Here is a 109,064-nt window from a genome sequence, read left to right as displayed (position 1 = left end):
CGGGTTGCGACACCCAGGTACTGCGGCTCGAACGGCGCATCGGCCCTGGGGCCTTCGGCACAGGCCGACAGGCCCAGGCCAAGCCCAAGCGCCAAAAGGGATATGCGCGCGTGTCTGCCACTCATTCCGCCGCCATCGCGTCACCCGCGCGTGCCTTGGCCATGGCCGACAGCTCTGCCATCAGCGCGCTGGCCCGGGCAATCGGGTTGGTCAGATAGAAATCACGCACCGCCGGACGGAAGCTGGCATCGCCCAGCTTGCCGGCCGCGACAGGCTGCCAGTCATTTTCCGGCACCGTGTCGATCTTGGCCAGGTGGGGCACGTCCTTGATCAGCGCCTTGCGCAGTTCAGCCTGCGAATCCCACGGCAGCACCGCGCCCAGTTCGCCCGACAGCGCCCGCAGGATGGCCCAGTTTTCCTTGGCCTCGCCCGGGGCGAACCCGGCGCGCATCGCCAGTTGGGGGCGGCCTTCGGTGTTGACGAACAGGCCGTTTTCCTCGGTATAGGCGGCGCCCGGCAGGATCACGTCGGCGCGATGCGCGCCACGGTCGCCATGGCTGCCCTGGTAGATCACGAAGGCGCCGTCGCCGATCTCGACCTCGTCGGCGCCCAGGTTATAGATCACGTCGGCCTCGGACACGGCGGCCATGCCGGCCTCGGTCACCGCACCCACGTCCATCGCGCCAACGCGGGACGCGGCTGTATGCAGGATCATCAGCTTGGACCCGGCGGCTTCGGCCATCTGCATACAGGTGCCCAGAACGGCAGCGCCATCGGCCTCGTTCAGCGCGCCCTGCCCGACGATCATCACGCCCTTGACGCCCTGTTTGTCGGAATGATCCATCGCCGCCAGCATCGCCAGCGCGGCACGGTCGGTGCCGATGTGGCTGACGTCATAGGTCAGATCCGCCGGCTGACCGATCAGCGCGACCTTGGCACCGCGCGCCCAGGCCTTGCGGATCCGGGCGTTCAGCACCGGCGCCTCGTCGCGCGGGTTGGTGCCGATCAGCAGGATCATGTCCGCCCCGTCGATATCCTCGATCGTTGCCATGCCGACATAGGCCGAGCGGTTTCCCGCGGGCAGTTTCGCCCCGTCGGTGCGGCATTCGACGACACCGCCCTGCCCCTCGACCAGCGCCTTGAGGCTATAGGCCGCTTCGACCGGGGCCAGGTCGCCCACGATGCCCGCCAGTTTCGACGCGTCCTTGATCTTGCTGGAGGCCAATCCCAGCGCCTCGGGCCAGGAGGCGGGACGCAGACGCCCGTTTTCCCGGACATAGGGCTTGTCCAGCCGCTGACGGCGCAGACCGTCCCAGACAAAGCGGGTCTTGTCGGAAATCCATTCCTCGTTCACGCCGTCATGGTTGCGCGGCAGGATGCGCATGACTTCGCGGCCCTTGGTATCGACCCGGATGTTCGAGCCAAGCGCGTCCATCACGTCGATGGTTTCGGTCTTGGTCAGTTCCCACGGACGGGCGGTAAAGGCATAGGGTTTCGACACCAGCGCACCGACCGGGCACAGGTCGATGATATTGCCCTGCAGGTTCGAGGCCAGCGTCTGGTTCAGATAGCTGGTAATCTCGGAATCCTCGCCGCGGCCGGTCTGGCCCATCTGGGTGATGCCCGCGACCTCGGTCGTGAAGCGCACGCAGCGGGTGCAGGAAATGCAGCGCGTCATGTGGGTTTCGACAAGCGGGCCCAGGTTCAGGTCATCGACCGCGCGCTTGGGTTCGCGGAAACGGCTGAAATCGACGCCATAGGCCATGGCCTGATCCTGCAGGTCACATTCGCCGCCCTGGTCGCAGATCGGGCAATCCAGCGGGTGGTTGATCAGCAGGAATTCCATCACCCCCTCGCGGGCCTTCTTGACCATGGGGCTGTTGGTTTTCACCACCGGCGGCTGACCTTCCGGCCCCGGGCGCAGGTCGCGGACCTGCATCGCGCAGCTTGCGGCAGGCTTGGGCGGGCCGCCCACGACCTCGACCAGGCACATCCGGCAGTTGCCCGCGATCGACAACCGTTCATGGTAGCAGAAGCGCGGCACCTCGATCCCGGCCTGTTCACAGGCCTGGATCAGCGTCATCGCGCCGTCCACTTCCAGTTCGATCCCGTCGATGTTGATCTTGCGCAGGTCGCTCATTTGCATGTTCCGCTTATTTGCCACACGCCGGGGCCTTCTGGGCTGCTCCGCCGGGCGGTCATTTTCGGTACGGGTGACGAGCGATACCGCTCGGCACAGCTTTTCCGGCCAAGGTCGAGCGCGATGCGCGCCGCGACCTGCCGGTCAATGGATTGCGGGGCCACGTAAACCGTGAACCCGCGGTTGGTGTCATCGGCGATCAGCTCGGCGCAGATCGTGCCGGGATCGGCCTGCCGGGCGCCGGTGCAGGGCATCCCCGAGAGCGCGGCACTGGCCGCGAATATCAGCGCCGTCCCGATCATTTCACCCTCAACAGTTTGCCAATGGCGCTGCCACGCGCGATTTCATCTTCGCCCAAGGTGCAATAGGCGGCATAGTCGCCGATGGTCACGCCCTTGGTCTTCAGATACGCCTCGCCCCGCGCGCGCATCCGGTCCTTTTCCGATTTCGACGACACATAGGCCTCGATCTCGGCATCGGAATATCCCAGGCCACGGGCCGCATCCTTGAGCGAACTGAGATAGTTCAGCGCCCGGAACATCCGCGCATCCAGCGTATCGCAGCGCTTGCGCAGTTCGTCCGCGATGGCCACGGCCAGCAGGCCGTCGTCAATTTGTTTGACCTCGCGCAGCGGCGGCAGCGCATGCGCCTGCCCCGCCAGCAGGGCAGCCACCAGCGCCCCGGTCAGAAGTCGTTTCATGGGATATCTCCTTTCAGCAGAAAACCCCGCGCGGCCAAAGCCGCCCGGCGTCTGCGAAAGCTGGGGCTTCGACGGCGTGTTATGCAATAACGCCCCCGTCAAAGCCCTGATATCCCGGCACATCTTCATTCTACGCACGTGCCCCGCAAGATCAGCTTGTCACCATCGAATTGCAGCGCATCGTCCGGGGTGTCAGGCCCCAGTTGCCAGTCCACATCAGAGGTGCCGATATAGCCGATGCAGAATTTCGTCGCCTCGTAGCGCCCGGCTTCACGCGCGCCGGTCAGGCCCTTGGACACCGGGCCGATGGCGACGGTAAAGGCTCCTGGGGCTTCCTTGCCCACGGCGCGGGCACGGCCGCTGTAGATCTGCCCATCGAATTCGTGGACATTTTCCTTGCTGCCACCGCAGGCCGCCAGCGCCAGCAGGCCGGTGACAATCAGCACGGTCCTCATTCCCCTGCCCCCCCGTTGGCAAACGCAAAATCGCGGGTCTCTCCACCCGTCTGGTATGTCATGTTGCCCTGCCCGGACGCGGTCAGGGTGATCTCGGCCTGTGTGGTGCCCTGCGGCAGGTCCTGGTTGCGGGTCATCCGCACGGTGCGGCCATCGGGCAGACGACAGGCAAAGCTTGCGCGTTCACCATGTTGCGGCACGCGCACGGTGATCCGGCTGCCATCCTTAGTGCGTGACATTTCACTGTGCAGCAGCCCGTCGGACAGCCCGCAGGTCGTACCCCTGGGAAAATCAAGAAAGCTGACCGACACGTCGGCCCCTGCGGCCTGCGGAGCCTTGGCCAGGAACGGCACGGCCACCGGTCCGCCCGAACAGGCGGCCAGCGAAACCGTTGCGGCACCAAGGGTCATGACCATCCGCATCCCCCTACTCCGCCGCCACGGCGCAGCCATGGCTGCGCCACAGTGTTGCATCCTTGAGCCAGCCCCAGCCGAACGCGTGATCGCTGTCGCCGTGGGTCTTGCGATGGTCCAGCCGGGTCAGCGCCTCGTCCAGCGTCGGCGTATGCCCGAAAGGCACCCACCACATGACAAAATGCATTTCGCCCAGAACCTCGAACCAGTCCTGACGGCGGTCATAGAACTGCTTGTGCACGGTTTTCCAGACAAAGGTTTCAAGGCTTGCCACGTCTTCCCAGACCGTCAGGTTCGACACGAATTGCGGATCGCCGCCGATCTTGGCATCGGTATTGCCGGTGCCGGGTTCCCCCGACCCTTCCATCATCCAGACGAAACCGGGCATGCGCTTGCCCATGCCGTTGATCCGGTCGAGGTTTTCCATGAACTCGGCCACGCGCGGATCATCGGTGGGCGCCAGCAGGCGACCCACGTTCAATTCCGCAAGGTGGTGACCGAAGGGCTGCATCAGATCACTCCGCCGCCATCGCGCCGCTGCGGCCCGATTTCTGCGCCTTGATCCGGTCCTCGATTTCCTCGCGGAAATTGCGGATCAGACCCTGGATCGGCCAGGCCGCCGCGTCACCAAGGGCGCAGATGGTGTGGCCTTCGACCTGCTTGGTCACTTGGAACAGCATGTCGATCTCTTCCAGCTCGGCCTCGCCGCGCACAAGGCGGTCCATCACCCGCATCATCCAGCCGGTGCCTTCCCGGCAGGGCGTGCACTGGCCGCAGCTTTCGTGCTTGTAGAACTTCGACAACCGCCAGATCGCCTTGATGATGTCGGTGGACTTGTCCATCACGATCACCGCCGCCGTGCCCAGGCCCGAGCCCAGTTCGCCGCGCAGGTAATCGAAATCCATCACCGCGTCGCGCATCTTTTCGCCACGCACACACGGCACGGACGAGCCGCCGGGAATGACCGCCAGCAGGTTGTCCCAACCGCCGCGAATGCCGCCGCAATGTTTTTCGATCAACTCTTCGAAGCTGATCGACATCGCCTCTTCCACGACGCAAGGGTTGTTGACGTGGCCGCTGATCGCAAACAGCTTGGTTCCGGCGTTGTTCTGGCGGCCGAAGCCTGCGAACCACGATGCGCCGCGGCGCAGGATCGTTGGCACGACGGCGATGGATTCCACGTTGTTCACCGTGGTCGGGCAGCCATACAGGCCAGACCCCGCCGGGAACGGCGGCTTCATGCGCGGCATGCCCTTCTTGCCTTCCAGGCTTTCCAGCAGGGCGGTTTCCTCGCCGCAGATATAGGCGCCGGCGCCGTGGTGCAGGAACAGATCGAAATCCCAGCCCGATCCGGCAGCATTCTTGCCCAGAAGGCCGGCGTCATAGGCTTCGTCGATGGCGTTTTGCAGGGCTTCACGTTCGCGGATGTATTCGCCACGGATGTAAATATAGCAGGTGTGCGCCTGCATCGCGAAACTGGCGATCAGCGCGCCCTCGACCAGCGTGTGCGGGTCGTGGCGCATGATTTCGCGGTCCTTGCAGGTGCCCGGTTCCGATTCATCGGCGTTGATCACCAGATAGGCCGGGCGGCCGTCGCTTTCCTTGGGCATGAACGACCACTTCAACCCGGTGGGGAAGCCCGCGCCGCCGCGCCCGCGCAGACCGCTGGCCTTCATCTCGTCGATGATCCAGTCGCGGCCCTTGGCGATGATGGCGGCGGTGCCGTCCCAGTGGCCACGCGCCTGCGCGCCCTTCAGGCTGCGGTCATGCATCCCGTAGATATTGGTAAAGATCCGGTCCTGATCCTTCAGCATCGCTCGGTCCTATTCCTTGTCCTTCTGACGCGCGCGCCAGAGTCCGTAAACCATCCATATCGCCGTGCCGAACCCGGCCAGCGCCAGCAGGTCGAACAAAGCGCGGGTGCGCTGCGTCCAGTCCAGCCAGCTGCCAAGGGCGGTGACACCGATCCAGTACAGACCGACCCCGGCGATCACCAAGGCGGTGATGCGCCCCTGCCGGGCCAGGTTGTCGGTGTCCTTGCTCATCCCTTGTCAGCCCTCAATACACGTCGCCCTTGTCCACACGCTTCGAGAACTCGGTCTCGCCGCCCGTGGCCAGAAGTTTTGCCTGTTCGACCCAGTTGTCGCGGGTCACGCGCCCCTTGAAGCCCTTCAGGTTGGCATCGACCCAGGCCACCTCGTCCGCCGTCCAGTCCGCGATCTGGTCGAAGTGGTAAAAGCCCAATTCGTGGCAAAGCTGTTCCAGCTTCGGCCCGATGCCCTTGATCCGTTTCAGGTCGTCCGGGCCACCGTCGCGGGCCGCGGCCAGACCTGCGGGCTTGCGCCCCTCGTCGCTGCCTTCGGCCACGCCGTCGCCATCACGATCGGCAGCTGCATCGCCGTCGCCGGGCGCGTCATCGACCGGGGCAGGTTCCTCGGACACCACCGCCACCGGGGCGGGTTCCGGGGCCTTGACCTCTGTCACGGGCTTTGCCGCCGCCGGGGCGGGTGCTGCCGCCGGGGCAACCGGGGCAGTCGCGACCGGGGCGGGCTGGGTCACCGGGGCGACCGGGGCCGGAGCGGGCATCGCGCTGACACCCAGTTTCGGAACCCCGGCGCAGAACAGCCAGGTGAACAGCAGACCCAGCAGCACACAGGCGATCACGCCCAGCACCACCGCCGCGCCAAGAGTGTAGTGTCCGGCCAGGGCCAGCAGCGCGGTCACCACGCAAATCGCCGCGGCCGTCAGCCAACAGCGTACAGAACACCCAGTTCCACCGGACATATCACTCATATCTCACACTCCAGTCTCAGTTCGATGACGTCACTCGTCGTAGACGCTTCCCTTCTTCACGCGCGCGGAAAACTCCGTCGCGCCCCCGGCGGCCAGTGTCTTGGCCTGTTCGACCCAGTTGTCGCGGCTGACGCGGCCCTTGAACCCTTCGAGGTTCTGGTCGACCCAGGCGACCTCGGCCGCGGTCCAGTTGGCGATCTGGTCGAAGTGGAAGAAGCCCAGCGTGTTCAGCAGCGCCTCCAGCTTCGGGCCGACGCCTTTGATTTCCTTTAGGTTATCCGCTCCGCCTTCGCGCGCTTCGGTCAGCGCCTCGGGCTTTGTGCCCTCGGACGGCGCGGCGTCTTCGACCTTGGCCTCGGGCTTGGGTGCAGGCTTGGCCTTGGGCTTGGCTTTCGGCGTTTCGGGCTTGGCTGACGCGCCGGTCTGCCACGGGGTCAAAAGCGGCACTTCGGTCCCGTCGATGCGTTTCACCGTGTCGCCGATATCCACCGCCAGCTGCGCCGACGCGTTGTACTGCGTGCGACCCGAGTCATGCGCGGACAGCGAGGTCAGTCCGGACTTCGGCTCGGCGGCATAGCGGCCGTTCTGCGGGCCCGGCACCGGCACCTTGCCGGCGGCCAGGTCATCAAGGATCTCGGCGAAGCGGTCTGCGGTCAGGTCTTCATAGTAATCCTTGCCCATCTGGACCATCGGCGCGTTGGAACAGGCCCCCAGGCATTCGACCTCTTCCCAGCTGAACTTGCCGTCGGCGGACAGCTGGTGCGGCTTCGGCGCGATCTTTTCGCGGCAGACGGCCATCAGGTCCTCTGCCCCGCAGATCATGCACGACAGCGTCCCGCAGACCTGCACATGGGCGACAGAGCCGACCGGCTGCAACTGGAACATGAAATAGAAGGTCGCGACTTCGAGCACGCGAATATAGGCCATGCCCAGCATGTCGGCCACGGCTTCGATCGCGGGGCGGGTCAGCCAGCCCTCTTGTTCCTGCGCGCGCCACAGCAGCGGAATAACCGCGCTGGCCTGGCGGCCTTCGGGATACTTGGTGATCTGGGCTTCGGCCCACGCCTGGTTGGCAGGGGTAAAGGCAAAGCTGTCGGGTTGCTCGGGGTGCAGGCGGCGCAGCATCAGGAACAGGCTCCTGTGGTCAGTTGGATGCCACCGTCCTGAAGCTCGACGGCTTGTTCGGCGGCAAGTTTATAAGAACCGATCTTCAGCAACTGCTCGCGGGTCAGGCCCGTTTGCAGCGCAACCGGCTGGTAATCGCTTTCGCCGACCATCTTGCAGCCGACAGAGGCGACGGCCTCGTCATACCATTGCAACTGGTCCTGCGTCACGCCTTGCGGCGGGATCGCGCAGGCGGCCAGAAGGCCAAGCGCGGAACAGGCGGCAACAACGCGGATCATCGGTCGATCTCCCCGAACACGACGTCCATGGTGCCGACGATGGCGGCCACGTCGGCCAGTTGGTGCCCCTTGGCGACGTGATCCATCGCCTGCAGGTGCAGATAGCCCGGCGCGCGCAGCTTGGCCCGGTAGGGTTTGTTGGTGCCATCGGCAACAAGGTAGACACCGAATTCGCCCTTGGGCGCCTCGACCGCTGCGTAAACCTCGCCGGCGGGAACGTGGAAACCTTCGGTATACAGTTTGAAGTGATGGATCAGGCTTTCCATCGAGGTCTTCATGTCGCCGCGCTTGGGCGGGGTCAGCTTGCCGCGCGCCAGAACGTCGGTCTGTGCGTCAGGCTCGCCCAGCTTGACGATGGCCTGCTTGATGATCTTCACGCTTTCGCGCATCTCGGCCATGCGGACGAGGTAGCGGTCATAGCAGTCGCCGTTCTTGCCGATGGCGACCTTGAAGTCGAATTCGTCGTAGCATTCATAAGGCTGCGCGCGGCGCAGGTCCCAGGCCAGCCCGGATCCGCGCACCATCACGCCAGAAAAGCCCCATTGCTGGATCTCTTCCTCTGTCACCACGCCGATATCGGCGTTGCGTTGCTTGAAGATGCGGTTCTCGGTCAGCAGCCCGTCGATGTCATCCAGCACGGCGGGAAATTCATCGGCCCACTGGTCGATATCGGCCAGCAGGTCGGGCGGCAGGTCCTGGTGCACGCCACCGGGGCGGAAATAGGCCGCGTGCAGACGCGCGCCGCAGGCCCGTTCATAGAACACCATAAGCTTTTCGCGTTCCTCGAAGCCCCACAGCGGCGGCGTCAGCGCGCCCACGTCCATGGCCTGCGTAGTCACGTTGAGCAGGTGGTTCAGCACCCGGCCGATTTCGGAATAGAGGACGCGGATCAGGCTGGCGCGGCGCGGCACGACAGTGCCGGTCAGCTTTTCGATGGCAAGACACCAGGCGTGTTCCTGGTTCATCGGCGCCACGTAATCGAGGCGGTCGAAATACGGCAGGTTCTGCAGGTAGGTGCGGCTTTCCATCAGCTTTTCGGTGCCGCGGTGCAGCAGGCCGATATGCGGGTCGCACCGCTCTACGATCTCGCCGTCCAGCTCCAGCACCAGGCGCAACACGCCGTGGGCTGCAGGGTGCTGCGGCCCGAAGTTGATGTTGAAGTTACGGATCTTCTGCTCTCCCGACAGCGCGTCGGTGCTGCCGTCATCGAATTTGGATCCCGTCATGTCTCTTCTTCACCTTTTTTTTGGCCGCCTGGGCCATCAAGCGTTTGCGCACGAAGTAGATCAGCAGGAACCCGGTGAGCGTGGCGCCCACGATGCCGATATACGTTCCGACCGCGTAGTGTCCGTTGTAGAGGCTCAGAAAGTTCTGCGTCGCGCCCTCGCTCACGAACAGGCCGTAGGCCTCGAACGCGATCAGCGGCCAGGACAACAGCAGCGTGAGCGCCGCCAGCAACCGGACCATGCTCGGCGCCGCGAACCATCCCAGGACGGCGCCCAGAATCCACGCCTGCGGCTTCATCGCCACAGCCATGGCGGCCAGCCACATCATGTCCGAGACCATCAGGTTGCCCACGCAGTCCCCACTTTCCTTCCCCTGTCACCACGGCCAGGTCCGCCGACCCGCCCGCCTTACTCGTATCTTCGTCCCTGTGCGGCCTGGGCCGCCGGCCCCGGTTTCCAGTCGAAAACCGGGTCGGGTCAGTTCGGTTTGCCGTCCGTCTTTTCATCCCCCGGCAGCACGTATTGCGCGCCTTCCCAGGGAGACATGAAATCGAACTGCCGGTATTCCTGCACCAGGCTGACCGGTTCGTAGACGACGCTCTTGAGCTCTTCGTCGTAGCGCACCTCGGTATAGCCGGTGGTCGGGAAATCCTTGCGCAGCGGATAGCCGCGGAACCCGTAGTCCGTGAGGATCCGGCGCAGGTCCGGGTGGCCCGAGAACAGGATGCCGAACATGTCGAACACTTCGCGTTCGAACCAGTTGGCCGACGGGTGCAGAGCGCAGATCGACGGCACCATTTCGTCCTCGCGCACCGAAACACGCAGGCGGATGCGGTGGTTCTGGTACATCGACAAGAAGTGATAGACCACATCGAACCGCTTAGCCCGCTCGGGGTAATCGACGGCGGTGATGTCGACCAGGGACGAAAACCGGCAGGACGCGTCCTTGCCCAGGAATTCGACCAGCCCGGCGATATTCGACGGCGCCACATCCACGTTCAGCTCACCAAAGGCGACGGTCCAGCCAAGCACGCAGTCGGGGCGCTTCAGCTCGATATGGGCGCCAAGTTCATTCAGGGCTTCGCTCATCGTACCAGTGTCCCCGTGCGACGGATCTTGCGTTGCAGCGCCAGCAGACCGTACAGCAGCGCCTCTGCCGTCGGCGGACAGCCGGGCACGTAGACGTCGACCGGCACGATGCGGTCACAGCCGCGCACCACCGAATAGCTGTAGTGATAATAGCCGCCGCCGTTGGCGCAGCTGCCCATCGACAGCACGTAGCGTGGCTCTGGCATCTGGTCATAGACCTTGCGCAGCGCCGGGGCCATCTTGTTGGTCAGCGTGCCGGCAACGATCATCAGGTCGGACTGGCGCGGCGAGGCGCGCGGCGCGATGCCAAACCGTTCGGCGTCATAGCGCGGCATCGACGTGTGCATCATTTCAACCGCGCAGCAGGCCAGCCCGAAGGTCATCCAGTGCAACGAGCCGGTGCGCGCCCAGTTGATGATGTCCTCGGTCGAGGTCAGCAGAAAGCCCTTGTCGGCCAGTTCCGCGTTCAGCGCGGCGGTGGCCACCTCTTTGTCGGGCCCCGCGGTGTTTGCGCCGGTCATCACTCCCATTCGAGCGCCCCTTTCTTCCATTCATAGGCAAAGCCCACGGTTAGGACGGCCAGAAAGACCATCATCGACCAGAAGCCCGTCATGCTGATGTCCTTGAAGCCCACGGCCCAGGGAAACAGGAAGGCGATTTCCAGATCGAAGATGATGAACAGGATCGACACAAGGTAGAACCGCACGTCAAACTTCATCCGGGCATCATCGAACGCGTTAAAGCCGCATTCGTAGGCGCTGACCTTTTCCGGGTCGGGGTTGCGCACCCCCAGCACGACGGCCGCCAAAATCAGCACGATGCCAAGGCCGACGGCGATGGCCAGAAATACGAGAATGGGGAGATACTCCCTCAACATCTCATCCACGGGTTGCCTCCTTTCCGGGAACCGCGCGAGTCATGGCGCGGGATCACAGGGCGCGAAGTTCTGCTCCCCCGTGATTATCCCCCCAGCGCACTGGGGTCAACCTGCGGAAAACATATTCAGAAGCGTATAAAGTATATATATTTCATATGCTTAACTTTAAAAATACCCGCCATATACCTCTATGCGGCAATAAGTCGGTCTACAATTGCATACTGCGGTGCAGAAAAATTTGGCACCTGCGGCAATATTTAACAGGGCAAGAAAATGCGACTCGCGGCGTTGCTCAGCCCGAGACGATCATCACGTAGGCCGCCATCCCCGCCAGAACAATGGTGATCGGCGACCAGACCGCGCGCTCTTTCTCGGACGGGGTGATCGCGTTGAGAACAGCGGTCACCACCGACAGCGCCAGCGCCGCCCAGCCGGTCCAGCGCGGCCAGCCAAGCCCTGGAAACCCCGCGGCCGAAAGGATCGCCAGGCCTTGCAGCAGCACCAGAGGGATCGAAACCGCCGCGATCGCCCGCCCCGATGTCGGCAACGCGCCGGTGTGGCGCCCGCCTTGCGTGTAGGCCCCCAAAGGCGCGCCGGCGATCAGCGCCACCTGGAAAAACGCGATCCCAAGGCAGGCCGAGGCATAAAGATGCGCGATCTGTATCAACATCGTGTCACCCCTCAACCGTCCAGGACGGCTGGCGCTTTTCAAAAAACGCCGCCAGACCTTCCGCTGCCTCGGCGCTGTCCCAGCGCGCCGCCAGCGCGTCGATGGCGCTGTCAACCTGCGCCTCGGTCACGGTGCCGGACAAGGCCCGCAACAGCGCCTTGGCATCGCGCACCGCGCCCGGTGCACAGGACAGGTACGGCACGACCTCCGCCTCGATCGCCGCGTCCAGCGCGTCGCCGGCAACCACCCGGTTCAGAATGCCCAGCCGGACCGCCTCTTCAGCCCCGAAAACGCGCGACGACATGAACACCTCGCGCGCGCGGTTGCCGCCCATGCGCGCAATGACGTAGGGCCCGATATTGGCCGGGATCACCCCCAGCCTGGTCTCGGTCAGCCCCATCTTCACGCCATCGGCACCGATGGTCACGTCGCAGACACAGGCCAGCCCGACCCCACCGCCAAAGGCGTTGCCCTGCACCCGCCCGATCAGCGGCTGCGGCAGGTCCGCAAGCGCCTTCAGCGCGGTGGCGATCCGGCGGCTTTCAACCGTGCGGGTCGCCCCGTCCATCTCGGCCTGCGACCGGAACCACGCCAGGTCGCCGCCGGCACAGAACGTCGGTCCCTCGGCGGCCAGCACCACCACCCGCACGTCCGGGTTCGCCCCCAGCGCGGCGGCGGCCTCTTCCAGCGCGCCCAGCATCTCGGGGTTCAGGGCGTTGTGCTTGTCCGCCCGCGCCAGCCACAACGTCGCCACGCCGCGCGCATCGCGTTCGGATCTCACCAGGTTGCTCATGCCGCCTCCTTTCGCATCATCCGGGCCATCGCCCCCGCGCGGGTCAGCACGTCCCGGTCCAGGCCGGTCTCGTAGCCCAGCGCGATCAGCCGGTCGTGCACCGCCTCGGTCGCCACGTTGCCGGCCGCCCCCGGCGCATAGGGACACCCGCCGAGCCCGCCCACGGCAGCATCGAACACCCGTACACCGCAGTCCAGCGAGACCTCGATATTCTCCAGCGCCCGGCCCGCGGTGTCATGGTAATGCCCGGCCATCTTGTCGACCGGCACCACCTCGGCCACCGCTTTCAGCATGGCCGCGATCGCCTCGGGCCGTCCGCGCCCGATCGTGTCGCCCAGCGAAATCTCGTAGCATCCCATCTCCCACAGCCGTTCGGCCACCCAGGCCACCTTGTCCGGCGCCACCGCCCCGTCATAGGGGCAGTCCACCACGACAGAGATATAGCCCCGCACCAGCACCCCCGCCGCCCGCGCCGCATCGGCCACCGGGCGGAACCGCTCCAGGCTTTCGGCAATGGTGGCATTGATATTGGCCCGGGAAAACCCTTCCGAGGCAGCCCCGAAGATCGACACCTCGTCGGCCCGCGCCGCCACCGCCCGTTCCAACCCTTTCAGGTTCGGCGTCAGCGCCGCATAGGACACGCCCGGCGCCCGGGTGATCCCCGCCAGCACCTCGCCGGAATCGGCCATCTGCGGCACCCATTTCGGGCTGACGAAACTGGCGCATTCGATGCGCCGGAACCCGGCGGTCGACAGCAGGTCGACCAGCGCCACCTTCTCCGCCGTCGGGATCAGGCGCTTTTCGTTTTGCAACCCGTCGCGCGGCCCCGCCTCGAAAATCTCGACATATCCGCCCATGGCGCGCCCTTCCCTTTCATCTTTCCCCAAATACTCAAAGTCCGGCCTCACCGCCCCGCGACCGGCCAGGGCGCATAGAACGGCCGATCGTAGATCAGCGCCGCGTCCTCCCCGGGCAGGGCAGCGCGGAACGCGGGTCGCTCGCTGATCCGCGCATACCAGTCCGCAACCGCCGGGAAACCGTCCAGGCTTGCAAAATAGCGCGCCATGTAGACCGCCTGCCCAACGCTGACATCCGCCGCCGAAAACCCGCTGGTCAGCAGGTAATCGCGGTTCTCGATCGGGGTCGACAGCCGCGCCTCGATCGCGGCATAGCATTTCTCCAGCCGCCTGGCCTCCAGCTCCATCATCACGGGCGACCGCATCCAGTCCTCGCGCAGAACGATGTGCTGCTGGGTCAGGCTGGCGACATGCTGGCTGATCGTCTCGGCGAAATGCACCCAGACCAGCCAGGCCATACGGTCGGGTTCACCCGGCGCGCGCCCCATCCCCGCCGCGGGATACCGCTCGCACAGGTATTCCGTGATCGCGGCGGTCTCGAACATCCGCTCGCCTTCGATTTCCAGCGCGGGCACCCGGCCCGCGGGCGACAGGCTCAGGTAGTCGGGATCGCGCAGGGACTTGTCAAAGGCGTGCAGCACGATCTCGAACGGCACCTCGAGTTCGTTCAGCAGCCAAAGCGACCGCATCGACCGGCTTTGCGGGCAATGGTGCAGGCGGATCATTGGCTGTCCTCCGGGATCGGGTAGAACTCCTGGCGATAGAATGTCTGTGGCCCGTCCTTGGCGCGTGCGGCCTGAAACGCAGGCCGTGCCTCCAGCCGCGCGCGGTAGGCGGCGACATTGGGATAGGGATCAAGCCGCACGTAATAGGGCACGGCGAACAGGTTGAATCCCATCATCGTGTCGGCGGCCGAAAACCCCGACGCCAGCGCGTGGTCCCGGGCCTCCAGCATCGCCTCCAAGCCGTCCAGCGTGGCGCGCAGGCGGGCGGTGGTGATCTTCAGCACCGGGATCGACGGTTGTGCCGGCGGCCGCAGGAAGATGCGGCTGAGGTTCAGCTGCTCGACCAGCCCCGCCATGGTCTCGGCATAGTGGATCGCGGTCAGGTAGTCGGCGCGCTCGGGGTGGCCCGGCGCGCGGCCCAGGGTGCCACGCGTTTCCGCCAGGTATTCGCAGATCGCGCCGCTTTCGAACAGCGTCCTGCCGTCGATTTCCAGCGCGGGCACCCGCCCTGCCGGGGATTTCGCCCTGTATACAGGGTCGCGCATGTCGCCCGCCCGGATGTCATGCGGCACGATCTCGGCGTCGATGCCCAGTTCCTCCAGCAGCCAGAGCGTGCGGAACGACCGCGAGAACGGGACATGGTGCAGGCGGGGTCTGGGCTCGGTCATCTCGATCTCTCCTTGCGGTCCGACGTCAGGGCAAAGGGCACCGACCCTTGGGCGCAGCCTAAGTCACGCGCACCGGAAGGCAAGCGGTGCCCCCGGGCGGCGCGCGTCACGCCGCGTCTTCGTCCTCCAGCCGGATCAGCGCCGCACCGGCCTCGACCTGCGCGCCTTCGGCGACCAGCACTTCGGCCACCACGCCATCGCGGGCGGCGGTCAGGCCGTGTTCCATCTTCATCGCCTCCAGCACCGCCAGCCGGTCGCCCGCGCTGACGGCCTGCCCCGCCGTGACCAGCACCGCGCGCACCAGCCCCGGCATCGGCGCCTCGATCAGGTTGCCGCCACCGGCGGCATCCGAGACACGGTCCAGCGGATCGACCACGCGGAACGCCCGGCCATATTGCGCAAAGATGGTGATGGCATCGCCCTCCTGCGCCCAGGGCGCTTCCGCGATGCCGTCAAACGTCCAGCGCCCGGCTGTATACAGCGCCTCCACCAGCTGCTCTCCGATCCGGACCTCGCCCGATCCTGCCGCCCGCAGCCTGACCCCAAGCGTCAGCACCTCGCCCCGGTGCATCACCTGCACCGAGCGCCATTCCGGCACCCAGTGGTGAAAGCCCTGGAACGGCGCGGGCGCCCCCATCAGGCCCAGCGCGGTCCAGGCCGCCTGTGCGATCACGGCGGGGCCGGTCGGGTCCTCGGCGGCCAGCGCGTCGATGTCGCGCCCGATCAGCCCGGTGTCGACCTCTCCCCGGCCAAAGCCCGCGTGGCCCGCCAGCGCCCCCAGGAAGGCCAGGTTGGTCACCGTGCCCGCCACCTGCGTCTGCGCCAGCGCGCGGCCCAGCTGTTTCAGCGCGATGGAACGCGTCGCCCCGTGCACGATCACCTTGGCGATCATCGGGTCGTAATGAGGGCTGATCGTGTCGCCCGACCGGACACCGCTGTCGGCCCGTGCAAACCCCGGAAAGGCCAGATGTGACAGTCGGCCGGTCGCCGGCAGGAACCCCGCCGGCACATCCTCGGCATACAGCCGGGCCTCGAAGGCATGGCCGGTGATCGCCAGGTCGTCCTGCCGACAGGGCAGCGGTTCGCCCGCCGCGACACGCAGCTGCCACGCCACCAGGTCGACACCGGTAATCGCCTCGGTCACCGGGTGTTCGACCTGAAGCCGGGTGTTCATCTCCATGAACCAGAACCCATCGGGGCGCAGGCCTTTCGACCCGTCAACGATGAATTCCACCGTCCCCGCCCCCTTGTAGCCGATCGCCTCTGCCGCGCGCACGGCCGCCGCGCCCATGGCGGCGCGCATCTCGGCCGACATGCCCGGCGCGGGCGCTTCCTCGATCACCTTCTGGTGGCGGCGCTGCAACGAACAGTCGCGTTCGAACAAATGCACCGCACGGGTGCCGTCGCCGAACACCTGCACCTCGATATGGCGCGGCTCGGAAATCCATTTCTCGATCAGCACCGCATCGTTGCCAAAGGCGGTCTTCGCCTCGGCCCGGGCCGAGGCCAGCGCCTGCTGGAACTGCCCCGGCGCATCGACCTTGCGCATGCCCTTGCCGCCACCGCCGGCAACCGCCTTGATCAACACCGGATAGCCGATGGTATCGGCCGCCCCCGACAGGTGTTCCGCATCCTGGTTGTCGCCGTGATAGCCGGGCACCACCGGCACCCCGGCCGCGTGCATCAGCGCCTTGGCGGCATCCTTCAGCCCCATTGCCCGGATCGCCTGTGCCGACGGCCCGATAAAGATCAGCCCGGCGTTTTCAACCGCCTCGACGAAATCGGGGTTCTCCGACAGGAACCCATAGCCGGGATGGATCGCCTGCGCCCCGGTCTGCAGCGCCGCCGCGATGATCGCGTCCCCGCGCAGATAGCTCTCTGCCGGGGCAGCGCCGCCGATATGCACCGCCTCATCCGCCATGGCCACATGCCTGGCCGCGGCATCGGCGTCGGAATAGACCGCCACCGTCGCCACGCCCAGCCTGCGCGCGGTTTCGATCACCCGGCAGGCGATCTCGCCCCTGTTGGCAATCAGGATCTTGTCAAACATCATCCCTCCCTCGGACGCGCGGGCAATCTCGCCCGACCCGCCCCTTCATCTTGGCCCAAAACCTCTCGGGGGAGCGCAAGGGGGCGGACAGCCCCCTTGCTTCCGAGGCCAACGCCGCTGGTACCCTTCGATCCATGAAGGACCAGCCCGTCACGTCTCCGCCGCCCCGTCAAATCCGCGTCTCCTTAAGGTCCTCGACCACCTCGAAGCGTTCCCAGATCAGCTTCATTTCGGTGTCGAAAATGCCGAGCCGGCGGTAGTAGCGTTCATGCCCAGCGCGCCAGCTTTCAAGGCTGTCATCCTCGCCTTCCATAAGCGCCATTTCTTCGGTCATGTCGCAATACCGCACCGGCACCAACTCGACCGTCCGCGTCACCAGTTGTGGCACGTTTTCGAAATCCACGGCGATATCGCAACGACCCACGACCGGCGGTGCCTCGCCCGCCGCGATCTCGGCCTCGGAGCTGCAGGTCGCCCGCTTTTTTCCCGCCCGCACCAACGCGAGTAGCGCGGCGCACAGACCCGGGCTGTCGCCGAAGCGATAGGTCACGGCCCCCGGGTAGCGCCGCCGCAGTTCGTCCAAGCCCCCGCTCACATCCGGAACACGCCGAAACGTGTCTCCTCGACGGGCGCGTTCAGCGCGACACGCAGGCTCAGCGCCAGCACGTCGCGGGTCTTGCGCGGATCGACAATGCCGTCGTCCCACAGCCGGGCAGAGGCATAAAGCGGATGCGACTGACGCTCGAACATCTCCAGCGTCGGGCGCTTGAACTCAGCCTCGTCCTCGGTCGACCAACTGCCGCCCGCCCGTTCGATGGCGTCGCGCTTGACCGTGGCCAGAACCCCTGCCGCCTGCGGCCCGCCCATGACCGAGATCCGGCTGTTGGGCCAGCTCCACAGGAACCGCGGCTGGTAGGCGCGGCCGGCCATGCCATAGTTCCCCGCCCCGAACGACCCGCCGACCAGCAGGGTGATCTTGGGCACCGATGTCGTCGCCACCGCGGTCACCATCTTGGCGCCATGCCGTGCGATGCCTTCGTTTTCGTATTTCCGCCCGACCATGAAACCGGTGATGTTTTGCAGGAAAACCAGCGGGATGCGGCGCTGCGAACACAGTTCGACAAAATGCGCGCCCTTCTGCGCCGCCTCGGAAAACAGCACGCCGTTGTTGGCGACGATGCCCACGGCCATGCCCGCGACATGGGCAAACCCGGTGACCAGCGTTTCGCCGAACCGCGCCTTGAACTCGTCGAAGCGCGAGCCGTCGACGGTGCGGGCGATGACCTCTCGAATATCGTACGGCGTGCGCAGGTCGGCTGGCACAACCCCCAGGATCTCTTCGGGGTCATAGGCCGGCGGTTCCGGCGCGCAGGCATTTTCGTCGCGTGTGCGCGGCCCCAGCGATCCCACCGCCCGCCGCGCCAGCGCCAGGGCGTGGCCATCGTCCTCGGCCAGGTAATCGGCCACGCCGGACAGGCGGGTGTGCACGTCGCCGCCGCCCAGGTCCTCGGCCGACACCACCTCTCCGGTCGCGGCCTTGACCAGCGGCGGACCGGCCAGGAAAATCGTGCCCTGGTCGCGGACGATGATGGTCACGTCCGACATCGCCGGCACATAGGCGCCGCCCGCCGTACAAGAGCCCATCACGACGGCTATCTGGGCGATGCCCTTCGCGCTCATCCGGGCTTGATTATAGAAAATGCGGCCAAAGTGATCGCGGTCGGGAAAGACCTCGTCCTGCTGCGGCAGGTTGGCGCCACCGCTGTCGACAAGGTAGACGCAGGGCAGATGGCATTCCTCGGCGATCTCTTGCGCGCGAAGATGTTTCTTCACTGTCATCGGGTAATAGGTGCCGCCCTTCACCGTGGCATCGTTGCACACCACCATGACATCGCGCCCCATGACCCGACCGATGCCGGCGATCACCCCCGCCGCCGGGGCCGCGCCGTCATACATGCCATGCGCCGCCGTTGCCCCGATTTCCAGGAAGGGCGCGCCGGGATCGAGCAAATTCGCCACCCGCTCGCGCGGCAGCATCTTGCCCCGGCCCAGATGCCGGTCGCGCGCCTTTTGCCCGCCCCCCGCAGCGGCGGCCAGCGCCGCCTCTTGCACCGGTTTCATCGCCTCGAGATGTGCCGCGCGGTTGGCGCGGAAGGTTTCCGAGGTCGGGATCGCTTGGGAGTGCAGTTTCATGTCAACCTTGACCCTGTTGTGTTTCGTCCGCCGCGCGGGCCTTGAGCGCCTTGCGGATGACCTTGCCGGTCACCGTCATCGGCAGCGCATCGAGAAAGCTGATTTCCCTTGGATAAGAATGGCCTGCAAGCCGTTCCTTGACCCAGGTCTGAAGCTCTGCCGCGAGGTCGTCCGAGCTGTCAAAACCGTCCTTCAAGACCACGTAAGCCTTGACGATTTCGGTGCGAAGGGGGTCGGGTTTGCCAACCACCCCCACGGTTGCAACGGCGGGATGGGTCAGCAGGCAATCCTCGATCTCTGCCGGGCCGATGCGGTAACCGGCGCTGGTGATCACGTCGTCCTCGCGCCCCAGGAAGCGGATATAGCCGTCCTCGATCACGCCACGGTCCCCGGTCAACAGCCAGTTGCCCCGGAACTTTTCCTGCGTCGCCCTGGGATTTCGCCAGTATTCCAGCATCATCGACGCCGACCCGCGCCGGATCGCCACATCGCCCTCGCCGTCGCAGGGGCGGCCATCAGGGCCGATCACCGCGACGTCATGGCCCGGCACCGCCTTGCCGATACAGCCCGGTTTGGGCGCAAACAGCGTGCTGCAGGACGAGGCGACCATGTTGCATTCGGTCTGGCCGTAGAATTCGTTGATCTTCAATCCGAACGCCTCTTGCCCCCAGGCCAGCATTTCCGCGCCCAGCGGTTCGCCACCACTGGCCACGGACCGCAGACCGGGAATCGAGGCGTTCGCCGCCTTCAGCATCCGCAGCGCGGTGGGCGGGAAAAACACATTTCTAACAGAGGCTTCAGCGCAGATCCTCTGGCATTCCTCGATGCTGAACTTGGGCATCCGGCTGGCCACCACGGGCACCCCCAGCGCCAGCCCCGGCATCAGCACGTCGAACAAGCCGCCGATCCAGGCCCAGTCGGCAGGGGTCCAGATCACATCCCCCGGCTGGCCAAGAAAATCGTGGCTCATCTCGACCCCCGGCAGGTGGCCGGTCAGGATGCGATGGCCGTGCAGCGCGCCCTTGGGCTTGCCGGTGGTGCCGCTGGTATAGATCAGAACCGCCGGGTCCTCTGGCCCGGTGTCGACGCCCGCCTTGGTCCCCGCAGCGGTCGCAAGGTCCGAGCGGGTGATCGTTGCCACCCCCATGCCCGCCAGCAGCGCCACGCCTTCCAGATCGGTGACCACGACGCCCAGCCCGGCATCGTCGATCCGCGACCGCAGCGCGTCTTCGCGGAACAGTTTGAACAGCGGCACCGAAATCGCCCCCAACCGCCAGATCGCGATATGGGCGGCGGCGCACAGCGGCGATTGCGACAACAGCACCCCCACCCGGTGGCCGCGCAGGATGCCGCGTTCGATCAGCGCGGTTTCCACCTGCCGCGAGCGATACCACAGGTCTCCGAAGGTGATCCGCCGCACCCGGTCCGGCGCGACTTCGAGCATCGCGATCCGGTCGGGGTCGGTCGCGGCCCAGCCATCGCAGACCTGGTGCGCCATGTTCAGGGTCGACGGCAGATCCCAGTCGAACCGCTTGCGCAGCGTGTCATAGCTGTTGGACTTGGACAGCATCAGCCTGCCTCCCTTTTGCCTGTGCCCGTGGCTCGTGCGGGTCGGGGGCATGGCCGCCCACCAATCCGCCGAACCGGTTCACACGGTATTCCCAGACCCGTTCGCCGTTGCGGCAGGTGATCACCAGCCAGACCGAGGCGCCGGGATGCGCCACGCAATCGTCCGGAGCGGCGCCCGGCCCTGCCGCCCGCACATAGCGATCGGCATAGGCGGCGATGGCGTCGGATTCCGTCAGATGCGCCGCGATCCAGCCCAGCCGGAATCCCTGCGCCGCCCCGATCAGGACAATAAGGGACAGCGGCGCGAACCAGATCCAGCGTGGCACGGGTCTTCTCCGTCATGGATCAGGCCCGTTCGGGTCGGGCCGATCCGGTCATTGCATCGCCGCCATCAGTTCGCGACCCACCAGCATCCGGCGGATTTCGCTGGTCCCGGCACCGATTTCCATCAGCTTGGCGTCGCGGAACATGCGGCTGACCGGGCTGTCGGACAAGAAGCCTGCCCCGCCCAGCGCCTGCACCGCCTGGTGCGCGACCACCATCGCCTCTTCGCTAGCGTAAAGGCAACAGGCCGCGGCGTCCTGACGGGTCACCTGACCCCGGTCGCAGGCCTTGGCGACCTCGTAGACATAGGCGCGGGCTGAATTCATCTTGGTATACATGTCGGCAATCTTGCCCTGCATCAGCTGGAAGTTGCCGATCGGCTGGCCGAACTGTTCGCGGGTGGCGACATAGGGCATGACCTCGTCCAAGCAGCCCGCCATGATGCCGGTGCCGATGCCCGCCAACACGACGCGTTCGTAATCCAGCCCCGACATCAGCACGCGCACGCCGCGCCCCTCTTCGCCCAGGATGTTTTCGAACGGCACTTCGACATTGTCGAAGATCAGTTCGGCGGTGTTCGATCCGCGCATCCCCATCTTGTCGAAATGCGGCGAGGTGCTGAACCCCTTCATGGTCTTTTCGACAATGAAGGCGGTGATGCCCCGGCTGCCCGCGTCCGGATCGGTCTTGGCATAGACGACCAGCGTATCGGCGTCGGGGCCATTGGTGATCCAGTACTTGTTGCCGTTCAGCACATAGTAGCCGTTGCGCTTTTCGGCGCGCAGCTTCATCGACACCACGTCGGAGCCGGCCGAGGGTTCGGACATCGCCAGCGCACCAATGCTGGTGCCCGCGATCAGCCCGGGCAGGTATTTCATCTTTTGCTCTTCGGTGCCGTTCAGCTTGATCTGGTTGACACACAGGTTGGAATGCGCGCCGTAGGACAGGCTGACCGAAGCACTGGCGCGGGCGATTTCCTCGACCGCGATGACATGCGCCAGATAGGACATGGCCGCGCCGCCGTATTGTTCCGGTGTGGTGATGCCCAGCAGGCCCAGATCGCCCATTTCCTTCCACAGCTCGTTCGGGAAGGCATTGTTGCGGTCAACGTCAGCCGCGATCGGCTTGATCCGTTCCTGCGCCCAGCGGTGCACCATGTCGCGCAGCGCGTTGACATCTTCGCCCAGGTCGAACTGCATGGTCGCGTTGAACATCGGGCCCTCCTCCAGATTTATTGAACGACTGTTCAAATCCTAGTCCCAAGGCCGCACCTGCGTCAAGCGCCCTTGCGCGGGACGTGACGGAGCGTTACGCGACGTGCCATGTTGTCCTATCAGCACATCTATCACGCCGGAAACCTTGCGGACGTTCAGAAACACGCGCTGCTGGCGTGGATGCTGGATTATCTGACGGGCAAGGACAAACCCATGTCCTATATCGAAACCCACGCCGGGCGGGGGTTGTACGACCTGGGCGCGGCAGAGGCGATCAAGACCGGAGAGGCGGCGCAGGGCATCGCGCGGGCCGAAGCCTGGTTCGATCCCGGCCACCCGTACCGCCGCGCGCTGGCACGGGTGCGGCGGGCGCATGGCGCGCGGTCTTACCCGGGGTCGCCGCTGCTGGCCAAGGCGCTGCTGCGGCCGGGGGATTCGATGCATCTGGCGGAACTGCACCCGCAGGAACATGCCGCGCTGCATACAGCGCTGCATACAGACAGCCGGGGGGCGAAGGCCACTGTATACAAGCAGGACGGCCTTGCCATGGCGCAAAGCCTTTGCCCGCCGACGCCCCGGCGCGGGCTGCTGCTGATCGACCCGAGCTACGAGATCCGCAAGGAATACGACGCGCTGCCCCGGGCAATTGCGGCGCTGCACCGCAAGTGGAACGTGGGCATCATCGCCCTGTGGTACCCGGTCCTGACCGACCCGGCGCATGACGCCATGTTGCAGGCGCTGGTGGAGGCCCACCCCGAGGCGCTGCGCCACGAGGTCCGCTTTCCCCCCGCCCGCGACGGGCACCGGATGGTGGGGTCCGGCATGTTCGTGGTGAACCCGCCGTTCGGGCTGGACGCGGAAGCGGCGCGTTTGACGCAGCTGTTCAAAAAGGCGTAGCCAAAGCGCATCTTTGCGATAGGATCGCCGCATGCTGAAGCGTCTGATCCTGTTTCTGCTGCTGCCCTGGCCCGCGTGGGCCGGCGACCTTCTGTATCCCGTGCCCTACAAGCAACTGCTGGCGCTGCCGCATCGCGTCGCCGGGTTCGAAACCCTGCCGCCCAAGGTCGAGCCGGGCTATGAGCTGGACGCGCCGCTGCGCTTTCCCGGGCTGTGGATCGGCGAGCGGCTGGCCGGGCAAGGCGTTGCCGTGGCCGAGGTCGATGGCGGGCGTTTCGACAAGCTGACCGGCACGCCGGAGCCCCCCCTGCGCATCCGCGCGGGCGCGCCGAAACAGCCGATGGCGGTGGCGCTGCATCGCGGGCTGGGGTCGAATGCGCTGTTCCCGGTGGGGCCGGATGGAATCGCCGCGCGCAGCGGGCGCGGCGAGGGCGCGACCGCGCTGCTGTTCGATGTCGACGAACTGGCGCTGGGTCTGCGGCTGCACGCGGAATATGCCGACCCGCTGGGCATCCGGCCGCCCCCGGGGCACGTGGTCTTTACCTTCTATGACCGCCGCGGCGCGGTGCTGGACGTGCTGGACCTGACCCCACACCCCGGGGTGATCGCCCTGGCGTGGTATTTCCTAGCGCCGGTCGCCGCGGTCACGGTGGAAACCAACGACCCCGGGGGCATCGTTCTGGACGATATTCTGACCCTGACCGACCCGCCGCTGGGGTGACGTTTTTTCCATGGCGTTGCGCCATGCAATCGTTAATCTGACTGCAGGGCTGCATACAGGTAACGAGGAAACCCCATGTTCGAACGATTGCTGCGGCATTTCCAATCGCCGCCCCGAAACCCCAAGCCGCTGCCGGAAATGGACGCGCGCCACGCCCTGGGAACCTTGCTGGTGCGGGTCGCCATGGCCGACAAGGCGTATCTGTTCGAAGAGGTCGAGCAGATCGACCGCATCCTGGCCAAGGCCTATGGGCTGAAACCGCTGGACGCGGCGAAGATGCGGGCAGACTGCGAAAAGCTGGCCTTCGCGCTGAATGGGGACGAGGACCTGGCCACGGTGATCCGCAACACGGTCGCCTATGAACACCGCCTGGAAAAGGTCGAGGCGCTGTGGCAGGTGGTGTTGGCCGACGGCGTGACAGATGACCGCGAAGCGGCGCTGATGGACCTGATCGAGAACCAGATGGGGATCGAGCGCGACCATTCCGAACAGGCCCGCGCGGCGGCCTCTATCCCGTGAGGCCCGGCCGCCGCGTAACTGGCGCCCGGCGCACGCGCGGCAAGGGCGCACCAGTGAGTATTTGGAGAAAAATGAAAGCAGGATTGGGGCTTGGCGCGGCGCGCGGCGCGGAATAGGTCTTGGGCATGTTCGCTGATTTTCTCAAACGGCTGATGCAGCCGGAGCCCGCACCCTTGCCCGATGCCGATGCGCGGCTGGCACTGACCGCGCTTCTGGTGCGCGTTGCCCGCGCGGATGGCCGTTTCGACGATGAAGAACGCGTGCGGATCGACCAGATTTGCGCCGCGCGCTATGGCCTGTCGCCCTTCGAGGCCGCAAAACTGCGCAGCGCGGCAGAGGCATTGGAGGCGGAGGCGCCCGACACGTTCCAGTTCACCGAAGCGATCAAGGCGGCCGTGCCCTATGACGACCGGATCGGAGTGATCGAAGCGCTGTGGCAAGTGGTGCTGGCCGACGGCGTGCGCGAGGCCGAAGAAGACCAGTTGTTGCGGCTGGTGTCGAAACTGCTGGGGATCAACGATCGCGACAGCGCGCTGGCGCGTCAGCGGATCGAGCCGAGATGATCGTCAGCCTGCCGATGTACGACCGCCCCGAGACCGCGGCCGCCAACGACGTATTCTGGGGGCTGATCCGCGAGGCCCTGGGGTACGGGCCAGAGCGCCTGAACCGCGCGCTTGATCCGTGGGAGGCCTGGGAACACCCCGACTTGCTGCTGAGCCAGACCTGCGGCCTGCCCTATCGCACCCGTCTGCAGGGCAAGGTGTCGCTGATCGCCAGCCCTGACTTCGGCCTGCCGGATTGTCCGCCGGGGTATTACAACAGCGTGCTGGTGGCGCGCGCCGATGATCGACGATCCCTGGATGACCTGGCCGCCGCGCGCGTGGTCATCAACCAGGATCACAGCCAGTCGGGCTTTGCCGCGATCATGTCCCATTTCGCAGCGTGCGCGATCGTGCCCAATATCGCCACGCAAAGCGGCGGACACGCCGCATCTGCGCGGATGGTGGCAGAGGGAGCCGCCGACCTGGCCGCGATCGACGGCAACACCTGGCGGATGATCCAGGCCTTTGACCCTTGGGCCGGCGCGCTGCGTGAGATCGAGCGGACCGCGCCGACCCCGGCGATGCCCTATATCACCGGCCCGACCCAGGATGCCGCGCCCTTGCGCGCCGCCATGGTCGCGGCGGTCGATCGCCTGCCCGACGCAACACGCGCGTTGCTGGGCCTGCGCGGCATCACGCTGGTGCCGCCACAGGCCTTCCTTGCGGTCCCGACGCCGAAATTCGCCACCGATTTGACCTGACCCACCGTCAATCTGATCGGAAAGCGGGGCATTCTGCCGTTTTGGACATTGCAATGGGCGGAAATTTCGCCTCAGCTAACGCCAGTCCGCTCAACCGTCCGAAGAGGCTAGCCTTGTCAGAAGACATACCCGTCATCGCGATCCGCAATCTGCACAAGCGTTATGGCGCGCTTGAGGTGCTGAAAGGCGTTGACATCACCGCCCATCGCGGCGACGTGGTGTCGCTGATCGGGTCTTCGGGGTCGGGCAAATCGACGCTGCTGCGCTGCGCCAACCTGCTGGAAGACAGCCAGCAGGGCGATATCACCTTCAAGGGGGAACCGGTCCACTGGAAAGGCGAAGGCCTGCAGCGCCGCCCCGCCGATCCAAAACAGGTCCTGCGCATCCGCACCAACCTGTCGATGGTGTTCCAGCAGTTCAACCTTTGGTCCCACCTGACAATCCTTCAGAATGTGATGGAAGCGCCGGTGACCGTGCTTGGCCGCGACCGCGAAGAGGCCGAGGCCGCCGCGCGCAAGTACCTCGACAAGGTCGGGATCGGCGACAAGGCCGATGCCTGGCCCGCGCAACTCTCCGGCGGACAGCAACAGCGCGCCGCGATTGCCCGCGCACTTTGCATGGAACCCGAGGCGCTGCTGTTCGACGAACCAACCAGCGCGCTGGACCCGGAACTGGAGCAAGAGGTGGTGCGCGTGATCAAGGGCCTGGCCGACGAAGGCCGGACCATGCTGATCGTGACCCACGATATGAAGATGGCCCATGATGTCAGCGATCACGTGGTGTTCCTGCACCAGGGCCTGATCGAAGAGGAAGGCGCGCCTGAACAACTGTTCGGCGCCCCGAAATCGGAACGGCTGCAGGGCTTCTTGTCCTCGACCATGGCCGCCTGACCAACACTCAACAACCAACGGGAGCAAAAACATGAAAAAGATCCTTCTGGGAACCGCCGCCCTGGCCCTGACCACGGGCATGGCACTGGCGCAGGACGTTGTCCGCATGGGTACCGAGGGCGCCTACCCTCCGTACAACTTCATCAACGATGCCGGCGAAGTCGACGGCTTCGAGCGCGAACTGGGCGATGAGCTGTGCAAGCGCGCCGAACTCACCTGTGAATGGGTCACCAATGAATGGGATTCGATCATCCCCAACCTGGTGTCCGGCAACTACGACACCATCATCGCCGGCATGTCGATCACCGCAGAGCGTGACGAGGTCATCGACTTCACCCAGAACTACACCCAGCCGGATCCGTCGGCCTACCTGGCGCTGGCCGGGGCCGATGTTGACCTGAAAGGTGGCGTGATCGCAGCGCAGACCAACACCATCCAGGCCGGTTTCGTGGCCGAAAGCGCCGCCACGCTGGTGGAATTCGCAACCCCTGACGAAACCGTCGCCGCCGTCCGCAACGGCGAAGCCGACGCGGTGCTGGCCGACAAGTCCTACCTGACGCCCATCGCCGACGAAAACGACGACCTCGTCCTTCTGGAGCAGGAAGAACTGATCGGCGGAGGCGTCGGTATGGGCGTGCGCGAATCCGACACCGAACTGAAGGACAAGTTCAACGCCGCCATCCAGTCGATGAAGGACGATGGCAGCCTGAACGCCCTGATCGAGAAATGGGAAATCGGCGCGACCTTCTGATCGCGCTGCGGAAGGGGCCAGAACACAGGCCCCTTCCTTTCATCTTTCCAAAAAATACTCAAATCCGACCTGACCGCCGAGGCCCCCCATTTTCGACTATTGCGCAGATCCGAGCACGCTTGAGGGCCTGACGTGGCTGTCGTGCTACCTGACGACCGGCAAACACATGTCGATCTACTGGTCGCTGGGCACGGTGTTGCTGTTGCTGGCGATCACGGCACCCGCGGCGTTGCTGTTCGGCTTTGGCGGGGCCTCTGCCGCGCGGTCGCGCCTTGCCCCGCTGCGCTGGTTCGGCAAGGCCTATATCGCGGTGGTGCGCGGCGTGCCCGACATCGCGTTTTTCCTGTTTTTCGTCATCGCGCTGGACCAGGGGATCGAATACCTGCGTCACAAGGTGAAATGCCCCGATTGGGACATGCCGATCCGGCAGGGCAACGATTTCGTGGTCTGCGACATTGCCAAGATGCCGCTGGGCAACGCGCCGCAATGGGTCCACGAAACCTATGGGTTCTTCCTTGCCGTCCTGACCTTTGCCATCGTCTTCGGCGCCTTTGCGGCCAATGTGCTGTATGGTGCGATGCGGGCGGTTCCGCACGCGCAGCTCGAAACCGCCGAGTCCTATGGCATGACCCATCGCCAGATCTTCTGGCGCATCCTTGTGCCGCAGATGTGGGTCTATGCCCTGACCGGCCTGTCGAACCTGTGGATGGTGCTGATCAAGGCGACGCCGCTGCTGTTCCTGCTTGGGGTCGAGGATATCGTTTACTGGGCACGCGAACTGGGTGGCTCGAAGACCGCGCGGTTCACCGATTATCCGCATGGCGACTGGCGGATGTGGTATTTCCTGGCGTTGCTGGTGTTCTATCTGGCCTTTACCAAGGTTTCCGAGGTCTTTCTTGATCGGCTGATGCGCCGCCTGACCCACGGGCAAGCCACCGCTGGTGGCGAAGCGCAGAGGAAACTGGCATGACGGTGGGTACGTATCAGAGGGGGCTCCGCCCCCAGGCGCCTTGCGCCTCCCCCCGGGATATTTCGGGCAAGATGATGTGCAGGGCTTCGCTTTTGCGGGCGGGGGCGGCACGATGAGTTGCTGGGACATCATTGCCGATTACGGGCTCAGGTCGATTGGAATCGGCGAACGGTTGCTGCCGAAGTCCGATTTCTCGATCTGCACACAGGTAACGCTGATCGGATCGGGCCTGATCTGGAACATCTATTTCGGTGTGTTCAGCCTGATTTCCGGGTTCTTCCTGGCCACCGCCGTGGCCCTTGGCAAGACATCCTCGATCTGGCCGCTGCGCAAGGCCAGCGACTGGTTCATCTTCGTGTTCCGCGGCTCACCACTGTTCATCCAGATCTTCTTTGCCTATTTCCTGTTCCTCAGCCTGAAATCGGTGTCCCCGATCTTCGACCCGCTGACCGCGGCGTGGCTGGGGGCCCTGATCGTGCTGTTTCTGAACACCGCCGCCTATTCGGGCGAGATCTTCTATGGCGCGCTTTTGTCGATCCCGAAGGGCGATCTGGAAGCTGCCGACGCCTATGGCTTTTCAGGCTGGAAGAAATTCCGCAAGATCACCTGGCCCACCATGCTGCGGCTGGCGTGGCCCGCCTATACCAACGAGGCGATCTTTCTGTTCCACGCCACGACGCTGGTCTATTTCTCGGGATTTCCGGCGTGGAAACAGAAGGGCGACGCGCTGTATTACGCCAGCTATTTCGCGGACAAGACGTTCAACCCGTTTATCCCGTATCCCATCCTGGCGGGGTACTTCATCCTGCTGACATTGATCATCATCACAATTTTCGGGCTGATCAACCGTCACCTGAACCGCCACCTGCCGCAGTCGGTGCGGGTCAAACTGAAGGTGCGGCCAACCATTCTGCGCTGAGCGCTAGCGCTCGGGCGGGGTCCAGTCGGCAGGGTCGACCGACCGGCGACGCAGGCGCAGAGCCAGGCCAAGCGCCACGCCCACGCCGATCGCCACGGTCAGATCGGTCATCACGGTCAGCACAAGGGTCAGCCCCAGCAGCACCTGATCCGCGCGACGGTCTTGCAGGTAGCTGGCCCATCGCCCCGGTTCGGACATGTTCCAGGCGGTCAGGATCAGCAGGCCGGCCAGCGTGGGCATGGCAAGATGCGCGGCCAGCGGCGCGGCCAGCATCATCGCCATCAAGATCGCCAGCGCATGCACGATCCCGGCAACCGGCGTCTTGCCCCCGGCGCGAACGTTGGTCGCGGTGCGGGCGATGGCGCCCGTCGCCGGCAAGCCGCCCATCAGGGCGGACCCGATATTGGCCGCGCCCTGAGCGATGATTTCGGCATTCGGGCGGTGCGCACCGCCGATCATCCGGTCCGCCACCATCGCAGACAGGAGCGACTCGATCCCCGCAAGGAAGGCGATCACCAGCGCCGAGGGCAGCAGCTCGGTCAACCGGTCCAGTGTGATCTGCGGCAGGTGCGGCACCGGCAGGTGGTCCGGCAGGTCACCGAACCTGTCGCCGATGGTTTCAACCCCGCCAAGCGCATGGCCCAGCACCGAGCCAAGGGCCACCGCGACGATCAAACCCGGAAAGCGCGGAAAGGCGCGGCGCAAAAGAACGATGGCCGCCATGGTGGCCACCGCCACGGTCAGCGCCGCGGGATCGAGGGTGTTGCGCACGGCCCAGAGCGCAGGCAGTTTTTCCAGGAAATCCGCCGGGACGCTGTCGAGTTGCAGGCCCAGCGCGTCCTTGACCTGGCTGGTGGCGATGATCACCGCGATGCCGATGGTAAACCCGTTGATGACCGGCTCTGGCACGTAGCGGATCAGGCTGCCTGCCCGCAACAGGCCGGCCAGCAGCAGGATCGCCCCGGCCATCAGCGTGGCCAGCACCAGCCCGTCGAACCCGTGCGCGGCGATGACGCCGGCCACCACGACGATGAAGGCGCCGGTCGGCCCGCCGATCTGGACCCGGCTGCCGCCCAGCGCAGAAATCAGCACCCCGCCCACCACCGCCGTGATCAACCCGACGCCGGGCGTCGCGCCAGAGGCAATCGCGATGGCCATGCTCAGCGGCAGCGCCACCATGGCCACGGTCACCCCGGCACCGAGATCGGCCAGGAAGAGCGCCAGGCTATAGGTCTGAAGGGTGGTCAGCAGCTTGGGTTTCATGACCACAGCCTTCTGCCTGTCACAGGGGAAGATCAAGTGCCTGTTCGAAGCAGCTTTCGGCTTGCATTTCGGAGGTACGCCCCGCTACCCTGTATTTGATCAAATTCAAGAGACATCCATGTCCAGCAATCAAATCCGCAACTACCTGCGCAAGAATCCGCAGATCCGTACCATTCGTGCCGCTGCCTGTGACCTGAACGGCCAGCCGCGCGGCAAGCGCGTGCCGTCCCGTTTCGCCGACAAGGTGGTCGAGGACGGCACCCGCTTTCCGCTGTCGGTGCTGAACCTTGATATCTGGGGCGAGGATATCGACGACAGCCCGCTGGTGTTCGAAACCGGCGATCGCGACGGTGTGCTCAAACCCACCGACCGCGGTTTCGTGCCCATGCCCTGGCTGGAGGCGCCGACCGCGCTGCTGCCGATCTGGATGTTCCGGGAGGATGGCCGCCCCTATGCCGGAGACCCGCGCCACGCGCTGCGCGCGGTTCTGGACCGTTTCAAGTCGCACGGCATGACGCCGGTGGTCGCGGTGGAGCTGGAATTCTTCCTGATCGACGATTCCGGGCGCAACCTCGAAGTGCCGGTCAGCCCGCGGTCCGGCAAACGGCGCAAGGCGGCGGAAACCATGTCGATCCGGGCGCTGGATGCGTTCGACACGTTCTTTACCGATCTCTATGACGCCTGCGAATTGATGGACATTCCCGCCGACACCGCGATTTCCGAAGCCGGACTGGGACAGTTCGAGATCAATCTTATGCACCAGGACGACGCGCTGCGCGCCGCCGACGATGCGTGGATGTTCAAGATGCTGGTCAAGGGGCTGGCGCGGCGGCACGGCTTTGCCGCGTCCTTCATGGCGAAACCTTACGAAGACTACGCCGGCAACGGGCTGCACACCCATTTTTCGATCCTCGACCACGAGGGAAACAACATTTTCGATGACGGTGGCCCGAAGGGCACCGATGCACTGCGCCATGCCGTGGCGGGTTGCCTGAATGCGATGCATGACAGCGCGCTGATCTTTGCCCCGCACCAGAATTCCTTTGACCGGATCGTGCCGGGCGCGCATGCGCCGTCGGGCATCTGCTGGGCCTATGAAAACCGGACCGCGGCGATCCGCATTCCCAGCGGCAGCCACAAGGCGCGGCGGATCGAACACCGGGTCGCGGGGGGCGATGTGAACCCCTATCTGATGCTCGCGGCCATCCTAGGCGCGGCGCTGAACGGGATCGAGGACGGGATCGACCCCCCAGCCCCAATCACCGGCAATGCCTATGCGCTGGACCTGCCGCGCATCCCCACCACCTGGGCCGAGGCGATCGACGCCTTTGAATGCTCAGAGGTGATCCCGCGCATCTTCCCGGCCGAGATGATCCGCAACCTTGTGCTGACGAAGCGGCAGGAGGTGCTGTACATGGCGGAACTTGACCCGGTGGAGCAGGTTGAAATCTACCTCGACACGGTCTGATCTTGCCGCGCGCGCGGCGGACCATTACCTTTCACGTATCCTTCAAACCTCCGGTGCTTCATGAAAATCGGAATATTGCAAACCGGGCTGGCCCCGGAAAGCCTTGTGGCCAGCAGTGGCGAATACCCTGAAATGTTTGCCCGCCTTCTGGACGGCAACGGATTTGACTTTCAGGCCTGGCGCGTGGTCGACGGGGTGTTCCCCGAAGGCCCGCACGAAGCTGACGGCTGGCTCATCACCGGGTCCAAACACGGGGTCTATGAAGACCACGACTGGTTGCCGCCACTGGAACAGCTGATCCGCGACATCTATGCCTCGGGCCGGCCCCTTGTCGGGGTCTGTTTCGGCCATCAGATCATCGCCAAGGCCCTGGGCGGGCGGGTCGAGAAATTCCCCGGCGGCTGGGCTGTCGGGCCGCAAAGCTATGCCTTTCCCGACGGGGAAAAAGTGGTCAACGCCTGGCATCAGGATCAGGTCATCACCCCGCCCGAGGGCGCCGAGGTCGTGGCCAGCAACGATTTCTGCCGCTATGCCGCGCTGCTTTACCCCGGCCATGCCTACACGGTGCAGCCGCATCCGGAGTTCGGCGACGAATTCATTTCAAGTCTGATCGATCTGCGCGGCAAGGGCGTGGTGCCCGACGACAGGTTGCAGGCGGCGCGCGATGCGCTTGGCACCCCGCTGGATTCCCGCGTGCTGGCCGATCAGTTCGCCCGCTTCTTTACCGAAAGGCGCATTTCATGAGCGACTGGATGACTCAACTGCCCGAAGCGGCGCAAGCCTATCTGGAAGGCCGCCGCCTGGACGAGGTGGAATGCGTGATCGCCGACCTGCCCGGGATCGCCCGGGGCAAGGCGGTGCCGGCATCGAAGTTCATCCGGCAGGAATATTTCCATCTGCCGGACTCGATCTTCTACCAAACCATCACCGGCGACTGGGGCGAAGCCGCCGACGAGGACGAAGGGTTTATCGAGCGCGACATGATCCTGCGCCCGGACCTGACCACCGCCACCGCCGCGCCCTGGACGGGCGACTGGACGTTGCAGGTGATCCACGACGCGTACGACCGCAAGGGCCTGCCCATTCCCTGCGCGCCGCGCAACGTTCTGAAACGGGTCGTCGAGATGTACCGCAAGGAAGGCTGGGAACCGGTCGTGGCACCGGAGATGGAGTTTTTCCTGGTCGCGCGCAACCTGGACCCGGCCAAGGAAATCGAGCCGATGATGGGCCGGTCAGGCCGTCCGGCCGCCGCGCGACAGGCCTATTCGATGACCGCCGTGGACGAATTCGGCCCGGTGATCGACGACATCTATGACTTTGCCGAGGCACAGGGGTTCGAGATCGACGGCATCACCCAGGAAGGCGGGGCCGGTCAGCTGGAAATCAACCTGCTGCATGGTGACCCGGTAAAGCTGGCGGACGAGGTGTTCTATTTCAAACGCCTGATCCGCGAGGCGGCGCTGCGGCACAACTGTTTTGCCACCTTCATGGCCAAGCCGATCGCGCAGGAACCCGGCAGCGCCATGCACATCCACCATTCGGTGATGGACCTGGAGACCGGGCGGAACATCTTTTCCGGACCGCAAGGCGGCGAAACCGACGCGTTCTACAACTTTATCGGCGGATTGCAGATCCACCTGCCCGCCGCCGTCGCCGTGCTGGCACCCTATGTCAACAGCTATCGCCGCTACGTGCGCGACCACGCCGCGCCGATCAACCTGGAATGGGGCCGCGACAACCGCACCACGGGGATCCGGATTCCGCTGTCCGGCCCGTCGTCCCGCCGGGTGGAAAACCGGCTGGCCGGAATGGACTGCAACCCCTACCTGGGGATCGCGGCGTCGCTGGCTTGCGGCTATCTCGGGCTGAAGAACGAATTGCGGCCGTCGAAGCAATTTCGCGGCGATGCCTATGACGGCGTTGGCGATCTGCCGCGGGTGATGGGCCAGGCGCTGGACGTGTTCGACGCCAGCACCGCGCTGCACGCGGTGCTGGGCGAGGAATTCGCCCGGGTCTATTCGATCGTCAAGCGGACGGAATACGAGGAGTTCCTGCAGGTGATTTCGCCCTGGGAGCGGGAGCATCTGTTGCTGAACGTCTGATCCGGTTGTCTGCGCCTGCGGCGCAGGCTGAACTTGTCCGCGCGCGACGCGCGCGGACCCGGGTGGGGGGCTGTCTGCCCCCCACACCCCCCGAGGATATTTCACGCCAGAAGAAGAACAGGACGCGCCCTTGAACCTGCTGTTTTCCAATGACCGCCGCGGAGAATATCCGCGCAGTTGGTATGCCGAGACCGGGCTGGAGATGCCCGCGTTCGATCCGGTGCGCGGAGAGGTGCGGGCGGATGTCTGTGTTGTCGGCGCGGGGTACACCGGTCTGTCGGCGGCGTTGCATCTGGCGCAGGCGGGCGTCCGGGTTGTCGTGGTCGAGGCGCATCGCGTGGGATTTGGCGCCTCTGGCCGCAATGGCGGTCAACTGGGTGGCGGACAGCGGGTCGACCAGCAAAAGCTGGAAAAGATGCTGGGTCGCGATGCCGCGCACCGGCTGTGGGACCTGGGCGAGGACGCCAAGGCGCTGGTCAAGCGGCTGGTGGATGTGCATGGGATCGACTGTTACCTGCGTCCCGGCGTGGCCTGGACCGGATCACGGCCCGACGAGGTGGCGGACCTGCATCGTTATGCCGAACACCTGTCGACGCACTATGGCTATGACCACGTTGAGCCGCTGGATGCAGACGCCTGTCATGCACTTTGCCCGTCGCCCGATTACAAGGGCGGGATCGTCGATTGGGATGCGGGCCATCTGCACCCGCTGCGGCTGGCGCAGGGGCTGGCGCAGGCGGCGGTGGCGGCGGGCGCCGTCATTCACGAGGGCACCCATGTGCATCACATCGCCCCGGGCCGTCCGGCGCAGGTGCGGTGCGACCAGGGCCGGGTGATGGCCGAGCACGTGATCCTTGCGGGCAATGGCTATCTGGGTGGGCTGAACCGCAAGGTGGCGGCGCGGGTGATGCCGATCAACAACTTTGTCGCCGCGACCGAACCGCTGGGCGAGCGGGTGAACGAGGTGTTGACCAAAGACGTGGCTGTCGCGGATTCGCGATTTGTCATCAATTACTTCCGGCTGTCGCATGACGGGCGGCTGTTGTTTGGCGGCGGCGAAAGCTATGGCTACAAGTTCCCGGCCGATATCGCTGCCAAGGTGCGCAAACCGATGTTGGAAATCTTTCCGCAGTTGACGGACGTGGCGATCAGCCATGCCTGGGGCGGCACGCTGGCGATCACTGCCAAACGCCTGCCCTATCTGGCACGGGTGGGGCCGAATATCCTGTCCGCGTCGGGCTATTCCGGGCACGGGGTGGGTACGGCGGTGCATTCGGGCATGCTGCTGGCCGAAGCGGTGCGCGGGCAGTCGGACGGGTTCGACACCATGGCCGCCATTCCGTCGATCCCCTTCCCCGGCGGGCCGGGGTTGCGTACCCCGCTGCTGGCGCTGGCGATGAGCTGGTTCGCGATGCGCGACAAGCTGGGGATCTGAGGACACAAACCACAAGATGATGCGCAGCAATCCGCCAAACGCCTGCAGATTTCACTTGGCTGTTACCTGCTGATTGCTTAAGTATTTTCAAAGATGGAATTAAGGAAAGCCAAATATGATCCCCAACATGCACGACGCAGAGGCCATCCCGGCCGAGGCCCGCGACACGATTGACGCGCTGCTGTCCTCGGGCGATCTGTTCCGCTATACCGCGCCGGAAAACGCGCCGGTATCGCTTCTGGAGGCGGAATTCGCCGAACTGATGGGGGTCAAGTACGCGCTGGCGGTTTCATCCTGCTCGGCCGCGCTGTTTCTGTCGCTGAAGGCGCTGGGGCTGCCGCGCGATGCGCGGGTTCTGCTGCCCGGGTTCACCTTTGCCGCGGTGCCGTCGTCTGTTGTGCATGCGGATTGCGTCCCGGTTCTGTGCGAAGTGGGCCAGAACTATCGCGTCGACATGGCCGACTTCGCGGCCAAGCTGGACAGCGTTCAGGCGGTGATCATCAGCCACATGCGCGGCCACACCTCGGACATGGACGCGATCATGGCGCTGTGTGATGCCCGCAATATCCCGGTGATCGAGGACGCGGCGCATTCGCTGGGCACCACCTGGCATGGGCAGAAGATCGGGACGATCGGCAAGATCGGCTGCTTCAGCTTCCAGAGCTACAAGCTGGTGAACGCGGGCGAAGGCGGCATCCTGATCACCAACGACGCCGATGTGGTGGCTCGCGCGGTGATCCTGTCGGGCGCCTATGAACATAACTGGAAAAAACATAAAGGCCCGCGCGGCGAAAACGCCCCGGACCTGGAGCAAGCCTTTGCCCGCTGGCAGAACAAGTTGCCGCTGTACAACCTGCGTATGTCGAACCTGTCGGCGGCGGTGATCCGTCCGCAACTGCCGCGCGTGGCGCAGCGCGTGGCCGATGGTCGCCGCAACCATGATCACGTGGCGGCGCTGATCAACCAAAGCCCGTGGATTTCCGTGCCCGAGAAACTGGGGCCGGAAGACCGGGCACCAGATTCGCTGCAATTCAATCTTGTCGACATGAGCGATGACGAGGTTCGCGCCTTTGCCGCGGCGGCTGAGGCCCGTGGCGTCAAGGTTCAGGTCTTCGGAATGCACACCGACAATGCCCGCGCCTATTGGAACTGGCAGTTCCTGCCGGAAATGCCCGAACTGCCGCAGACCCGTGCCATGCTGATGCGTGCCTGCGACACGCGCCTGCCCGCGCGCCTGACCGTCGAGGACTGCACCGAAGTGGCCGAAGCGTTGCTGGAAGCGGCCAGTGACGTGATGGAGCCGGTTCGCGCCTACGGTACGTGACCGTCCGCACGCCATGAACTGACAAAGGCCCCGACGTTCGGGGCCTTTTGTTTTGGGCATCTGGATCCGTCATCCCCCTGCCCGGTCGGCACCCGGTCTACGACCAGGGCACGCGGCGACCGCAGGGTCAGATCACTTGTTCATCTTCGACAGCTTGTCCTGCAAGGCAGACAGTTGTTTGCGGATATCGTCGAGGTCGCTCTTGTCGTCCTCTTCCTTGACCGCGGGGCCTGACGTGGCCGCCATGCCGCCGGTCATTGCCTTCAGAAACGCCTCTTGCTGAGCCTGAATCGCTTCGAACCCGGGCAGCTTGGCCATCGGGTTGGCACTGTTCATCGTGTCCATCCACTTTGACTGGCTGTCCCGGAACATTTCGAAGCTGGCAGCGAGGAACTGCGGCACGCTGGAGGTGGCCTGCGTGGTGTAGCTGCGCACGAGATCCGTCAGAACGTTGATCGGCAAGACATTCTCGCCCCGGCTTTCGTGCTCTGCAATGATCTGCAACAGGTATTGACGGGTCAGGTCGTCACCCGATTTCAAGTCAACAATGGTCACTTCGCGACCATCGCGGATGAAGCCTGCAATATCTTCAAGGGTCACGTAGTCACTGGTCTCGGTGTTGTACAGACGGCGACTTGCGTAACGCTTGATCAGCAGCGGTTTATCAGTCTCTGCCAATTTATCCTCCCCGGAATGCAGCGCTGCAGCAAATCCTATGCGCATGCAGCGCAAAAAGAAAGCATTCGCTGCACCTGCGGCCTTGTGACCTGCAACAGAGGTCCGGACACAAGAAAACCGGGCCCCGAGGGACCCGGTCTTTTTGACAGCGCCAAGTTGGGAGGAGGAAGGCGCCGTACTTTTAAGTACCGCTTACTTCGCGGCGGCGGTTGCCTTCTTGGCAGCCGTGGTCATGTCTTCGGTGGCCTTCTTGACTGCGGCGGTCGCGTCTTCCGACATGTCCTTGCCCGCTGCCATCATCAGTTCCACGGTGTCCATCTGGACCTTCTTGGCGATCTCGGCGAAAGCTGCCATGTTTTCGGTCGCCACTTCTGCCTGGGCCGAAGCGAAATCGGTCATGGCTTTTGCGTAGTCGGCCGGCTCTGCCTTGGCTTTCGACATCTCACCAATCTTGGTCAGGGTGTCCATCGCCCACTTGGCCGACAGTTCGGTCGACTTTTCAGCGGCTTCCAGAGCCACGCCGGACAGCTTTTCATTCAGCGTCGCGGTGGTCTTGAACGCGTCTTCCATTGCCTTGGTGTCGACGGGGAAAGCGCCCATCATGTCTTTCAGCATCGCGGTGACGTCTTGGGTCTTTGCCATCTTCGTAATTCCTTTGATCTGCTGCGCGGGCCCACCCCGCGTTCTGCATCTGCGAAGAATATGTATTCTGCGACGCGGCATTTCAAGAGATTTATGCTGCGTCGCAGCATAAATATTATTTCCCCTTATATATCAAACGCTTGCCTTGATACGCACATATGTCCCCGGGGCCGGTGCAATCGGGGGATGGGCCGAATCACCCACCTTGCGCGCCGGAATCCACTTGCCAGACCGCTTCGCCAACCAGCTTTCCCAGCGCGGCCACCAACTGCCTTCGTGGAAATCGGCGGTCGCTTTCCAATCGTCGGCGGACAGGCTCAGGTCCTCGTTGGTGAAGTGACCGTATTTCTTCTTGGTCGGCGGGTTCACGATCCCGGCGATATGGCCTGACTGGCCCAGGACAAAGGTCTTGGACCGGCTGCCTGTCATCTGGAACCCGCGATAGCAGTCTTTCCACGCCGCGATATGATCGGTTTCGGTCGTAATGGCGAAAATCGGCACGTCCACATCGCGGATCTGCAACTTGTGCCCCAGCATGTCGAACCCGGTGGTTGTGAATTCGTTGCGCTGGCACAGGCCGCGCAGATATTCCACCGTCATCCGGCCCGGCAGGTTGGCCCCATCCCCGTTCCAGTACAGCAGGTCGAACGCCGGCGGGGTTTCCCCCATCATGTAGCTGCGGATCGCCGGGCTGTAGATTAGGTCGTTGGAGCGCAGAAAGCTCATCGTGCGGCCCAGGATGAACGAGCGCAGCACCCCGGCCTCCTTCACCTCTTCTTCGATTCCGTCGATGAAATCGTCCTGCAGGAACGGGGTGAATTCGCCCTGCTCGCTGAAATCGGTCAGCGCGGTGAAGAAGGTGGCGGATTTCACCGACTTGTCGCCGGTCTGTTTCATCAACGACAACGTCAGGTGCAGCGTGGTGCCCGCAATGCAATAGGCCACCGCGTTGACCTTGTCCTCGCCGGTGACGGCCTTGACCTCTCGGATCGCGGCAAGAAAACCGTCGGTAACGTAGTCGTCCATCCCGACATCGCGATAGGTTTCGTCCGGGTTGATCCAGCTGACCACGAACAAGGTATAGCCCTGGTCGACGATCCAGCGGATCAGGCTGTTTTCCGGTTTCAGGTCGAGGATGTAGAACTTGTTGATCCACGGCGGGAACAGGATCACCGGGGTCTGGCGCACCTTTTCGGTGGTGGGCTTGTACTGGATCAGTTCCATCATCCGGTTGCGATAGATCACCTCGCCCTCGGCGGTGGCGATGTTGCGCCCCACCTCGAACGCGCTTTCATCCGCCAGCCGCACCACCAGTTCGCCGTTGTTGGCCTCGAGATCGGCAACCAGGTTCTCCAGCCCTTTCACCAGGCTTTCGCCTTCGGTCTCGACCGCCTTTTGCAGCGCGTCGGGGTTGGTGGCCAGGAAGTTCGTCGGCGCGAACATATCGGTGATCTGCTGCGCGAAGTACCGCAACCGACGCTTTTCCTTGTCGTCCAGGTCTTCGATCCCCTCGACCGCGTCGCGGATCGCCTCGGCATTGATGAGGTACTGTTGCTTGACGTAATTGAAATAGGGGTGGGTGTCCCACAGCGGGTTCTTGAACCGGCTGTCCTTCGGCCCCGGATCGGCGGGGGCCTGCAACTTGCCCTTGGCCAGCGCCTGCTGCGCCTCGACGAAATGGGTGACGGATTTGCCCCAGAATTCGATCTGATTCTCGATGATCTTGGCGGGGTTGTTCATCCACTCTTGCCAATAAGCCTGCGCCGCCTTGGAATAGAGATCGGGGCTTGGCCCGTTCAGCGCGACATTGGGGGCCTTTCGATGCGTCATCGCCGTGATCAGGCGTTGTGACAAAGCCTCGACCTTGGCCAGATTTTCCTCGAGCTTCATGCGCTCCCGCTCTGCGTCAACGTCTGTCGTTGTCATCTGCGCGATTCCCCCGTATCTTCGCTGCTGTGCAGAATACCGTCGCCATGGTCGGGGGGCAAAGCGACGATTTGGCCCTGATTGCCTAAATATTAGGCAAAACACTGCAAGGAGACGCATATGCGCTACATGGCGACCTACGACCTGATGGAATCGGCCCGAAATACGAATCAGTGGTTGGGCGCGACAGCCCGGACCATCGCCTCGTATCCGGGGATGGCATTTGTGCCGAACCCGGCAATTCAATGGATGGCCGCCTGGGGCGAAGTCACCGAGCGGACCTTCGAACGCATGGTCGTCAAACCTGACTGGGGCATTCGCACCTTCACCTGCGAAGACGGCAAGGACCACCTGGTCAACGTCGAAACCGTGGTTGAAAAACCCTTCGGCAACCTGATCCATTTCAACGTCACCGGGCGCGAAGAACAGGCTCGCAAGATCCTGCTGGTGGCACCGATGTCGGGCCACTATGCGACGCTGCTGCGCTCGACCGTGAAATCGCTGCTGGTCAATTGCGAAGTCTATATCACCGATTGGCACAACGCCCGCGACATTCCCGTCAGCTGTGGCAAGTTCGACATCGAGGACTACACGCTCTACCTGGTCGATTTCATGCGCCACATGGGGCCGGACACCAATGTCGTCGCCGTCTGCCAGCCCGCCCCTCTGACGCTGGCCGCCACCGCCTATCTGGCGGAAATCGACCCAGAGGCGCAGCCGCGTACCCTGACCCTGATCGGTGGCCCGATCGATCCCGATGCCGCCGCCACCGACGTGACCGATTTTGGCGCCCGCGTCACCATGGGCCAGCTCGAAGAGACCATGATCCAGCGCGTCGGTTTCAAGTACAAGGGTGTGGGCCGCATGGTTTATCCCGGCCTGTTGCAGTTGGCCTCTTTCATGTCGATGAACGCCGAGCGCCACTCCAAGGCCTTCACCGACCAGATCATGCGCGTCACCCGGGGCGAAGCATCAGATCACGACGCCCACAACCGGTTCTATGACGAATACCTGGCCGTGATGGACATGACCGCGGAATTCTACCTGTCGACGGTCGAACGCATCTTCAAGAATTGCGAAATCGCCAAGAACGAATTCGTGGTGGCCGGGCACAAGGTCGACATCGGAAAGATCACCAATGTCGCGGTCAAGACCGTCGAGGGCGACAAGGACGACATCACCGCGCCGGGCCAGTGCATCGCCGCGCTGAACCTGTGCACCGGCCTGCCCGACAGCAAGAAGGCCAGCCATGTCGAACCCGGCGCCGGACACTACGGCATTTTCGCCGGCAAGAGCTGGCGCAACAACATCCGCCCGCTGGTGCTGGATTTCATCGACCAGAATGCCAGACCGGCACGGCCGAAGGTGGTCAACACGGCAAACAGCAACTCTGCCGCCTGACCGCCAGGGCTCTGACCTCACGAAACGCGTCCGGGATCACCCGGGCGCGTTTTCCTTTGCCCAGACCATATCGATCATCGCCTGTGTCCCGCGCGAAAACTCCAGCGGACAGGGATAGGCCGCCCCGATCAGCACCGACCTGTTGAACGCCTCGACCTGCAGGACGTAGTGGTTGTCGCCCGGGAACCGCCAGACGCTTTCATGGTGCACCCCGTCGGTGCCCAGAAGTTCGACCCGCGCCTCGCCAAACACCTTCGGGTTGAACGGCGCGGTCAGGCGGATCAGGCCGGTGGTCCCGTGAAACACGACCTCTTGCCACGGCGCCATGCGCATCGACACCATCCCGGAATACGCGAAGCCCGGGAAAGTCGCGGTGACCTGGGTCCAGACATCGACCCCGTTTTCGCGCCGCACCTGCGCCGACAGGATCTCTTCGGGTTCCTGACCAGTCACGAAACGCGTGCCCCCAAAGATGTAGACGCCGATATCGGGTATCGCCCCGCCGCCGGAGTCCGCGGAATTGCGGATGTTTCCCGGGTCGGCAGAATTGTCATAGGAAAACGCCGCGCGCACCTGCACAAGATCGCCGATCACGCCGCTTTCATACAGCGCCTTGGCTTTCTGCCACTGCGGGTGATGCACGATCATATAGGCTTCGGCCGCCAGCAACCCGGTTGCGTCGCGTGTCGCGATCAGGGTGTCGATCTCCTCCGCGGCCATGGCGATGGGCTTTTCGCACAGGACATGCTTGCCGGCCTCAAGCGCCTTTCGCGTCCAGGCAACATGCAGGTGGTTGGGCAGCGGGACATAGACCGCATCGATCCCCGGATCGGCCAGCAGCGCCTCGTAACTGTCGTGGACCACCAACCCGGGCACCCGATCGACGAAGGGTGCGGCCTTGTCCGCACCGGACGTGGCCAGCGCCGCAAGCCTGCCGCCCCGCGCCGCGTGAATCGCCGGTCCCATGTGTTCACGGGCGAATTTCGCCGCCCCCAGAATGCCCCATCTGACGTGATCTGCCATGTCGCCCTCCAATCCTGCACGCATGTTAGCGCACACAGAAAGGCACAGACAGACCCCTGGCTTCTTCTGGCGAAAAATATCCCGGGGGTGAATTGCCCGGACGGGCAAGAGGGGGCAGAGCCCCCTCTTGTCCGGTCAGGGAAACTCCCGTTCAAAGGTCAGGTCAGGCTCAGCAGACCCTGGTCGCGCGCCAGGTCGCGCATCTTTTTCTGCAACTTCTCGAACGCCCGCACCTCGATCTGACGAATACGCTCGCGGCTGACGTCGTACTGCGCCGACAGTTCTTCCAGCGTGACCGGCCGCTCCGACAACCGCCGCTGGGTCAGGATGTCCTTTTCACGCGCGTTCAGAACCTCCATCGCCTCCACCAGCAGCGCACGGCGGGTTTCCAGTTCATCGCGTGCCTCATAGTCGCCAGCCTGGTCGGCGCCTTCGTCCTCCAGCCAGTCCTGCCACTGCATCGCGCCTTCACCGTCGCTGCTGATCGTCGCGTTCAGCGACGCATCGCCACCCGACAGGCGCCGGTTCATGCTGATGACCTCGTCCTCGGTGACGCCCAGGTCGTGGGCGATCTTCTCGACATGCTCGGGGCGCAGGTCGCCATCTTCCAGCGCCCCGATCCGCGATTTTGCCTTGCGCAGGTTGAAGAAAAGCTTCTTCTGGGCACTGGTCGTGCCCATCTTCACCAGCGACCAGGACCGCAGGATATATTCCTGGATGCTCGCCCGGATCCACCACATGGCATAGGTCGCAAGGCGAAAACCCTTTTCCGGGTCGAACCGCTTGACCGCCTGCATCAGGCCGACGTTGGCTTCGGAAATGACTTCGGCCTGCGGCAGACCATAGCCGCGATAGCCCATGGCAATCTTTGCCGCAAGCCGCAGGTGGCTGGTGACCATCTTGTGGGCGGCCTCGGTGTCTTCGTTTTCGACCCAGCGCTTGGCCAGCATGTATTCCTCTTCCGGTTCCAGAAGCGGAAACTTCCGGATCTCGGTCAAGTAACGGCTCAGCCCAGCTTCCGGCGACGGGGCCGGCAGGTTGCCGTAGTTGCTCATCCCAATTCTCTCCAATGTTTAGGGTCTTAACATCCAATCTAGGCACCGACCCCATCGGTTTCAAGCCTGACTGGCCGCAATCTGTGAACAACAAGTTAATCAGGACCGGGGTGAAGGCCATCCTTGTGTCAGCAGCTTCACGCCCATGTGCAGTTTACAACAAACCAGACCGTCAGGCGACACGAATCTATGCATTATTGCATCATTCTTGTCAATTTCTCAGCAATTTCCATACCGATCTGCATGAATTACACCTTTCACACCGTCATTCACGACAAACGCCCCCCTTTGAAAGGACACCAGACATGTCTGCCCAAACGCTTCCCGTCGCCGACAATCCAACCAGTTCCCGCAAGCTGATGCGCCTTGCCGGAGCATTCTATCTGGTCATCATCCTTGCCGGTGTCGGCGGGGAACTGGCGCTGCGGGCACCGCTGCTGTCTGCCGCGGCCCCGGCACCGGCGATAGCCGCCAATCTTGCACAGTTCCGCGCCAGCCTCGGCGCCGACATCATCATGATCCTGGCCGATATCGGCCTTGCGCTGGCCTTCTTCACCCTGCTTCGTCCGGTGTCTGAAACAGCCGCCCGCGCCGCCCTGGTGTTTCGGCTGATGCAGGCCGCGATGATCACCGTTGGTGTGATTTTCCTGGCTGCGGTGCCGGCGCTGATCACCGCCGGAGAACCGGCCTTGGCGCTGCAGTTGGCCGGGCAGCACGCCATCGCCTATGACACCGGGCTGATCTTTTTCGGGGTCAACAGCATGATCATGGCCTGGCTTCTGTGCCACGGCACGCAAGCACCGACCTTGCTTAACGCGGGCATCGGCCTGTCGGGGATCGTGTATGTCGCGGGCGGGCTCACCCGGCTGCTGGCCCCCGAACTGGTGCATGTGCTGCAACCGGCCTATCTTCTGCCGCTGGTGGCAGAAAGCTGGCTTTGCCTTTGGCTGCTGTTCACCCGCAAGGCCTGAGACCCCGCGCGGCCGGAACTTACGTCGCCCGCAGCGCCACCAAAAGGCCGGCCATGTCGTCGGGCACGTCCGCTTCGAACGCCAGCCACGCGCCGGTCACGGGATGTTCGAAACCAAGGGCAGCGGCATGCAAGGCCTGCCGCCCAAAACCCGCAATCGCGGCGATCGCCGCCGCGGGCAAGGCCCTGTCAGACAGCTTGCGCCGCCCACCATAGACCGGATCGCCAATCAGCCCATGGCCGGCATGCGCCATATGCACCCGGATCTGATGTGTCCGCCCGGTCTGCAACCGGCATTCCAGCAGCGCCACGGCGGGCGGCGTTCCGAATCGCTCCAGCACCTTGGCGCGCGTGACCGCATGGCGCCCGTGGCCGAAATAGACCGCCTGCTTTTGCCGGTCGGTCCGGTGCCGCGCGAGGTCCGATGTGACGCAGATCACATCCCCCGGCTCGACCGACACACCCCGTATGCCCCGCAGCCGCGGATCGCCGGTATCGGGTGCACCATAGCAAAGCGCCAGATAGGCGCGCTCGGCGCTGTGCTTTTCGAACTGCGCTGCCAGCCCGTGATGCGCCCGGTCGGATTTCGCCACCACCAGCAGCCCGCTGGTGTCCTTGTCGATCCGGTGCACGATGCCCGGGCGCTTTTCGCCACCCACCCCCGACAGGGTGCCGCCGAAATGATGCAGCAGCGCGTTCACCAATGTGCCCGAGGGCGACCCCGGCGCCGGATGCACCACCATGCCCGCAGGTTTGTTCACCACGATCAACTCATCATCCTCGAACGCGATGTCCAGCGGGATATCCTCGGGCAGCACATCATAGTCCTGCGCTGCCGCCACGGTTATCTCGATCTCGTCCCCCTCGGCCACCCGGGCCTTCGGGTCCGCAAGGATCAGGCCCGCGCGCACAACGGCGCCTTCGGCGATCAGCCGGGCCAGCCGGGTACGTGACAGCGCTGCTTCCTCTGGCACATCGCGGGCCAGCGCCTTATCAAGGCGCGACGGCGGGTTGGCGCCGATGGTGACACAGATCACGGTGGACGACATGGACAACGCTCCCGACCCGGAATTCGAACTGCCCGCCAGCCTGCGGGTCCTGCGCCTGCTGGTGACGGTGCTGATGGTGGTGATGATCGCGGGCATCGTGATCATCGTCGGCTTGATCTGGTCCCGCTATAGCGGCCCCGCCGTGCCCATGCCAGAGGTCATCACCCTGCCCGCCGGCACAACCGCCACTGCCTTCACCCGGGGCGCGGGCTGGTATGCTGTGGTGACAGCGGACAACCGCATCCTGATCTTCGACGCCGACAGCGGTGCACTCACGCAGGAAATCGCCTTGCAGACCGCGAACTGAGTCAGGAATACCTGACTGCCCAAACCGTGCCACCTGCGGCAAGCTGACCCCATGCTGCACCTCCTCCTCATCCCCGCCCTGTCGCTCGGTCTTGCTGCCCTCACCCGCTCTGCCCGGGCGCGCGGCGTGCTGATCGCCCTTGCCCTGACCACGCTGGCGCTGATCGCCACGGATGCGTGGCTGGCACATCAAACCACGACCTCCGCACTGGATATCCTGGTGCAGGGCGCGGGCCTGCTGCTCGCACAAACCGGCCTCGCCCTGGGCACACCCGTCCTGCTGATCCTCGCCGCCCTCACGGAATGGCGCGCCCGCCACCGTCCGGCAGCTTGACCGCTGCTGCCTTCTTCTGGCGAAAAATATCCCGGAGAGCGCGAGAGGCAGCGCCTCTCGCATGCGCCGCAGGCGCATTCCCCCTTCCCCCACTGTCCCCCTTCCCCCACAGCCAAATCCACGTCATAAGGCGGATATGCTGAAAACCCGCATCATCCCCTGTCTTGATGTCGCCGATGGCCGCGTGGTCAAGGGCGTCAATTTCGTCGATCTGCGCGACGCCGGCGATCCGGTGGACGCAGCCCGCGCCTATGACGCTGCCGGCGCGGACGAGATCACCTTTCTCGACATTCACGCCACCCATGAAAACCGCGGCACCATGTTCGACGTGGTCACCCGCACCGCCGAACAGTGCTTTATCCCGTTGACCGTGGGCGGCGGCGTGCGCACCGTGGCCGATGTCCGGGCGCTGCTGCTGGCAGGCGCCGACAAGGTCAGCTTCAACTCTGCCGCCGTGGCCAACCCCGACGTGGTGGCCGAGGCCGCCGACCAGTTCGGCAGCCAGTGCATCGTGGTCGCCATCGACGCCAAGACCGTCGAACCCGGCCGGTGGGAGATCTTCACCCATGGCGGCCGCAAATCCACGGGCATCGACGCGGTAGACTTCGCCCGCACGGTGGTTGAAAAAGGCGCCGGCGAAATCCTTCTGACCAGCATGGACCGCGACGGCACGCGGGCGGGGTTCAACCTGCCGCTGACCCGGGCGATTTCAGATGCGGTGTCGGTGCCTGTCATCGCCTCGGGCGGGGTTGGCACTCTGGACCACCTTGTCGAAGGCGTGACCGAAGGCCATGCCAGCGCGGTACTTGCCGCGTCGATCTTCCATTTTGGCGACCACACCATTGCCGAGGCCAAGGCGCATATGGCTGCGGCCGGAATCCCGATGAGGCTGACATGACCCTGGAAGAACTGAACCGTATCGTCTCCAGCCGCGCCGAGGCCGACCCCGACGAGAGCTGGACCGCCAAGCTGCTGGCCAAGGGCCCGGCGAAATGCGCCGAGAAATTCGGTGAAGAGGCGATCGAGGCGATCATCGAAGCCGCTCGGGGCGACCGGCAGAAGCTGGCGAATGAAACCGCCGACTTGCTGTTTCACCTTCTGGTGATGCTCAAGGCCTGCGATGTGCCGCTCTCGGATGTGATGGCGGTTCTCGACAGCCGCACGGGCCGGTCCGGGATCACCGAAAAGGCCGAGCGCAGCCGCGAAAGCTGAGCCACGCGGGCGGGTGCACCCCGCCCTGCCGCATGCCTTACCGGACCTTCAGCGTCGCGAGGCCGATGATCGCCAGAATGAGCGAGATGATCCAGAACCGGATCACGATCTGCGGCTCGGCCCAGCCCTTTTTCTCGTAATGGTGATGGATCGGCGCCATCAGGAAGACCCGCTTGCCGGTGCGCTTGAAATACAGCACCTGGATGATGACCGACAGCGCCTCGACCACGAACAGGCCGCCGACGATGGCCAGCACGATCTCGTGCTTGGTGGCGACGGCAATCGCCCCCAGTGCGCCGCCCAGCGCCAGCGATCCGGTATCGCCCATGAACACCGCGGCGGGCGGCGCGTTGTACCACAGGAACCCAAGCCCCCCGCCAACGATCCCGGCGGTGAACACCAGGATTTCCCCGGTGCCCGGCACGTAATGCACGTCAAGATAGTCGGTAAAGTCGACCCGGCCCACCGCATAGGCAATCACGCCCAGCGTGCTGGCGGCGATCATCACCGGCATGATGGCCAGCCCGTCCAGTCCGTCGGTCAGGTTCACCGCATTGGCCGATCCCACGATCACGATCACCGCGAATGGTACAAAGAAATACGACAGGTTGATCAGCGTGTCCTTGAACACCGGCAAGGCCAGCTGGTTCGACAGGTCAGCCGGGTGCGCAACCGATGCCCAATAGCCTGCAATCGCGGCGATCACCAGGCCCAGCACCAGCCGCACCTTGCCCGACACGCCGGCCGTGTTCTGTTTCTTGACCTTGGCATAGTCGTCGGCAAAGCCGATCGCGGCATAGGCCATGGTCACGAAAAGCACCATCCAGACGAAGGGGTTGTCCAGCCGCGCCCAGAGCAGCGTCGAGGTCACCACCGCACCGATGATCAGCAACCCGCCCATGGTGGGCGTGCCCGCCTTGACGAAATGACCTTCGGGGCCATCGTCGCGGATCGGTTGGCCTTTGCCCTGGCGCTTGCGCAGCACGTTGATCAGCGGCCGCCCGAACAGGAACCCGAAAATCAAAGCCGTCAGGAACGCACCGCCCGCACGGAAGGTGATGTAGCGGAAGAGGTTGAAAACGTCGCCGCCATCAGAAAGCGCGGTCAGCCAGAAAAGCATTAATCGGTCCCTTCGGAGTCGTGACGGGCGCGGGATTGACCCATTTTGCGGATCGCGTCAACCACGCGGGCCAGCGCCATGGACAAGGACCCCTTGACCAGAACCACGTCGCCCGCGTCCAGATCGTGACGGATGCGCTCTGCCATCTGCGCCGAAGTTTCCGTCCAGTGGCCGCGCTTGTCGTCGGGCAGCGCCTGCCAAAGATGCCGCATCAATGGCCCGACGCAGTGCACCAGGTCGATCCGGGCCATAGCCGGGTGGTTGGCCACGGCGCGGTGCAACTCGGCTTCGGTTTCGCCCAGTTCCTTCATGTCGCCCAGATAGGCGATGCGGCGACCATGTGTGATGCGGCCAAGACCGTCGGCCGGCACCGCCGCCGCCAGCACCTCGAGCGAAGCGCCCAGGCTGGCGGGGTTGGCGTTATAGGCATCGTCGATCAGTTCGACCGTCTGCTCGGTGTTGACCAGATCGAGCGTGATGACCTCGCGCAGGCCCCGGCCGGCGCCAGGCGACCAACGGCCAAGATCGTTGACCGCAACCGCCCGGTTCAGGCGCAGCGCGCTGACCACGGCAATCACGCCCATGGCGTTCACGGCAAAGTGCCGCCCCGGCACCGAAACCTTGTAAAGCACCGGCGACCGCCAGGCCCGGCCCTGGGCGACGGTGGTGCTGTCGCCGATCCGCACCTCGTGAACGCGATGATGGTTCACCGCCTGTTCACCAAAGGATATCAACCGCTTGGCAAAGCGCGCGCCGATCTCTCTCAGGGTATGCGACACCGGCAGATCCCCGTTGTAGACGGCGACGCCGCCCGGCTCGAGCCCTTCGAAGATGCTGGCCTTTTCGCGAGCGATCCCGTCCAGGCTTTCGAAGGCGGCAAGGTGCGCGGGCGCGACGATCGTTACCATGGCGACATGCGGTCGGGCCATCCGTGCCAGCGGCGCGATTTCGCCCGGGTGGTTCATCCCGATCTCGATCACCGCGAAATCCACGTCGCGCGGCATCCGCGCCAGCGTCAGCGGCACGCCCCAGTGGTTGTTGTAGCTCGCCTCGGCGGCATGGACGCGGCCCTGCCCGCCCAGCACGGTGCGCAGCATTTCCTTGGTCGAGGTCTTGCCGACCGACCCTGTCACAGCCACCACCCGCGCGCGGCGCGACAGTCGGGCGCGGGCGGCAATGCCCATCGCTTCCAGCGCCTGCAGGACATCCGGCACGATCAGCAGCGGCGCATCCGCGGCCACGCCTTCGGGAACATGGGTGACCAACGCAGCGGCCGCGCCCTTTTCCAACGCCTGGGCCACGAAGTCATGCCCGTCCCGCGCGGCCTTCAGTGCCACGAACAGATCCCCGGGCTGGATCGTGCGGGTGTCGATCGACACACCGGACGCAGACCAGTCGGCGGTGTTCCGCCCAGCCGTCGCCCGGGCGGCCTCCTCAGATGTCCAGAGCGTCGTCACAGCCCTCTCCCGTCCAGTGCGGCCACGGCGATACTGGCCTGTTCAACATCGTCAAAGGGGAAAATCGTATCCCCGATCACCTGCCCGCTTTCATGTCCCTTGCCGCAGATCAGCAGCGCGTCGCCCGGTTGCAGGGCATCGACCCCGCGCAGGATCGCCTCGGCCCGGTCGCCGATTTCCACGGCATCGGGGCAGCCCTGCATCACCGCGGCGCGGATCAGCGCCGGATCTTCGCTGCGCGGGTTGTCGTCGGTGACGATCACCATGTCCGCATGCGCCGCCGCCGCCTGCCCCATCAGCGGGCGCTTGCTGGCGTCGCGGTCCCCACCGGCGCCGACAATGGCGACCAGCCGGCCCATGACATGCGGGCGCAGCGCCCGTATCGCGGTCGCCACCGCGTCAGGCGTATGAGCGTAGTCAACAAACACCGCCGCATCGTTGTCCCGCGTTGCGGCCAGTTGCATCCGGCCCCTCACGGTGCCGAGTTGCCCCAGTGCGTTGAACACCGCCGCCGGTTCGGCCCCGCAGGCGATCACCAGTCCCGCGGCCAACAGCGCGTTTTCCGCCTGGAACCCGCCGATCAGGTTCAGCCGTTCCTGCCGCACGCTGCCCTGCCAGGTCAGGCGGATGGTTTGCCCGGTGCTGTCATAGCGTTGACCCGCCAGCGCCAGATCGCCCTCGCCCCGGCCCACGGTGATGACCTTCTGCCCGCGCGCGGTGGCAATGGCGGCCATATCCACGCCACGCGGATCGGTGATGTTGATGACCGCGACCCCGTCCTCGGGCAGGACCCGGGCAAAAAGCCCGGCCTTGGCGTCGAAATAGGCTTCGAAACTGGCGTGATAGTCCAGGTGGTCCTGACTGAAATTGGTAAAGCCCGCAGCGGTCAGCGTGACGCCGTCCAGCCGCCGCTGTGACAACCCGTGACTCGACGCTTCCATCGCCGCGTGGGTGACCCCGGCCTCTGCCGCCTCTGACAACACCTTGTGCAGGGTGATCGGTTCGGGCGTGGTGTGACGCAACGGGTATTGCCAGTCGCCTTCAACCCCGGTGGTGCCAACGTTGACAGAGGTCTCCCCCAGCGCCTGCCAGATCTGGCGCACGAAGGTGGCCACCGATGTCTTGCCGTTGGTGCCGGTGACCGCGACCATTGTTTTGGGCTGGCGTTCGAACCACAGCGCGGCTGTATAGGCCAACACCTGCCGCGGGTCGGGGGTGACGATGACGGCCGCGTCGGACTCGGCCAGGGCCTCGGCCGCGATCCCGGCGCCGTCGGCATCGGTCAGAATCGCCGCAGCACCATATTCCAGCGCCATCGGGATGAATGTCGCGCCATGCACCTGCGTGCCCGGCAGGGCAGCGAACAGCATACCAGGTGCCACCGCGCGCGAATCCACCGTCAGCCCGGTGATGACGGGGTTGCGCCCGGCCCGTGCGGTCAGGCCCAACTCGCTCAGGCTTTTGTTCTTGTCTGTCATCTGCCCCTGCCCCCGGATGCGCCCCGGGGACATGCCGGCGGCGTCATTGCGATGCCAGCGTTATACCAGCCAGTTCTGCCGGTTCAACGTCGGGCCGCATTCCCAGCAACGGGGCCACGCGACGGATGATTTCGGCCGCAACGGGCACGGCCGTCCAGCCCGCGGTGCGACGCGGCTCCGCACCAGAGCTTTCGACCGGTTCGTCCAGCGTCACCACCAGAACGTATTTCGGCGCATGGGCCGGGAACATGCTGGCAAAGGTGTTGATATTGCGGTCCGCGTAATAGCCGCCACCGTTTTCCTTGAGCTTTTCGGCGGTGCCGGTCTTGCCGCCCACCGCATAGCCCGGCACATCGCCAAAGCTTGCGGTACCGTCCCTGTGGCTGACCACAAGACGCAGCATTGCGCGGGCCTGTGCCGAGGTCTGCTCAGAGATGATCTGTGGCCCCAGCCGCGGCCCCGCCTGTTTCAGCAGGGTGGGCCTGATCATATGCCCGCCGTTCGCGATCGTCGAATAGGCCGAGGCCAGATGAAGCGGCGAGGAATTGATGCCATGACCGTAGGATATGGTCACGGTGCTCAGATCGCCCCAGCGGTCCGGCGTTTGCGGATGGACGCTGCCGGCCTCGATCAGTTCCACCGGCAGCGGCGCCAAAAGGCCCAGGCTGTCCAGAAATTCCTTCTGACGTTTCGCACCAATCATCAAGGCCAGCTTGCCCGTCCCCCGGTTCGAGCTTTTGACGATGATCTTTTCCACCGACAGTTTGCCGTAATTGTGGCCCTTGAATTCCCCGATCGGATAGCCGCCGATCTTGAACGGCGGCGAGGTGTCGATCACCGTCGACGGGTTCACCAGTTTCAGGTCAAGTGCTTGCGCTGCTGCGAAAATCTTGAAGGTCGAGCCAAGTTCGTAGACGCCCTGCACCGCCCGGTTGAACAGCGGGCTGTCGGACGGGTTGCCCTTGGTCGGGGGCGCGGGCCGGTCGTTGGGGTCGAAATCGGGCAAAGATGCCAGGGCGATCACTTCGCCGGTGTGCACATCCATCAGCACCGCCGCCGCGCCCTTGGCGTTCAGCAGGGTCATGCCCCCGTGCAGCACCTGTTCCACTGCCGCCTGGATGGTCAGATCCAGCGACAACTCGACAGGTGCACCGGCGCGCGCCGGGTCACGCAGGTCCGCATCCAGGTATTTCTCGATGCCAGCCACGCCCAGAATCTCGGCCCCTGACACGTCTTCATTGTCGAATCCGGCCCCGCCCAGCACATGGGCGGCCAGCTTGCCGTTGGGGTAAAGCCGCATCTCGCGCGGGCCGAACAGAAGGCCGGGTTCGCCGATGTCATGCACCGCCTGCTTTTGTTCCGGGCTGATCTTGCGCTTGATCCAGACGAATTTCCGGGTCCCGGTGAAATCCTTGATCATCCGGTCTTCGTCGAGGTCGGAAAAGATCCCCGCCAGCGCCTGCGCCGCCCGCTCGGGCTCGATCATCTGCTGCGGATGGGCATACAGCGAATGCGTTTCCATATTGGTGGCCAGGATGCGCCCGCGCCGGTCGACGATGTCGGCCCGCGTCGCCACAACGGATGCGGTGTTGGCCTGAGTGCGCGGCTCTTCCGGTTCCGAGGCCGCGATGTGCCCCATTCGCGCGCCGATCACGGTAAACGCACAGAAAAAGAAGACCCCCAGCATCAACAGCCGGCTTTCGGCGCGCACCCGCGCCTTGTCGCGCATTTCCTCGTGCCGGATGCGCAGGTTCTCGCGTTCGATCGCGTCGGGGTTTTCACCTTTCTGGCGGGCGTCCAGGATGCGGGCGAGCGGGCGCAGCGGTGTGCGGATCATTCGTCTGCTCCTGCGCTTGTCACGTCGATGGGCGCGGTGATCGGGGTCCGGTCGCGCGGCGGATAGGCCACCTGGTCAATGCGGCCGAACTGTTCCGCCCCAAACGGCAGCAGGCCCAGGCGGTCGAAATTCAGATCCGCCAAGTCCCGCAGCCGATCAGGACGGTTCAGATAGGCCCATTCCGCCTTGAGCACGTTCAACCGTTCGCGCCGGGCGCCGATGTCGCGTTGCAGCGTTTCAATCTCGGCCAGCACATCCTGCGTGCGATAGTTTTCGCGATAGGCCCAGAAGGCCAGTCCGATCACTGTCAGAAATGTCACCCCATAAAGCAGCGTGCGCATCAGCGTGTCCCCTTGAGCTGTGGCATGGCAATGGATTTCGGATCAATCTCGCCCGCGGGCGCATCAGTGCGCTGCGCGACGCGCAGCTTGGCAGACCGGGAGCGCGGGTTTTCGGCCAGTTCCACGTCATCCGGGCCAATGGCCTTGCGCGACAACAACGTGAACTGGGGCGCGGCGATGTCTTGTTGCGGGGCATAGCGGTTGGCGTGTCCGCCCTGACCCGCCCGCGCCTGAAGGAAGCGCTTGACCATCCGGTCCTCGACCGAGTGGAACGTCACGACGGCCAGCTTGCCACCAGGCTTCAAAACCTGTTCCGCAGCCATAAGCCCCTGATAAAGTGCGACATATTCGTCGTTCACCGCGATCCGCAGGGCCTGAAAGCTGCGCGTGGCCGGGTGGCTTTGCCCGGGTTTCGCCCGCGGCAGGCAGCCTTCGACGATCCCGGCCAGTCGCAGCGTTGTCGTGATCGGCTGGGCCGCGCGGTCCTTGACGATGGCCCGCGCGATCCGGCGCGAAGCGCGTTCTTCACCGTAGATATACAGTATGTCGGCCAGTTCGGATTCCTCGGCCTGGTTGACGATGTCCGCAGCACTTGGCCCGTCCTGCGCCATGCGCATGTCCAGGGGGCCATCTTTCATGAAGGAAAACCCGCGCTCGGCCTGGTCCAGCTGCATCGACGACACGCCCAGGTCCAGCACCACGCCATCCACCTGGTCGACATGGTCAGCCATATTGGCGAAATTGTCCTGAACCAGGTCCAGCCGTGCGCCGAACGCACCGCTCCATGTCGTAGCCATCTGGTGGGCCAGCGGATCGCGGTCGATGCCGATCACGCGGTCCGCACCTGCGTCCAGCAGCCCGCGGGCATAGCCGCCGGCGCCGAATGTACCATCGACCCATGTCCCGGAAACCGGCGCCACAGCGGCCAGCAAGGGGCGCAGCAGGACAGGAATGTGAGGCGCATCGGCGGAAGGGTGCGTTGCCATGATCCCCTCCCGTCAGCCGCCCAGCAGCGACAGCGGATCGAAATCCTCGTCCTGTTGGGCCAGGAATTCCTCGACCTCGGCCTGTTCCTGCGCTTCGAACGTGGCCTTGTTCCAGATCTCGAAATAGTCGCCCATAGCGATCATCGTCGCCTCGCCTTCCAGGCCGATCTGTTCGCGGCGCTCTTTGGGCAGCACGATCCGTCCGTCGCGGTCGATCTCGGTTTCCCAGCTTTTCCCAAGGATCATGCGGCTGGCGGCCTTGCGCTCGACCGACCCACGCGGAAGTTTCTGAATCTCCGCCTCGATCTCGTTCATCGCCTCGATCGTATAAACGTGAAGCGAGCCCTTCAGGTGAGTACCGTACAGCACGACAAGGCGGGCATTGGGGGCGTCGGGGTAGTTGGGGTCGCCATCTTCGAGCACGCGGCGATACGGAGCGGGGATCGACATGCGCCCCTTGCCGTCAACCTTTTGGTTGAATTCGCCTCTGAAGCTCAGCGCCACTGCCCTACCGGCCCCTTCATTTCGTCCCCCTGAAATTGAAACGGCGGGTTGATCTGCTGCCACTGATCAACCCGCCGCCACTCTCCCGCTGAGCGGGAAGGTCCAGCTGCGCGCGCCACCTGGGGGGATGTCTGCTCGCCCGCGCGCCGGATCTCTTTGTTACAAATGAAGGAGCGGGGCCTGTATGAACCTGCTTTTTGTTATTTCGGGATTTTTTTGTTCGGGCTCTGCGTTGCCCTTTGTCCCGTCCCTCATTCGATGAACAAGGGATACACTGGGAAATCATGGGACGTCAACGCAAAATGGGAACGCATGGCACTGCATATTGCTCCACAGGCGGGCCTGAAACAACTTCTGGTGCCTGACCCCCATCCATCAACGCTAATTGTTGACCGATTAAAAACAAAAAACACTAAATATGGTTGAATAACAAAACCTCGAAAAAGTACCAAGAAATCCCACCCAAAGACTTCTCCCCCAGACTTATCCACAAGGGGGCGACGAAATGTTCTGCCTACGTTCTCAAAATACATCTTCGAATCAGCCGATTCAACGAGTTTTGATTCGTAGGCCAGCCCCCGCCGACGTCCTGCCGCTGCACGACCAAGACGGTTCCCACGAATTCCCAAAAGCTCGGTGCAATCCCGTCGAACAGCCTGCGCCGCGCCTCGCGTCGTGCCTGAGGGCCGGGGTGTCGCTTTGCGTTCTTGCCTTCGCAGGGGTCAGGGCGTAATCACCCTCCATCTCGGTCCAGAGGCGACTCTGGTGAAAAGGGAACGCGGTGCAAATCCGCGGCTGCCCCCGCAACTGTAAGCGGCGAGCGTGACCGGCACATGCCACTGGGGTCCAGCCCCGGGAAGGCCCGGACCACGCAATGACCCGCAAGTCAGGAGACCTGCCGAGTCGATCACCCTATCCGCGCGCGGGGCGTGCGACGGATAACGGCTCTCCGGCAGTGGTGACAATCTTTGCACCGTTCGCGGAGAGGCGTCCCTTTCCAAGAACCAATACTCTCCTTGGCGCCATCGAAATGCGCCAGAACGAAAGGGACAACGGACATGACCCGTATCTTGGGCACCGTATCACTGATCGCCCTTGCTGCCGCGCCCGCGCTGGCACAAGACGCGATGGAACTGGACGAAATCACCATATTCGCAAACCAGACCCTGACCGACCTGAACCGGTCCGGCGCCAATGTCGACATTCTGGGCGAAGCCACGCTGCGCGACGCGGGCACGACCCAACTGGCCGATACGCTGGCCGCGCTGCCTGGCCTGACGGTGGCCAGCAATGGCGGCATCGGCGGCGTCACCATCCTGCGGATGCGCGGCCTGTCGGGCCCCTACAGCCCCGTCATGGTCAACGGCATCGACGTGACCGATCCGTCGGGCGTGCAGACCCAGTTCGACTGGGCCAACCTGTCGCTGGGCAACGTGACCCGGGTCGAAGTCGTGAAAGGCGCGCAATCTGCGGTCCACGGCTCCGAGGCGGTCGGCGGCATCATCGACGTGACCACCAACCCCAAGCGCCGCAACGACCGCTCGGTCGAGGTCTTTGCCGAAGGCGGCAGCTACAACACCCGGCGCGGCGGGCTGTCCGTCAACGTGGGTGACGACCGCGGCGCACTGTCCTTTGGGCTGACAAGTACCAAGACAGACGGCTTCTCGGCCCGCGTCGGCGGCACCGAGGATGACGGATACGAAGGCACGCAACTGACCCTTGGTGGCGAATATGATGTCACAGACACGCTGAAACTGGGCTTCGACGGCTACTGGATGGACTCGACCGGCGATTACGACGCCTCTGCTGCCGATGAAACCGGAATTTCGGATGCCACGACACGTGCGTTGCGCGTGTATGGCACGCTGGAAACCGGTGCGGTGACCCACAACTTCTCGGCGTCGCACTACGAAATCGACCGCTCCCTGGCCACCTCAGCCTTTACCGGCACCTACAAGGGCGAGCGGGATACCATCGACTACAAGGCGGCATGGACGATGGGCGCCACCGCGTTGACCTTCGGCGGCGACTGGACGCGCGAGAAAAGCGATACGCTGGCCTTCGGCTCTGCTGGTGGCGGCACGGCGGAAACCACCGGCATCTTTGCCGAGGCAAATTTCGCGCCGTCCGAGGCGCTGGACCTGACCGTTTCGCTGCGCCATGACGACCACGATGCGTTCGGCGGCCACAATTCCGCCCGTGCCGCGCTGGCATGGCGTCCGACCGCGAACACCACGGTGCGCGCGCTGGTGTCCAGCGGCTTCCGTGCGCCATCGCTTTATGAACTTTACGATCCCTGGTCGGGCAATGCCGCGCTGGAGCCGGAAAAAAGCCGCAACGCGGAACTCAGCGTCGAGCACGCCTATCGCAACGGCGCCAACGTCAAGGCCACACTGTTCTATTCCGAGATCGACAACCTGATCCAGTATTTCGATCCAGACGGTTGGCTGGGTCCGCTGCCCGGCGCCTATGCCCAGCGCCCCGGCACCACCGTCAGCCAGGGCGTGGAACTGTCCGGAGCCGTGCCAGTTTCCGATCGGGTCAGCCTGACCGGGGCCTTCACCTATACCGACAGCCGCGATGCCAGCGACAACCCACAACTGCGGATCCCGCGCTATGACCTGGCACTGGGGGTCGATGCCGAGATCACCAACAAGCTGAACGGCTCGATCACTCTGCGCCACGCCGCCGACTTCCCGGATGAATTCGGCACCCCGCTGACGGATTTCACCGTGGTGAACGCGCAGATGAACTACGCTTTCAGCGACAGCCTGACGGGGTATCTGCGGGTCGAAAACCTGACCGATGCGGATTACCAGACCGCTGCGGGCTACAACACTGCCGGGCGGTCGTGGTTCCTTGGGGTCCGTGCGTCGTTCTAAGATCATAGGCCTTGCCGCCGCCCTGGTGTTCGCCGGGGCGGCGGTGCTGGCGGCGCCGCAACGCGTCGTCTCTCTCAACGTTTGTACCGACCAGCTGGCGCTTTTGCTGGCGGCGCCCGGGCAGCTGACCTCGGTCAGCCTGCTGTCGCGCGATCCCCGCACCTCTGCCATGGTCGAAGCCGCCCGCGCCCTGCCCACCAATTCCGGCAAGGCCGAGGACATCGTGCTGCTGGACCCCGATCTGGTGCTGGCGGGCACGTTCACCACCCGTGCCACCGTGTCGATGCTGGAACGGCTGGGCTACCGGGTCGAGGTCTTTGCCCCGATCAATTCGCTGAACGACGCCCGCGCCAACATCGCCCGGATGGGCGCGCTTCTGGGGCAGGAAAACCGCGCCGCCGAGGTGCTGGCGCAGTTCGACGCCCGCCTTGCGGCACTGACCGACGCACCGTCCCGCCGCCCCCGCGTGGCCCTGTACTATGCGCTTGGCAACACCGCCGGGCGCCAGACCCTGCCGGGGGACATCCTGTTCCACGCTGGCATGGACAACATCGCCGAGGCGCGCGGCCTGCCCTTCGGCGGCCGCCTGCCGCTCGAAGAGCTGGTGCTGGACGACCCGGACCTGATCCTGATCGGCCGCCCCTATGGTGGCCATTCGCGGGCCACCGAACTGCTGGATCACCCGGTCCTGCGCGACAGCGGCAAGCTGCGCCGGATCGAGGACGGCGCGGCCTGGGTCTGCGAATTGCCACAGCTGCTGGACGCGGTTGCTGAAATGCGTGCGATCCGGCAGGACTGGGAGGACCGGCAATGAAGCTGTTTGCCACGCTTTCTGGTTTGCTTGCCCTGCTTTTCGCCGCGTCGCTGGCGGTGGGCTATGCCCCGATCCCCCTGGGGCAAGCGCTCCGCGCGCTGTTCGGCACCGGCGATCCGCTGGTGCAGATGGTGATGCAGGAAATCCGTCTGCCCCGCGCCATTCTGGCCGCCTGCCTGGGCGCGTCGCTGGGCCTTTCGGGGGCGGCGATGCAGGGTTTCCTGCGCAACCCGCTGGCCGAACCCGGGCTGATCGGCGTCAGCGGATCGGCGGCGCTTGGCGCGGTCATCGCGCTGCAAACCGGGATCGCCGCATGGGTCACGCTGGCCCTGCCGCTGGCCGCGCTTGGCTTTGCCGCGCTGTCGGTCCTTCTGATCCTGCTGCTTGCAGGTCCGCGCGGATCGTCATTGACGCTGATCCTTGCCGGGATCGCGATTTCGGCCTTGGCCGGCGCGCTGACCTCGCTGGTGCTGAACCTGTCGCCCAACCCCTACGCGGCCAGCGAGATCATGTTCTGGATGATGGGCAGCGTGGCCGACCGGTCGATGGCCCATGTCGCGCTGGCCCTGCCGGTGATGGCGCTGGGCTGGGTCCTGCTGGCCACGCTGGGCCGGGGGCTCGATGCGCTGTCGCTGGGCGAAGACGCGGCACAGGCCATGGGCGTCTCGATGCGCGGGCTGCGTCTGCGGCTGCTTATTGGCACCGCCGCCGCCGTCGGCGCGGGCACCGCCGTGGCCGGGGCCGTGGGCTTTGTCGGGTTGATCGTGCCGCATCTGCTGCGTCCGTTCGCCAAGGCGCGGCCGTCCGTTCTGCTCTGGGCCTCGGCCCTTGGCGGGGCGGCGATGGTCCTGGCCGCCGATATCGCCGTGCGGCTGGTGCTGCCAGACCGCGACCTCAAGCTCGGTGTCGTGATGGCGCTGGTCGGGGCACCGCTGTTCCTGCACCTGATCTACAAGACCCGAAAGGAAATCGCATGACCCTCCTTTCGCTGCAAAACCTGACCGTGCGGCGCGGCGAATGTCCGGTCGTCGATGCGGTGTCGCTGTCGCTGGCCGAAGGCGACTGCGTCGGCCTGATCGGCCCCAACGGCGCGGGAAAGACCACGCTGATGCGCGCGGCCCTTGGCCTCTTGCCGCACAGCGGACAATCGTCGCTGGCAACCCTGCCCGCCACTGCCCGCGCCAAGGCCGCCGCCTGGATGCCGCAAGCGCGCGATATTGCCTGGCCGCTCGAGGTTGAAACCCTGGTCGCCCTGGGCCGCCTGCCCCATCGCCCCACCGGAAGCCGCCTGCGCCCCGAGGATCGCGCCGCGGTGGACAGCGCCCTGACCCGAATGGGGCTGGACAGTTTCCGCAGCCGCAGCGCCACGGCGCTTTCGGGGGGCGAACAGGCCCGCGTTCTGATCGCCCGCGCGCTGGCACAGGAAACCCCGCTGTTGATGGCCGATGAACCGGTCGCCGGGTTGGACCCCGCCGCGCAGATCGCCACGTTGCAGGTGTTCCGCGACTTGGCCCGCGAAGGCCGGGGGGTGCTGGTGTCGCTGCACGACCTGACGCTGGCCGCGCGCTATTGCACCCGGCTGGTGCTGCTGCACCGGGGCCGGCTGGCCGCCGAGGGTCCGCCGATGGAGGTCCTGACCCCAGACCGGCTTGCGCAGGTGTTCCACCTGAACGCGCAGGTACTGGAAACCGATCACGGCCCGTTGATCCAGCCGCTGGGGGTCTTGTCATGACCCTGCCCGGCCGGATCGTCTGCCTGACCGAGGAAACCGTCGAAACCCTGTATCTGCTGGGGCAGGAAGATCGGATCGTCGGCGTCACCGGCTATGCCGTGCGCCCTGCCCGCGTGCGCCGCGAAAAGCCGCGTGTCGGGGCCTTCACCAGCGCCGACCTGGACAAGATCATCGCGCTTCGCCCCGATCTGGTGCTGACCTTTTCCGACCTTCAGGCCGATATCGCCGCCGGTCTGATCCGCGCCGGGATCGAGGTACACGCCTTCAACCAGCGCGATGTTGCGGGCATCCTGCGCATGATCCGCACCTTGGGGCGTCTGGTCGGCTGTGCCGAGTCGGCCGAGGCGCTGGCCAGCAGCTATGAGACCCGCATCGCGGCCCTGCGCGCCCGGACCCCCAAGGTCCGCCCCCGCGTCTATTTCGAGGAATGGGACGATCCCCAGATCACCGGCATCGGCTGGGTGTCCGACCTGGTCGAGATCGCCGGCGGGACCGATTGTTTCGCCCATCTGCGCCACGAACAGGCCGCCAGGGACCGCATCGTCACGCCTTCGGACGTGATCGCCGCCCGCCCCGACATCATCGTCGCCAGCTGGTGCGGCAAGAAGGTGCGCCCCGAAAAGATCGGCGCCCGCCCCGGCTGGGACACGATCCCGGCGGTGCAATCCGGCGCGATCCATGAGATAAAGTCGCCGCTCATCCTGCAACCCGGCCCCGCCGCGCTGACCGACGGTCTGGACGCGCTGGCGGGCCTCATCGCGGCACATGTGGAAAAGGCCCCGGCATGACCCAGATCACCGATTTCCTGAACATGGGCGGCCCGGCGATGTGGGCCATTGCCGGGTTGTCGGTGCTGACGCTGGCGATGATCCTGTGGAAACTGTGGCAACTGTCCCGCCTGGGCGCCTGGCGCGTGGCCCATGCCGAACGCGCGGTCACGCTGTGGGACCAGGGCCACGGGACCGAGGCGATGGCCCTGCTGGTCGGGCGTCGCGGGGTGCGATCCCGCGTCGTGCACGCCGCGATGGATGCGCTGAGCTTTCGCGCCCCCCCGCAAGCGCAAGAGGAAACCGCCCGCGTCGCCCGCGCCGCCATGGCCGAGGCGCGCGAAGGCCTGCGGGTGCTGGAACTGGTGATGACCATCGCTCCGCTGATCGGCCTGCTTGGCACGGTCCTGGGCATGATCGATGCGTTCCAAGCGCTGCAACAGGCCGGCAACCGCGCCGACCCCGCCGCCCTCGCCGGTGGCATCTGGGAGGCGCTGCTGACCACCGCCGCGGGCATGGGCGTGGCGATCCCGGCCGGCATCGCCCTGTCCTGGTTCGACAGCATCGCCGATCGTCTGGCCCATGACCTCGACGACCTCGCCACCCGGCTGTTCCTGTCTCAAGGCCGCTGAATGCTGGATCTGACCGCCCCCGGACGCCGCAGACGGCCCAGCCTCACGCCGATGATCGACGTGGTGTTCCTGCTGCTGGTGTTCTTCATGCTGGCGGCACGGTTCGGCCTGCCGCAAACCCTGCCGCTGACGCTGGGGGGCGCGGGCGCGGGCTATTCCGGCCCGCCCCGGCTGGTCACGGTCTCGCCCGATGCGCTGGCGCTCAATGGCATCGTGAAAGAGCCCGCGGCGCTGGCCACGGCCCTGGCCCCGCTGATGTCCGCGCCCGGCGACGTGATCGTCCTGTCGCCGCGGGACGGCGCCGATGTGCAGCGCCTGCTCGACGTGATGGCCACCCTGCGCGCCGCCGGTTTGACCAATATCGCGGTGGTCGCCCCATGACGCGCCGCGCCCCCCTGATCCCGCCACGCCCGCGCCGCGACCTTGGCGAACAGATCGTGCCGATGATCAACGTGGTGTTCCTGCTGCTGATCTTCTTCCTGATGACGGCGCAGATCGCCCCGCCCGACCCGTTCGACATCCGCCTGCCCGAAGCCGAGGCAGAGGGAGAGGCCGATCCCGATGCGCTCTTTCTTTCCGCCGACGGGCAGACTGCGTTCGGCGCGCTGCGCGGGTCCGATGCCATCGCCGCCGCCGCCGCGTCCCCGGTGACCCTGCGCGCCGACGCCCGCGCCGATGCGGCCGCGCTGGCGCAGGTTCTGGCACAACTGGCGCAGGCGGGCGCGACCGAGGTCGCACTGGTGACAGAGGCCGCGCGATGAAACTGCTCGAAGCCTCCGCTTTCCTGACCCTCGCAGGCGCGCTGCACGTCGCCGCCTTCACCCTGTCGCCCCCGGGCCTGTCGGGCGGCGACAGCGGCGGTGCCGGCGGCACCGACGCCCTGACCCTTGCCGCCCTGCCCCCGGCGATGGCGCAGATGGTTCAGGACTGGACCCGGGCACCCGAACTGGCCGACACCCTGCCTGAACCGGCAGCCCCGATCGCCGACGCAGCCGCACCTGCCCCGCGGGCCGATCCCCTGCCCCCCCGCGCGCATCCCCTGGCAGCCCCCCGCCTTGACACCGCGACCGACAAGGCTCCGGCGATCCGGACGAACCCGCGGCTTGCGCCCCCGGTGCTCCCGGCCCAGGTCACAGCTCAGGTCGCGGCGCCGGTCAACCCCACGCAACCCACAGCGGCAACCCGGCCGCGGTCAACCCCCGATCGGCCCCTGCAGCGTCCCCGCCAGGCGCTGATGAAGCCCCCCGCCACCGCCGCACTGCCGCGGGTCGATCCCACCCCGGCAGAGCCGCGCCACGCGCCCGGCGCGTCGCTCAGGCCACACCCCCGGCCCGACCGCACACCCGCCGCGCAATCCAGACCGACCGCCACCGACGACGCCCCGCGCGCAGCGCAACGCGCCACCGGCAACGGCGGCACGACCGGCGGAAGCACAGCCAGACCCGCGGCGCCGTCGGGCCCGTCGAGGGCCGCGCTACAGAACGCGCAGGCACAATGGGGCGCGCAAATCCGCCAGCGCGTCGCGCGCGCGCAGCGCTATCCGCGCGGCACCCGCGCCACCGGCGTGGTCAAGCTCCAGATCACCGTGACCCGCGCGGGCACGCTCGCCGGCGCCCGCATCCTCACCTCGTCGGGCGACGCCGCGCTCGACAGGGCCGCGCTGTCCGCCGCCAGGTCCGCGCGCCTGCCCGCCGCCCCCGCGGCGCTGCCCGACAACCGCTACAGCTTCAACCTGCCGCTCCGTTTCGCCCGACGATAGGCCCTCGCCTTCTTCTGGCCGGAAATATCCCGGAGAGCGCGAGAGGCAGCGCCTCTCGTACGCGCGGACCGCGCGTTCGCGCGCTTTGCCCCTTCATCTGGGGCCCGCATTTCTGCACTACCCAAAGTATGGAGCCTCCCCTATAGTGGCTGTGGATAAGTGGGGACCAACCCCACCCACGAGCAGACACGAAGAAAAAGGGGGACGGTCAATGCGCTGCCCGTTTTGCGGTAACATCGACACCCAAGTGAAGGATTCCCGGCCCGCCGAGGACCACGTTTCAATCCGGCGGCGGCGGTTCTGTCCCGCCTGCGGCGGGCGTTTCACAACCTACGAACGCGTCCAGTTGCGCGATCTGGTGGTGATCAAGTCAAATGGCCGCCGCGAAGATTTCGACCGGGACAAGCTGGAACGCTCGATCCGCATCGCGCTACAGAAACGCCCGATCGAACCCGAACGCATCGACCAGATGATTTCCGGTATCGTGCGGCGGCTGGAAAGCCTGGGCGAAACCGACATCAAGTCCAGTCAGATCGGCGAGATCGTGATGGAAACCCTGGCCCGGATCGACACCGTGGCCTATGTCAGGTTTGCCAGCGTTTACAAGAACTTCCAGGCGGCGGACGACTTTGACAAGTTCGTTTCCGAACTGCGCCCCGATACCACGCCAGAGAAGTGAGCGCAGACGACACAGCCCACATGGCCCATGCGCTTGCGCTGGGGCGACGGGGGTTGGGCAATTGCTGGCCCAACCCGGCGGTGGGCTGCGTCATCGTGAAAGACGGCCGGATCGTGGGGCGCGGCTGGACCCAGCCCGGCGGCCGTCCGCATGCCGAGGTGGTGGCGCTGACCCAGGCCGGTACGACCGCGCGCGGCGCCACGGCCTATGTCACGCTGGAACCCTGCGCGCATCACGGCAAGACCCCGCCTTGCGCCGACGCGCTGGTGACGGCGGGCGTCGCACGGGTGGTTGCCGCGCTCGAGGACAGCGATCCGCGCGTTTCGGGACAGGGCTTTGCCCGGCTGCGCAGCGCCGGGATCGCGGTGACAACCGATGTGTTGGCCGATCAGGCCCTGCGCGACCAAGAGGGGTTCTTCCGCAAGGTCGAACAGGGCCGCCCGATGGTGACGCTGAAACTGGCCTGTTCCTTCGATGGCCGTATTGCCACGGCCACCGGCGAAAGCCAGTGGATCACCGGGCCCGAGGCGCGCCGCCGGGTGCACGCCATGCGGCTGAGCCACGATGCGGTGATGGTCGGGGCGGGCACGGTACGGGCCGACGATCCGACGCTGAATGTGCGCGGCATGGGCACGGTGCGTCAACCGTTGCGCGTGGTGGTCTCGCGTCACCTCGACCTGCCCATCGACAGCGCGCTGGCCCAGACCGCGCGCGACATCCCGGTCTGGATCTGCCACGGCCCCAGTGCGACCGGACCCCGCCGCACGGCCTGGGCCGACACCGGGGCGCATTTGATCGAAGCCCGGGTGACCGGCGGCCAGATGGACATGGGTGATGTGCTGCGACTGCTGGGGACAAACGGGCTGACGCGGGTGTTCTGCGAAGGGGGCGGGGCATTGGCGGCGTCGCTGCTACAGGCGGGGCTGGTGGACCGGCTGGCGGTGTTTACAGCCGGCATGGCCCTTGGCGCCGAAGGCCGTCCGGCGCTGGGGGCGCTGGGGATCGATACCCTGGCCGAAGCACCGCGGTTCGCGCTGGACAGCGTCGAGATCTGCGGCGCAGATGTCTTGCAGCTGTGGCGCCGCGCCTGAGCCGGGCAGCGATTTTTCAACGACAAACCGGCAGGGGGCGCTGCCCCCTCGGCCTGCGGCCTCACCCCCGGGATATTTGTGGCAAGATGAGGGTCAGAGGGTCGCAAACCCCTGTTCGATCATGCCGCGCAGCGGGGCGATGATCTCGGGCCGGGTGGTGTTGCTGTACAGGTTGATGCGCTGCACGCCGAGGTCGGGCAAGGCGCCGTTGGTGTCGATCGCGCACAGATGCGGCGGCGCGTGGCCTTCCAGCATGGAGGTAATCGCAAGATCTGCGCTGACCGTCGCCTCGATGGTGCGGTCTGAATCGGAGTCCACCGCCATTTCCCAGGGAATCCCGGCCTCGTCCAGCTTGCGCAGGTCGCCGTTGCGGAAGGTGCAGTAGCGGCAATAGGCCAGCCGCAGGGGGCGCTGCTTCCAGGCCGATCCACCGGGCGCACCGATCCAGCGCAGCGGCACCTCTTTCAGGGTCGCGCCACCCTCGTCGACGCCGGATTCGGTGGTCAGGATCACATCGACCTCGCCGCGGGAATACTGCGCCTTCAGCGAATTGGTATATGACGACAGAAGCTGGACTTTCACACGCGGGAATTCGGCGTGAAAGCGTTGCAGAACCTGCGGGATCACCGGGTAGACGATGTCATGTGGCACACCGAGGGTGATTTCCCCTTCGTAGATCTGGTCGGTCAGCCTGGCAAAGATCTCGTCGTTGAGTTCCACCATCCGGCGGGCATAGCCCAGCAGTTGTTCGCCAGCGGGCGTCAGCGCGACGGTGCGGCCCGACCGTTCCAGCAGATCGAGATCCAGCAAGTCCTCCAGCCGTTTCAACTGCATCGACACCGCAGATTGCGTGAGGTTCAGAAAGCCCGAGGCGCGGGTCACCCCGCCCGCCTGTGCGACGGTGACAAACGAGCGGAGGGTGGTGATGTCGAGATTGCGCATTCATCAACTTTCTTGATTCAACGTAGCAGAAACATTCGTTTCACATATGGCTTGGCGCGCACCATATATCAAGCATCAAGATTTAACGACGCCAAATCATCACAAATATGAAAGGATGGCATCATGATCCGTGCTTTGACCCACAGCCTGCCCTTGCAGCGTCCGTCCCGCGTGCCTTTGTTTCAGCGGCTGGCGACGCTCCATACCCTTTACCGTCAGCGCCGCCAGCTGGCGCGGCTGGAGCCGCATCTGCTGTGCGATATCGGTGTCACCCGTGACGCAGCAGAGATCGAAGCCGCGCGCCCGGTCTGGGACGCCCCGGAAAAATGGTTAGTCGGAAACCGATAATTTGCACAGCGGCGACAGTCGAAAGGCTTGAAACCTCCCTCTGCTATGCCAATATCACAAGCAGAGCGTCTGTCCGTCCCTGGGCAGGCGCAGGCGGTTTCACTTTTCGGAGGCATCAATGGCTGACTACAACACAATCCGGACGACGGCGGCAGGCGCCCGCGCCGCCCAGATTGACGAGGGCTTGCGCGCTCATATGAACAAGGTCTACGGCACCATGTCCGTGGGCACCCTGCTGACCTTCCTGGTGGCCTGGGCAGTGGGTTCGAACGACGCGCTGCTTTCGGTGTTCCGCGATCCGATGACGTTGCAGCCCAATATCCTGGGCTGGATCGTGATGTTTGCCCCGCTGATCATGGTCTTTGCCTTCGGCGCGGCGGTATCTCGCCTGTCGGCGGCGGGCGCGCAGTTGTTCTTCTATGCGTTCGCCTCTGTCATGGGTCTGTCGATCGCGTGGATTTTCGCGGCGTTCACCGGCATGTCGATCGCGCAGGTGTTCCTTGTGACCTCGATCTCGTTCGCCGGCCTGTCGCTCTGGGGCTACACCACCAAGAAAGACATTTCGGGTTGGGGGTCGTTCCTGATCATGGGCGTGATCGGCCTGATCGTGGCCTCGATCATCAACATCTTCCTGGGCTCGCCCGCGATTTTCTTCGCCGTGTCGATCCTGGGTGTGCTGATCTTCGCGGGTCTTACGGCCTATGACACTCAGAACATCAAGAACACCTATCTTGCTCATGCCGCGCATGGCGACCAGGAATGGCTTGGCAAGGCTGCCATCATGGGCGCGCTGCAACTGTACATGGACTTCATCAACCTGTTCATGTTCCTGCTGCAACTGCTGGGCAACCGCGAATAAAGCTCCGTACGCTCACTCGGAGATGCCAAAGGGCCGGTCGCAGCGACCGGCCCTTTTTCGTTCAGAAAGGACCGACCATGCCCAAGATCACCGAGGACACCGTCAGACGTGACTCCGACAACGGGGTTTGCGGCCCGTTCGAGGCGCTGCTGTTTTCCGACACCGGCGGGCTGACCCAGTTTGGCGCCTTTGTCGAGATACTGGCGCCGGGGTCCCGCTCCTCGATCAAACACTGGCATACCGACGAGGACGAGATGGTCTTTGTCCTGGCAGGCACCGTGACGCTGATCGAAGGCGATTCAGAGACCGTCCTGTCCCAGGGCGACGCGGCGACGTTCAAGGCCGGGGACGCGCTTGGACACTGCCTGGAAAACCGCACCGATGCCCCGGTGCGCTATCTGGTGATCGGTACCCGCGCGGCGCGCGACACCGTCACCTATCCTGACCACGCCCGCGTGCTTCAGGTCGACCGCGAACGCGACGCCCGCATCTGGACCGATTTCGACGGACATCCGGCCGCCTCGCCTTATGGCTGATCCGCTTCAGGCAGCGATGTCGGCCACCATATGCGTTGCCGGGAACAGGACACCGGGGCGCAGCCGCAGATCAATCGCAGCCACCTTGCGAAAGCCGAGCGCGGCATAGAACGGCTCTGCCGTCAGGGTCGAATGACAATGCAGAACCCGGATGCCCTGCGCCCGCGCATCGGCCATGGCGTGGGTCAGCAACCGCCGGCCCACCCCTTGCCGCACGCGCCGGTGGTCGGTCACGACGTGGCGGATGTGGCCGATATGGGCGGGCCCTGCCCGGCCCTGCGGCGCGTTCGGCGTCCAGCCCCCGGCGGCAACCAGTTCGGGCCCGTCATGGGCCAGGAAATAGCTGCCACAGGTCACCAGGTGCGGCTGTGCGCGGCAGATCACCGGCAGGGCCAGCGCCAGTACCTCGGGGGTATAGTCCTGCGCCAGCAGCGCCGGATAGCTGCGGGTCAGCAGCGCGTCGACCGCCGCAAGATCGGCGGGGCCGCCGGGACGGATGCTCAGGGAAGGTGTGGAACACAACGCCATGATCTCTCTCCTTGGCAGCGGGCAGAGACCGGGGCGGGCATGTCTTCGTCAAAGAAAAACGCCGCGCTGGCCCTGGCCCGCGCGGCGTTTCGTCTGACATTCAAGGGGCAGATTACTTGATCTTGCCTTCCTTGTATTCGACGTGCTTGCGCGCGACCGGGTCGTACTTGCGTACGGTCATCTTCTCGGTCATGGTGCGTGCGTTTTTCTTGGTCACATAGAAGTGGCCCGTGCCTGCGCTCGAGTTCAGGCGGATCTTGATGGTGGTCGGCTTCGCCATGGGTCGTCTCCTGCACCGGGCACGACGGGGCGCCCGCAAAATTCATCTGTTCGCGCGGTTCTACTGATGCCCCGCCCCGAGTCAAGCCGGATTCTTGGGATCACGGCGCCGCAACAGGGGCCTGCAAACGATTTTCGGCGAAAAATCGGCCCCTATGGTGCGCGGAGGGCCTGTAAGCCGGATTCTGTACCCCCGTGGGGGCGATGACCATTCCTCTTGTCCGGCCGTTGCCGACCGGCTTTAGCTGCCAACCCGGACCCCTCGGCTGAAGCTGCCTGCGGCGATATCCCCGAAAGGATCAGCCCGCGCGGGGTCCCTATTTGGCATTGCTCCCGGTGGGGCTTGCCATGCGGGAGCTGTTGCCAGCCCCCCGGTGGGCTCTTACCCCACCGTTTCACCGTGACCCCGGCGGACCGGGGCTGACTGTTCTCTGTGGCGCTTTCCGTCAAGTTGCCTTGCCCGGGCGTTACCCGGCACCGTTGCTTCAGGGAGTCCGGACTTTCCTCCCTGGCGGGGAGGCCCCCGCCAAAGCGGCCATCCAGCCCTCCGCGCACCCGCCCGCTTAGGCGACCAGCGGCGGGCGGTCAACAGGATAGCGCGCCGCAAGGTCAGCCATCAGCGCCGCATCCACGGCGTCCTGCGGGCCATGCGCACCGGGGCGGAACCGGGCGCGAAACGCGGCCAGCAGCGCATCCTCCTGCCCCGCGGCCAGGGCATAGCCAAAGCGCCGCGCGTCAGACAGAAAATCCCCCGCTGTTGCCGGGGCCGGCCAGACGGCCAACCCCTGCCGTGCCAGCCGGCGCCAGTCGAACCGCGGACCGGGGTCGATCTTGCGCCCCAGCGCCATGTCGGAATGGCCAATCACCCGCCAAGGCGGGATCGCCCAGCGTTTCAGGATTTCCTGCAAAAGTGCTTCCAGCGCCGCCATCAACGGCTCGGAAAACGGCTGACTGCCGGTATTGGCCAGTTCGATCCCGATCGAGCGGGAATTGACATCCGCAACCGCCCCCCATTGCCCCGCCCCGGCATGCCAGGCGCGCTGATCTTCGGCGACCAACTGCCAGCAGCGCCCGTCCTCGGCAATAACGTAATGGGCGGACACCTGCGCGTCGGTGTGGCACAACCAATCCCGCGCCGCTTCGGCGCTGGTCATGGCGGTGTAATGCAGAACCACGATGTCAGGCAGCGCCGCATCCCGGCGCGGCCCGAAATTGGGGGATGGATACCAGACCGGCGTCAGTTGCCCGCGCCCTGACGCACCAGCCGGAACGGTGCCGGATCCCAGTCGCAGGCATATCCGTCGCCATCGGGGTCCACGCCCTTGCGGTCGCGCTCCGGTCCACCGTTCGACAGAAAGTCGATCTGCGCCATGTCCGACGATTCGTACGCGCGGCAGGCCCGGACATACCGCGCCTCACCCGACAGTGACGACCGCTTGTACAGCTGCACACCCTTCGGATTGTCGGTCGCCAGCGCGAATTCGACGATGTTGGGCCCGGTCGTTCCCGGACGGCTGGGCAGTTCGGTCGGCTGCACCACGGTATACTGCGCCCGGTTCTGGGCGATGCGGGCCGCGTCGTCCTTGATCGTGCGCTGGTTCGACACCGCCGCAAAATCGTTCTCGCCGGACAGACCGACGGAATTCGTCACCACCGCGGGCGCCGGGTTCTGCGGCGAGGCATTGACCGGATCGACGCCAGAGTTCAGGGCCCGCGCCTGAGCCGCAGCCTGCGCCTCGGTCCCGTCCAGCGGCGTGGCGGTCACTGTCGCCGGCGGCGGCACGTATTGGCCGCCCGTCAGCGCAGCATCGCGCTGTGCGCGCTCTTGCTGATAGGCGCCATAGTCGCCAAATCCCACGCCCGCAGCGCTGTCGGGCACCGACGGCTGGCACGCCGACAAGGCGGCAACTGCCGCACCACAAAGGATAATTCGCTTCATTCGCTGCCCTTCCGCCCGCGATTTTTCGCAGGTTTTACCACCATTTCGCCGGTTTGGCCACAAATCCGGCAGCTTCCTCAAGAGCATAAGCGATATTCAGCAGATCGCCTTCCTCCCACGGGCGGCCGATCAATTGCAGCCCCAGCGGCAGCCCCTGCTTGTCCAGCCCCGCGGGCACCGCAATGCCCGGCAGACCGGCCAGGTTCACCGTGACGGTGAACACGTCGTTCAGGTACATCTGCACCGGATCGGCATCCGACATCTCGTCCAGGCCAAAGGCCGCCGAGGGCGTCGCGGGTGTCAGGATCGCATCGACCCCTTGCGCGAACACATCCTCAAAGTCCTTCTTGATCAGCGTCCGCACCTTGCGCGCGCGGTTGTAATAGGCGTCATAGAACCCGGCCGACAGCACATAGGTGCCCACCATGACCCGGCGCTGCACCTCGTGCCCGAACCCCTCGGCACGGGTTTTTTCATACATCTCGGTGATGCCATCGCCTTGCGCCAGCTTGGCCCGGTGGCCATAGCGCACCCCGTCGTAACGGGCCAGGTTCGACGATGCCTCGGCCGGCGCGATCACGTAATAGGCAGGCAGCGCATACTTGGTGTGCGGCAGGCTAATATCGACGATCCGGGCGCCTGCGTCCTTCAGCATCGCGGTGCCATCGGCCCACAGCGCCTCGATCTCTTCGGGCATGCCGTTCATGCGGTATTCCTGCGGAATCCCGATGGTCTTGCCCTTGATGTCACCGGTCAACATGGCTTCGAAATCCGGCACCGGCAGATCGGCGCTGGTGGAATCCTTCGGGTCGTGGCCGCACATCGCCTCCAGCACGATGGCCGCGTCGCGCACCGATTTGGTCATCGGCCCGGCCTGGTCCAGCGACGACGCAAACGCCACGATGCCCCAGCGCGAACACCGGCCATAGGTCGGCTTGATGCCGGTAATACCGGTAAACGCCGCCGGCTGGCGGATCGAGCCGCCGGTATCGGTGCCGGTCGCCGCAAGGCACAGGTCCGCTGCCACGGCCGAGGCCGATCCGCCCGAAGACCCGCCCGGCGTCAGCGCCGCCTCGTCATTCCCGCGCCGCCACGGGTTGACCGCGTTGCCATAGCACGAGGTCTCGTTCGAAGATCCCATGGCGAATTCGTCCATGTTGAGCTTGCCCAGCATGACGGTGCCGGCATCGAACAGCTTCTGGCTGACCGTCGATTCATACTCGGGCCTGAACCCCTTCAGGATCCGGCTCGCGGCCTGGCTCGGCACGCCCTTGGTGCAGAACAGGTCCTTGATCCCCATCGGGATGCCGCACATCTTGGGCGCATCGCCCGCCTTGATCCGGGCATCCGCCGCCGCCGCCTGCGCGCGGGCAATCTCGGGTGTCTTGTGCACAAAGGCGCCCAGCGCGTCCGCGCCCTCGATCGCGCTCAGACAGGCCTCGGTCAGCTCGACGCTGCTCACCTCGCCCGCACGCAGCGCGTCGCGCGCCGCCGCCACGGTCAGTTTCGTCAGCTCAGACATTATTCCACCACCTTCGGCACGGCAAAGAACCCCTCGCGCGCATCGGGCGCGTTCGACAGCACCTTGGCCTGCATGTTGCCATCGGTCACCCCGTCCTTGCGGCGCTTCAGCCGCATCGGCGTCACCGACACCATCGGCTCGACACCCGCGACATCAACCTCGTTCAACTGCTCGATGAAATCCAGGATGTTGGAAAATTCCTGCGCCAGCGCGGGCAGCGCGTCGTCCTCGACCTTGATCCGGGCCAGTTTCGCCACCTTTGCGGCGGTCTCGATGTCAATCGACATGGGCGTTCGACCTTTCGCATCACAAACGTTCAAGACCCGCGTTTACCCCCGCGCGCGCCCGCCCGCAAGCGCCCTGCCCCCATTCCGCCCTGTTCCCATCATCTTGCTGAAAATATCCTGGGGAGCGCGAGGGGCTGGCCCCTCGCTCCCCCCCTTGCCACAGACGGAAACGCCCGTCATTCTAATCCCAAAACCCAAGACCTACGCCAACAGGAAGGACACCGACATGAACATCATCTGGCTCGGCCACGGCAGTTTCCGGATCGAGATCGAAGACCAGGTCCTGTTGATCGATCCTTGGCTGCACAACAACCCGATGCTGAACGAAGACCAGTACGAGGCCGCGATTGGCGGCGCCACCCAGATCCTCGTGACCCACGGCCATTTCGACCACACGGCCGACGTGGTCGAAGTCTCGAAACGCACCGGCGCGCCGGTCTCGGGCATTTATGAACTGGCGTTGACACTGCACGCGCAGGGCGCGGGCGAAGGCATGGCCTTCAACAAGGGGGGCACCGTCAGTTTTGGCAACGTCAAGGTATCGATCGTGCCCGCATCGCATTCCTCGTCGATGATGGTCGATGACCGCCGCCGCTACATGGGGCCGGAAACCGGGTTGATCATCGCCGGCGAAGGCCACGTGATCTATCACTCCTCCGACACAACGATCATGGCCGACATGGACTGGATCGCGGACTACTACAAACCCGACATCGGCATCCTGAGCGCGGGCGGTTTCTATACCATGGACATGGCCGGGGCCGCGTATGCCGCCAAGCGCTATTTCAACTTCAAGACGGTGATCCCTGGCCACTACCGCACCTTCCCGGCGCTGGAACAATCGGCCGAAGTGCTGTCCGCCGGCCTGCCCGGCGTCAGCGTGATCGAGCCGCAGATCCTGGATCCCATCAGTTTCTGATCCTTGCCGCGCAACTGCGGGCCGTCCCGGCAACGGGGCCGCCCGCCGAACATCGTCAACAAAGCCTGACCAGTGCCCCACCCCGCCATGCCGCACAGCGCCGACACGCCTTCGCCCCTCCGGATCGCGGCTGTCCTTGCGGTCGCGGTTGCCGGAACGCTTGCGCTCGTGGTGCTGAGCCTGGCGATCAGCCCGAACACCCAGCCTGGCGTCGCCGCCTATTTCCACTACCAGAGCGCGGCGCTCGGCGTGGCCGGGGTGACGGTTCTGGCGATGCGTGTCGTCCTGGGGCGTTCTTTTCGTGTCCTGCGCATTGGTCACCCCGCAGCACCAGCGCGCCCGATCCCGGTTCTGGGGGTCAAACCCGGCGAAAGCTGGCGCAAGGTCGGGACAACCTTCTGGCTCATCACGTGTATCGCCACAACGGGCTGGCTGATCCTGGCCCAGGCCGGGCCAACCGGCGCGCCGCTCGCGGCCTGGATCACCGCAGTGGCGCTTGCCGTGCCGCTTGCCGCGTCAAACGCGCTGGTCGAGGAAATCGTGACCCGCTGGACACTTGTCGAAGGGCTGACAGGCCGCTGTGCCCGCGTGGCGCCCTTTGCCTCGGCGCTTGTCTTTGGCAGCGCGCACTACATGGGCGTTCCCGGCGGCCTGAGCGGCGGGCTGATGGCAGCGTTCCTGGCCTGGCTCATCAGCCTGTCGATCCAGGACACGCGCGGGCTGTTCTGGGCGATCTTCATCCACTTCTGGCTGGACGTGGTGATCTTTGCCACGCTGCTGGCCGACCGGACCTGAGCCCCATGGTCACGGCATCAGGATTGCCTTGCGCTCGAATTTCGCGCTTTCGATGGTCAGGTCGTCATAAGTCAGTTCAATTTCGACCTTCTGCACCGAGCCCAGCGCAAAGCGTTCATAAGGCAGCCCGTCCTCGGGCGTCAGCGCATTGGGTGCTGCGGTGTCTTCGTGGCAGGCGGGCAGCGGCCAGACCTGAAGCGGATTGCCGTTGACGCCAAAGCGCAGTTGCACCAACCCGCAGCGCCACGACATCAGATGCGTGACGTACAGCAAATCCTGCCCGTCGAATTCCCGCACCGCGACCCAGTTGCCGCGGGTCATGTTCAGGATCGGCTTGACTTCGACCGCTGTGGTAAACTTGCCCGACGGCACCTGCGGTTCGGCTTCAAGGGGGGACGCCTGCGCTGTCACCGGGGCGGCCGGCGCCACGGCCTCTGCCGCAGGCGCATCCGCATCCCCGGTTCCGCCGCCCAGCGCCGCGGCGATGAAAATCAAGAACAGTTGTAGCATCTACGCCTTCCTTCCAATGTCATGTTGCAAATTCCCGCCGGGGGGCTTGCCCGATCCGGCGGGGCGCATTCTAATTGCCTGACCCGCCCGGCGTCCGGGCCGCAGGCCAAGGTTGAAACACCCATGACAGAAGACAAGGCAGCGCGGCAAACTGTCAATATTCTGATCGTGGGCCAATCCGGCCGCCTGCAATACGAAGCACTGCTGTTCGCCGCGTCGCTGAACGCCATTCCGCAAACACGCCCCCTGCGCCTGTACGTGGCCGAGCCGCAGCCCGGCCCCCTTTGGCAGAACGATCCCCGGATCAAGGATGACACCGTCCGCCAGATGCTGACCGACCTCGGCGCAACAATCCTGCCCTTCGCGCCCCGGCATTTCGGGCAACCCTATCCTTATGGCAACAAGATCGAGGCGCTGTTTGCCCTGCCCCCGAACCAGCCCTTCGTGTTCTTCGACACCGATACGCTGATCCTGGACGATCTGGCCCGCGTCCCGTTCGATTTCGACCGGCCCGGCGCATCGCTGCGCCGCGAAGGCACCTGGCCCAAGCCCGACCTGTACGGCCCCGGCTATGGCGCGATCTGGAAATCGCTTTATGACCGCTTCGGGCTGGACTTCGACAGCTCGCTCGACCCCGACCAGCCCGACGGCGTCTGGCGGCGCTATCTGTATTTCAACGCCGGTTTCTTCTTTTTCCGCTGCCCGCGCGCTTTCGGCGACCTGTTCCTGCGCTACGCGCTGGACATCCGCGACGCCCCGCCGCCGGAACTGACCGGGCAGTCGCTTGACCCGTGGCTGGACCAGGTGGCGTTGCCGTTGGTGATCCATGCCCTGGGTGGCGGGCGCGACGCGCTGCCGCCGGGATTGCTGGACGGCTCTGTGACCTGCCACTACCGCACCCTTCCCCTGCTCTATGCACGAGAGGACGACCACGTCGTTGACCGGCTCGAGGCGCTGGCCCAGAATGACACGCTGCGCGCCGTGCTGGCGGGCCACGCCCCGTTTCAGCGGTTCGTTCTTGATGGCTGGGGCACCCGGACGCGCGCGCTGTTCGACCGGCAAAATCTGCCGCGCCGCGAACAGGCGATCCGCAACCAGTTGCGCCGCGAAGGTCTGTGGATGCGGTGACCGGCACCGGCACCGGCAAAAAAGAAATCTCAACAAGATGACGTTACGTCAACATTCCGCACAGCGGCCCGAAACAGCCAACACATCATATTTACAATATATATCAAAAACTTAATTCAATTCTCACACCTCGGGCCAGCGCCTTGATAAGCTGGAACAATCTGGCCCGGCGCAGATGAAATTTGACCTATGTCATAGAATCACCTTCAAGACCGGCGATATACAGGCGGCAACTTCGGTTACGTCGCGGTTTCCTCTCTCCCAAACTTCCGCGGCGTGGGGTCCTCTGGACCCCATAAAATTCGGTTCCGTCGCGGTTTCCTCTCTCCCAAACGAACGCGACGGTGGGGTGTCAAAGCCCCGAGAATCAAGGCGGCGCTTTTCAAGCGTCGCCTTGGTCCGTTTCGGCCCTTCACACAAAACATCCGCCCGAACTTGCCCCTGCTCAAAGCGTGGCAAGCGCCCGGCACGCTATACTTGGGCGTGGAACGCGCACTGACTTTGGAACAAAGGGAGTGTTATGATGCCAATGACGCTTAGATCGCTCATGATCGGCTGCGCGGGGGTCACAATCTTGACCACAGGAGCCTGTGAACGGGTCTATGAAGGGGCGTTTACCAGCAATACCAACAGCGAGGATCCCAAGGCACACCTGAACGCGCTTGACCGTGATCCGCGTGTTTCGTCCAGCACGACGCTTGTGGGCTACAAGGGGCTGCAATACCCGGTCGTTCAAACCGACGACGGACCGAAAGTGCGCTACTTCGTGGCCGATGACGGCGGCGGGATCGCCGCCGAAACCCTGATCGACTGCAACGGCACGTCGGCCCGCGACTGCGAAGCGGCGCTTGATGACGCCAGCGCCGAACGCAGCGCCGTCGATACCGCGGCGGAGCAACGCACCAGGACACGGGTGGCCAGCGTCCAGCCCGCCCCGGCCAAGGCCGAAGCAGCGCAAACCACGCTGAACGATCCCGACCTGCCCGAGGTCGCAGAGGACACCGACGAGGCCTATGACTATGCCATCGACGACAAGAAACCGGTCACGCTTCAGGTGGTCAAGGGCGACACCTGGCAGGTTAAGCATGACGGAAAGATGCTGGATTGCGAGATGAACAGCGCCATCGGATGCAGCTTGGCGATCAAGCAATACGACTTCGAAAAGAACGCGGAATCCGCCACGGTCAGCGTCAACACCAAGGACGGCACCCGCACCTCCAGCGATAGCGGCGGCGGCGATGGTGGCGGGCGCTGAGCACGGGCGTTTGCCCTGACCGGCATCAGACAAGGCCCGCGTTCCGGCCCAAAGCCGGGGCGCGGGCAATTTTTCCGGTCCGCCCCGTCCGTCCGGCATTTTGTTTCTTTTTCTCCTCCCCCGTTGTTCCGACCCGGCCAATCGCCTAAGCCTTTGGCGCATTGTCGCATCAAGGGGAGAGAGAGACCCATGTCGGACGCACCTGAATTCGGTTTCGATACGCTGCAAATCCACGCCGGGGCGCGGCCCGACCCGGCCACCGGCGCACGCCAGACGCCGATCTACCAGACCACGGCCTATGTGTTCCGTGACGCCGAACACGCCGCCGCGCTTTTCAACCTTCAGGAAGTGGGCTTTATCTATTCCCGCCTGACCAACCCGACCGTGGCCGTCCTGCAGGAACGCATGGCCACGCTGGAAGGCGGCGTTGGCGCGGTGTGCTGTTCGTCCGGCCACGCGGCACAGATCATGGCGCTGTTCCCGCTGATGGCGCCGGGGCTGAACATCGTCGCCTCGACCCGCCTGTATGGCGGCACGATCACCCAGTTCAGCCAGACCATCAAACGCTTTGGCTGGTCCTGCAAATTCGTCGATTTCGACGATCTGGACGCGGTCGCAGCGGCGATTGACGACAACACCCGGGCGGTGTTCTGCGAATCCATCGCCAACCCCGGCGGCTATATCACCGATCTCGATGCCATTGCCGCGATTGCCGACAAGGCCGGACTGCCGCTGATCGTCGACAACACCTCGGCCACGCCCTACCTCTGCCGCCCGATCGAACACGGCGCGACACTGGTGGTGCATTCGATGACCAAGTACCTGACCGGCAATGGCACCGTCACCGGCGGTGTGGTGATCGACTCGGGCAAATTCGACTGGTCCGCCAGCGACAAGTTCCCGTCCCTGTCGGCCCCTGAACCCGCCTATCACGGGCTGAAATTCCACGAAACCTTCGGCAGCCTCGCCTTTACCTTCCACGGCATTGCCATCGGTCTGCGCGACCTGGGCATGACGCTGAACCCGCAGGCGGCGCATTATACGCTGATGGGGACGGAAACCCTGTCGCTGCGGATGGAAAAGCACGTGGCCAATGCCCGTCAGGTGGCCGAATGGCTTGAAGGCCATGATGCCGTTGCCGGCGTGACCTATGCCGGGCTGCCGTCCTCTCCCTATCACGACCGGGTGGCGCGGATCTGCCCCAAGGGCGCGGGCGCGCTGTTCACCGTGGCGCTGAAGGGCGGCTATGACGCCTGCGTCAAGTTCGTGGAAGAGCTGGAAATTTTCAGCCATGTTGCCAATCTGGGCGATACCCGGTCGCTGGTGATCCACTCGGCCTCGACCACGCACCGCCAGTTGTCGCCTGAACAACAGGTCGCCGCCGGGGCCGCGCCCAACGTGGTGCGGATTTCCATCGGCACCGAGGATCCCGCAGACCTGATCGCCGATCTGGACCAGGCGCTGAAAGCCGCGCACGCCTAAGCCGCACCTCCGTGCCGCAATCCCTCGCGGCACGGGGTTTTTCGACCTGCCGGGCGACGTGGCGGCCTCAGTCCGCGAGCGCGAACACCATGGTCACCGAGGCGCTGATCGTCGCCTCTCCGGCGGCGACAGGAACGCTATCGGCCCGCGCCGCCATCATCATCGGCTCGGGTCGATATCCGCCGCCGTTTTCGCTGATCGACACCACTGGCCCCAGCGTGACCCCCGCCGCCTCGGCATAGACCTGCGCCCGCGCCATCGCGTCGGCCACCGCATCGCGCCGCGCGGCCTCTTGCAGCGGCGCAGGCTCCTGCACCCCGAAGCTCAGCCCGCTCAACCGGTTGGCCCCGGTCTTCAGCACCGCCTCCAGCGCGGCGCCCAACTGGTCCAGATCCCGCACCCGAAGGGTTACGCCATTGCTGGCCTCGAACCCGGTGATCCGGTCCGCCCCACTGACCGAGGCGCTGGCAAACACCGGGTAAAGCGACAGCCCGCTGGTCTGCATATCCCGCGCGTCGATTCCGAATCGGGGCAGCAGGTCAAGGATCGCCGCCACGCTTTGCGACACCTGGTCCATCGCGGCCTCGGCGCTGTCGGCTCGGTGGCTGACACCCAGGCTGATCGTTGCCATGTCCGGCACGGCGGCCGCAACGCCTTCACCCGTCACGGTGATCTGACGCAACTCCTGCGCCTGCACCCCCACCGCGGCGAAAAGCCAAACACTCAAAAAACAGATAAAAACCCGCATATCTTTTCCTTTCAGGCAAGTTTTTTGCTTCACTGTCAGGTCTGACGCGGCGCTCGGCAAGTTCCTTGGAAAAAACTTGGCAAAACATCGCCGCGCGGGCCGACGGGCAGTGCAGGGGGACTCCCCCCCAGCCGGTACAGGTGATAAAATGAAGCCATGAAAACGAACTTTGCGTTGTCCCTGTCCTTCGAGGGTATTGCCTTGCTGCGCCGTGCGCAGCGGGACTGGTATGTTATGGGTGAAACCGCACTGGATGTGCCCGACCTGAACGCGGCGCTCAAACGCCTGCGCGAGATGGCCGATGCCGCATCCACCGAAGGCGGCAAGGTCAAGCTGATCATCCCCAACGAACAGATCCGCTATTTGTCGCTGCCCGACGAAGGGCTGAACGGCGACGCGCTGATCGCGCGAATCCGGCAGGCGCTGGACGGGGCCACGCCCTACGCGGTCAAGGATCTTGTGTTCGACTACTCGGTCGCCGGCGGCAAGGTGATGATCGCCGCCGTGGCGCGCGAAACCCTGACAGAGGCCGAGATGTTCGCCTCTGGCCACCATTTCGAACCGGTCAGCCACGCCGCGGCCGCCGCCCCCGGAGACTTCGCCGGAGAGGTTTATTTCGGTCCGGCCTCCGGCTGGTCCGGCCCCTCGCCCGAGCGCGAGGCCGAGGCGCTGGTGATCATTGACGTCCCGCCGCCCGAGCCAGAGACCGCACCGGCCGAGAAACCGGCGCAGAAAGAAACCCCGCCCCCCGTGGAACAGGCCGCGCCCGTACCGCCCCCCAAACCCGCGCCCCCCGCCGCGCCCAGCGCCACTGTTGCCGACATTGCACCAGACGCTGTTCCAGACGCTGCACCTGACCCGGCCCCCGTCGCGTTCACCAGCATTCGCGCCCAGCGCGATGCCGCTGGCAGCGCGCCCCGGCTGGATGGCGTCGCCCGCGATGCGCCCGCCGTCAAGGCCGCGCCAACGCTCGCCGCGCCCAGGCGGGGCGATGACGACGACATGCCCCCCCCGGCGTTCAAGTCCAAGCCGCGCCTGTCCTTCACGGCCGAGGCAAAGTCGGGCTCGGGCGAACTTTCGGCCCCGTCGATCCCCGAACCCGCCAGCGCCGCGCGCCGACCGTTGGGGTTCTTCAGTCGCCGCAAGTCCCCCAAGGCCGAACCGGCGGCGCCCGCCGTGGCCGCCGCCAGAACGCCAGAGGTGCTGGACGATGTGCCGGACATGCCCGCGGTGCACGAATTGGTGCCGCCCGCCCCCGCCCCCGCCACCAGCGCCGCCACACCCAAGGACAGCCCGAAACGCGCGCTGACCACCGCGTTGCTGGCACGCAAGACGCAGGCCACCCCAGAGCCCGCCGCCACCGGGGCCGCCGCTGCCGCGCTTGACCCAGCAGAGGCAGAGCGTCAGCGCATGACCGTCTTTGGCGCGCGCGAACAGGCCCGCGTCGGCGGCAAGCCGCGCTTCCTTGGCCTGATGCTGACCGCGATTCTTCTGCTGTTCCTGGCGGGCGTCGCGGCCTGGGCCTCGGTTTTCCTTGACGACGGGCTGGCGCGGTTCTTCCCGTCCAAGAGCGACGAGCCGGTCGTCACCGAACTGCCCGCCGGTGCGGTCGGCACGCTGGCCCCGGCACAGGCCGACGCCACCCCGCCGCAGGACGAAGACGAGGCGATGGTCGAACTCGCCGCGTTGGAAACCCCGGTCGATACCCCGCTGTTGCCGTTGCCCGCCCCCGCCCTGCCAGAGGTGCTGCTGACCCCCGAGCAGGCCGAAGCGACCTATGCCGCCACCGGCATCTGGCAGCGCGCGCCGATTGCCCCCGACCTGCCCGGCATTGATCCGGTCGACAATGTCTATTCCGCGTCGATCGACACCGCGGTCGACGTGCAGGATGCCGTCGCCCTGCCCGATGCCAAATCGATGCTGCGCGATGCCGCCCTGGCGCCGCAGGTCAACCCGGCGCCGCCGGGTGTCCGGTTCACGCTTGACGCGCGCGGGGTCGTGGTGGCCACGCCCGAAGGCGCGATGAACCCCGACGGCATCATGATCTATGCCGGCAAGCCGCCGGTCGTGCCGCCGCTGCGCCCGGCAGAGGCGGCGCTGCTGAACGAATCCCCCGAACTTCTGGCCGAACGCGCCCGCCTGGCCGCCGCCCGTCCACGCCCCCGGCCCGAAGGGCTGGTGGAAAGCGCTGAACGTGCCCAACTGGGCGGGTTCAGCCGCGCCGAACTGGGACGCGTGCGCCCCAAGGCCCGCACCGTCACCCAGAAAGAGGTCGATGAACAGGACACCACCGCCACCGCCCAGGCGGTAAAGGTCTCGACAAAGCCGCTGCAACGCCCGCGCAACTTCGCCGCCATCGTGCAAGAGGCCCGCAAGTCCGCCCCGGCAGAAGCCGAGGTGACCCAGGCCGCGGCCGTGACCCCGCGCAGCGTCGCGCCGTCGATCCCGTCCTCGGCCAGCGTGGCCAAACAGGCCACGGTCAAGAACGCGATCCGGCTGAACGACATCAACCTGATCGGGGTCTATGGCAAACCCTCCAGCCGCCGCGCCCTGGTCCGTCTGGCCAATGGCCGCTACAAGAAGGTCAAGGTCGGCGACCGGCTGGACGGAGGCGAGGTCGCCGCCATCGGCGAAGACCAGCTGCGCTATGTGAAGCGCGGCAAAAACGTCACCATCAAGATGCCCTGAGCCGCAGCCCCGGCGCTTGTCCGGGGATGCGCAGGCCTGACCTGTACAGTTTTTGGATCGAACCGTACGATCCGCGCAACACCCCCACTGTACCGCCTGAAACGAAAAACCGGGCCGCACCGATCTGGTAGGACCCGGCCCTTCCCGTGTCTCAGCGCCCTAGTCCGCAGCTGTGCGGACGGCGCTCAGATCCCCATTGGCAATGTGTTCGCGTTCGATGGAGTCGAACCCGTCGGTCCCGGCGGGATTGCCTGCGGTGATCGTCGATTTCGGACGGTCGTGCGGAAAGGCCCCAAGACTTTCCCCTGTTCGGTCGCGAACGCACAGTTTACCGCATCTTTACTGCTGGTTTTGCGCGTAGTATGCAAAATAACACCGCAGGCACGCGCGTTTCGCGCGCGAAACGATACTGAAGCGCGCGAAACGCGCAGAACTGGACCCCTCACATGCTCGACGACACCGACAAACGCCTGCTGTTCGCGCTACAGAAAAACGCCCACCTGACGGCGCAGGATCTGGGTGAGGTGCTGAACCTGTCGCCCAGCCAGGCCGGGCGCCGCCGCCAGCGGCTGGAGGCCGAGGGCTATATCACCGGATACGCCGCGCGCCTGTCGCCGGCGCGGCTGGGCCTGACCGTGCAGGCCTTCATCCAGGTGCAGATGACAAGTCACGATCCAGAACAGGCCCGCAGCTTTGCCCGGCTGCTGACCACCCGCCCCGAGATCATCAGCGCCTGGACCCTGACCGGCGAAGCGGATTTCCTGCTGCGAGTCTATTGCGACAACCTGCCGGCGCTGAACACCCTGATCCACGAAGTGCTTTTGCCCCACGGCGCAGTGGCCCGGGTGCAAAGCCAGATCGTCATGGACCAGATGAAACCCGACGCGCCCTTCCCGGTCTGACACCGCTGCCTGGGCTGCCGTTTATGCGATCACAGTCTCGCGAAAACCGGCCCCCGTGTCACAGCTTTGCCGATGTACGCTTGTATCTTCGCGCGGGCCAAGCGCATCATGGGCCACCCCCTTGGACATAAGGCGCGTCATGGACACCATCCTTTTCCACGCCTCGATCTATCTTGTTGCCGCGGTGATCGCGGTGCCCATCGCCGCGCGGATGGGGCTTGGCTCGGTGCTGGGCTACCTGCTGGCCGGGATCGTGATCGGACCGATGTTGGGGCTGGTGGCCAATACCGGCGACTTGCAGCACTTCGCGGAATTTGGCGTTGTGATGATGCTGTTCGTGATCGGGCTGGAACTGGAACCCCAAGTCCTGTGGGACATGCGCCATCGCCTGCTGGGGCTGGGCGGGATGCAGATCCTGGGCACCACGCTGGCGGTGATGGGCGCGGCCATGGGGCTGGGGCAGCCGTGGAATACGGCGCTGGCCATCGGTTTCATCTTTTCGCTGTCGTCCACCGCCATCGTGTTGCAAACCCTGTCGGAAAAGGGGCTGATGCGTACCGGTGGCGGGCGGTCGTCGTTTTCGGTTCTGCTGACGCAGGACATCGCGGTCATCCCCCTGCTGGTACTGTTGCCGCTGCTGGCCATGCCGAACGTCCCGACGCTGGCCGCCGACGGCTCCATTCAACGCGGGATCGACATGGCCGACGATCACGGCCACGGCATGTCGCTGGTCGAGGGCCTGCCGGGCTGGGGCGTGACGCTGGTCACGCTGGGGGCCGTCGCGGCGATCATCCTGGGCGGCATCTACCTCTCCCGGCCGATCTTTCGCTACATCCACGCGGCCAACCTGCCAGAGATGTTCACCGCGCTGGCGCTGCTGATCGTGATCGGCATTGCCTTTCTGATGATGCTGGTGGGGCTGTCGCCCGCATTGGGCACCTTCCTGGCCGGGGTGGTTTTGGCGAACTCGGAATTCCGGCATGAACTGGAATCGAACGTCGCGCCCTTCAAGGGGCTGTTGCTGGGACTGTTCTTCATCACCGTCGGCGCGGGGATCGACTTTGGCACCTTCTTCAAGGCGCCGGCGACCATCCTTGGTCTTGCACTGGGCCTGATCGCGCTGAAAGGGGCGATCCTCTTTGCCATCGGGCAGGTCTTTGGTCTGCGCGGACGCGACAAGATGCTGTTCACCCTCAGCCTTGCGCAAGCCGGGGAATTCGGGTTCGTGCTGATCTCGTTCTCGTTGCAGCAAAACGTGCTGACCGAACGGCTGGGCGGCATGTTGCTGCTGGTCATCGCGCTGTCGATGCTGATCACGCCGCTGCTGTTTTTGCTGTATGATTGGCTGTCGCGCCGCCTGATCGACACAGACGAAGAACGCTCCGCCGACGAAATCGACGAGGAAGGGCCGGTGATCATCGCCGGGATCGGGCGGTTCGGGCAGATCGTGAACCGGCTGGTGCAATCGACCGGGCACAAGACCGTGGTGCTGGACCACGACATGAAGACGATCGAACTGATGCGGCGCTTCGGGTTCAAGGGCTTTTATGGCGACCCCACCCGGCCAGAGGTTTTGCACGCCGCCGGGCTGGATCACGCCCGGGTGCTGGTGGTGGCGCTGGACAACCGCGAGTCGGTGACCAAGCTAGTCAGCTATGCCCGCCGCGCCCGGCCTGACCTGCACATCATCGCCCGCGCCCGCCACCGCAGCCACGTCTACGAACTCTACCAGGCGGGTGCGAATGACATTGTGCGCGAACTGTTCGATTCATCGCTGCGCGCCGGGCGCTACGTTCTGGAAAACATCGGGCTCAGCGAATACGAAGCGGCAAAGGCCGAGCAGACCTTCTTTCACCACGACCGCGAAGCCGTGCGCGAACTGGCCAAGGTCTGGAAACCCGGCGTGCCCTCCAGCGAAAACCCCGAATACGTCGCCCGGGTGCGGGAACTGGAAAAAGATCTGGAAGCGGCGCTGACACAGGCGCTGGAAAAAGACGCGGGGGGCTGACGGCCAGCGGGGTGCAACGAAAAAGGCCGGGCGTGATGCCCGGCCTTTGCATTCGCGGTGTCGCGAAACCTTATGCGGCGCGCGACAGCAGAACCTCGTCTACCTGCTTGGCAGCGGCCACTTCGTCGCCCCCGGCAACGGCGGCCACTTCACGGGTCAGGCGCTCCAGCGCGGCTTCGTAAAGCTGACGCTCGGAATAGGACTGTTCGCGCTGGTCGTCGGCGCGGTGCAGGTCGCGCACCACCTCTGCGATCGCGATCAGGTCGCCCGAGTTGATCTTTTGTTCATATTCCTGCGCGCGGCGCGACCACATCGCGCGCTTTACCTTGGCCTTGCCCTTCAGCGTCTTCATCGCGTGGGCGACGACATCGGGCGAGCTGAGGCTGCGCATGCCGACCTCGGTTGCCTTGTGCGTCGGCACCCGCAGGGTCATCTTGTCCTTTTCAAAAGAGATCACGAACAGTTCCAGCTTGATGCCGGCGATTTCCTGCTCCTCGATCGACATGATCTGTCCTACGCCATGGGCGGGATAGACCACATATTCGTTGGGGCGGAATTCGGGTTTCTTGGTCTTGGTCATTCAGTTCGTCCTCATAAGCGCACAAAGTTGAGGCGACAAAAAAGACGCACGGCGATATCCCTATCTCCGTCCATCCTGTTCGACGATCTTCGTTAAGCCCCCGGGTGCAGACAGTCCCGGACGTGTGCGCAAGGTTTTTCCATTCGACCCACTTTGTAACACAAAAAACGCGCCAAAGATAGTCACATTGCGCTTACCGCACATGTAGGCCCGCAACCCCAAGGGGTTACGCGGCGACGTTCAGGCAATCACTGCAGATCGCCAGCCATGTTTCGCGAATCGGAAGCTTAGCCACCCTCGCCCGGTGCTTCAGAGAAGTATTTGTTGACCTTGTCGGTTTCGCCGTCGCGTTCTTCGTAACCCGGCAGCGGATCTTTCTTCGAAATGATCACCGGCCACATCTCGGAATATTTCCGGTTGAACTCGACCCACTTGTCCATGTCGGGGTCGGTGTCCGGGCGGATCGCGTCTGCCGGGCATTCCGGTTCGCAAACGCCGCAGTCAATGCATTCGTCGGGGTGGATCACCAGCATGTTCTCCCCCTCATAGAAGCAGTCCACGGGGCACACCTCAACGCAGTCGGTGTATTTGCAGGCGATGCAATTGTCGATCACGACGTAGGTCATGTGTCAGTCTTTCCTCGAAAGGCGCGTTTCGAACTTGCTAGTCCACATGCCCGGCTCAATCAAGCGTCAGCGTCCGGGCTTGCGGCAATTTGCGACGATCTTTCTTGGTCGGGCGCCCGCCCCCGTCAAAGCTGGGAATTGCGGGCTCTGCGTCACGCGGCGGCGGCGGCGCCAGGTCCTCGTACAATGTCTGCGCTTCGGGCGCCGGGCCGCGCCGGGTGCCAAGGGCCACGATCCGAATGACCCGCACGTCCAGTCCCTGCGGGAAGGTCAGCACATCGCCCGGCCCGACGTTGAAGGCAGGTTTGGCAATGTGCAGCCCGTTCACCCGGCAATGCCCGGCCTGCACGACCTTGGCCGACAGGCCGCGGGTCTTGAAGAACCGGGCCTGCCAAAGCCATTTGTCGATGCGGATCCGGGCCGGTGCGTCAGACACTTAGGACTTGCCCTTCAACCCCATCAGCGCAGCCGCAAAGGGGTTGTCGGGGTCGATCGGCTTTTCCTTCTTGGGCGGACGCGCTTGATACGTCTTGGCGCCCTCGTCGCGCGGCGGACGCTTGCCGCCCTTGGGCTTGCCCTTGCCGCGCGGTTTGTCGCCGCCACGGTCGCTGCGTTCGCCCCGGTCACCCCGGTCGGCATTGCGGCGGCCCTGACCCTGGCCCTGGCCACGGCGCTGGGTGTTGCCACGGTTGCCGCCCCAGGTGAAGGTATAGAACACTTCGACCTCGGGCTCGGCCGGGGCCTCTGCGGGGGTCTCCGGCTGCGCCTCGGCGGGGACCGCGGCGGCGGCGGCGGCTGCTTCGGCCGGGGCTTCGGCTGCGGTTTCTTCCGCGGTTGCAAGGGTTTCCGCGACGGGCTTCACCTTGGGGCGCTCGCCCTTTTCGGCCTTGTAGCCCAGCCCCTGCATCAGGTCGGCGAACTGTTCCAGCGTCATGCCGGTGATCGACAGCATGTCGGCCTTGGCTTCGAACCCGCCGCGGCTGTCTTCGGCGCGCAGCAGGTCGGCCAGACGCTCCAGCATGTCGATGCGGATCGCACGGCTGCCCGCGGCGCGATAGCCCGCGATGGTATAGTGCACATCCGGCACGGCGTCGATGTTGGGCACGGTGACCAGCCCCGGCGGCGGCGCCTCGGGGAAGTCGTCCAGCCCGTTGGCCAGGCTCCACAGCACCAGGCGCAGACGCGTGGGCGCGGGTTTCAGCAGCGCGGGCAGGAAGATGGTGAACTGGCCAAACCGGATCCCGTGCTTGCGCAGAGCGGCGCGCGACTCCTGGTCCAGCGCCTTGACCTCGTCCGCCACATCGGCCCGGGGCAGGATGCCCAGCGACTCGACCATGCGGAAGCCAAAGCCGCGCGCCAGACCGGTCAGCGCCTCGTCGCGCTGGATCGCCAGAAGCGGCTCGAACAGCGCGGCGATCTTTCGGTCGATGAAATGCTGCAGGCGGCGCTGCACCTTCTGCATAACGTCCGGCCCGGCTTCATCATCGACGAAGGCCACGACACGCGGCTTCATCGCGTCATCGCCTGGTGCAAGGCGACCCACCGCCTGTTCGCCCCACATCAGACCGCCCTGTTCGGTGAAGTCGATCTCGGTATCGGGGGCGTTATAGAAGCGGTCCGCGCGCAAGTGGAAATGCGGCTGCAACGCCTGGATCGAGGCCGCCTTGAGCGTCTTGGCCTCTTGCCCTGTTGCGCCCTGGTCCTGGCGGAACCGGAACCCTTCGAGCCGACCGACGAATTCGCCTTCGACGGTGACTTCACCCTTATCGTTCACTTCGGCCAAAAGGGCCTCCTTCTGCTTCAACCGGCGCAGCAGCACAGATGTGCGCCGGTCAACAAACCTTTGCGTCAGACGGTCGTGCAATGCATCTGACAGGCTGTCTTCTACAGCGCGGGTGCGGTCGCGCCAATAGCTTTCGTCATGCACCCAGCCTTTGCGCTGTGCAACATACGTCCAAGTGCGGATATAGGCCAAACGTTTCGACAATGTGTCAATGTCGCCATCGGTCCGATCGATGCGCTTGACCTGGCGTGCCATGAAATCGTCCGGCACTGCCCCTTTTTCATGCAAATGCTTGTAGATCGTTTCCAGAAGCCCGGCGTGTTCGGCATGGCTGATGCCGCGGAAATCGGGAATCCGGCAGACATCCCACAGCAGTTGTACCGACGCCGGATCCGAGGCACGGGCAAAGACCTCGCCGTCCTGCGCCAGTGTGCGCAGCGCCATAAGGTCGTCGGCCTCGCGCGCCTTGGTCAGCATCTGGTTGTCCGGCCCCTGTTCAAGCGAGGCGATCAGCCGGTCAATGCTGCCAAAGCTGAGCGCGGCATTGCGCCAGTTCAGTTTCTTGAGCGGCGTGAAGCGGTGATTGCAGATCGCGTCCGCCACCTCGTCCGGAATCGGCGGTGCCTCTCCGGTCACACCGAAAGTGCCGGGGGTCATGCCACGCCCGGCCCGGCCGGCAATCTGCGCCAGCTCATTCGGCATCAGCGGACGCATCCGGCGGCCGTCGAACTTGGTCAGGCTGCTGAAGGCGACATGGGTGATATCCAGATTCAACCCCATGCCGATGGCATCGGTGGCCACCAGGAAATCGACATCGCCATTTTGATACAGCGCCACCTGCGCGTTGCGCGTGCGCGGCGACAGCGCCCCCATCACGACCGCCGCACCGCCCTTTTGCCGGCGCAGGAGCTCGGCTATGGCATAGACATTCTCAACCGAAAATCCGACGATTGCGGTCCTTGGCTGCAGTCTGCTTATCTTTTTCGAACCAGAATAGGCCAATTGGCTCATCCGCTCGCGGCGAACGAATTCCACCCCCGGCACCAGTTGCGAAATCGGGCCACGCATGGTGTCAGAGCCCATGAACAGGGTTTCCTGCGTGCCTCGCATCCTGAGCAGACGGTCGGTGAAGACATGGCCGCGCTCGGGATCGGCGCAAAGCTGGATTTCGTCGATGGCGACAAAATCGCAGCCCATGCCTTCGGGCATCGCCTCGACCGTGCAGACCCAATACGCGGCGCGCGGCGGCACGATCCGTTCCTCGCCGGTGACCAGCGCCACGACGCCGGGACCGCGCAGACCGACGATCTTGTCATAGACCTCGCGCGCAAGAAGGCGCAGCGGCAGGCCGATCATGCCTGTCCGGTGGGCCAGCATCCGCTCGATGGCATAGTGGGTCTTGCCGGTGTTGGTCGGGCCAAGGACGGCCGCGATCCGCGCACGCTGAGCCATGCGGCGCCCTTTGCGTCTGTTGCGTTACAGGGCCGTCCCGGTCACCTGGGGGGCCAGCCGCTTGACGGCCTCGGTTACGTCGGCGTCATGCGGATGCACCTCAAGTACCTTCTGGTAGGCCTTGTAGGCAAGATCGGGCTTTCCGACCCGTTCGAACAGTGCGCCAAGACCGCGCATGGCCCCGAAATGGTTCGGGTTCAGCGCCAGCGTATGTTCCAGCGCATCCAGCGCGGGGCCGTACATATCCTTGCTGAAGTAGGCCAGCGCCAGCCCCTGCCAGCCTTCGGCAAAATCCGGCGCATGGTCTGTCAGCGCGGTGAAATGTTCGATGGCAACGTCGAATTTCTGCACTTCCAGCGCGTCGCGCCCGCGCTTGAGCAGCAGGTCCATCGCCGCAGAGCCGGATTTCGACCATTCGATGATCAACCGGTTTGCGACTCGCTCTGCCTGCGTCGGCGCGGCCTCTTTCAACTCGCGCAGCAACTGCGCTTCGGCGCTTTCCTGCGCATGGGCAGGTAGGGAATTCATGACTAGGCCGATGGCTGCCGCCACGATACCGTTGAGTTTGACAGACTGCGTGCTCATAGTCCCGACTGTAGCGCAGACGCGGGGAAATACCAGCCCCGCGCAAGTCAACTGAAGGAGAGCGCAGAATGAGCGATATCGTGTCCGCGGCCGTGTCCGCCCTGTCGGAGAAACTGGGCGGCGACGGCTTTGACGGCGTGGCCAAGTTCGAGATCGAAGGCGAAGGCAGCCTGATCATCGACGCCGATGGTGTGCGCGCCGGCGATGACGATGCCGATGTGACCCTGTCGGCCGATGTCGACACGTTCCAGCAGATCCTTGCAGGCGACCTGAACCCCACCGCGGCCTTCATGTCGGGCAAGCTGTCGGTTGACGGTGACATGGGTGCGGCAATGAAACTGGCGTCGGTCCTGGCCTGATGCTTGAACCGGCACCGTTCCATGCCAACCTGGCACAGGGCCCCGAAGGCAGCCGGGCCTATTGGCTGCACGCCGCTGACGGCGTGCGCATCCGCGTTGGCGTGTTCGCCTGCGAACAGGCGCGTGGGACGGTGCTGCTTTTCCCTGGACGTACCGAATACGTTGAAAAATATGGCCGCACCGCCGCGGATTTCGTGGCCCGGGGCTATACCGTTCTGGCGATAGACTGGCGCGGCCAGGGCTTGGCCGACCGGCTTTTGCACAATGACCGGATCGGCCATGTCGATCACTTCACCGACTTCCAGAAAGATGTCGATGCCGCCCTGCACGCTGCCGTCACGCTGAATTTGCCGCGTCCGTGGCACCTGATGGCCCATTCGATGGGCGGTGCCATCGGGCTGCGCGCCGCGATGCGGGGGATTGCGGTGGCCTCTGCCGTCTTCACCGGTCCGATGTGGGGGATCCAGATCTCGGCCCTGATGCGGCCCGCGGCCTGGGCGCTGAGTTGGGGCGGCGCCAAGGTTGGACTGGGCCACAAGATCGCGCCGGGCACGAAATCCGACAGCTATGTCGCGTCGGAACCGTTTGAAGGCAATACCCTGACCACCGATCGCGAGATGTTCGAATACATGCGCGCACAGGTTCTGGCAGAGCCGTCGTTGCAACTGGGCGGCCCGTCGCTGCGCTGGCTGAACGAGGCGCTGGCCGATTGCCGCACACTGGCGGGGCGGGCGTCGCCCGACCTGCCCTGCCTGACCTTTGTCGGCAGCAATGAGCGGATCGTCGACACCGACCGGATCCGCGACCGCATGGCCCATTGGCCGGGCGGGCGGCTGGAACTGATCGCCGGCGGCGAACATGAGGTGCTGATGGAAGGCCCGCAGGTGCGCGCCCATATCGCCGACAGTGCCGTGGCCCTGTTCGATGCCGCGCGGGGCCATGACGGCAACGGCACGGCGATCTCAGCCTGATGGCTGGACCCCAGCGCTGAACGGCCTATCGTCGGCGTCATGGGCGACGTTCTGAAATTCACCGAAAATGGCATTTTCTGCCCGGCGGGTGGGTTCCATATCGACCCGTGGCGACCGGTGGAGCGCGCGGTCATCACCCATGGCCATGCCGACCACGCCCGGCCCGGCCACCAGCATTACCTGTGCACCGATGTCGCCGCGCCGGTGATCCGGCACCGGCTGGGGGTCGCGCCGGAAACGCTGCGCTTCGGCGAGGTGCGCCAGATCGGCGCGGCCCGCGTGTCGCTGCACCCGGCCGGACACCTGCCCGGCAGCGCGCAGGTGCGGGTCGAGGTCGGGGGCGAGGTCTGGGTGGTGTCGGGCGACTACAAGGTCGAACCCGACGGGCTGTGCGAATCGTTCGAGCCGATCCGGTGCCACGCCTTCATCAGTGAATGCACCTTTGGTCTGCCGGTGTTCACATGGGCGCCGCAGGCGGTTGTCGGCCGGCAGATCAATGACTGGTGGGCGGGCAACGCGGCGGCGGGGCGGGTGTCGATCCTGGGGGCCTATTCGCTGGGCAAGGCGCAGCGGCTGATGGGACTGGTGGACAGTGGCATCGGCCCGATCCTGACCCACGGCGCAGTCGAAGCCACCAACGCGGTGTTGCGGGCGCAAGGGCTGGCTCTGCCCGCCACCGTGCCGGTCACGCCAGAGCTGGACGTGAAATCCCACGCCGGCGCGCTGGTCATCGCCCCACCCGCGGCGCTTGGCAGCGCCTGGGCCCGGCGGTTCGGCCCGGCAGCAACGGGGTTCGCGTCTGGCTGGATGGCTTTGCGTGGGGTTCGGCGGCGGCGGTCGGTGGATCGGGGTTTTGTGCTGTCGGACCACGCGGACTGGCCGGGCCTGCTGTCTGCAATCCGGGAAACGGGCGCAGAAAGCATATATTTTACACATGGTTATACGGATATCTTTGCGCGTTATCTGAACGAATCCGGCTGGATCGCGCAGGTGGTTCCAACAGAGTTCGGCACCGCCGAAGAGGACGCGGCATGAAAGCCTTTGCCACGCTTTTTCACGCCCTGGATCAAACGACGAAAACCAGCGCAAAAACAAACGCCTTGGCAGAGTTTTTCACCCAGGCCAGCGAGGCCGACAAGCTGTGGTGCATCGCGTTGTTTTCCGGTCGGCGCCCGAAGCGTGCCGTGACCACCACGCAACTGCGGGAATGGGCGGCCGACCGGGCCGGCGTGCCGCTGTGGTTGCTGGAAGAGTGCTATCCCGTGGTCGGGGATCTGGCCGAGACCATCGCCCTGATCCTGCCCCCTTCAACGGCAACAGAGGACCTGCCATTATCGCATTGGATCAGCGTGTTACAGGGGCTTCATCATGTTGACAGCGAAGCGCGCAAACCGGTCATCCTGAACGCCTGGGACAGGTTGAACACGACCGAACGGTTTCTGTTCAACAAGCTGATCACGGGTGGGTTCCGCATCGGGGTCAGCCAGAAACTGATGACCCGGGCGCTCGCCCGCGCCACCGGTCAGGACGAAGCCGCGCTGGCGCACCGGCTGATGGGAAACTGGACGCCCGAGACCACGAGCTATCACGCGCTGATCGAGGCAGAGGACGCGCAAGCCGACGACAGCCGCCCCTATCCATTCTGCCTGGCCCATGGTCTGGACGCAGCGCCCGACGGGCTTGGCCCTCGTGACGCCTGGCTGGCGGAATGGAAATGGGACGGCATCCGCGGGCAGCTGATCCTGCGCGGCGGCGCGCATCACGTCTGGTCGCGGGGCGAAGAGTTGATGACCGACCGGTTCCCGGACCTGGCGCGCGCGGTGGATTTCCTGCCCGACGGCACCGTGCTGGACGGAGAGATCGTGGCCTGGGACGGCACAGCGCCCCTGCCCTTTGCCACGCTGCAGAAACGGATCGGGCGCAAGACGGTGCCGAAGAAACTGCTGGCCGAGGCGCGGGTGATCCTGCTGGCCTATGACCTGCTGGAGGACGGCGGGCAAGACCTGCGCGCCGCGCCGCTGTCGGACCGGCGCGCGCGACTGGAGGCGCTGCTGAAGGATGTGCCGCAGGACGCGCCGGTGCGCCCCTCACCCCTGATCGAAGCGGACGATTGGGACGCGCTGGCCCGGGTTCGCGCCACCGCCCGCGACCATCGCGCCGAGGGGCTGATGCTGAAGCGCAAGGACAGCCCCTATCACGCCGGGCGCAAGCGCGGCGACTGGTGGAAATGGAAGCTGGACCCGCTGACCATCGACGCGGTGATGATCTATGCGCAGGCGGGGCACGGACGGCGCGCGACCCTGTACACAGATTTCACCTTCGCGGTCTGGCAGGGCAACGACCTGGTGCCGTTCACCAAGGCCTATTCCGGGCTGACCGATGATGAGTTTCGCCAGATCACCGCCTGGGTCCGCAAGAACACGGTGCAACGCTTTGGCCCGGTGCGGCAGGTGCGCCCGGACCTGGTGTTCGAGATCGCCTTTGAAGGGATACAGGAAAGCCCCCGGCACAAGTCCGGCGTGGCGCTGCGGTTTCCGCGCATGGCGCGCTGGCGGCAGGACAAGCCGGCGCAAGAGGCCAACACGCTGGCGGATCTCAAGGCGATGCTGGCGGTTTATGGATAGGGCCGCCGCGCCCTGAGGCGCCTCATTTTCCCGCCGTTTCCGTCGCCGCGCCTTGCCTTCCCGGCACCCGCGCCCCTATCTGTTGGGCAACACGCAGAACAAAGAGGCCCCCATGACACATTCGCCCCGCTTCACCCCCGTCTTCGACGCCCATGCCAATGCCGGGGGCAAGTCCTTGGGCGATCTGCCCGAATGGGACCTGACCGACCTGTATGCAGCGCCCGACGCCCCCGAGGTGAAACGCGACCTGGACTGGCTGGAAAGCGCCTGCGCCAGCTTTGCCGCGGACTACGAAGACAAGCTGGGGACGCTGGACGCGGCCGGGTTCCTGACCTGCATTCAGCGCCATGAAAAGATCGAGGCGATTGCCGGGCGGATGATGTCCTTTGCCGGGCTGCGCTATTACCAGCTGACGGTGGACCCGGAGCGCACGAAATTCCTGTCGGATTGTCAGGAAAAGATCACCAACTATACCACGCCGCTGGTGTTCTTCACGCTGGAACTGAACCGTCTGGACGATGCCCACCTGGACGCGCTGTTCGCCAGCGATGCCGAACTGGGCCGCTACAAGCCTGCGTTCGACCGCATCCGTGCGATGAAACCCTATCAGTTGTCCGACGAGATGGAAAAATTCCTGCACGACCTGGGCGTGGTGGGCGATGCCTGGGAACGGCTGTTCGACGAAACCATCGCCGGGCTGTCCTTTGAAGTGGACGGCGAAGAACTGACCATCGAGGGCACGCTGAACCTGCTGACCGAACAGGACCGCAGCAAGCGCGAGGCGGCGGCGCATGAACTGGCGCGTGTGTTTGGCGAGAACATCAAGATCTTTGCCCGGGTGCACAACACCCAGGCCAAGGAAAAGGAAATCATGGACCGCTGGCGCAAGATGCCCACGGCCCAGACCGCGCGCCACCTGTCGAACGATGTCGAACCCGAGGTGGTCGAGGCGCTGCGCGACGCGGTGGTTGCCGCCTATCCGCGCCTGAGCCATCGGTATTACGAGCTGAAGCGCAAGTGGTTGGGGCTGGACCGGATGCAGGTCTGGGACCGCAACGCGCCGCTGCCGATGGAATCCACCCGCACCGTGGGGTGGGACGAGGCCCGGCAGGTGGTGATGGACGCCTACAATGCCTTTGACCCGCGCATGGGCGAGATTGCCCAGCCGTTTTTTGACAAGGGCTGGATTGATGCCGCCGTCAAACCCGGCAAGGCGCCCGGTGCCTTTGCCCACCCGACGGTCACCGACGTGCACCCCTATGTGATGCTGAACTACCTGGGCAAACCGCGCGACGTGATGACCCTGGCGCATGAACTGGGCCACGGCGTGCACCAGGTGCTGGCGGCGGGGCAAGGCGAGATGCTGGCCTCGACCCCGCTGACTCTGGCGGAAACGGCATCGGTGTTTGGCGAAATGCTGACCTTCCGCAAGATGCTGGAAGGTGCAAAGGATCAGGCCGAACGCAAGGTGATGCTGGCCGGCAAGGTCGAGGACATGATCAACACGGTCGTGCGCCAGATCGCGTTCTATGACTTCGAGTGCAAGCTGCACGCAGCGCGGCGCGGCGGCGAACTGACCCCCGAGGATATCAACGCGCTGTGGATGTCGGTGCAGGCCGAATCGCTGGGCGGGGCCTTTGATTTCATGGACGGGTATGAGACCTTCTGGGCCTACATCCCGCATTTCGTGCATTCGCCGTTCTACGTCTATGCCTACGCCTTTGGCGACGGGCTGGTGAACGCGCTTTACGCGGTCTACGAAGAAAACCCCGACGGCTTCCAGGACAAGTATTTCGACATGCTGAAGGCCGGCGGCTCGAAACACCACAAGGACCTGCTGGCGCCGTTCGGGCTGGATGCCAGCGACCCGAGCTTCTGGGACAAGGGCCTGTCGATGATCGAAGGGTTCATCGACGATCTGGAGGCGATGGAGGCATGACCCCCGCGATGCTGATCCTGGGCTGGGAGCGGTTCAACATGCTTCGCTTCACCCAGCCAGACGACGCTGCGCGCGTGCTGCGCCAGAGCCAACATTTCATCACACCGGACCGAATGCGGTTCGCACCTGTTCGGTTGTTGCGAGAGTTGTCGTTGGGAAAACCATTTCCGGTAGCCGAGAAAGACTCGACCGCCTTCGCCGGTTTGCGCGGCCAGTTAGAGGCGTCGGGCTGGCGCGTGTTGCGCGACGGCGATGACGGGTTCGACGCGATTTTTGATTATTGGACAAAGGACTGTCTGAGTTTCGGTGCAGACAATGGGCCACGCAACTGGTCGGGCACGGAACCTCGCAAGGACCGGCAATTCGTGGTCCCGGCCTGATCTCGCGCCCGAAACCGTCTATCTCTGCCGAAGCGCGCTGTTTTCTGACCGGAGCGGCGCGCTTTTGCTATTTCAACTGGCTGTCCTTGGACCCGCGCCGATTGATACCACCGCGCGCCTGATAGGCGCTGTCGCGGTCTTGCATACAGTCGATACAGAGTTTCACGCCGGGGATTGCCCTCCTCCGCGCTTCGGGGATTTCTTCGTCGCATTCCGCGCAATGGGTCAGGCTGTCACCCACCGGCCCCCGACGCGTTTTCATCCGCGCCAGTCCATCCGAAATCGACGCTTCGATCTGCTCGCTGACCGCACCATCGCGGGCCCATCCACCGGCCATTTTGCACCTCCGTCTGCCGGGCCTAGTCTAGGACAGCGTGGAAATTCCGCAATCCCCCAGCAATCCCCCAGCAATCCCCCGGAATGGCGCGGGATCGCAGGCTTGTGATGGCCCAACCCACGCCCTACCGTTGACTTTGACCACCATCCCCTAGCTTTTCGCGCAAATGACCGGAGGTTCCCGTGATGTTTCGTATTCTTTCGCTATGCCTGGCCCTTGTCCTGGCGCCAGTCGCCGCGCTGGCCGCGCCCGGCTTTACCTTTGCCAATATCGACGGGGGCACGATCGACCTGAAGGATTGGACAGGCCAGCCGGTGCTGGTGGTCAACACAGCGTCGCGCTGCGGATTCACCCCGCAATACGATGGCCTGCAGGCGCTATACGATACGTATCGAGACAAGGGCCTTGTTGTCCTTGCAGTGCCGTCGAACGATTTCCGGCAGGAACTGAAGACCGCCGACGCGGTCAAGGATTTCTGCGAGGTCAATTTCGGCCTGACCCTGCCGATGACCGACATCACCCATGTCAAGGGCGCGCAGGCGCATGACTTCTACAAATGGGTCAAGGCTCAGACCGGGTTCGAACCGACGTGGAACTTCAACAAGGTGTTGATTGCGCCCGATGGCACGGTGGCCGGCACCTGGGGGTCGACCACGCGGCCGATGTCACGCCCGATCACCCGCGCGGTGGACAGCCTGCTGGCCGCGGCCAAGGGTTAACCCAGCACCAGCGGCGCGCCCAGCCATGCGTCCAGCGCGGCGGTCGTTTCCTGGGGTTTTTCCAGCATCGGCACGTGGCCAGCCTCATCCAGAACAGTCAGCGCCGCGCCCGGGATCATCTCGGCCAGGAATTGCTGGCGCTTGACCGGGGTCAGGCTGTCGCGCGCCCCGCACAGGATCAGCGTCGGCACATGGATCCGGCGCAGCGTGGATTGCTGATCCTGACGCCGCTGCAAGGCACGGGACTGGCGCTGGAAAACCTGCGGCCCGAGCGCCCGCGCCATGTCGGCCATCAAACCGGCCACGGCAAGCCGGTGCGGGCCCTGCGCGATCTGCGGCGGAATCACCTCGTCGCGCATGACCGCGTCCAGCCGCCCGGCCTTGACGCGGATCATCTGCGGATCGCGGGCGGCGGCATCCTTGGGTGTTTCGGCCTGAGCCGAACTGGCGATCAGCGCCAGCCGCGTCACCCGTTCGGGGGCACGGCGCATCACCTCGATTGCCACCATGCCGCCCAGGTCATGGCCCACCAACGCGAATTTCGCCGGCGCGTGGACCAGGATCTCCGACGCCATCCCCTCCAGACGCTCGCCTTCCGACAGCGGCATGAACATCACCGGACGGCTCAGACCGATGGCACCGGACTGCACCGCGAACGCGCGCGTATCGCACATGAAGCCTGGAAGGAAAACCACGGGTTCCCGCATTGACGGACTGCCCCCAACCGTGTCGTTCGTGTTGTTTTGCCCCACGTTAGCAGAGCCGTCCGGATTGGAAAGGGCTCAGCTTCGGCCTGCGCCGATCTGCGCCCAGATCGCGGCCTCGTCGTAGACGGTCCATTCGCGCCGGATGCCTTCGGGGCCGAATTCCACCATGCTGATCCCGTCCAGCGTGACCTCGGCGCCGCTGGGCGCCCCGAACGGCCCCCAACCGTCATGCCGCCCAACCAGCCGCCAGCGCACAGACGCGCGCGGCGGCATCAACGCATCGGCCCGACCCAGGCGGTGATGCAGCGTGAAGCGGGCCGAAGGAAACGCCCCGCGCAACCCCAGCCACAGCGCGTCCGCCGCCGCGGGGCCATGGGCGACCGTCCCGCCCGGCCAGTCGATCTGCGCCGCGGGGTCGTATTGCCGGGCAAAGGCTGAAAACCCGCCGCGCATCGCGCCCTCCAGCAGATCGCCCCAGGCCCGGGCCCAATGGCCGCTGTCGCCGCGACAGGCCGCCGGCGTGGGCAAAGCCCGGACAGCGCGCCCGACCGCCCAGGCCCGCGTCACCTGCCCCGCCTGTGTCAGCACCGCGCCGCTGTCCGGGATCAGCACCGCGCGCGCGACCCGGCCGCCGCGCAGGTCCAGTTCCGCCATAACGCGAAACCGCACCGCGCCGGCGCCGGCGCCCAGAACACCGGGCGCAACCGCTGGCGCACTCAGCACCAGGCGCGCGGCGGCCAGCCCGCTGCCGTCGCTGATCAGATCCTCCCCCCTGACCTGCACCCTCGGCAACGCCAGGCTCAGCGGCAACAGCGCCATTTCGGCGGCGCCCACTCCCTCGGCCTGGCCGAACGGCCACCAAACGGCAACCTCCGGCGTAAACAGCCGCCCCAACCGGCTGCCAAGGTCACGCCGGACCAGAACCTCGGCCAACTGCGAAAACAGGTCTTCGTCCACGCCGCTCCATCCCGCTGCCACCCCGCCGACGACACGCTATGCGCGAAACCTGGCGCCGTCCAGCGTCAGCACGCCCCTTTCATCTTTCCAAAAATACTCCAGGGGTGAATTGGCCAAAGGCCAAGAGGGGGCAGCGCCCCCTGCCCCGCTCAGCCGTCGCGCTCGACCTCTGACAAGCCCAGCGCCAGCACCCCGCCCAAAAGGCACAGCCCGGCATAGCTCAGCAGCGTTTCCACCGGGCCAAGCAGGCTCAGCCCGCCGCCCAGCGCACCGACCAGCAGCAGCACGGTTCCGATCACGGTGTTGGCCAGCGCGGCGTAATCGGCGCGCTTGTCGGCGGGCGACATGTCGACCAGGTAGACAGACCGCCCCTGCCGCACCCCGTGATAGGCCAGCATCAGGATGAACAGCACCCCCGGCAGCGCCCAGACTTGCCCGGTGATCCCTGCCAAAGCGCCCAGTGCCAATGCAACAGCCCCGGAAAACCCGGCCCCGGCCAACACCAGCCGCGCCGACCGATCCGCCAGCCGCCCCCAGAAATACGAACTGACGAAAGACGCCGCGGCAGAGGCCAGCACCAGCGCCCCCAGCGATTGCAGCGCCCCCCCTGCGGGGCTGAGCATGACCAGGAACGGCGGTGCCAGCGCCGTTGCCGTCAGCGCCCCCCGCACCGCGATATAGCGGCGAAACTGCGCGTCTTGGCGCAACGGGCTCAGGTCGATATGCGGGCCGGCGTCGTGGCGGGCGCTGGCGTCTTCCTTCAGCCCGGCGAACAGCAGGCCGGCGCCACTCCACAGCAGGGCCGCCAGCGCGACCGCCAGGGCCAGCGGCACCACGCCTTGGACCTGTCCGCTCAGCATCAGACCGGCATAGACAAGCACCGCCAACGCCGAGGCAGAGCCCGCGACGCCGGTCACCGCACCGCGCCGGGCCTTGGCCACGGTCTTGCCCAGAACATCCTTGTAGCTGACAGAGGACGCGGCGCGGCAGATCGCCAGAACCGCCAGCGCGCAACAGATCGTCCCGCCCGCGGCCACACCATCCAGCGTCAGGACGCAGGCGGCGATCACCGCCGCCGACAGCCCCTGCCCAAGCGCCCCCAGTGCCCAGACCCATTTGCGATGCACCATCCGCCGCAACAGGCCCGCCAGCAGCAGTTGCGGCAACAGCGCCCCGGCCTCGCGGATCGGAACCAGCAGCGCGGTCAGGCTGGGCGGCACGCCAAGGGCATGAAACAGCCAGCTGAGCACCAGCTTGGGGTCGATCAGCCCATCGGCCACCTTGGTCATCGACAGGCAGACCATGTGGCGCAGGCCATTTTCCGCCTCTGTCGCGTCCTCCGCGCGCTGCCCGGTCAACGTGTCGAAAAGCCTGATGGAAAGCGACGGCATGGGGGGTCCTTTCGTGGCCAGACTGCCCGATCTTGCGGCGGGTGTCTGCCCGACAATGCGCCGCGCTTGACACCCCGCGCCCCAAGGGCCACATAGCGCGCACACATAACCCGCAACCGGGCGTTCCGTGGGCGCCAAACCGACGAGGAGCTGGGCCGATGAGCCAGATTTCCCTGACCTTCCCCGATGGCAACAAACGCGACTACGACCAGGGCGTGACCCCGGCCGAGGTGGCCGAGTCGATTTCCAAATCCCTGTCGAAGAAAGCGATCTCGGCGCAGGTGAACGGCGCGCATTGGGACCTGCAATGGCCGATCGAGGCCGATGCCGAAATCGCCATCAACACGATGGCCGACTCGGCCCCGGCGCTGGAACTGATCCGCCACGACCTGGCCCATATCATGGCCCGTGCCGTGCAAGAGATCTGGCCCGACGTGAAAGTCACGATCGGCCCGGTGATCGAGAACGGCTGGTACTATGACTTCGACCGCGCCGAACCGTTCACGCCCGAAGATCTGGGCGAGATCGAAAAGAAGATGCGCGAGATCATCAACCGCCGCGACCCGGTGACCACCGAGGTCTGGGAGCGCGACCGCGCGATCAAGTATTACGAAGCCAACGGCGAACCGTACAAGGTGGAGCTGATCGAGGCGATCCCCGGCGACCAGCCGATCCGCATGTACTGGCACGGCCATTGGCAGGATCTTTGCCGCGGCCCGCATCTCCAGCACACCGGGCAGGTTCCGGGCGACGCGTTCAAGCTGATGAGCGTGGCCGGTGCCTATTGGCGCGGCGACAGCAACCGCGCGATGTTGCAGCGGATCTACGGCGTGGCGTTCCAGAACAAGGACGCGCTGAAGGCGCACCTGCACATGCTGGAAGAGGCCGCGAAGCGCGACCACCGCAAGCTGGGCCGCGAGATGGACCTGTTCCACATGCAGGAAGAAGCGCCGGGCCAGATCTTCTGGCACCCGAACGGCTGGACCATCTACACCACGTTGCAGGACTACATGCGCCGCCAGCAGCGCAAGGGCGGCTATGTCGAGGTCAACACCCCGCAGGTCGTCGACCGCAAGCTGTGGGAAAAATCCGGGCACTGGGAAAAGTACCAGGAAAACATGTTCATCGTCGAAGTGGACGAGGATCACGCCCGCGAAAAGGCGGTGAACGCGCTGAAGCCGATGAACTGCCCCTGCCATGTCGAGATCTTCAAGGTCGGGCTGAAATCCTATCGCGACCTGCCGCTGCGCATGGCCGAATTCGGATCCTGCGCGCGTTATGAACCCTCGGGCGCGCTGCATGGCATCATGCGGGTGCGCGGGTTTACCCAGGACGATGCGCATATTTTCGCAACCGAGGCGCAGATCGCCGAGGAATGCCAGCGCTTCATCAATTTCCTGTCGGAAATCTATCGCGACCTGGGCTTTGACAAGTTCGACATCCTGTTTTCGGACCGGCCGGACACCCGCGCCGGGTCTGACGAGGTCTGGGACAAGGCCGAAAAGGCCCTGCTGGACGCCACCCGCGCCGCCGGGATCGAGCCCACCATGAACCCCGGCGAAGGGGCGTTCTATGGTCCCAAGCTGGAATTCAGCCTGACCGACGCCATTGGCCGGGTCTGGCAATGCGGCACCTTCCAGGTGGATTTCGTGCTGCCCGAACGGCTGGACGCGAATTACATCGGCCCCGATGGCGCCAAGCACCGCCCGGTCATGCTGCACCGCGCGACGCTGGGGTCGTTCGAACGCTTCATCGGCATCCTGATCGAGGAACACGCCGGCAAGCTGCCGTTCTGGCTGGCCCCGCGGCAGGTGGTCGTCGCCTCGATCATTTCCGAGGCCGATGACTACGTGCACGAAATCGTGGCAGAGCTTCAGGCCGCGGGCGTCCGGGCAGAGGCGGATATTCGCAACGAGAAGATCAACTACAAGGTCCGCGAGCATTCGCTGTCCAAGGTGCCGGTGATCCTGGCCGTGGGCGCGCGCGAAGTCGAGGAACGCACCGTCACGGTGCGGCGCCTGGGCGAAAAGCAGACCTCTGTAACACCGCTCGCAGAAGTCGTGAGCACGCTGGCAAAATCCGCCACGCCGCCGGACCTTCTGTAACAAAGACACCGGATAGCGCGACAAGAAGGCCCCGAATTGTTACGGGGCCTTTTTTCATGCCGTTGATTTTGAACATTTTCTGCAAGCGCGAAATCTGACGCATGCCTGACAGCCCCTGACACACGTGTGAGCCACGCGCCCGTGAATGGTGCGGCGGGCTGCCGCAGGTCAGGGTTGGGATGTCGCCGGGCAGTTGCCCCGGCAGACCCGGAGTTACACCCGAACCAACCCTGATCGAAAGGAAGATCCATGTCCAAGACCCTGAAATCCGCAGCCCTGATGGGCGCTGTTGCCGCATCGCTGGCGGCCTCTGCCGGGGTGGTGCACGCCCAGGCACAGGAAAAATGCTTTGGCGTGTCGATGGCCGGCCAGAACGACTGTGCCGCCGGCCCCGGCACCACCTGCGCCGGCACCTCGAAGGTCGACTACCAAGGCAACGCCTGGACGTTGGTCGAGGCCGGCACCTGCGCCTCGATCGAACTGCCGGCGATGGCCGACGGGACCCCGCGCATGGGCAGCCTGATGGCGCTGGAACGCGATATTCCGCAGGGCTGATCCTGCGGCCTGCCCCGCTGCCATACCCGTCGGGATGGGGCCTGCACGCCCCATCCCGACACTGCCCAAAGGTGCCTGCCATGTTCGACACACGCAATGATCTGCCCGCCACGCCCGGCGTCGGCTACAAGCCGCAGCACTACGCCGCGATCCTGTCTGACCCCGCCCCGGTGCGCTGGCTTGAAGTCCATGCCGAGAATTACATGGGCGACGGCGGCCGTCCTTTGGCCCAACTGCGCGCGTTGGCCGACCGTTTTCCGATCTCGGTCCACGGGGTTGGCCTGTCGATCGGCGGCGATGGCCCGCTGGACGCCGAGCACCTTGCGCGGTTGAAACATCTTGTCGGCTGGCTGCGCCCGGCCAGCTTTTCCGAACACCTGGCATGGTCGACCCATGACAGCCATTTCCTGAACGACCTGCTGCCCCTGCCCTATACCAACGCCACGCTGACCCGCGTTTGCGCCCATATCGACCAGGTGCAGGACACGCTGGGGCACAGGATGCTGCTGGAAAACCCGTCCAGCTACCTGGCCTTCGCCGAAAGCACCTGGGAGGAACCGCAGTTCCTGGCCGAAATTTCCCGGCGGACCGGCTGTGGCCTGCTGCTGGACGTGAACAACGTTTTTGTTTCAGCCACCAACCTGAACTATGACCCCCGGGACTACATCGCCGCCTATCCACTTGAGGCGGTTGGGGAAATCCACCTGGGCGGGCATGACGAGGACCACGACGATTTCGGCGCGCCGTTGCTGATCGACAGCCACGGGCGCGACGTGGCCGACCCGGTGTGGACGCTGCTGGACGACGTGCTGGACCGGGCGGGCCCGCGTCCGGTGCTGATCGAATGGGACACCGACGTGCCCGACTGGCCCACGCTGGCGGCCGAGGCCGCGCGCGCCGCTGCGGCCCTGGACCGGGTGACGGCATGAGCCTTGAGCCCGCCTTTCGCGCCGCCCTGCGTGCGCCGTCGCTGCCGGTGCCGGACGGATTGACCGACGGCTTGGGCCGACCCGCCGGGCGCCGCTATGCCGTGTATCGCAACAACATCGCGGTCAGCCTGCGCGAGGCGCTGGCGCAAGCCTTTCCGGCAGTGCACCGCCTGATCGGTAACGAGAATTTCGGACCGGTCGCGCGGATGTTCCTGTCGGACCACCTGCCCCGGTCGCCTTTGATGATGCAGTATGGCGCGGGCTTTGCCGAGTTTCTGGAAACGCTGGCGCCGCTTGCACGGTGGGGCTATCTGCCCGATGTCGCCCGGCTGGAACAGGCGCTGCGCTTGTCCTATCACGCGGCGGACGTTGCGCCGATGGACCCGGCGCGGCTGGCTGGCCTGGACGCAGACGCGGTGCTGGCGGCGCGGGTGACACTTGTCCCGGCCGCCCGTCTGGTCCGGTCGGCCTGGCCGGTGGTGTCGGTCTGGCGCTATGCCATGCAGGCCGGTCCGGCCCCGGCCCCCGTGGCCGAGGCGGCGTTGATCCTGCGCCCCGAACTTGATCCCACGCCGCACCCCCTGCCCGAAAAAGCCGGCGCCTTCGTTGCCGCGCTGATCGACGGGCAGCCGCTGGGCGATGCCTGCCCGGACGATTTCGACCCGACCCCGGTTCTGACGCTGCTGCTGCGCCACGGTGCCATTGCCGCCATATCCTGAAAGGCCTGCCATGGAACTGATTTCCCGCCTGACCCGCCTGCTGACCAAGGGCGATGTCCTGTTGCCGTTGCTGGCCCGCTTCGCATTTGCCGCAACGCTTCTGGTTTATTTCTGGGCGTCCGCCGGAACCAAGATCGGGCGCGGTTTGTTTGGCTTTGTGATGCCATCATCCGGCGCCTATGCCCAGATATTCCCGAAACAGTTCGAAGCCGTCGGCTATGACCCCAGCCAACTGGGCGTGTTTCACTGGCTGGTCGCGGTGGCAGGGACCTGGGCGGAATTCGTGCTGCCGCTGTTGATCGTGCTGGGGCTGATGACGCGGCTGGCCGCGCTTGGCATGATCGGCTTTGTCACGGTGCAGAGCCTGACGGATTTGTATGGCCACGGCGGAATCGCGCATGCCGCCACGCTGGGTGCGTGGTTCGACCGGATGCCGGATGCGGTGATCCTGGACCAGCGGCTGTTCTGGGTCTTTGCCCTGACCGTTCTGGTCGTCAAAGGCGCGGGGGCGCTGTCGTTCGACCGGGTTCTGGCGCGTCGGATCGGCATCGAGGCGCCGCGCGCCCCTGGTGCGGGATAAGCGGACCGGCACCGCCACGCCGGTGGCCCGGGCAGCGGTTTGAGTATTTGTGGAAAGATGAAAGGCAGGCGGTCAGAAATGGGCCTTGGGTTCGTCCGGCTTGCCCGCCGCGATGCCCAGGATACCGCCAAGCCCGGCAAAGGCGATCGGGAACATGGTGAAAACGTTGAAGCCGAACGCCGCATACATGCCCGCCGCCGACAGCAGCAGCAGCACGCCGCCCCAAAGCGCGCGGGCGCGCGCCATGGCCCCGCCGGCAATTGCCAGAAGCGGCGACAGGATCGAGACCACGCGCACCAGATCGGGGCGGTCGAACATGCCAAAGAGGTTTTCGACCTCGGCGTGGGTACGGGCCAGTTCGGTGTAGCCATAGCCGAAAAAGCCGACCAGCATCCCGAAGACGCCAGCGATGATTCCGAGGGTCAGGGCGGCGTTGCGCATGACTTATCCTTCGATCAGTTGGGCCTGTACGTCCTTGCCCCAGCCCAGGAACAGGTCGTCCCCGCGCAGAATCAGCGGACGTTTCATCAGCGCCGGCTGGGCCAGAAGAAGTGCCCTGGCCGGCTGTGCACGGTCGGTTTCCGTCAGCCCGCGCCAGGTGGTCGAGCGGGTGTTGAGCAACGCGTCGCCGAACTGCAACAACGCGCGATCCAGCAGGTCGGTGGGCATGCCGTCGGCGCGCACGTCGATAATTTCCGCGCCTTCCAAGGCTTTAAGCGCCTTGCGGCAGGTATCGCAGTTTTTCAGACCGTAAATCTTCATGCACATTTCCCCGGCAGCCCGTCCGAAATAGGGCGACTCGCGGGGAATTGCGAGCCTTGCCTCTTGTTTTTGGCGCAATCCGTGCAATCCTTTTCTTCGTGACCTTCGATGATCCGTCCGGGCCCGCGGCTCTTGTGGCCAGGAAACCGTGTTCTGAAAGGCGAAGGTGACCGGGCACCTCGCACCTGCTTTGCGGGGGAAGACTGAGATGAAGGAGACACGGGACATGCCTACCGGCACCGTGAAATGGTTCAACACCACCAAAGGATATGGGTTCATCGCACCGGATGACGGTGGCAAGGATGTATTCGTACATATTTCGGCTGTCGAACGCTCTGGTCTGACCGGGCTTGCCGACAACCAGAAAGTCAGCTTTGAACTGCGCGACGGCCGCGATGGCCGGCAGATGGCGTCAGACCTGAAAGCGTTGTAAGCCCCGAGGCGCATTTACGCCTCTTGACACATTCACTGGCTTTGAAGCCGCGCGGCTTCCTTGCGGGCCAGACCGATAAGTTCCTGCATGAAGGGCTTTTCCACGTCATCGCTTCGCGTGGCGGCATAGAGCCGCCGCGTGATCCCTGTTTCGGTCAAGGGCCGGGTGACATAGTCGGAATTGTATTTCACCTCGCGCACGACCCAGTCGGGCAGCACGGTGACACCGCGGTTCGAAGCCACCAGCAACAAGATCACCGCGGTCAGTTCGACCGGACGGATCGCCGCCGGTTCAACCCGCGCGGGGATCAGCAACTGGCTGAAGACATCCAGCTTGCTGCGGTCCACCGGATAGGCGATCAGGGTCTGGCCGCGGAAATCCTCTGCTTCGATAAAGTCTTTTTTCGCCAGCGGATGGCTGGCAGCCGCCACGAAGACCGGGTTGTAGTCGAACAGATGGGTAAAGGTGATGTCGGCGGCGTCTTCGGGATCGGACGAGATCACGAGGTCGACCTCTTCGTTGCGCAGTGCGGTCAGCGCATCGAAGGCCAGCCGCGGGCGAATGTCGACATCGACCTCGGGCCAGCTTTTCCGGAAGGCCTCGAGCACCGGGAACAACCATTCGAAACAGGCATGGCATTCGATGGCGATGTGCATCCGTCCGCCGGTGCCGTCGCGCAGCGTGGCGAATTCGGCCTGCGTCGCGGCCACCAGCGGCAGGACCTGATCGGCCAGCCGCAGCAGACGGGTGCCGGCGGCGGACAGGCGCATGGGTTTCGACCGGCGCAGGAACAAGTCGACCCCGGCCTGGTCTTCCAGCCCCTTGATCTGGTGGCTGAGGGCAGATTGCGTGATGTTTAGGATATCCGCCGCCCGGGCCAGACTGCCGCAGTCATGGATCGCCTTGATCGTCCGCAAATGGCGCAACTCGAGATGCATTACAAATTCTGCTCATGTTGGTGATGAGATTTATGAGTTTGTTTCACATCGTCAGGCATGCCACAAGGGGACAACTTCAGACAAAGGCCCTGTGATGACCGTTCCTGCCGTATCTTTCGAATTCTTCCCGCCGCGCAACATCGAGGCGACCTTTCGCCTGTGGGACACCGTCCAAGTCCTGTCCCCGCTGGCCCCGCGCTTCGTTTCGGTGACCTATGGCGCCGGCGGCACCACCCGCGAACTGACCCGTGACGTCGTGGCGACGCTGCACAAGCATTCCGGGCTGAAAGTGGCCGCGCACCTGACCTGTATCGACGCCACCCGTGCCGAAACCCTGGCCATCGCCCGCGATTTCGCCAAGGCCGGTGTGACCGAGATCGTCGCCCTGCGGGGCGACCCGCCCAAGGGCGATGCGGGTTTTACCGCCCATCCCGACGGGTTCGGCAGCTCGGTCGAGCTGATCGAGGCGCTGAAGGCCACCGGCGATTTCACCATCCGCGTCGGCGCCTATCCCGATGCCCATCCCGAAGCCGCCGATGCGCAGGCCGATGTGGCGTGGCTGAAGCGCAAGTTCGAAGCTGGCGCGGATGAGGCGCTGACCCAGTTCTTCTTCGAAGCCGAGACCTTCTTTCGGTTCCGCGACGCCTGCGAAAAAGCCGGGATCGACAAGCCGGTGATCCCCGGCATCCTGCCGATCGAGAACTGGAAAGGCGCGCTGAACTTTGCCCGTCGTTGCGGAACCCACGTTCCTGCCTGGGTGATCGACGCCTTTGACAAGGCCGAGCGCGACGGGCGGCAAGACCTGCTGGCCACGGCGCTGTGCACGGAACTGTGCAGCGACCTGATCGACGCCGGCGTCGAAAACCTGCACTTCTATACCCTGAACCGGCCGGAACTGACCCGCGACGTCTGCCATGCCCTGGGCGTCGTTCCCGAACTGCGGCTGGAGAACGTGGCCTGAGACCGGTTTCGCCGCCTTTCGGCGGCGACCGAGGCCGGGGCTGCCCCCCGCTGCCCCGGGGATATTTGGGGCAAGAGGATGGACGCGGGTTGTCTTTTGCCCCCGGCGCACCAGTATTGCGGTGTTCGCAGGGAGAAAAACGCATGCTGAGCGTCACGTCGATCTATGCCGCGCTGCTGGCGCTTGTCTTTGTGGTGATGAGCACCCGGGTGATCCGCTATCGGAAATCGGAACGCATTTCGCTGGGCGACGGGGGCGACGCGGAAATCAGCCGTCGTATCCGCGCGCATGGCAACTTTGCCGAATACGTGCCGCTGGCGCTGATCCTGCTGGGCCTGGCCGAGATGCAGGGGGCACCGGCGTGGGCGCTGCATCTGCTGGGCAGCCTGCTGCTGATCGGGCGGGTGCTGCACGGCTATGCGCTGTCGGTCGTGCCGCAACCGATGCGGCTGCGGGTGGTGGGCATGGCGCTGACCTTTGCCATGCTGGTGGTGACCGCGCTTGGCCTGCTGGGGCACGCGCTGATCTAGTGGATTGAATCCAACATTTGGAACCCTCGATTTCTTGCGGCGATGATGTCGTTGGGGTCTGCCCGCCAAAC

At 65.1% G+C, this 109,064-nt stretch carries 121 protein-coding genes, 1 other RNA gene and 1 riboswitch (1 of these 123 running past the window's edge); of the genes, 58 read left to right on the top strand and 64 right to left on the bottom strand.

The window, feature by feature from the left end; genetic code table 11:
- The 28 genes from VK792_RS01995 to VK792_RS01860 form a co-directional block, all read right to left on the bottom strand.
- On the bottom strand, positions 1-125 hold the beginning of the coding sequence (locus VK792_RS01995; protein WP_326295671.1) for a YNQ4 family lipoprotein. 280 nt of this gene lie to the left of the window's left edge; the window shows 125 of its 405 coding nt (coding positions 1-125); its start codon is at positions 123-125; the stop codon falls past the left edge of the window.
- Positions 122-2,140: an NADH-quinone oxidoreductase subunit NuoG gene (gene nuoG / locus VK792_RS01990; protein WP_326295670.1), complete on the bottom strand. Its 2,019-nt coding sequence runs from the start codon at positions 2,138-2,140 to the stop codon at positions 122-124. The genes VK792_RS01995 and nuoG overlap by 4 nt, the downstream gene beginning before the upstream one ends.
- Positions 2,137-2,442 carry a hypothetical protein gene (locus tag VK792_RS01985; RefSeq protein ID WP_326295669.1) on the bottom strand — a complete coding sequence of 102 codons (306 nt, stop codon included), beginning with the start codon at positions 2,440-2,442 and terminating at the stop codon, positions 2,137-2,139. Before VK792_RS01985 ends, nuoG begins: the two co-directional genes overlap by 4 nt.
- Positions 2,439-2,840, bottom strand: coding sequence for a DUF5333 domain-containing protein (locus tag VK792_RS01980; RefSeq protein WP_326295668.1), 402 nt, complete (start codon positions 2,838-2,840; stop codon positions 2,439-2,441). The genes VK792_RS01985 and VK792_RS01980 overlap by 4 nt, the downstream gene beginning before the upstream one ends.
- A 125-nt stretch (positions 2,841-2,965) precedes the next feature.
- Positions 2,966-3,295, bottom strand: coding sequence for a hypothetical protein (locus tag VK792_RS01975; RefSeq protein WP_326295667.1), 330 nt, complete (start codon positions 3,293-3,295; stop codon positions 2,966-2,968).
- A complete protein-coding gene (locus tag VK792_RS01970) occupies positions 3,292-3,711 on the bottom strand; it encodes a hypothetical protein (RefSeq protein WP_326295666.1) in 420 nt (139 codons plus the stop codon). Before VK792_RS01970 ends, VK792_RS01975 begins: the two co-directional genes overlap by 4 nt.
- A 10-nt stretch (positions 3,712-3,721) precedes the next feature.
- Positions 3,722-4,219, bottom strand: a complete 498-nt coding sequence (locus VK792_RS01965) for a DUF3291 domain-containing protein (RefSeq protein WP_326295665.1) — start codon at positions 4,217-4,219, stop codon at positions 3,722-3,724.
- A 4-nt stretch (positions 4,220-4,223) separates the two neighbouring features.
- Positions 4,224-5,522 carry an NADH-quinone oxidoreductase subunit NuoF gene (gene nuoF / locus VK792_RS01960; protein ID WP_326295664.1) on the bottom strand — a complete coding sequence of 433 codons (1,299 nt, stop codon included), beginning with the start codon at positions 5,520-5,522 and terminating at the stop codon, positions 4,224-4,226.
- Between the two features lie 9 nt (positions 5,523-5,531).
- Complete coding sequence (locus VK792_RS01955) at positions 5,532-5,753, bottom strand: DUF5337 domain-containing protein (RefSeq protein ID WP_326295663.1); 222 nt, start codon at positions 5,751-5,753, stop codon at positions 5,532-5,534.
- Between the two features lie 13 nt (positions 5,754-5,766).
- Positions 5,767-6,501, bottom strand: a complete 735-nt coding sequence (locus VK792_RS01950) for a helix-hairpin-helix domain-containing protein (RefSeq protein ID WP_326295662.1) — start codon at positions 6,499-6,501, stop codon at positions 5,767-5,769.
- Positions 6,502-6,531: 30 nt separating this feature from the next.
- Entirely contained in the window at positions 6,532-7,626 is a 1,095-nt protein-coding gene (nuoE, locus tag VK792_RS01945) for an NADH-quinone oxidoreductase subunit NuoE (RefSeq protein WP_326295661.1), read from the bottom strand.
- Positions 7,626-7,904 carry a hypothetical protein gene (locus VK792_RS01940; protein WP_326295660.1) on the bottom strand — a complete coding sequence of 93 codons (279 nt, stop codon included), beginning with the start codon at positions 7,902-7,904 and terminating at the stop codon, positions 7,626-7,628. The genes nuoE and VK792_RS01940 overlap by 1 nt, the downstream gene beginning before the upstream one ends.
- Positions 7,901-9,130 carry an NADH-quinone oxidoreductase subunit D gene (locus VK792_RS01935; RefSeq protein WP_326295659.1) on the bottom strand — a complete coding sequence of 410 codons (1,230 nt, stop codon included), beginning with the start codon at positions 9,128-9,130 and terminating at the stop codon, positions 7,901-7,903. Before VK792_RS01935 ends, VK792_RS01940 begins: the two co-directional genes overlap by 4 nt.
- On the bottom strand, positions 9,108-9,482 hold the full coding sequence (locus VK792_RS01930; RefSeq protein ID WP_326295658.1) for a hypothetical protein: 375 nt from the start codon (positions 9,480-9,482) through the stop codon (positions 9,108-9,110). The genes VK792_RS01935 and VK792_RS01930 overlap by 23 nt, the downstream gene beginning before the upstream one ends.
- Positions 9,483-9,607: 125 nt before the next feature.
- Complete coding sequence (locus VK792_RS01925; RefSeq protein ID WP_326295657.1) at positions 9,608-10,219, bottom strand: NADH-quinone oxidoreductase subunit C; 612 nt, start codon at positions 10,217-10,219, stop codon at positions 9,608-9,610.
- Complete coding sequence (locus VK792_RS01920; protein ID WP_326295656.1) at positions 10,216-10,749, bottom strand: NuoB/complex I 20 kDa subunit family protein; 534 nt, start codon at positions 10,747-10,749, stop codon at positions 10,216-10,218. The genes VK792_RS01925 and VK792_RS01920 overlap by 4 nt, the downstream gene beginning before the upstream one ends.
- Complete coding sequence (locus VK792_RS01915) at positions 10,740-11,105, bottom strand: NADH-quinone oxidoreductase subunit A (RefSeq protein ID WP_326295655.1); 366 nt, start codon at positions 11,103-11,105, stop codon at positions 10,740-10,742. The genes VK792_RS01920 and VK792_RS01915 overlap by 10 nt, the downstream gene beginning before the upstream one ends.
- A 283-nt stretch (positions 11,106-11,388) precedes the next feature.
- Positions 11,389-11,766 (bottom strand): hypothetical protein, encoded by a 378-nt coding sequence (locus VK792_RS01910; RefSeq protein ID WP_326295654.1) that lies wholly within the window; start codon positions 11,764-11,766, stop codon positions 11,389-11,391.
- A gap of 4 nt (positions 11,767-11,770) precedes the next feature.
- The gene (locus VK792_RS01905; protein WP_326295653.1) at positions 11,771-12,559 is read right to left on the bottom strand and encodes a crotonase/enoyl-CoA hydratase family protein; all 789 of its coding nucleotides are present in this window, start codon (positions 12,557-12,559) and stop codon (positions 11,771-11,773) included.
- Positions 12,556-13,416 carry a hydroxymethylglutaryl-CoA lyase gene (locus VK792_RS01900; RefSeq protein ID WP_326295652.1) on the bottom strand — a complete coding sequence of 287 codons (861 nt, stop codon included), beginning with the start codon at positions 13,414-13,416 and terminating at the stop codon, positions 12,556-12,558. The genes VK792_RS01905 and VK792_RS01900 overlap by 4 nt, the downstream gene beginning before the upstream one ends.
- Positions 13,417-13,463: 47 nt before the next feature.
- Complete coding sequence (locus VK792_RS01895) at positions 13,464-14,141, bottom strand: glutathione S-transferase family protein (RefSeq protein ID WP_326295651.1); 678 nt, start codon at positions 14,139-14,141, stop codon at positions 13,464-13,466.
- Complete coding sequence (locus VK792_RS01890; RefSeq protein ID WP_326295650.1) at positions 14,138-14,809, bottom strand: glutathione S-transferase family protein; 672 nt, start codon at positions 14,807-14,809, stop codon at positions 14,138-14,140. Before VK792_RS01890 ends, VK792_RS01895 begins: the two co-directional genes overlap by 4 nt.
- A gap of 106 nt (positions 14,810-14,915) precedes the next feature.
- Positions 14,916-16,859: an acetyl/propionyl/methylcrotonyl-CoA carboxylase subunit alpha gene (locus VK792_RS01885; RefSeq protein ID WP_326295649.1), complete on the bottom strand. Its 1,944-nt coding sequence runs from the start codon at positions 16,857-16,859 to the stop codon at positions 14,916-14,918.
- 169 nt (positions 16,860-17,028) lie between these two features.
- Entirely contained in the window at positions 17,029-17,454 is a 426-nt protein-coding gene (locus VK792_RS01880) for an ASCH domain-containing protein (RefSeq protein ID WP_326295648.1), read from the bottom strand.
- The gene (locus tag VK792_RS01875; RefSeq protein WP_326295647.1) at positions 17,451-19,052 is read right to left on the bottom strand and encodes a carboxyl transferase domain-containing protein; all 1,602 of its coding nucleotides are present in this window, start codon (positions 19,050-19,052) and stop codon (positions 17,451-17,453) included. Before VK792_RS01875 ends, VK792_RS01880 begins: the two co-directional genes overlap by 4 nt.
- Before the next feature lies 1 nt (position 19,053).
- Positions 19,054-20,622: an AMP-binding protein gene (locus tag VK792_RS01870; RefSeq protein WP_326295646.1), complete on the bottom strand. Its 1,569-nt coding sequence runs from the start codon at positions 20,620-20,622 to the stop codon at positions 19,054-19,056.
- Positions 20,597-20,947 carry a hypothetical protein gene (locus tag VK792_RS01865; protein ID WP_326295645.1) on the bottom strand — a complete coding sequence of 117 codons (351 nt, stop codon included), beginning with the start codon at positions 20,945-20,947 and terminating at the stop codon, positions 20,597-20,599. The genes VK792_RS01870 and VK792_RS01865 overlap by 26 nt, the downstream gene beginning before the upstream one ends.
- 48 nt (positions 20,948-20,995) lie before the next feature.
- On the bottom strand, positions 20,996-22,159 hold the full coding sequence (locus VK792_RS01860; protein ID WP_326295644.1) for an isovaleryl-CoA dehydrogenase: 1,164 nt from the start codon (positions 22,157-22,159) through the stop codon (positions 20,996-20,998).
- Between the two features lie 108 nt (positions 22,160-22,267).
- On the opposite strand from VK792_RS01860, the gene VK792_RS01855 reads away from it, so the two are divergent.
- The 9 genes from VK792_RS01855 (at position 22,268) to VK792_RS01815 (ending at position 29,129) form a co-directional block, all read left to right on the top strand.
- The gene (locus VK792_RS01855) at positions 22,268-23,056 is read left to right on the top strand and encodes a 23S rRNA (adenine(2030)-N(6))-methyltransferase RlmJ (protein ID WP_326295643.1); all 789 of its coding nucleotides are present in this window, start codon (positions 22,268-22,270) and stop codon (positions 23,054-23,056) included.
- A 31-nt stretch (positions 23,057-23,087) separates the two neighbouring features.
- Entirely contained in the window at positions 23,088-23,777 is a 690-nt protein-coding gene (locus VK792_RS01850; RefSeq protein ID WP_326295642.1) for a hypothetical protein, read from the top strand.
- 75 nt (positions 23,778-23,852) lie between these two features.
- Positions 23,853-24,296, top strand: coding sequence for a tellurite resistance TerB family protein (locus tag VK792_RS01845; RefSeq protein ID WP_326295641.1), 444 nt, complete (start codon positions 23,853-23,855; stop codon positions 24,294-24,296).
- A 125-nt stretch (positions 24,297-24,421) separates the two neighbouring features.
- A complete protein-coding gene (locus VK792_RS01840) occupies positions 24,422-24,859 on the top strand; it encodes a tellurite resistance TerB family protein (protein WP_326295640.1) in 438 nt (145 codons plus the stop codon).
- Positions 24,856-25,599, top strand: a complete 744-nt coding sequence (locus VK792_RS01835) for a phosphate/phosphite/phosphonate ABC transporter substrate-binding protein (protein ID WP_326295639.1) — start codon at positions 24,856-24,858, stop codon at positions 25,597-25,599. Before VK792_RS01840 ends, VK792_RS01835 begins: the two co-directional genes overlap by 4 nt.
- A gap of 113 nt (positions 25,600-25,712) precedes the next feature.
- Positions 25,713-26,489 (top strand): ABC transporter ATP-binding protein, encoded by a 777-nt coding sequence (locus VK792_RS01830; RefSeq protein ID WP_326295637.1) that lies wholly within the window; start codon positions 25,713-25,715, stop codon positions 26,487-26,489.
- 31 nt (positions 26,490-26,520) lie between these two features.
- Positions 26,521-27,240 carry a transporter substrate-binding domain-containing protein gene (locus VK792_RS01825; protein ID WP_326295636.1) on the top strand — a complete coding sequence of 240 codons (720 nt, stop codon included), beginning with the start codon at positions 26,521-26,523 and terminating at the stop codon, positions 27,238-27,240.
- A gap of 88 nt (positions 27,241-27,328) precedes the next feature.
- A complete protein-coding gene (locus tag VK792_RS01820; RefSeq protein WP_326295827.1) occupies positions 27,329-28,210 on the top strand; it encodes an ABC transporter permease in 882 nt (293 codons plus the stop codon).
- 112 nt (positions 28,211-28,322) lie between these two features.
- Positions 28,323-29,129 (top strand): ABC transporter permease, encoded by an 807-nt coding sequence (locus tag VK792_RS01815; protein WP_326295634.1) that lies wholly within the window; start codon positions 28,323-28,325, stop codon positions 29,127-29,129.
- Between the two features lie 3 nt (positions 29,130-29,132).
- Here the strand turns inward: VK792_RS01815 and VK792_RS01810 are convergent, their stop codons facing one another.
- Positions 29,133-30,392 (bottom strand): SulP family inorganic anion transporter, encoded by a 1,260-nt coding sequence (locus VK792_RS01810; RefSeq protein ID WP_326295633.1) that lies wholly within the window; start codon positions 30,390-30,392, stop codon positions 29,133-29,135.
- A gap of 133 nt (positions 30,393-30,525) precedes the next feature.
- Here VK792_RS01810 and VK792_RS01805 point away from each other — a divergent pair, with 133 nt between their 5' ends.
- From VK792_RS01805 to VK792_RS01785, 5 genes are all read left to right on the top strand, one after another.
- Positions 30,526-31,860, top strand: a complete 1,335-nt coding sequence (locus VK792_RS01805) for a glutamine synthetase family protein (protein ID WP_326295826.1) — start codon at positions 30,526-30,528, stop codon at positions 31,858-31,860.
- A 60-nt stretch (positions 31,861-31,920) separates the two neighbouring features.
- Entirely contained in the window at positions 31,921-32,604 is a 684-nt protein-coding gene (locus tag VK792_RS01800) for a type 1 glutamine amidotransferase (protein WP_326295631.1), read from the top strand.
- Complete coding sequence (locus tag VK792_RS01795; protein ID WP_326295629.1) at positions 32,601-33,962, top strand: glutamine synthetase family protein; 1,362 nt, start codon at positions 32,601-32,603, stop codon at positions 33,960-33,962. The genes VK792_RS01800 and VK792_RS01795 overlap by 4 nt, the downstream gene beginning before the upstream one ends.
- Before the next feature lie 130 nt (positions 33,963-34,092).
- Positions 34,093-35,397, top strand: coding sequence for an NAD(P)/FAD-dependent oxidoreductase (locus tag VK792_RS01790; protein ID WP_326295627.1), 1,305 nt, complete (start codon positions 34,093-34,095; stop codon positions 35,395-35,397).
- A 115-nt stretch (positions 35,398-35,512) separates the two neighbouring features.
- A complete protein-coding gene (locus VK792_RS01785; protein ID WP_326295625.1) occupies positions 35,513-36,721 on the top strand; it encodes a DegT/DnrJ/EryC1/StrS family aminotransferase in 1,209 nt (402 codons plus the stop codon).
- A 132-nt stretch (positions 36,722-36,853) separates the two neighbouring features.
- Here the strand turns inward: VK792_RS01785 and phaR are convergent, their stop codons facing one another.
- The 3 genes from phaR to VK792_RS01770 all read right to left on the bottom strand — a co-directional run bounded on the left by phaR (position 36,854) and on the right by VK792_RS01770 (position 39,967).
- On the bottom strand, positions 36,854-37,399 hold the full coding sequence (phaR, locus tag VK792_RS01780; RefSeq protein WP_326295623.1) for a polyhydroxyalkanoate synthesis repressor PhaR: 546 nt from the start codon (positions 37,397-37,399) through the stop codon (positions 36,854-36,856).
- A 192-nt stretch (positions 37,400-37,591) separates the two neighbouring features.
- Entirely contained in the window at positions 37,592-38,041 is a 450-nt protein-coding gene (locus VK792_RS01775; protein ID WP_326295621.1) for a phasin, PhaP, read from the bottom strand.
- 132 nt (positions 38,042-38,173) lie between these two features.
- Positions 38,174-39,967 carry a PHA/PHB synthase family protein gene (locus VK792_RS01770; RefSeq protein WP_326295620.1) on the bottom strand — a complete coding sequence of 598 codons (1,794 nt, stop codon included), beginning with the start codon at positions 39,965-39,967 and terminating at the stop codon, positions 38,174-38,176.
- 120 nt (positions 39,968-40,087) lie between these two features.
- Between VK792_RS01770 and phaZ the strand changes: the two genes are divergently transcribed.
- Positions 40,088-41,368, top strand: a complete 1,281-nt coding sequence (gene phaZ, locus VK792_RS01765; RefSeq protein ID WP_326295618.1) for a polyhydroxyalkanoate depolymerase — start codon at positions 40,088-40,090, stop codon at positions 41,366-41,368.
- A 36-nt stretch (positions 41,369-41,404) separates the two neighbouring features.
- Here phaZ and VK792_RS01760 read toward each other — a convergent pair whose 3' ends face one another.
- Both VK792_RS01760 and rpoH read right to left on the bottom strand, forming a co-directional pair.
- Entirely contained in the window at positions 41,405-42,391 is a 987-nt protein-coding gene (locus tag VK792_RS01760) for a Gfo/Idh/MocA family protein (protein ID WP_326295616.1), read from the bottom strand.
- 158 nt (positions 42,392-42,549) lie between these two features.
- On the bottom strand, positions 42,550-43,446 hold the full coding sequence (gene rpoH / locus VK792_RS01755; RefSeq protein WP_326295614.1) for an RNA polymerase sigma factor RpoH: 897 nt from the start codon (positions 43,444-43,446) through the stop codon (positions 42,550-42,552).
- A 305-nt stretch (positions 43,447-43,751) separates the two neighbouring features.
- Here rpoH and VK792_RS01750 point away from each other — a divergent pair, with 305 nt between their 5' ends.
- Positions 43,752-44,417, top strand: a complete 666-nt coding sequence (locus VK792_RS01750) for a DUF4386 domain-containing protein (RefSeq protein ID WP_326295612.1) — start codon at positions 43,752-43,754, stop codon at positions 44,415-44,417.
- A 19-nt stretch (positions 44,418-44,436) separates the two neighbouring features.
- Here the strand turns inward: VK792_RS01750 and VK792_RS01745 are convergent, their stop codons facing one another.
- Positions 44,437-45,465: an RluA family pseudouridine synthase gene (locus VK792_RS01745; protein ID WP_326295610.1), complete on the bottom strand. Its 1,029-nt coding sequence runs from the start codon at positions 45,463-45,465 to the stop codon at positions 44,437-44,439.
- Here VK792_RS01745 and VK792_RS01740 point away from each other — a divergent pair.
- The 4 genes from VK792_RS01740 (at position 45,464) to VK792_RS01725 (ending at position 47,317) form a co-directional block, all read left to right on the top strand.
- Positions 45,464-45,772, top strand: a complete 309-nt coding sequence (locus VK792_RS01740) for a DUF6476 family protein (protein ID WP_326295609.1) — start codon at positions 45,464-45,466, stop codon at positions 45,770-45,772. The two genes, VK792_RS01745 and VK792_RS01740, sit on opposite strands and share 2 nt — an antisense overlap.
- A 51-nt stretch (positions 45,773-45,823) precedes the next feature.
- Positions 45,824-46,105, top strand: coding sequence for a hypothetical protein (locus VK792_RS01735; protein WP_326295608.1), 282 nt, complete (start codon positions 45,824-45,826; stop codon positions 46,103-46,105).
- 136 nt (positions 46,106-46,241) lie between these two features.
- Positions 46,242-47,003: an imidazole glycerol phosphate synthase subunit HisF gene (gene hisF / locus VK792_RS01730; protein ID WP_326295606.1), complete on the top strand. Its 762-nt coding sequence runs from the start codon at positions 46,242-46,244 to the stop codon at positions 47,001-47,003.
- Complete coding sequence (locus VK792_RS01725) at positions 47,000-47,317, top strand: phosphoribosyl-ATP diphosphatase (RefSeq protein ID WP_326295604.1); 318 nt, start codon at positions 47,000-47,002, stop codon at positions 47,315-47,317. The genes hisF and VK792_RS01725 overlap by 4 nt, the downstream gene beginning before the upstream one ends.
- A gap of 37 nt (positions 47,318-47,354) precedes the next feature.
- Here the strand turns inward: VK792_RS01725 and mraY are convergent, their stop codons facing one another.
- The 7 genes from mraY to VK792_RS01690 are packed head-to-tail and all read right to left on the bottom strand — an operon-like array spanning position 47,355 to position 54,986.
- Positions 47,355-48,437, bottom strand: a complete 1,083-nt coding sequence (gene mraY / locus VK792_RS01720) for a phospho-N-acetylmuramoyl-pentapeptide-transferase (RefSeq protein ID WP_326295602.1) — start codon at positions 48,435-48,437, stop codon at positions 47,355-47,357.
- Complete coding sequence (locus VK792_RS01715; protein ID WP_326295599.1) at positions 48,437-49,894, bottom strand: UDP-N-acetylmuramoyl-tripeptide--D-alanyl-D-alanine ligase; 1,458 nt, start codon at positions 49,892-49,894, stop codon at positions 48,437-48,439. The genes mraY and VK792_RS01715 overlap by 1 nt, the downstream gene beginning before the upstream one ends.
- Complete coding sequence (locus VK792_RS01710; protein ID WP_326295598.1) at positions 49,891-51,372, bottom strand: UDP-N-acetylmuramoyl-L-alanyl-D-glutamate--2,6-diaminopimelate ligase; 1,482 nt, start codon at positions 51,370-51,372, stop codon at positions 49,891-49,893. Before VK792_RS01710 ends, VK792_RS01715 begins: the two co-directional genes overlap by 4 nt.
- Before the next feature lie 43 nt (positions 51,373-51,415).
- Entirely contained in the window at positions 51,416-53,209 is a 1,794-nt protein-coding gene (locus VK792_RS01705) for a peptidoglycan D,D-transpeptidase FtsI family protein (RefSeq protein WP_326295597.1), read from the bottom strand.
- Entirely contained in the window at positions 53,206-53,550 is a 345-nt protein-coding gene (ftsL, locus tag VK792_RS01700; protein ID WP_326295595.1) for a cell division protein FtsL, read from the bottom strand. The genes VK792_RS01705 and ftsL overlap by 4 nt, the downstream gene beginning before the upstream one ends.
- Positions 53,550-54,536, bottom strand: coding sequence for a 16S rRNA (cytosine(1402)-N(4))-methyltransferase RsmH (gene rsmH / locus VK792_RS01695; RefSeq protein WP_326295593.1), 987 nt, complete (start codon positions 54,534-54,536; stop codon positions 53,550-53,552). Before rsmH ends, ftsL begins: the two co-directional genes overlap by 1 nt.
- Before the next feature lie 12 nt (positions 54,537-54,548).
- Positions 54,549-54,986: a division/cell wall cluster transcriptional repressor MraZ gene (locus tag VK792_RS01690; RefSeq protein WP_326295592.1), complete on the bottom strand. Its 438-nt coding sequence runs from the start codon at positions 54,984-54,986 to the stop codon at positions 54,549-54,551.
- A 312-nt stretch (positions 54,987-55,298) separates the two neighbouring features.
- Here VK792_RS01690 and VK792_RS01685 point away from each other — a divergent pair, with 312 nt between their 5' ends.
- The 12 genes from VK792_RS01685 (at position 55,299) to ribD (ending at position 65,396) form a co-directional block, all read left to right on the top strand.
- Positions 55,299-55,466: a hypothetical protein gene (locus VK792_RS01685; RefSeq protein WP_326295590.1), complete on the top strand. Its 168-nt coding sequence runs from the start codon at positions 55,299-55,301 to the stop codon at positions 55,464-55,466.
- Between the two features lie 303 nt (positions 55,467-55,769).
- Positions 55,770-55,956: riboswitch (cobalamin riboswitch) on the top strand.
- 142 nt (positions 55,957-56,098) lie between these two features.
- The gene (locus tag VK792_RS01680; RefSeq protein ID WP_326295588.1) at positions 56,099-57,922 is read left to right on the top strand and encodes a TonB-dependent receptor plug domain-containing protein; all 1,824 of its coding nucleotides are present in this window, start codon (positions 56,099-56,101) and stop codon (positions 57,920-57,922) included.
- Entirely contained in the window at positions 57,909-58,736 is an 828-nt protein-coding gene (locus tag VK792_RS01675) for an ABC transporter substrate-binding protein (RefSeq protein WP_326295586.1), read from the top strand. The genes VK792_RS01680 and VK792_RS01675 overlap by 14 nt, the downstream gene beginning before the upstream one ends.
- Positions 58,733-59,713 carry a FecCD family ABC transporter permease gene (locus tag VK792_RS01670; RefSeq protein WP_326295585.1) on the top strand — a complete coding sequence of 327 codons (981 nt, stop codon included), beginning with the start codon at positions 58,733-58,735 and terminating at the stop codon, positions 59,711-59,713. The genes VK792_RS01675 and VK792_RS01670 overlap by 4 nt, the downstream gene beginning before the upstream one ends.
- A complete protein-coding gene (locus tag VK792_RS01665) occupies positions 59,710-60,468 on the top strand; it encodes an ABC transporter ATP-binding protein (RefSeq protein ID WP_326295584.1) in 759 nt (252 codons plus the stop codon). Before VK792_RS01670 ends, VK792_RS01665 begins: the two co-directional genes overlap by 4 nt.
- Positions 60,465-61,256 carry a cobalamin-binding protein gene (locus tag VK792_RS01660; protein WP_326295582.1) on the top strand — a complete coding sequence of 264 codons (792 nt, stop codon included), beginning with the start codon at positions 60,465-60,467 and terminating at the stop codon, positions 61,254-61,256. The genes VK792_RS01665 and VK792_RS01660 overlap by 4 nt, the downstream gene beginning before the upstream one ends.
- The gene (locus VK792_RS01655) at positions 61,253-61,867 is read left to right on the top strand and encodes a MotA/TolQ/ExbB proton channel family protein (protein WP_326295580.1); all 615 of its coding nucleotides are present in this window, start codon (positions 61,253-61,255) and stop codon (positions 61,865-61,867) included. Before VK792_RS01660 ends, VK792_RS01655 begins: the two co-directional genes overlap by 4 nt.
- On the top strand, positions 61,868-62,248 hold the full coding sequence (locus tag VK792_RS01650) for an ExbD/TolR family protein (protein WP_326295578.1): 381 nt from the start codon (positions 61,868-61,870) through the stop codon (positions 62,246-62,248).
- Positions 62,245-62,628 (top strand): ExbD/TolR family protein, encoded by a 384-nt coding sequence (locus VK792_RS01645; RefSeq protein WP_326295576.1) that lies wholly within the window; start codon positions 62,245-62,247, stop codon positions 62,626-62,628. The genes VK792_RS01650 and VK792_RS01645 overlap by 4 nt, the downstream gene beginning before the upstream one ends.
- On the top strand, positions 62,625-63,626 hold the full coding sequence (locus tag VK792_RS01640) for a TonB family protein (RefSeq protein ID WP_326295574.1): 1,002 nt from the start codon (positions 62,625-62,627) through the stop codon (positions 63,624-63,626). Before VK792_RS01645 ends, VK792_RS01640 begins: the two co-directional genes overlap by 4 nt.
- A 211-nt stretch (positions 63,627-63,837) precedes the next feature.
- Entirely contained in the window at positions 63,838-64,305 is a 468-nt protein-coding gene (gene nrdR, locus VK792_RS01635) for a transcriptional regulator NrdR (RefSeq protein ID WP_326295572.1), read from the top strand.
- Positions 64,302-65,396, top strand: a complete 1,095-nt coding sequence (ribD, locus tag VK792_RS01630) for a bifunctional diaminohydroxyphosphoribosylaminopyrimidine deaminase/5-amino-6-(5-phosphoribosylamino)uracil reductase RibD (RefSeq protein ID WP_326295571.1) — start codon at positions 64,302-64,304, stop codon at positions 65,394-65,396. The genes nrdR and ribD overlap by 4 nt, the downstream gene beginning before the upstream one ends.
- A 93-nt stretch (positions 65,397-65,489) precedes the next feature.
- Here the strand turns inward: ribD and VK792_RS01625 are convergent, their stop codons facing one another.
- The gene (locus VK792_RS01625; protein WP_326295569.1) at positions 65,490-66,338 is read right to left on the bottom strand and encodes a LysR family transcriptional regulator; all 849 of its coding nucleotides are present in this window, start codon (positions 66,336-66,338) and stop codon (positions 65,490-65,492) included.
- Positions 66,339-66,461: 123 nt separating this feature from the next.
- Here VK792_RS01625 and VK792_RS01620 point away from each other — a divergent pair, with 123 nt between their 5' ends.
- The 3 genes from VK792_RS01620 (at position 66,462) to VK792_RS01610 (ending at position 68,081) form a co-directional block, all read left to right on the top strand.
- A complete protein-coding gene (locus tag VK792_RS01620) occupies positions 66,462-66,686 on the top strand; it encodes a DUF1127 domain-containing protein (protein ID WP_326295568.1) in 225 nt (74 codons plus the stop codon).
- 118 nt (positions 66,687-66,804) lie between these two features.
- Complete coding sequence (locus tag VK792_RS01615) at positions 66,805-67,545, top strand: Bax inhibitor-1/YccA family protein (protein WP_326295566.1); 741 nt, start codon at positions 66,805-66,807, stop codon at positions 67,543-67,545.
- Positions 67,546-67,622: 77 nt separating this feature from the next.
- A complete protein-coding gene (locus VK792_RS01610; RefSeq protein WP_326295565.1) occupies positions 67,623-68,081 on the top strand; it encodes a cupin domain-containing protein in 459 nt (152 codons plus the stop codon).
- A 6-nt stretch (positions 68,082-68,087) separates the two neighbouring features.
- Here the strand turns inward: VK792_RS01610 and VK792_RS01605 are convergent, their stop codons facing one another.
- The 7 genes from VK792_RS01605 to gatC form a co-directional block, all read right to left on the bottom strand.
- Positions 68,088-68,609, bottom strand: coding sequence for a GNAT family N-acetyltransferase (locus tag VK792_RS01605; protein WP_326295564.1), 522 nt, complete (start codon positions 68,607-68,609; stop codon positions 68,088-68,090).
- Between the two features lie 112 nt (positions 68,610-68,721).
- On the bottom strand, positions 68,722-68,889 hold the full coding sequence (gene rpmG / locus VK792_RS01600) for a 50S ribosomal protein L33 (protein ID WP_008885060.1): 168 nt from the start codon (positions 68,887-68,889) through the stop codon (positions 68,722-68,724).
- A gap of 157 nt (positions 68,890-69,046) precedes the next feature.
- An RNA gene (rnpB, locus tag VK792_RS01595) (RNase P RNA component class A) lies at positions 69,047-69,439 on the bottom strand.
- A gap of 12 nt (positions 69,440-69,451) precedes the next feature.
- Entirely contained in the window at positions 69,452-70,129 is a 678-nt protein-coding gene (locus VK792_RS01590) for an N-acetylmuramoyl-L-alanine amidase (RefSeq protein ID WP_494337871.1), read from the bottom strand.
- Complete coding sequence (locus VK792_RS01585; protein ID WP_326295560.1) at positions 70,126-70,827, bottom strand: hypothetical protein; 702 nt, start codon at positions 70,825-70,827, stop codon at positions 70,126-70,128. Before VK792_RS01585 ends, VK792_RS01590 begins: the two co-directional genes overlap by 4 nt.
- 34 nt (positions 70,828-70,861) lie before the next feature.
- Entirely contained in the window at positions 70,862-72,349 is a 1,488-nt protein-coding gene (gene gatA, locus VK792_RS01580) for an Asp-tRNA(Asn)/Glu-tRNA(Gln) amidotransferase subunit GatA (protein ID WP_326295558.1), read from the bottom strand.
- Positions 72,349-72,636 (bottom strand): Asp-tRNA(Asn)/Glu-tRNA(Gln) amidotransferase subunit GatC, encoded by a 288-nt coding sequence (gatC, locus tag VK792_RS01575; protein WP_326295556.1) that lies wholly within the window; start codon positions 72,634-72,636, stop codon positions 72,349-72,351. Before gatC ends, gatA begins: the two co-directional genes overlap by 1 nt.
- 226 nt (positions 72,637-72,862) lie before the next feature.
- Here gatC and VK792_RS01570 point away from each other — a divergent pair, with 226 nt between their 5' ends.
- Together VK792_RS01570 and VK792_RS01565 are read left to right on the top strand one after the other, a co-directional pair.
- Positions 72,863-73,555, top strand: coding sequence for a metal-dependent hydrolase (locus VK792_RS01570; RefSeq protein WP_326295554.1), 693 nt, complete (start codon positions 72,863-72,865; stop codon positions 73,553-73,555).
- Positions 73,556-73,642: 87 nt separating this feature from the next.
- Positions 73,643-74,350: a CPBP family glutamic-type intramembrane protease gene (locus VK792_RS01565; protein ID WP_326295552.1), complete on the top strand. Its 708-nt coding sequence runs from the start codon at positions 73,643-73,645 to the stop codon at positions 74,348-74,350.
- A 9-nt stretch (positions 74,351-74,359) separates the two neighbouring features.
- Here the strand turns inward: VK792_RS01565 and VK792_RS01560 are convergent, their stop codons facing one another.
- Positions 74,360-74,860 carry a hypothetical protein gene (locus VK792_RS01560; protein ID WP_326295550.1) on the bottom strand — a complete coding sequence of 167 codons (501 nt, stop codon included), beginning with the start codon at positions 74,858-74,860 and terminating at the stop codon, positions 74,360-74,362.
- A gap of 123 nt (positions 74,861-74,983) precedes the next feature.
- On the opposite strand from VK792_RS01560, the gene VK792_RS01555 reads away from it, so the two are divergent.
- The 3 genes from VK792_RS01555 to VK792_RS01545 all read left to right on the top strand — a co-directional run bounded on the left by VK792_RS01555 (position 74,984) and on the right by VK792_RS01545 (position 78,725).
- Positions 74,984-75,988 (top strand): GT-B fold glycosyltransferase domain-containing protein, encoded by a 1,005-nt coding sequence (locus VK792_RS01555; RefSeq protein ID WP_326295549.1) that lies wholly within the window; start codon positions 74,984-74,986, stop codon positions 75,986-75,988.
- A 523-nt stretch (positions 75,989-76,511) separates the two neighbouring features.
- The gene (locus VK792_RS01550; protein ID WP_326295548.1) at positions 76,512-77,243 is read left to right on the top strand and encodes a hypothetical protein; all 732 of its coding nucleotides are present in this window, start codon (positions 76,512-76,514) and stop codon (positions 77,241-77,243) included.
- Between the two features lie 189 nt (positions 77,244-77,432).
- Positions 77,433-78,725 (top strand): O-acetylhomoserine aminocarboxypropyltransferase/cysteine synthase family protein, encoded by a 1,293-nt coding sequence (locus tag VK792_RS01545; protein WP_326295547.1) that lies wholly within the window; start codon positions 77,433-77,435, stop codon positions 78,723-78,725.
- A gap of 67 nt (positions 78,726-78,792) precedes the next feature.
- Here the strand turns inward: VK792_RS01545 and VK792_RS01540 are convergent, their stop codons facing one another.
- Positions 78,793-79,452: an SIMPL domain-containing protein gene (locus VK792_RS01540; RefSeq protein WP_326295545.1), complete on the bottom strand. Its 660-nt coding sequence runs from the start codon at positions 79,450-79,452 to the stop codon at positions 78,793-78,795.
- A 177-nt stretch (positions 79,453-79,629) separates the two neighbouring features.
- On the opposite strand from VK792_RS01540, the gene VK792_RS01535 reads away from it, so the two are divergent.
- The 3 genes from VK792_RS01535 (at position 79,630) to VK792_RS01525 (ending at position 85,071) form a co-directional block, all read left to right on the top strand.
- Complete coding sequence (locus VK792_RS01535) at positions 79,630-82,161, top strand: hypothetical protein (protein WP_326295544.1); 2,532 nt, start codon at positions 79,630-79,632, stop codon at positions 82,159-82,161.
- A gap of 446 nt (positions 82,162-82,607) precedes the next feature.
- Complete coding sequence (locus tag VK792_RS01530; protein ID WP_326295543.1) at positions 82,608-83,063, top strand: Lrp/AsnC family transcriptional regulator; 456 nt, start codon at positions 82,608-82,610, stop codon at positions 83,061-83,063.
- 139 nt (positions 83,064-83,202) lie between these two features.
- Complete coding sequence (locus tag VK792_RS01525) at positions 83,203-85,071, top strand: cation:proton antiporter domain-containing protein (protein WP_326295542.1); 1,869 nt, start codon at positions 83,203-83,205, stop codon at positions 85,069-85,071.
- 70 nt (positions 85,072-85,141) lie between these two features.
- On the opposite strand, the gene VK792_RS01520 is transcribed toward VK792_RS01525, so the two are convergent.
- The 5 genes from VK792_RS01520 to VK792_RS01500 form a co-directional block, all read right to left on the bottom strand.
- Positions 85,142-85,651, bottom strand: coding sequence for a CarD family transcriptional regulator (locus tag VK792_RS01520; protein WP_326295541.1), 510 nt, complete (start codon positions 85,649-85,651; stop codon positions 85,142-85,144).
- Positions 85,652-85,938: 287 nt separating this feature from the next.
- On the bottom strand, positions 85,939-86,277 hold the full coding sequence (fdxA, locus tag VK792_RS01515) for a ferredoxin FdxA (RefSeq protein ID WP_326295540.1): 339 nt from the start codon (positions 86,275-86,277) through the stop codon (positions 85,939-85,941).
- A 55-nt stretch (positions 86,278-86,332) separates the two neighbouring features.
- Positions 86,333-86,713, bottom strand: a complete 381-nt coding sequence (locus tag VK792_RS01510) for an RNA-binding S4 domain-containing protein (protein WP_326295539.1) — start codon at positions 86,711-86,713, stop codon at positions 86,333-86,335.
- Positions 86,714-89,512 carry a helicase-related protein gene (locus VK792_RS01505; RefSeq protein WP_326295538.1) on the bottom strand — a complete coding sequence of 933 codons (2,799 nt, stop codon included), beginning with the start codon at positions 89,510-89,512 and terminating at the stop codon, positions 86,714-86,716.
- Between the two features lie 24 nt (positions 89,513-89,536).
- Positions 89,537-90,097, bottom strand: a complete 561-nt coding sequence (locus VK792_RS01500; protein ID WP_326295537.1) for a tetratricopeptide repeat protein — start codon at positions 90,095-90,097, stop codon at positions 89,537-89,539.
- A 68-nt stretch (positions 90,098-90,165) separates the two neighbouring features.
- Between VK792_RS01500 and VK792_RS01495 the strand changes: the two genes are divergently transcribed.
- The 6 genes from VK792_RS01495 (at position 90,166) to VK792_RS01470 (ending at position 96,370) form a co-directional block, all read left to right on the top strand.
- The gene (locus VK792_RS01495; protein ID WP_326295535.1) at positions 90,166-90,456 is read left to right on the top strand and encodes an SCP2 sterol-binding domain-containing protein; all 291 of its coding nucleotides are present in this window, start codon (positions 90,166-90,168) and stop codon (positions 90,454-90,456) included.
- Positions 90,456-91,427, top strand: a complete 972-nt coding sequence (locus VK792_RS01490) for an alpha/beta hydrolase (RefSeq protein ID WP_326295534.1) — start codon at positions 90,456-90,458, stop codon at positions 91,425-91,427. Before VK792_RS01495 ends, VK792_RS01490 begins: the two co-directional genes overlap by 1 nt.
- A 39-nt stretch (positions 91,428-91,466) precedes the next feature.
- On the top strand, positions 91,467-92,462 hold the full coding sequence (locus tag VK792_RS01485; RefSeq protein ID WP_326295532.1) for a ligase-associated DNA damage response exonuclease: 996 nt from the start codon (positions 91,467-91,469) through the stop codon (positions 92,460-92,462).
- Positions 92,459-94,051: an ATP-dependent DNA ligase gene (locus VK792_RS01480; protein ID WP_326295531.1), complete on the top strand. Its 1,593-nt coding sequence runs from the start codon at positions 92,459-92,461 to the stop codon at positions 94,049-94,051. The genes VK792_RS01485 and VK792_RS01480 overlap by 4 nt, the downstream gene beginning before the upstream one ends.
- Before the next feature lie 112 nt (positions 94,052-94,163).
- The gene (locus VK792_RS01475) at positions 94,164-95,990 is read left to right on the top strand and encodes a M3 family oligoendopeptidase (RefSeq protein WP_326295529.1); all 1,827 of its coding nucleotides are present in this window, start codon (positions 94,164-94,166) and stop codon (positions 95,988-95,990) included.
- An 8-nt stretch (positions 95,991-95,998) separates the two neighbouring features.
- The gene (locus tag VK792_RS01470; RefSeq protein WP_326295528.1) at positions 95,999-96,370 is read left to right on the top strand and encodes a hypothetical protein; all 372 of its coding nucleotides are present in this window, start codon (positions 95,999-96,001) and stop codon (positions 96,368-96,370) included.
- 67 nt (positions 96,371-96,437) lie between these two features.
- Here VK792_RS01470 and VK792_RS01465 read toward each other — a convergent pair whose 3' ends face one another.
- The gene (locus VK792_RS01465) at positions 96,438-96,707 is read right to left on the bottom strand and encodes a DksA/TraR family C4-type zinc finger protein (protein WP_326295527.1); all 270 of its coding nucleotides are present in this window, start codon (positions 96,705-96,707) and stop codon (positions 96,438-96,440) included.
- 185 nt (positions 96,708-96,892) lie between these two features.
- Between VK792_RS01465 and VK792_RS01460 the strand changes: the two genes are divergently transcribed.
- Positions 96,893-97,426, top strand: coding sequence for a glutathione peroxidase (locus VK792_RS01460; RefSeq protein ID WP_326295526.1), 534 nt, complete (start codon positions 96,893-96,895; stop codon positions 97,424-97,426).
- Here the strand turns inward: VK792_RS01460 and VK792_RS01455 are convergent.
- From VK792_RS01455 to VK792_RS01445, 3 genes are all read right to left on the bottom strand, one after another.
- Positions 97,423-98,100: an alpha/beta fold hydrolase gene (locus tag VK792_RS01455; RefSeq protein ID WP_326295525.1), complete on the bottom strand. Its 678-nt coding sequence runs from the start codon at positions 98,098-98,100 to the stop codon at positions 97,423-97,425. The genes VK792_RS01460 and VK792_RS01455 overlap by 4 nt on opposite strands.
- A gap of 108 nt (positions 98,101-98,208) precedes the next feature.
- Positions 98,209-99,090: an ester cyclase gene (locus tag VK792_RS01450; protein ID WP_326295524.1), complete on the bottom strand. Its 882-nt coding sequence runs from the start codon at positions 99,088-99,090 to the stop codon at positions 98,209-98,211.
- 149 nt (positions 99,091-99,239) lie between these two features.
- On the bottom strand, positions 99,240-100,481 hold the full coding sequence (locus tag VK792_RS01445) for an MFS transporter (RefSeq protein ID WP_326295522.1): 1,242 nt from the start codon (positions 100,479-100,481) through the stop codon (positions 99,240-99,242).
- Between the two features lie 158 nt (positions 100,482-100,639).
- Here VK792_RS01445 and thrS point away from each other — a divergent pair, with 158 nt between their 5' ends.
- The 5 genes from thrS to VK792_RS01420 all read left to right on the top strand — a co-directional run bounded on the left by thrS (position 100,640) and on the right by VK792_RS01420 (position 105,369).
- Positions 100,640-102,586: a threonine--tRNA ligase gene (gene thrS / locus VK792_RS01440; RefSeq protein WP_326295521.1), complete on the top strand. Its 1,947-nt coding sequence runs from the start codon at positions 100,640-100,642 to the stop codon at positions 102,584-102,586.
- Between the two features lie 249 nt (positions 102,587-102,835).
- Positions 102,836-103,141: a BufA1 family periplasmic bufferin-type metallophore gene (locus tag VK792_RS01435; protein ID WP_326295519.1), complete on the top strand. Its 306-nt coding sequence runs from the start codon at positions 102,836-102,838 to the stop codon at positions 103,139-103,141.
- Between the two features lie 80 nt (positions 103,142-103,221).
- The gene (gene bufB / locus VK792_RS01430) at positions 103,222-104,070 is read left to right on the top strand and encodes an MNIO family bufferin maturase (protein WP_326295518.1); all 849 of its coding nucleotides are present in this window, start codon (positions 103,222-103,224) and stop codon (positions 104,068-104,070) included.
- Positions 104,067-104,789, top strand: coding sequence for a DNA-binding domain-containing protein (locus tag VK792_RS01425; protein ID WP_326295517.1), 723 nt, complete (start codon positions 104,067-104,069; stop codon positions 104,787-104,789). Before bufB ends, VK792_RS01425 begins: the two co-directional genes overlap by 4 nt.
- 10 nt (positions 104,790-104,799) lie before the next feature.
- Positions 104,800-105,369, top strand: a complete 570-nt coding sequence (locus tag VK792_RS01420) for a DoxX family protein (protein WP_326295515.1) — start codon at positions 104,800-104,802, stop codon at positions 105,367-105,369.
- Positions 105,370-105,441: 72 nt separating this feature from the next.
- On the opposite strand, the gene VK792_RS01415 is transcribed toward VK792_RS01420, so the two are convergent.
- Positions 105,442-105,810: a hypothetical protein gene (locus VK792_RS01415; RefSeq protein ID WP_326295514.1), complete on the bottom strand. Its 369-nt coding sequence runs from the start codon at positions 105,808-105,810 to the stop codon at positions 105,442-105,444.
- Between the two features lie 3 nt (positions 105,811-105,813).
- Positions 105,814-106,131 (bottom strand): ArsC/Spx/MgsR family protein, encoded by a 318-nt coding sequence (locus VK792_RS01410; protein WP_326295513.1) that lies wholly within the window; start codon positions 106,129-106,131, stop codon positions 105,814-105,816.
- Positions 106,132-106,357: 226 nt separating this feature from the next.
- Here VK792_RS01410 and VK792_RS01405 point away from each other — a divergent pair, with 226 nt between their 5' ends.
- Complete coding sequence (locus tag VK792_RS01405) at positions 106,358-106,564, top strand: cold-shock protein (RefSeq protein ID WP_326295512.1); 207 nt, start codon at positions 106,358-106,360, stop codon at positions 106,562-106,564.
- Between the two features lie 32 nt (positions 106,565-106,596).
- Here VK792_RS01405 and VK792_RS01400 read toward each other — a convergent pair whose 3' ends face one another.
- Positions 106,597-107,502 (bottom strand): LysR family transcriptional regulator, encoded by a 906-nt coding sequence (locus tag VK792_RS01400; protein WP_326295510.1) that lies wholly within the window; start codon positions 107,500-107,502, stop codon positions 106,597-106,599.
- A 94-nt stretch (positions 107,503-107,596) separates the two neighbouring features.
- On the opposite strand from VK792_RS01400, the gene metF reads away from it, so the two are divergent.
- Positions 107,597-108,463, top strand: a complete 867-nt coding sequence (metF, locus tag VK792_RS01395; RefSeq protein ID WP_326295509.1) for a methylenetetrahydrofolate reductase [NAD(P)H] — start codon at positions 107,597-107,599, stop codon at positions 108,461-108,463.
- 143 nt (positions 108,464-108,606) lie between these two features.
- Positions 108,607-108,993 carry an MAPEG family protein gene (locus VK792_RS01390; protein ID WP_326295508.1) on the top strand — a complete coding sequence of 129 codons (387 nt, stop codon included), beginning with the start codon at positions 108,607-108,609 and terminating at the stop codon, positions 108,991-108,993.
- Positions 108,994-109,064: the final 71 nt, after the last annotated feature.

The sequence above is a fragment of the Mesobacterium hydrothermale genome (assembly GCF_035818635.1).
Taxonomy (GTDB): domain Bacteria; phylum Pseudomonadota; class Alphaproteobacteria; order Rhodobacterales; family Rhodobacteraceae; genus Mesobacterium_A; species Mesobacterium_A hydrothermale.
The sequence above is the reverse complement of the archived record's forward strand: the minus strand, read 5'-3'. Positions and strand labels throughout refer to the sequence as shown.

What these genes read in the sequence shown, in the direction of transcription:
- nuoG (WP_326295670.1), bottom strand. Translation starts at nt 2,140, where the DNA reads ATGAGCGACCTGCGCAAGATCAACATCGACGGGATCGAACTGGAAGTG.
- VK792_RS01985 (WP_326295669.1), bottom strand. Translation starts at nt 2,442, where the DNA reads ATGATCGGGACGGCGCTGATATTCGCGGCCAGTGCCGCGCTCTCGGGG.
- VK792_RS01980 (WP_326295668.1), bottom strand. Translation starts at nt 2,840, where the DNA reads ATGAAACGACTTCTGACCGGGGCGCTGGTGGCTGCCCTGCTGGCGGGG.
- VK792_RS01975 (WP_326295667.1), bottom strand. Translation starts at nt 3,295, where the DNA reads ATGAGGACCGTGCTGATTGTCACCGGCCTGCTGGCGCTGGCGGCCTGC.
- VK792_RS01970 (WP_326295666.1), bottom strand. Translation starts at nt 3,711, where the DNA reads ATGGTCATGACCCTTGGTGCCGCAACGGTTTCGCTGGCCGCCTGTTCG.
- VK792_RS01965 (WP_326295665.1), bottom strand. Translation starts at nt 4,219, where the DNA reads ATGCAGCCCTTCGGTCACCACCTTGCGGAATTGAACGTGGGTCGCCTG.
- nuoF (WP_326295664.1), bottom strand. Translation starts at nt 5,522, where the DNA reads ATGCTGAAGGATCAGGACCGGATCTTTACCAATATCTACGGGATGCAT.
- VK792_RS01955 (WP_326295663.1), bottom strand. Translation starts at nt 5,753, where the DNA reads ATGAGCAAGGACACCGACAACCTGGCCCGGCAGGGGCGCATCACCGCC.
- VK792_RS01950 (WP_326295662.1), bottom strand. Translation starts at nt 6,501, where the DNA reads ATGAGTGATATGTCCGGTGGAACTGGGTGTTCTGTACGCTGTTGGCTG.
- nuoE (WP_326295661.1), bottom strand. Translation starts at nt 7,626, where the DNA reads ATGCTGCGCCGCCTGCACCCCGAGCAACCCGACAGCTTTGCCTTTACC.
- VK792_RS01940 (WP_326295660.1), bottom strand. Translation starts at nt 7,904, where the DNA reads ATGATCCGCGTTGTTGCCGCCTGTTCCGCGCTTGGCCTTCTGGCCGCC.
- VK792_RS01935 (WP_326295659.1), bottom strand. Translation starts at nt 9,130, where the DNA reads ATGACGGGATCCAAATTCGATGACGGCAGCACCGACGCGCTGTCGGGA.
- VK792_RS01925 (WP_326295657.1), bottom strand. Translation starts at nt 10,219, where the DNA reads ATGAGCGAAGCCCTGAATGAACTTGGCGCCCATATCGAGCTGAAGCGC.
- VK792_RS01920 (WP_326295656.1), bottom strand. Translation starts at nt 10,749, where the DNA reads ATGGGAGTGATGACCGGCGCAAACACCGCGGGGCCCGACAAAGAGGTG.
- VK792_RS01910 (WP_326295654.1), bottom strand. Translation starts at nt 11,766, where the DNA reads ATGTTGATACAGATCGCGCATCTTTATGCCTCGGCCTGCCTTGGGATC.
- VK792_RS01905 (WP_326295653.1), bottom strand. Translation starts at nt 12,559, where the DNA reads ATGAGCAACCTGGTGAGATCCGAACGCGATGCGCGCGGCGTGGCGACG.
- VK792_RS01900 (WP_326295652.1), bottom strand. Translation starts at nt 13,416, where the DNA reads ATGGGCGGATATGTCGAGATTTTCGAGGCGGGGCCGCGCGACGGGTTG.
- VK792_RS01895 (WP_326295651.1), bottom strand. Translation starts at nt 14,141, where the DNA reads ATGATCCGCCTGCACCATTGCCCGCAAAGCCGGTCGATGCGGTCGCTT.
- VK792_RS01890 (WP_326295650.1), bottom strand. Translation starts at nt 14,809, where the DNA reads ATGACCGAGCCCAGACCCCGCCTGCACCATGTCCCGTTCTCGCGGTCG.
- VK792_RS01885 (WP_326295649.1), bottom strand. Translation starts at nt 16,859, where the DNA reads ATGTTTGACAAGATCCTGATTGCCAACAGGGGCGAGATCGCCTGCCGG.
- VK792_RS01875 (WP_326295647.1), bottom strand. Translation starts at nt 19,052, where the DNA reads ATGAAACTGCACTCCCAAGCGATCCCGACCTCGGAAACCTTCCGCGCC.
- VK792_RS01870 (WP_326295646.1), bottom strand. Translation starts at nt 20,622, where the DNA reads ATGCTGTCCAAGTCCAACAGCTATGACACGCTGCGCAAGCGGTTCGAC.
- VK792_RS01860 (WP_326295644.1), bottom strand. Translation starts at nt 22,159, where the DNA reads ATGTTCAACGCGACCATGCAGTTCGACCTGGGCGAAGATGTCAACGCG.
- VK792_RS01855 (WP_326295643.1), top strand. Translation starts at nt 22,268, where the DNA reads ATGTTGTCCTATCAGCACATCTATCACGCCGGAAACCTTGCGGACGTT.
- VK792_RS01850 (WP_326295642.1), top strand. Translation starts at nt 23,088, where the DNA reads ATGCTGAAGCGTCTGATCCTGTTTCTGCTGCTGCCCTGGCCCGCGTGG.
- VK792_RS01845 (WP_326295641.1), top strand. Translation starts at nt 23,853, where the DNA reads ATGTTCGAACGATTGCTGCGGCATTTCCAATCGCCGCCCCGAAACCCC.
- VK792_RS01840 (WP_326295640.1), top strand. Translation starts at nt 24,422, where the DNA reads ATGTTCGCTGATTTTCTCAAACGGCTGATGCAGCCGGAGCCCGCACCC.
- VK792_RS01835 (WP_326295639.1), top strand. Translation starts at nt 24,856, where the DNA reads ATGATCGTCAGCCTGCCGATGTACGACCGCCCCGAGACCGCGGCCGCC.
- VK792_RS01825 (WP_326295636.1), top strand. Translation starts at nt 26,521, where the DNA reads ATGAAAAAGATCCTTCTGGGAACCGCCGCCCTGGCCCTGACCACGGGC.
- VK792_RS01815 (WP_326295634.1), top strand. Translation starts at nt 28,323, where the DNA reads ATGAGTTGCTGGGACATCATTGCCGATTACGGGCTCAGGTCGATTGGA.
- VK792_RS01810 (WP_326295633.1), bottom strand. Translation starts at nt 30,392, where the DNA reads ATGAAACCCAAGCTGCTGACCACCCTTCAGACCTATAGCCTGGCGCTC.
- VK792_RS01800 (WP_326295631.1), top strand. Translation starts at nt 31,921, where the DNA reads ATGAAAATCGGAATATTGCAAACCGGGCTGGCCCCGGAAAGCCTTGTG.
- VK792_RS01795 (WP_326295629.1), top strand. Translation starts at nt 32,601, where the DNA reads ATGAGCGACTGGATGACTCAACTGCCCGAAGCGGCGCAAGCCTATCTG.
- VK792_RS01785 (WP_326295625.1), top strand. Translation starts at nt 35,513, where the DNA reads ATGATCCCCAACATGCACGACGCAGAGGCCATCCCGGCCGAGGCCCGC.
- VK792_RS01775 (WP_326295621.1), bottom strand. Translation starts at nt 38,041, where the DNA reads ATGGCAAAGACCCAAGACGTCACCGCGATGCTGAAAGACATGATGGGC.
- VK792_RS01770 (WP_326295620.1), bottom strand. Translation starts at nt 39,967, where the DNA reads ATGACAACGACAGACGTTGACGCAGAGCGGGAGCGCATGAAGCTCGAG.
- phaZ (WP_326295618.1), top strand. Translation starts at nt 40,088, where the DNA reads ATGCGCTACATGGCGACCTACGACCTGATGGAATCGGCCCGAAATACG.
- VK792_RS01760 (WP_326295616.1), bottom strand. Translation starts at nt 42,391, where the DNA reads ATGGCAGATCACGTCAGATGGGGCATTCTGGGGGCGGCGAAATTCGCC.
- rpoH (WP_326295614.1), bottom strand. Translation starts at nt 43,446, where the DNA reads ATGAGCAACTACGGCAACCTGCCGGCCCCGTCGCCGGAAGCTGGGCTG.
- VK792_RS01750 (WP_326295612.1), top strand. Translation starts at nt 43,752, where the DNA reads ATGTCTGCCCAAACGCTTCCCGTCGCCGACAATCCAACCAGTTCCCGC.
- VK792_RS01740 (WP_326295609.1), top strand. Translation starts at nt 45,464, where the DNA reads ATGGACAACGCTCCCGACCCGGAATTCGAACTGCCCGCCAGCCTGCGG.
- VK792_RS01745 (WP_326295610.1), bottom strand. Translation starts at nt 45,465, where the DNA reads ATGTCGTCCACCGTGATCTGTGTCACCATCGGCGCCAACCCGCCGTCG.
- VK792_RS01735 (WP_326295608.1), top strand. Translation starts at nt 45,824, where the DNA reads ATGCTGCACCTCCTCCTCATCCCCGCCCTGTCGCTCGGTCTTGCTGCC.
- hisF (WP_326295606.1), top strand. Translation starts at nt 46,242, where the DNA reads ATGCTGAAAACCCGCATCATCCCCTGTCTTGATGTCGCCGATGGCCGC.
- VK792_RS01725 (WP_326295604.1), top strand. Translation starts at nt 47,000, where the DNA reads ATGACCCTGGAAGAACTGAACCGTATCGTCTCCAGCCGCGCCGAGGCC.
- mraY (WP_326295602.1), bottom strand. Translation starts at nt 48,437, where the DNA reads ATGCTTTTCTGGCTGACCGCGCTTTCTGATGGCGGCGACGTTTTCAAC.
- VK792_RS01710 (WP_326295598.1), bottom strand. Translation starts at nt 51,372, where the DNA reads ATGACAGACAAGAACAAAAGCCTGAGCGAGTTGGGCCTGACCGCACGG.
- VK792_RS01705 (WP_326295597.1), bottom strand. Translation starts at nt 53,209, where the DNA reads ATGATCCGCACACCGCTGCGCCCGCTCGCCCGCATCCTGGACGCCCGC.
- ftsL (WP_326295595.1), bottom strand. Translation starts at nt 53,550, where the DNA reads ATGCGCACGCTGCTTTATGGGGTGACATTTCTGACAGTGATCGGACTG.
- rsmH (WP_326295593.1), bottom strand. Translation starts at nt 54,536, where the DNA reads ATGGCAACGCACCCTTCCGCCGATGCGCCTCACATTCCTGTCCTGCTG.
- VK792_RS01690 (WP_326295592.1), bottom strand. Translation starts at nt 54,986, where the DNA reads ATGTCGATCCCCGCTCCGTATCGCCGCGTGCTCGAAGATGGCGACCCC.
- VK792_RS01685 (WP_326295590.1), top strand. Translation starts at nt 55,299, where the DNA reads ATGAACAAGGGATACACTGGGAAATCATGGGACGTCAACGCAAAATGG.
- VK792_RS01680 (WP_326295588.1), top strand. Translation starts at nt 56,099, where the DNA reads ATGACCCGTATCTTGGGCACCGTATCACTGATCGCCCTTGCTGCCGCG.
- VK792_RS01670 (WP_326295585.1), top strand. Translation starts at nt 58,733, where the DNA reads ATGAAGCTGTTTGCCACGCTTTCTGGTTTGCTTGCCCTGCTTTTCGCC.
- VK792_RS01665 (WP_326295584.1), top strand. Translation starts at nt 59,710, where the DNA reads ATGACCCTCCTTTCGCTGCAAAACCTGACCGTGCGGCGCGGCGAATGT.
- VK792_RS01660 (WP_326295582.1), top strand. Translation starts at nt 60,465, where the DNA reads ATGACCCTGCCCGGCCGGATCGTCTGCCTGACCGAGGAAACCGTCGAA.
- VK792_RS01655 (WP_326295580.1), top strand. Translation starts at nt 61,253, where the DNA reads ATGACCCAGATCACCGATTTCCTGAACATGGGCGGCCCGGCGATGTGG.
- VK792_RS01650 (WP_326295578.1), top strand. Translation starts at nt 61,868, where the DNA reads ATGCTGGATCTGACCGCCCCCGGACGCCGCAGACGGCCCAGCCTCACG.
- VK792_RS01645 (WP_326295576.1), top strand. Translation starts at nt 62,245, where the DNA reads ATGACGCGCCGCGCCCCCCTGATCCCGCCACGCCCGCGCCGCGACCTT.
- VK792_RS01640 (WP_326295574.1), top strand. Translation starts at nt 62,625, where the DNA reads ATGAAACTGCTCGAAGCCTCCGCTTTCCTGACCCTCGCAGGCGCGCTG.
- nrdR (WP_326295572.1), top strand. Translation starts at nt 63,838, where the DNA reads ATGCGCTGCCCGTTTTGCGGTAACATCGACACCCAAGTGAAGGATTCC.
- VK792_RS01625 (WP_326295569.1), bottom strand. Translation starts at nt 66,338, where the DNA reads ATGCGCAATCTCGACATCACCACCCTCCGCTCGTTTGTCACCGTCGCA.
- VK792_RS01620 (WP_326295568.1), top strand. Translation starts at nt 66,462, where the DNA reads ATGATCCGTGCTTTGACCCACAGCCTGCCCTTGCAGCGTCCGTCCCGC.
- VK792_RS01615 (WP_326295566.1), top strand. Translation starts at nt 66,805, where the DNA reads ATGGCTGACTACAACACAATCCGGACGACGGCGGCAGGCGCCCGCGCC.
- VK792_RS01610 (WP_326295565.1), top strand. Translation starts at nt 67,623, where the DNA reads ATGCCCAAGATCACCGAGGACACCGTCAGACGTGACTCCGACAACGGG.
- VK792_RS01605 (WP_326295564.1), bottom strand. Translation starts at nt 68,609, where the DNA reads ATGGCGTTGTGTTCCACACCTTCCCTGAGCATCCGTCCCGGCGGCCCC.
- rpmG (WP_008885060.1), bottom strand. Translation starts at nt 68,889, where the DNA reads ATGGCGAAGCCGACCACCATCAAGATCCGCCTGAACTCGAGCGCAGGC.
- VK792_RS01585 (WP_326295560.1), bottom strand. Translation starts at nt 70,827, where the DNA reads ATGAAGCGAATTATCCTTTGTGGTGCGGCAGTTGCCGCCTTGTCGGCG.
- gatA (WP_326295558.1), bottom strand. Translation starts at nt 72,349, where the DNA reads ATGTCTGAGCTGACGAAACTGACCGTGGCGGCGGCGCGCGACGCGCTG.
- gatC (WP_326295556.1), bottom strand. Translation starts at nt 72,636, where the DNA reads ATGTCGATTGACATCGAGACCGCCGCAAAGGTGGCGAAACTGGCCCGG.
- VK792_RS01570 (WP_326295554.1), top strand. Translation starts at nt 72,863, where the DNA reads ATGAACATCATCTGGCTCGGCCACGGCAGTTTCCGGATCGAGATCGAA.
- VK792_RS01565 (WP_326295552.1), top strand. Translation starts at nt 73,643, where the DNA reads ATGCCGCACAGCGCCGACACGCCTTCGCCCCTCCGGATCGCGGCTGTC.
- VK792_RS01560 (WP_326295550.1), bottom strand. Translation starts at nt 74,860, where the DNA reads ATGCTACAACTGTTCTTGATTTTCATCGCCGCGGCGCTGGGCGGCGGA.
- VK792_RS01555 (WP_326295549.1), top strand. Translation starts at nt 74,984, where the DNA reads ATGACAGAAGACAAGGCAGCGCGGCAAACTGTCAATATTCTGATCGTG.
- VK792_RS01550 (WP_326295548.1), top strand. Translation starts at nt 76,512, where the DNA reads ATGCCAATGACGCTTAGATCGCTCATGATCGGCTGCGCGGGGGTCACA.
- VK792_RS01545 (WP_326295547.1), top strand. Translation starts at nt 77,433, where the DNA reads ATGTCGGACGCACCTGAATTCGGTTTCGATACGCTGCAAATCCACGCC.
- VK792_RS01535 (WP_326295544.1), top strand. Translation starts at nt 79,630, where the DNA reads ATGAAAACGAACTTTGCGTTGTCCCTGTCCTTCGAGGGTATTGCCTTG.
- VK792_RS01530 (WP_326295543.1), top strand. Translation starts at nt 82,608, where the DNA reads ATGCTCGACGACACCGACAAACGCCTGCTGTTCGCGCTACAGAAAAAC.
- VK792_RS01525 (WP_326295542.1), top strand. Translation starts at nt 83,203, where the DNA reads ATGGACACCATCCTTTTCCACGCCTCGATCTATCTTGTTGCCGCGGTG.
- VK792_RS01520 (WP_326295541.1), bottom strand. Translation starts at nt 85,651, where the DNA reads ATGACCAAGACCAAGAAACCCGAATTCCGCCCCAACGAATATGTGGTC.
- fdxA (WP_326295540.1), bottom strand. Translation starts at nt 86,277, where the DNA reads ATGACCTACGTCGTGATCGACAATTGCATCGCCTGCAAATACACCGAC.
- VK792_RS01505 (WP_326295538.1), bottom strand. Translation starts at nt 89,512, where the DNA reads ATGGCTCAGCGTGCGCGGATCGCGGCCGTCCTTGGCCCGACCAACACC.
- VK792_RS01500 (WP_326295537.1), bottom strand. Translation starts at nt 90,097, where the DNA reads ATGAGCACGCAGTCTGTCAAACTCAACGGTATCGTGGCGGCAGCCATC.
- VK792_RS01495 (WP_326295535.1), top strand. Translation starts at nt 90,166, where the DNA reads ATGAGCGATATCGTGTCCGCGGCCGTGTCCGCCCTGTCGGAGAAACTG.
- VK792_RS01490 (WP_326295534.1), top strand. Translation starts at nt 90,456, where the DNA reads ATGCTTGAACCGGCACCGTTCCATGCCAACCTGGCACAGGGCCCCGAA.
- VK792_RS01485 (WP_326295532.1), top strand. Translation starts at nt 91,467, where the DNA reads ATGGGCGACGTTCTGAAATTCACCGAAAATGGCATTTTCTGCCCGGCG.
- VK792_RS01480 (WP_326295531.1), top strand. Translation starts at nt 92,459, where the DNA reads ATGAAAGCCTTTGCCACGCTTTTTCACGCCCTGGATCAAACGACGAAA.
- VK792_RS01475 (WP_326295529.1), top strand. Translation starts at nt 94,164, where the DNA reads ATGACACATTCGCCCCGCTTCACCCCCGTCTTCGACGCCCATGCCAAT.
- VK792_RS01470 (WP_326295528.1), top strand. Translation starts at nt 95,999, where the DNA reads ATGCTGATCCTGGGCTGGGAGCGGTTCAACATGCTTCGCTTCACCCAG.
- VK792_RS01465 (WP_326295527.1), bottom strand. Translation starts at nt 96,707, where the DNA reads ATGGCCGGTGGATGGGCCCGCGATGGTGCGGTCAGCGAGCAGATCGAA.
- VK792_RS01460 (WP_326295526.1), top strand. Translation starts at nt 96,893, where the DNA reads ATGTTTCGTATTCTTTCGCTATGCCTGGCCCTTGTCCTGGCGCCAGTC.
- VK792_RS01455 (WP_326295525.1), bottom strand. Translation starts at nt 98,100, where the DNA reads ATGTGCGATACGCGCGCGTTCGCGGTGCAGTCCGGTGCCATCGGTCTG.
- VK792_RS01445 (WP_326295522.1), bottom strand. Translation starts at nt 100,481, where the DNA reads ATGCCGTCGCTTTCCATCAGGCTTTTCGACACGTTGACCGGGCAGCGC.
- thrS (WP_326295521.1), top strand. Translation starts at nt 100,640, where the DNA reads ATGAGCCAGATTTCCCTGACCTTCCCCGATGGCAACAAACGCGACTAC.
- VK792_RS01435 (WP_326295519.1), top strand. Translation starts at nt 102,836, where the DNA reads ATGTCCAAGACCCTGAAATCCGCAGCCCTGATGGGCGCTGTTGCCGCA.
- bufB (WP_326295518.1), top strand. Translation starts at nt 103,222, where the DNA reads ATGTTCGACACACGCAATGATCTGCCCGCCACGCCCGGCGTCGGCTAC.
- VK792_RS01425 (WP_326295517.1), top strand. Translation starts at nt 104,067, where the DNA reads ATGAGCCTTGAGCCCGCCTTTCGCGCCGCCCTGCGTGCGCCGTCGCTG.
- VK792_RS01420 (WP_326295515.1), top strand. Translation starts at nt 104,800, where the DNA reads ATGGAACTGATTTCCCGCCTGACCCGCCTGCTGACCAAGGGCGATGTC.
- VK792_RS01415 (WP_326295514.1), bottom strand. Translation starts at nt 105,810, where the DNA reads ATGCGCAACGCCGCCCTGACCCTCGGAATCATCGCTGGCGTCTTCGGG.
- VK792_RS01410 (WP_326295513.1), bottom strand. Translation starts at nt 106,131, where the DNA reads ATGAAGATTTACGGTCTGAAAAACTGCGATACCTGCCGCAAGGCGCTT.
- VK792_RS01405 (WP_326295512.1), top strand. Translation starts at nt 106,358, where the DNA reads ATGCCTACCGGCACCGTGAAATGGTTCAACACCACCAAAGGATATGGG.
- VK792_RS01400 (WP_326295510.1), bottom strand. Translation starts at nt 107,502, where the DNA reads ATGCATCTCGAGTTGCGCCATTTGCGGACGATCAAGGCGATCCATGAC.
- metF (WP_326295509.1), top strand. Translation starts at nt 107,597, where the DNA reads ATGACCGTTCCTGCCGTATCTTTCGAATTCTTCCCGCCGCGCAACATC.
- VK792_RS01390 (WP_326295508.1), top strand. Translation starts at nt 108,607, where the DNA reads ATGCTGAGCGTCACGTCGATCTATGCCGCGCTGCTGGCGCTTGTCTTT.